This window comes from Paenibacillus physcomitrellae, assembly GCF_002240225.1.
GTDB lineage: Bacteria > Bacillota > Bacilli > Paenibacillales > Paenibacillaceae > Fontibacillus > Fontibacillus physcomitrellae.
Genome location: NZ_CP022584.1, coordinates 1 through 115,343, shown reverse-complemented (window position 1 = coordinate 115,343; position 115,343 = coordinate 1). Strand labels below are relative to the sequence as shown.

The 115,343-nt window shown below is 49.8% G+C and carries 110 protein-coding genes, 5 tRNA genes, 2 rRNA genes and 1 riboswitch (1 of these 118 running past the window's edge); of the genes, 17 read left to right on the top strand and 100 right to left on the bottom strand.

The window, feature by feature from the left end:
* From flhF to CBE73_RS00385, 41 genes are all read right to left on the bottom strand, one after another.
* Positions 1-292, bottom strand: partial view of a flagellar biosynthesis GTPase FlhF gene (gene flhF, locus CBE73_RS00585; protein WP_094092535.1) — the beginning only. Its footprint begins 1,226 nt before the window's first position; only the first 292 of its 1,518 coding nucleotides appear in the window; the start codon lies at positions 290-292; its stop codon lies off the left edge, out of view.
* Positions 289-2,322 carry a flagellar biosynthesis protein FlhA gene (gene flhA, locus CBE73_RS00580; protein ID WP_094092534.1) on the bottom strand — a complete coding sequence of 678 codons (2,034 nt, stop codon included), beginning with the start codon at positions 2,320-2,322 and terminating at the stop codon, positions 289-291. Before flhA ends, flhF begins: the two co-directional genes overlap by 4 nt.
* Positions 2,323-2,343: 21 nt before the next feature.
* The gene (gene flhB, locus CBE73_RS00575; protein ID WP_094092533.1) at positions 2,344-3,438 is read right to left on the bottom strand and encodes a flagellar biosynthesis protein FlhB; all 1,095 of its coding nucleotides are present in this window, start codon (positions 3,436-3,438) and stop codon (positions 2,344-2,346) included.
* A 17-nt stretch (positions 3,439-3,455) separates the two neighbouring features.
* On the bottom strand, positions 3,456-4,238 hold the full coding sequence (fliR, locus tag CBE73_RS00570) for a flagellar biosynthetic protein FliR (protein ID WP_094092532.1): 783 nt from the start codon (positions 4,236-4,238) through the stop codon (positions 3,456-3,458).
* Between the two features lie 12 nt (positions 4,239-4,250).
* The gene (gene fliQ / locus CBE73_RS00565; RefSeq protein ID WP_094092531.1) at positions 4,251-4,520 is read right to left on the bottom strand and encodes a flagellar biosynthesis protein FliQ; all 270 of its coding nucleotides are present in this window, start codon (positions 4,518-4,520) and stop codon (positions 4,251-4,253) included.
* Between the two features lie 47 nt (positions 4,521-4,567).
* Positions 4,568-5,287, bottom strand: a complete 720-nt coding sequence (gene fliP / locus CBE73_RS00560; RefSeq protein ID WP_425320412.1) for a flagellar type III secretion system pore protein FliP — start codon at positions 5,285-5,287, stop codon at positions 4,568-4,570.
* 32 nt (positions 5,288-5,319) lie between these two features.
* Positions 5,320-5,859 (bottom strand): flagellar biosynthetic protein FliO, encoded by a 540-nt coding sequence (locus tag CBE73_RS00555; protein ID WP_094092529.1) that lies wholly within the window; start codon positions 5,857-5,859, stop codon positions 5,320-5,322.
* 12 nt (positions 5,860-5,871) lie between these two features.
* Positions 5,872-6,237: a response regulator gene (locus CBE73_RS00550; RefSeq protein ID WP_068694617.1), complete on the bottom strand. Its 366-nt coding sequence runs from the start codon at positions 6,235-6,237 to the stop codon at positions 5,872-5,874.
* Between the two features lie 27 nt (positions 6,238-6,264).
* The gene (fliY, locus tag CBE73_RS00545; RefSeq protein ID WP_094092528.1) at positions 6,265-7,500 is read right to left on the bottom strand and encodes a flagellar motor switch phosphatase FliY; all 1,236 of its coding nucleotides are present in this window, start codon (positions 7,498-7,500) and stop codon (positions 6,265-6,267) included.
* On the bottom strand, positions 7,490-8,488 hold the full coding sequence (fliM, locus tag CBE73_RS00540) for a flagellar motor switch protein FliM (protein ID WP_094092527.1): 999 nt from the start codon (positions 8,486-8,488) through the stop codon (positions 7,490-7,492). The genes fliY and fliM overlap by 11 nt, the downstream gene beginning before the upstream one ends.
* 42 nt (positions 8,489-8,530) lie before the next feature.
* Positions 8,531-9,001 carry a flagellar basal body-associated FliL family protein gene (locus tag CBE73_RS00535; protein ID WP_094092526.1) on the bottom strand — a complete coding sequence of 157 codons (471 nt, stop codon included), beginning with the start codon at positions 8,999-9,001 and terminating at the stop codon, positions 8,531-8,533.
* Positions 8,998-9,222, bottom strand: coding sequence for a flagellar FlbD family protein (locus CBE73_RS00530; RefSeq protein ID WP_094092525.1), 225 nt, complete (start codon positions 9,220-9,222; stop codon positions 8,998-9,000). The genes CBE73_RS00535 and CBE73_RS00530 overlap by 4 nt, the downstream gene beginning before the upstream one ends.
* A gap of 55 nt (positions 9,223-9,277) precedes the next feature.
* Positions 9,278-10,099: a flagellar basal body rod protein FlgG gene (gene flgG / locus CBE73_RS00525; RefSeq protein ID WP_094092524.1), complete on the bottom strand. Its 822-nt coding sequence runs from the start codon at positions 10,097-10,099 to the stop codon at positions 9,278-9,280.
* A gap of 95 nt (positions 10,100-10,194) precedes the next feature.
* Positions 10,195-10,587 (bottom strand): TIGR02530 family flagellar biosynthesis protein, encoded by a 393-nt coding sequence (locus CBE73_RS00520; protein ID WP_094092523.1) that lies wholly within the window; start codon positions 10,585-10,587, stop codon positions 10,195-10,197.
* Positions 10,584-11,132, bottom strand: a complete 549-nt coding sequence (locus tag CBE73_RS00515; protein WP_094092522.1) for a flagellar hook capping FlgD N-terminal domain-containing protein — start codon at positions 11,130-11,132, stop codon at positions 10,584-10,586. Before CBE73_RS00515 ends, CBE73_RS00520 begins: the two co-directional genes overlap by 4 nt.
* A gap of 41 nt (positions 11,133-11,173) precedes the next feature.
* Entirely contained in the window at positions 11,174-12,721 is a 1,548-nt protein-coding gene (locus CBE73_RS00510; protein WP_094092521.1) for a flagellar hook-length control protein FliK, read from the bottom strand.
* A 34-nt stretch (positions 12,722-12,755) separates the two neighbouring features.
* Complete coding sequence (locus CBE73_RS00505) at positions 12,756-13,694, bottom strand: MotE family protein (protein ID WP_094092520.1); 939 nt, start codon at positions 13,692-13,694, stop codon at positions 12,756-12,758.
* A 37-nt stretch (positions 13,695-13,731) separates the two neighbouring features.
* Positions 13,732-14,175, bottom strand: coding sequence for a flagellar export protein FliJ (gene fliJ / locus CBE73_RS00500; RefSeq protein WP_094092519.1), 444 nt, complete (start codon positions 14,173-14,175; stop codon positions 13,732-13,734).
* Between the two features lie 7 nt (positions 14,176-14,182).
* The gene (fliI, locus tag CBE73_RS00495) at positions 14,183-15,496 is read right to left on the bottom strand and encodes a flagellar protein export ATPase FliI (RefSeq protein WP_373286372.1); all 1,314 of its coding nucleotides are present in this window, start codon (positions 15,494-15,496) and stop codon (positions 14,183-14,185) included.
* Positions 15,489-16,346 carry a FliH/SctL family protein gene (locus CBE73_RS00490; RefSeq protein ID WP_094092518.1) on the bottom strand — a complete coding sequence of 286 codons (858 nt, stop codon included), beginning with the start codon at positions 16,344-16,346 and terminating at the stop codon, positions 15,489-15,491. Before CBE73_RS00490 ends, fliI begins: the two co-directional genes overlap by 8 nt.
* Entirely contained in the window at positions 16,339-17,346 is a 1,008-nt protein-coding gene (gene fliG, locus CBE73_RS00485) for a flagellar motor switch protein FliG (RefSeq protein ID WP_373286373.1), read from the bottom strand. The genes CBE73_RS00490 and fliG overlap by 8 nt, the downstream gene beginning before the upstream one ends.
* 21 nt (positions 17,347-17,367) lie before the next feature.
* Positions 17,368-18,960, bottom strand: a complete 1,593-nt coding sequence (fliF, locus tag CBE73_RS00480) for a flagellar basal-body MS-ring/collar protein FliF (protein WP_094092516.1) — start codon at positions 18,958-18,960, stop codon at positions 17,368-17,370.
* 39 nt (positions 18,961-18,999) lie between these two features.
* Positions 19,000-19,308, bottom strand: a complete 309-nt coding sequence (gene fliE / locus CBE73_RS00475; RefSeq protein WP_094092515.1) for a flagellar hook-basal body complex protein FliE — start codon at positions 19,306-19,308, stop codon at positions 19,000-19,002.
* Between the two features lie 30 nt (positions 19,309-19,338).
* Positions 19,339-19,791 (bottom strand): flagellar basal body rod protein FlgC, encoded by a 453-nt coding sequence (gene flgC / locus CBE73_RS00470; protein WP_094092514.1) that lies wholly within the window; start codon positions 19,789-19,791, stop codon positions 19,339-19,341.
* Between the two features lie 2 nt (positions 19,792-19,793).
* Entirely contained in the window at positions 19,794-20,204 is a 411-nt protein-coding gene (gene flgB, locus CBE73_RS00465) for a flagellar basal body rod protein FlgB (protein ID WP_094092513.1), read from the bottom strand.
* A 424-nt stretch (positions 20,205-20,628) separates the two neighbouring features.
* On the bottom strand, positions 20,629-22,044 hold the full coding sequence (hslU, locus tag CBE73_RS00460; protein WP_094092512.1) for an ATP-dependent protease ATPase subunit HslU: 1,416 nt from the start codon (positions 22,042-22,044) through the stop codon (positions 20,629-20,631).
* Between the two features lie 113 nt (positions 22,045-22,157).
* Entirely contained in the window at positions 22,158-22,700 is a 543-nt protein-coding gene (gene hslV, locus CBE73_RS00455; RefSeq protein ID WP_094092511.1) for an ATP-dependent protease subunit HslV, read from the bottom strand.
* A 21-nt stretch (positions 22,701-22,721) separates the two neighbouring features.
* A complete protein-coding gene (trmFO, locus tag CBE73_RS00450) occupies positions 22,722-24,044 on the bottom strand; it encodes an FADH(2)-oxidizing methylenetetrahydrofolate--tRNA-(uracil(54)-C(5))-methyltransferase TrmFO (protein ID WP_094092510.1) in 1,323 nt (440 codons plus the stop codon).
* A 21-nt stretch (positions 24,045-24,065) separates the two neighbouring features.
* Complete coding sequence (gene topA / locus CBE73_RS00445) at positions 24,066-26,171, bottom strand: type I DNA topoisomerase (protein ID WP_094092509.1); 2,106 nt, start codon at positions 26,169-26,171, stop codon at positions 24,066-24,068.
* A gap of 77 nt (positions 26,172-26,248) precedes the next feature.
* Positions 26,249-27,319 (bottom strand): DNA-processing protein DprA, encoded by a 1,071-nt coding sequence (dprA, locus tag CBE73_RS00440; protein WP_094092508.1) that lies wholly within the window; start codon positions 27,317-27,319, stop codon positions 26,249-26,251.
* A 159-nt stretch (positions 27,320-27,478) separates the two neighbouring features.
* Entirely contained in the window at positions 27,479-28,408 is a 930-nt protein-coding gene (gene sucD, locus CBE73_RS00435; RefSeq protein WP_094092507.1) for a succinate--CoA ligase subunit alpha, read from the bottom strand.
* Between the two features lie 76 nt (positions 28,409-28,484).
* Positions 28,485-29,645 carry an ADP-forming succinate--CoA ligase subunit beta gene (gene sucC / locus CBE73_RS00430; RefSeq protein ID WP_094092506.1) on the bottom strand — a complete coding sequence of 387 codons (1,161 nt, stop codon included), beginning with the start codon at positions 29,643-29,645 and terminating at the stop codon, positions 28,485-28,487.
* 218 nt (positions 29,646-29,863) lie between these two features.
* Complete coding sequence (locus tag CBE73_RS00425) at positions 29,864-31,582, bottom strand: YifB family Mg chelatase-like AAA ATPase (RefSeq protein ID WP_094092505.1); 1,719 nt, start codon at positions 31,580-31,582, stop codon at positions 29,864-29,866.
* A gap of 135 nt (positions 31,583-31,717) precedes the next feature.
* Positions 31,718-32,125: a YraN family protein gene (locus CBE73_RS00420; protein ID WP_094092504.1), complete on the bottom strand. Its 408-nt coding sequence runs from the start codon at positions 32,123-32,125 to the stop codon at positions 31,718-31,720.
* The gene (locus tag CBE73_RS00415; RefSeq protein WP_094092503.1) at positions 32,115-32,429 is read right to left on the bottom strand and encodes an EscU/YscU/HrcU family type III secretion system export apparatus switch protein; all 315 of its coding nucleotides are present in this window, start codon (positions 32,427-32,429) and stop codon (positions 32,115-32,117) included. The genes CBE73_RS00420 and CBE73_RS00415 overlap by 11 nt, the downstream gene beginning before the upstream one ends.
* Entirely contained in the window at positions 32,426-34,615 is a 2,190-nt protein-coding gene (locus CBE73_RS00410) for a hypothetical protein (RefSeq protein WP_094092502.1), read from the bottom strand. The genes CBE73_RS00415 and CBE73_RS00410 overlap by 4 nt, the downstream gene beginning before the upstream one ends.
* Before the next feature lie 68 nt (positions 34,616-34,683).
* Entirely contained in the window at positions 34,684-35,325 is a 642-nt protein-coding gene (locus CBE73_RS00405) for a ribonuclease HII (RefSeq protein ID WP_094092501.1), read from the bottom strand.
* A 314-nt stretch (positions 35,326-35,639) separates the two neighbouring features.
* Entirely contained in the window at positions 35,640-36,512 is an 873-nt protein-coding gene (ylqF, locus tag CBE73_RS00400; protein WP_094092500.1) for a ribosome biogenesis GTPase YlqF, read from the bottom strand.
* A 34-nt stretch (positions 36,513-36,546) separates the two neighbouring features.
* Positions 36,547-37,170, bottom strand: coding sequence for a signal peptidase I (gene lepB / locus CBE73_RS00395; RefSeq protein WP_094092499.1), 624 nt, complete (start codon positions 37,168-37,170; stop codon positions 36,547-36,549).
* A 123-nt stretch (positions 37,171-37,293) separates the two neighbouring features.
* Entirely contained in the window at positions 37,294-37,638 is a 345-nt protein-coding gene (gene rplS, locus CBE73_RS00390) for a 50S ribosomal protein L19 (RefSeq protein WP_068619397.1), read from the bottom strand.
* A gap of 225 nt (positions 37,639-37,863) precedes the next feature.
* Entirely contained in the window at positions 37,864-38,199 is a 336-nt protein-coding gene (locus CBE73_RS00385; RefSeq protein WP_425320415.1) for a copper amine oxidase N-terminal domain-containing protein, read from the bottom strand.
* A gap of 136 nt (positions 38,200-38,335) precedes the next feature.
* Here CBE73_RS00385 and CBE73_RS00380 point away from each other — a divergent pair, with 136 nt between their 5' ends.
* Positions 38,336-38,830, top strand: a complete 495-nt coding sequence (locus CBE73_RS00380) for a hypothetical protein (protein ID WP_094092497.1) — start codon at positions 38,336-38,338, stop codon at positions 38,828-38,830.
* A 96-nt stretch (positions 38,831-38,926) separates the two neighbouring features.
* Here the strand turns inward: CBE73_RS00380 and mscL are convergent, their stop codons facing one another.
* A complete protein-coding gene (gene mscL, locus CBE73_RS00375) occupies positions 38,927-39,313 on the bottom strand; it encodes a large conductance mechanosensitive channel protein MscL (RefSeq protein WP_094092496.1) in 387 nt (128 codons plus the stop codon).
* 188 nt (positions 39,314-39,501) lie between these two features.
* Between mscL and CBE73_RS00370 the strand changes: the two genes are divergently transcribed.
* Entirely contained in the window at positions 39,502-39,717 is a 216-nt protein-coding gene (locus CBE73_RS00370) for a hypothetical protein (RefSeq protein WP_094092495.1), read from the top strand.
* Positions 39,718-39,923: 206 nt separating this feature from the next.
* Here CBE73_RS00370 and CBE73_RS21800 read toward each other — a convergent pair whose 3' ends face one another.
* The 21 genes from CBE73_RS21800 to CBE73_RS00270 form a co-directional block, all read right to left on the bottom strand.
* The gene (locus CBE73_RS21800) at positions 39,924-40,064 is read right to left on the bottom strand and encodes a hypothetical protein (RefSeq protein ID WP_157739338.1); all 141 of its coding nucleotides are present in this window, start codon (positions 40,062-40,064) and stop codon (positions 39,924-39,926) included.
* 171 nt (positions 40,065-40,235) lie between these two features.
* Entirely contained in the window at positions 40,236-40,604 is a 369-nt protein-coding gene (locus CBE73_RS00365) for a YkvA family protein (protein WP_094092494.1), read from the bottom strand.
* A gap of 121 nt (positions 40,605-40,725) precedes the next feature.
* Positions 40,726-41,526 carry a tRNA (guanosine(37)-N1)-methyltransferase TrmD gene (gene trmD, locus CBE73_RS00360; protein WP_094092493.1) on the bottom strand — a complete coding sequence of 267 codons (801 nt, stop codon included), beginning with the start codon at positions 41,524-41,526 and terminating at the stop codon, positions 40,726-40,728.
* Positions 41,527-41,529: 3 nt separating this feature from the next.
* Entirely contained in the window at positions 41,530-42,048 is a 519-nt protein-coding gene (rimM, locus tag CBE73_RS00355; protein ID WP_094092492.1) for a ribosome maturation factor RimM, read from the bottom strand.
* 228 nt (positions 42,049-42,276) lie between these two features.
* Complete coding sequence (locus tag CBE73_RS00350) at positions 42,277-42,507, bottom strand: KH domain-containing protein (RefSeq protein WP_094092491.1); 231 nt, start codon at positions 42,505-42,507, stop codon at positions 42,277-42,279.
* Positions 42,508-42,529: 22 nt separating this feature from the next.
* Positions 42,530-42,802 carry a 30S ribosomal protein S16 gene (rpsP, locus tag CBE73_RS00345; protein ID WP_068694566.1) on the bottom strand — a complete coding sequence of 91 codons (273 nt, stop codon included), beginning with the start codon at positions 42,800-42,802 and terminating at the stop codon, positions 42,530-42,532.
* A 74-nt stretch (positions 42,803-42,876) separates the two neighbouring features.
* Positions 42,877-44,262 (bottom strand): signal recognition particle protein, encoded by a 1,386-nt coding sequence (ffh, locus tag CBE73_RS00340; RefSeq protein ID WP_094092490.1) that lies wholly within the window; start codon positions 44,260-44,262, stop codon positions 42,877-42,879.
* 106 nt (positions 44,263-44,368) lie between these two features.
* Positions 44,369-44,722, bottom strand: a complete 354-nt coding sequence (gene ylxM / locus CBE73_RS00335) for a YlxM family DNA-binding protein (protein ID WP_094092489.1) — start codon at positions 44,720-44,722, stop codon at positions 44,369-44,371.
* A 188-nt stretch (positions 44,723-44,910) separates the two neighbouring features.
* On the bottom strand, positions 44,911-45,558 hold the full coding sequence (gene trhA, locus CBE73_RS00330; protein ID WP_094092488.1) for a PAQR family membrane homeostasis protein TrhA: 648 nt from the start codon (positions 45,556-45,558) through the stop codon (positions 44,911-44,913).
* A gap of 112 nt (positions 45,559-45,670) precedes the next feature.
* Complete coding sequence (gene ftsY, locus CBE73_RS00325) at positions 45,671-46,690, bottom strand: signal recognition particle-docking protein FtsY (protein WP_094092487.1); 1,020 nt, start codon at positions 46,688-46,690, stop codon at positions 45,671-45,673.
* A gap of 122 nt (positions 46,691-46,812) precedes the next feature.
* Complete coding sequence (gene smc, locus CBE73_RS00320; RefSeq protein ID WP_094092486.1) at positions 46,813-50,382, bottom strand: chromosome segregation protein SMC; 3,570 nt, start codon at positions 50,380-50,382, stop codon at positions 46,813-46,815.
* Positions 50,383-50,562: 180 nt separating this feature from the next.
* Positions 50,563-51,264 (bottom strand): ribonuclease III, encoded by a 702-nt coding sequence (gene rnc, locus CBE73_RS00315; RefSeq protein WP_094092485.1) that lies wholly within the window; start codon positions 51,262-51,264, stop codon positions 50,563-50,565.
* 14 nt (positions 51,265-51,278) lie between these two features.
* A complete protein-coding gene (fabF, locus tag CBE73_RS00310; protein WP_094092484.1) occupies positions 51,279-52,517 on the bottom strand; it encodes a beta-ketoacyl-ACP synthase II in 1,239 nt (412 codons plus the stop codon).
* Positions 52,518-52,657: 140 nt separating this feature from the next.
* Positions 52,658-52,891: an acyl carrier protein gene (gene acpP, locus CBE73_RS00305; protein ID WP_068694558.1), complete on the bottom strand. Its 234-nt coding sequence runs from the start codon at positions 52,889-52,891 to the stop codon at positions 52,658-52,660.
* 81 nt (positions 52,892-52,972) lie between these two features.
* Positions 52,973-53,722 carry a 3-oxoacyl-[acyl-carrier-protein] reductase gene (gene fabG / locus CBE73_RS00300; protein ID WP_094092483.1) on the bottom strand — a complete coding sequence of 250 codons (750 nt, stop codon included), beginning with the start codon at positions 53,720-53,722 and terminating at the stop codon, positions 52,973-52,975.
* A 204-nt stretch (positions 53,723-53,926) separates the two neighbouring features.
* Positions 53,927-54,865, bottom strand: a complete 939-nt coding sequence (fabD, locus tag CBE73_RS00295) for an ACP S-malonyltransferase (protein ID WP_094092482.1) — start codon at positions 54,863-54,865, stop codon at positions 53,927-53,929.
* 250 nt (positions 54,866-55,115) lie between these two features.
* Entirely contained in the window at positions 55,116-56,102 is a 987-nt protein-coding gene (locus CBE73_RS00290) for a beta-ketoacyl-ACP synthase III (RefSeq protein WP_094092481.1), read from the bottom strand.
* Entirely contained in the window at positions 56,102-57,097 is a 996-nt protein-coding gene (gene plsX / locus CBE73_RS00285) for a phosphate acyltransferase PlsX (protein ID WP_094092480.1), read from the bottom strand. Before plsX ends, CBE73_RS00290 begins: the two co-directional genes overlap by 1 nt.
* Positions 57,081-57,677: a transcription factor FapR gene (fapR, locus tag CBE73_RS00280; protein WP_094092479.1), complete on the bottom strand. Its 597-nt coding sequence runs from the start codon at positions 57,675-57,677 to the stop codon at positions 57,081-57,083. Before fapR ends, plsX begins: the two co-directional genes overlap by 17 nt.
* Before the next feature lie 400 nt (positions 57,678-58,077).
* Entirely contained in the window at positions 58,078-58,251 is a 174-nt protein-coding gene (gene rpmF / locus CBE73_RS00275; protein WP_094092478.1) for a 50S ribosomal protein L32, read from the bottom strand.
* Between the two features lie 51 nt (positions 58,252-58,302).
* Positions 58,303-58,812 (bottom strand): YceD family protein, encoded by a 510-nt coding sequence (locus CBE73_RS00270; RefSeq protein WP_094092477.1) that lies wholly within the window; start codon positions 58,810-58,812, stop codon positions 58,303-58,305.
* Between the two features lie 219 nt (positions 58,813-59,031).
* On the opposite strand from CBE73_RS00270, the gene CBE73_RS00265 reads away from it, so the two are divergent.
* On the top strand, positions 59,032-60,303 hold the full coding sequence (locus tag CBE73_RS00265) for a nucleotidyltransferase (protein WP_094092476.1): 1,272 nt from the start codon (positions 59,032-59,034) through the stop codon (positions 60,301-60,303).
* A 95-nt stretch (positions 60,304-60,398) separates the two neighbouring features.
* Here CBE73_RS00265 and CBE73_RS00260 read toward each other — a convergent pair whose 3' ends face one another.
* Entirely contained in the window at positions 60,399-61,424 is a 1,026-nt protein-coding gene (locus CBE73_RS00260; RefSeq protein WP_094092475.1) for a SepM family pheromone-processing serine protease, read from the bottom strand.
* A gap of 176 nt (positions 61,425-61,600) precedes the next feature.
* On the opposite strand from CBE73_RS00260, the gene CBE73_RS00255 reads away from it, so the two are divergent.
* Positions 61,601-62,848 (top strand): nucleoside recognition domain-containing protein, encoded by a 1,248-nt coding sequence (locus tag CBE73_RS00255; protein ID WP_229752671.1) that lies wholly within the window; start codon positions 61,601-61,603, stop codon positions 62,846-62,848.
* 56 nt (positions 62,849-62,904) lie between these two features.
* On the opposite strand, the gene coaD is transcribed toward CBE73_RS00255, so the two are convergent.
* Positions 62,905-63,447 carry a pantetheine-phosphate adenylyltransferase gene (coaD, locus tag CBE73_RS00250; RefSeq protein ID WP_094092474.1) on the bottom strand — a complete coding sequence of 181 codons (543 nt, stop codon included), beginning with the start codon at positions 63,445-63,447 and terminating at the stop codon, positions 62,905-62,907.
* Positions 63,444-64,082 (bottom strand): 16S rRNA (guanine(966)-N(2))-methyltransferase RsmD, encoded by a 639-nt coding sequence (rsmD, locus tag CBE73_RS00245; protein WP_094092473.1) that lies wholly within the window; start codon positions 64,080-64,082, stop codon positions 63,444-63,446. Before rsmD ends, coaD begins: the two co-directional genes overlap by 4 nt.
* Before the next feature lie 439 nt (positions 64,083-64,521).
* On the opposite strand from rsmD, the gene CBE73_RS00235 reads away from it, so the two are divergent.
* Complete coding sequence (locus CBE73_RS00235; RefSeq protein WP_094092472.1) at positions 64,522-65,139, top strand: class I SAM-dependent DNA methyltransferase; 618 nt, start codon at positions 64,522-64,524, stop codon at positions 65,137-65,139.
* Positions 65,140-65,155: 16 nt separating this feature from the next.
* Here CBE73_RS00235 and CBE73_RS00230 read toward each other — a convergent pair whose 3' ends face one another.
* The 5 genes from CBE73_RS00230 to CBE73_RS00210 form a co-directional block, all read right to left on the bottom strand.
* Positions 65,156-66,262, bottom strand: a complete 1,107-nt coding sequence (locus tag CBE73_RS00230; RefSeq protein ID WP_174704629.1) for a stalk domain-containing protein — start codon at positions 66,260-66,262, stop codon at positions 65,156-65,158.
* A gap of 123 nt (positions 66,263-66,385) precedes the next feature.
* Positions 66,386-67,105, bottom strand: coding sequence for a methyltransferase domain-containing protein (locus CBE73_RS00225; protein ID WP_174704628.1), 720 nt, complete (start codon positions 67,103-67,105; stop codon positions 66,386-66,388).
* Positions 67,098-68,315, bottom strand: coding sequence for a type III polyketide synthase (locus tag CBE73_RS00220; RefSeq protein WP_094092469.1), 1,218 nt, complete (start codon positions 68,313-68,315; stop codon positions 67,098-67,100). The genes CBE73_RS00225 and CBE73_RS00220 overlap by 8 nt, the downstream gene beginning before the upstream one ends.
* A 127-nt stretch (positions 68,316-68,442) precedes the next feature.
* Complete coding sequence (gpmA, locus tag CBE73_RS00215) at positions 68,443-69,192, bottom strand: 2,3-diphosphoglycerate-dependent phosphoglycerate mutase (protein ID WP_094092468.1); 750 nt, start codon at positions 69,190-69,192, stop codon at positions 68,443-68,445.
* A gap of 100 nt (positions 69,193-69,292) precedes the next feature.
* Positions 69,293-70,192 carry a LysR family transcriptional regulator gene (locus CBE73_RS00210; RefSeq protein ID WP_094092467.1) on the bottom strand — a complete coding sequence of 300 codons (900 nt, stop codon included), beginning with the start codon at positions 70,190-70,192 and terminating at the stop codon, positions 69,293-69,295.
* Positions 70,193-70,327: 135 nt separating this feature from the next.
* Between CBE73_RS00210 and CBE73_RS00205 the strand changes: the two genes are divergently transcribed.
* Together CBE73_RS00205 and CBE73_RS00200 are read left to right on the top strand one after the other, a co-directional pair.
* A complete protein-coding gene (locus CBE73_RS00205; RefSeq protein ID WP_174704627.1) occupies positions 70,328-72,346 on the top strand; it encodes a YhgE/Pip domain-containing protein in 2,019 nt (672 codons plus the stop codon).
* A gap of 154 nt (positions 72,347-72,500) precedes the next feature.
* Positions 72,501-73,175: a tetratricopeptide repeat protein gene (locus CBE73_RS00200; protein ID WP_094092465.1), complete on the top strand. Its 675-nt coding sequence runs from the start codon at positions 72,501-72,503 to the stop codon at positions 73,173-73,175.
* Between the two features lie 174 nt (positions 73,176-73,349).
* On the opposite strand, the gene CBE73_RS00195 is transcribed toward CBE73_RS00200, so the two are convergent.
* Positions 73,350-73,799, bottom strand: coding sequence for a GNAT family N-acetyltransferase (locus CBE73_RS00195; RefSeq protein ID WP_229752672.1), 450 nt, complete (start codon positions 73,797-73,799; stop codon positions 73,350-73,352).
* A 103-nt stretch (positions 73,800-73,902) separates the two neighbouring features.
* Positions 73,903-74,574 (bottom strand): ribose-5-phosphate isomerase RpiA, encoded by a 672-nt coding sequence (gene rpiA, locus CBE73_RS00190; protein WP_094092464.1) that lies wholly within the window; start codon positions 74,572-74,574, stop codon positions 73,903-73,905.
* A 93-nt stretch (positions 74,575-74,667) separates the two neighbouring features.
* Here rpiA and CBE73_RS00185 point away from each other — a divergent pair, with 93 nt between their 5' ends.
* On the top strand, positions 74,668-74,868 hold the full coding sequence (locus tag CBE73_RS00185; RefSeq protein ID WP_094092463.1) for a hypothetical protein: 201 nt from the start codon (positions 74,668-74,670) through the stop codon (positions 74,866-74,868).
* Between the two features lie 203 nt (positions 74,869-75,071).
* On the opposite strand, the gene bcbE is transcribed toward CBE73_RS00185, so the two are convergent.
* The 3 genes from bcbE to CBE73_RS00170 form a co-directional block, all read right to left on the bottom strand.
* Positions 75,072-76,319: a bacillibactin exporter BcbE gene (gene bcbE / locus CBE73_RS00180; protein ID WP_280522998.1), complete on the bottom strand. Its 1,248-nt coding sequence runs from the start codon at positions 76,317-76,319 to the stop codon at positions 75,072-75,074.
* Positions 76,320-76,403: 84 nt separating this feature from the next.
* On the bottom strand, positions 76,404-78,785 hold the full coding sequence (helD, locus tag CBE73_RS00175) for an RNA polymerase recycling motor HelD (RefSeq protein WP_229752673.1): 2,382 nt from the start codon (positions 78,783-78,785) through the stop codon (positions 76,404-76,406).
* Positions 78,786-79,012: 227 nt separating this feature from the next.
* On the bottom strand, positions 79,013-80,035 hold the full coding sequence (locus CBE73_RS00170) for an FUSC family protein (RefSeq protein ID WP_094092462.1): 1,023 nt from the start codon (positions 80,033-80,035) through the stop codon (positions 79,013-79,015).
* Between the two features lie 162 nt (positions 80,036-80,197).
* On the opposite strand from CBE73_RS00170, the gene CBE73_RS00165 reads away from it, so the two are divergent.
* Positions 80,198-80,767, top strand: a complete 570-nt coding sequence (locus CBE73_RS00165) for a hypothetical protein (protein ID WP_094092461.1) — start codon at positions 80,198-80,200, stop codon at positions 80,765-80,767.
* Positions 80,768-80,901: 134 nt separating this feature from the next.
* Here the strand turns inward: CBE73_RS00165 and gntK are convergent, their stop codons facing one another.
* Both gntK and CBE73_RS00155 read right to left on the bottom strand, forming a co-directional pair.
* Positions 80,902-82,467: a gluconokinase gene (gntK, locus tag CBE73_RS00160; RefSeq protein ID WP_094092460.1), complete on the bottom strand. Its 1,566-nt coding sequence runs from the start codon at positions 82,465-82,467 to the stop codon at positions 80,902-80,904.
* A 266-nt stretch (positions 82,468-82,733) separates the two neighbouring features.
* On the bottom strand, positions 82,734-83,822 hold the full coding sequence (locus CBE73_RS00155) for an AI-2E family transporter (RefSeq protein WP_094092459.1): 1,089 nt from the start codon (positions 83,820-83,822) through the stop codon (positions 82,734-82,736).
* A gap of 498 nt (positions 83,823-84,320) precedes the next feature.
* On the opposite strand from CBE73_RS00155, the gene CBE73_RS00150 reads away from it, so the two are divergent.
* Positions 84,321-85,400, top strand: a complete 1,080-nt coding sequence (locus CBE73_RS00150; protein WP_094092458.1) for a bifunctional 3-deoxy-7-phosphoheptulonate synthase/chorismate mutase — start codon at positions 84,321-84,323, stop codon at positions 85,398-85,400.
* Between the two features lie 57 nt (positions 85,401-85,457).
* Here the strand turns inward: CBE73_RS00150 and CBE73_RS00145 are convergent, their stop codons facing one another.
* The 5 genes from CBE73_RS00145 to xylA all read right to left on the bottom strand — a co-directional run bounded on the left by CBE73_RS00145 (position 85,458) and on the right by xylA (position 91,653).
* A complete protein-coding gene (locus CBE73_RS00145) occupies positions 85,458-86,333 on the bottom strand; it encodes an aminoglycoside 6-adenylyltransferase (RefSeq protein WP_094092457.1) in 876 nt (291 codons plus the stop codon).
* Between the two features lie 35 nt (positions 86,334-86,368).
* Complete coding sequence (locus CBE73_RS00140; protein ID WP_094092456.1) at positions 86,369-87,448, bottom strand: lactonase family protein; 1,080 nt, start codon at positions 87,446-87,448, stop codon at positions 86,369-86,371.
* Between the two features lie 57 nt (positions 87,449-87,505).
* A complete protein-coding gene (locus tag CBE73_RS00135; protein WP_174704626.1) occupies positions 87,506-88,576 on the bottom strand; it encodes a Gfo/Idh/MocA family protein in 1,071 nt (356 codons plus the stop codon).
* Between the two features lie 218 nt (positions 88,577-88,794).
* Complete coding sequence (gene xylB, locus CBE73_RS00130; protein ID WP_094092454.1) at positions 88,795-90,291, bottom strand: xylulokinase; 1,497 nt, start codon at positions 90,289-90,291, stop codon at positions 88,795-88,797.
* A 45-nt stretch (positions 90,292-90,336) separates the two neighbouring features.
* Positions 90,337-91,653 carry a xylose isomerase gene (gene xylA / locus CBE73_RS00125; RefSeq protein WP_094092453.1) on the bottom strand — a complete coding sequence of 439 codons (1,317 nt, stop codon included), beginning with the start codon at positions 91,651-91,653 and terminating at the stop codon, positions 90,337-90,339.
* Positions 91,654-91,935: 282 nt separating this feature from the next.
* On the opposite strand from xylA, the gene CBE73_RS00120 reads away from it, so the two are divergent.
* Positions 91,936-93,123: an ROK family protein gene (locus CBE73_RS00120; protein WP_094092452.1), complete on the top strand. Its 1,188-nt coding sequence runs from the start codon at positions 91,936-91,938 to the stop codon at positions 93,121-93,123.
* Positions 93,124-93,235: 112 nt separating this feature from the next.
* The gene (locus CBE73_RS00115) at positions 93,236-93,562 is read left to right on the top strand and encodes a hypothetical protein (RefSeq protein WP_094092451.1); all 327 of its coding nucleotides are present in this window, start codon (positions 93,236-93,238) and stop codon (positions 93,560-93,562) included.
* 234 nt (positions 93,563-93,796) lie between these two features.
* On the opposite strand, the gene CBE73_RS00110 is transcribed toward CBE73_RS00115, so the two are convergent.
* Positions 93,797-94,798 (bottom strand): aldose 1-epimerase, encoded by a 1,002-nt coding sequence (locus CBE73_RS00110; protein ID WP_094092450.1) that lies wholly within the window; start codon positions 94,796-94,798, stop codon positions 93,797-93,799.
* A gap of 111 nt (positions 94,799-94,909) precedes the next feature.
* Here CBE73_RS00110 and CBE73_RS00105 point away from each other — a divergent pair, with 111 nt between their 5' ends.
* Entirely contained in the window at positions 94,910-95,818 is a 909-nt protein-coding gene (locus CBE73_RS00105; RefSeq protein WP_157739335.1) for a C40 family peptidase, read from the top strand.
* 33 nt (positions 95,819-95,851) lie between these two features.
* Here CBE73_RS00105 and CBE73_RS00100 read toward each other — a convergent pair whose 3' ends face one another.
* A complete protein-coding gene (locus tag CBE73_RS00100; protein ID WP_094092448.1) occupies positions 95,852-96,481 on the bottom strand; it encodes an SGNH/GDSL hydrolase family protein in 630 nt (209 codons plus the stop codon).
* Positions 96,482-96,665: 184 nt separating this feature from the next.
* Between CBE73_RS00100 and CBE73_RS00095 the strand changes: the two genes are divergently transcribed.
* The gene (locus tag CBE73_RS00095; RefSeq protein WP_094092447.1) at positions 96,666-97,580 is read left to right on the top strand and encodes an extracellular solute-binding protein; all 915 of its coding nucleotides are present in this window, start codon (positions 96,666-96,668) and stop codon (positions 97,578-97,580) included.
* A gap of 132 nt (positions 97,581-97,712) precedes the next feature.
* Here the strand turns inward: CBE73_RS00095 and CBE73_RS00090 are convergent, their stop codons facing one another.
* Entirely contained in the window at positions 97,713-99,233 is a 1,521-nt protein-coding gene (locus CBE73_RS00090) for a DHA2 family efflux MFS transporter permease subunit (protein WP_094092446.1), read from the bottom strand.
* Positions 99,234-99,239: 6 nt separating this feature from the next.
* Complete coding sequence (locus CBE73_RS00085) at positions 99,240-99,683, bottom strand: MarR family winged helix-turn-helix transcriptional regulator (RefSeq protein WP_174704625.1); 444 nt, start codon at positions 99,681-99,683, stop codon at positions 99,240-99,242.
* 233 nt (positions 99,684-99,916) lie between these two features.
* Between CBE73_RS00085 and CBE73_RS00080 the strand changes: the two genes are divergently transcribed.
* The 3 genes from CBE73_RS00080 (at position 99,917) to CBE73_RS00070 (ending at position 102,972) form a co-directional block, all read left to right on the top strand.
* The gene (locus CBE73_RS00080) at positions 99,917-101,167 is read left to right on the top strand and encodes a methyl-accepting chemotaxis protein (protein WP_094092444.1); all 1,251 of its coding nucleotides are present in this window, start codon (positions 99,917-99,919) and stop codon (positions 101,165-101,167) included.
* Between the two features lie 170 nt (positions 101,168-101,337).
* On the top strand, positions 101,338-101,649 hold the full coding sequence (locus tag CBE73_RS00075; protein ID WP_094092443.1) for an ArsR/SmtB family transcription factor: 312 nt from the start codon (positions 101,338-101,340) through the stop codon (positions 101,647-101,649).
* Positions 101,650-101,749: 100 nt separating this feature from the next.
* Positions 101,750-101,900, top strand: a riboswitch (FMN riboswitch).
* Between the two features lie 115 nt (positions 101,901-102,015).
* A complete protein-coding gene (locus tag CBE73_RS00070) occupies positions 102,016-102,972 on the top strand; it encodes a DMT family transporter (RefSeq protein ID WP_094092442.1) in 957 nt (318 codons plus the stop codon).
* Positions 102,973-103,034: 62 nt separating this feature from the next.
* Here CBE73_RS00070 and CBE73_RS00065 read toward each other — a convergent pair whose 3' ends face one another.
* From CBE73_RS00065 to CBE73_RS00005, 13 genes are all read right to left on the bottom strand, one after another.
* A complete protein-coding gene (locus CBE73_RS00065) occupies positions 103,035-103,967 on the bottom strand; it encodes a carbohydrate ABC transporter permease (RefSeq protein WP_094092441.1) in 933 nt (310 codons plus the stop codon).
* 18 nt (positions 103,968-103,985) lie between these two features.
* Complete coding sequence (locus CBE73_RS00060) at positions 103,986-104,975, bottom strand: ABC transporter permease (RefSeq protein WP_094092440.1); 990 nt, start codon at positions 104,973-104,975, stop codon at positions 103,986-103,988.
* 173 nt (positions 104,976-105,148) lie between these two features.
* A complete protein-coding gene (locus CBE73_RS00055; protein ID WP_094092439.1) occupies positions 105,149-106,870 on the bottom strand; it encodes an ABC transporter substrate-binding protein in 1,722 nt (573 codons plus the stop codon).
* A gap of 178 nt (positions 106,871-107,048) precedes the next feature.
* Positions 107,049-108,827 carry a cache domain-containing sensor histidine kinase gene (locus CBE73_RS00050; protein ID WP_094092438.1) on the bottom strand — a complete coding sequence of 593 codons (1,779 nt, stop codon included), beginning with the start codon at positions 108,825-108,827 and terminating at the stop codon, positions 107,049-107,051.
* A 17-nt stretch (positions 108,828-108,844) separates the two neighbouring features.
* Positions 108,845-110,431: a response regulator transcription factor gene (locus tag CBE73_RS00045; RefSeq protein ID WP_174704624.1), complete on the bottom strand. Its 1,587-nt coding sequence runs from the start codon at positions 110,429-110,431 to the stop codon at positions 108,845-108,847.
* A gap of 95 nt (positions 110,432-110,526) precedes the next feature.
* Positions 110,527-111,702, bottom strand: coding sequence for a family 8 glycosyl hydrolase (locus CBE73_RS00040; RefSeq protein WP_174704623.1), 1,176 nt, complete (start codon positions 111,700-111,702; stop codon positions 110,527-110,529).
* A gap of 414 nt (positions 111,703-112,116) precedes the next feature.
* A tRNA-Gly gene (locus CBE73_RS00035) sits at positions 112,117-112,190 on the bottom strand.
* Positions 112,191-112,197: 7 nt separating this feature from the next.
* A tRNA-Pro gene (locus CBE73_RS00030) sits at positions 112,198-112,274 on the bottom strand.
* A gap of 11 nt (positions 112,275-112,285) precedes the next feature.
* Positions 112,286-112,369: transfer RNA gene (locus tag CBE73_RS00025), tRNA-Leu, on the bottom strand.
* 32 nt (positions 112,370-112,401) lie between these two features.
* Positions 112,402-112,478: transfer RNA gene (locus CBE73_RS00020), tRNA-Asp, on the bottom strand.
* An 11-nt stretch (positions 112,479-112,489) separates the two neighbouring features.
* A tRNA-Glu gene (locus CBE73_RS00015) sits at positions 112,490-112,564 on the bottom strand.
* Positions 112,565-112,595: 31 nt separating this feature from the next.
* A 5S ribosomal RNA gene (gene rrf / locus CBE73_RS00010) occupies positions 112,596-112,712 on the bottom strand.
* Positions 112,713-112,997: 285 nt separating this feature from the next.
* Positions 112,998-115,343 (bottom strand): 23S ribosomal RNA (locus CBE73_RS00005).

The following is a 115,343-nucleotide window of genomic DNA, read 5'->3' as shown; positions in this document are numbered from 1 at the left end:
GTCCGGCACCGTTAGAATAGGCGCCAGGTGGAGTTGGAGCGGAATCCGTGCGGCTTGCCGTCCGTACGGCATCACGTTTGGGTTCCGAAGAATTGTTTCGGAGCGCGGGTTCCGTCCTTTCGGATTCATCAACCCCCGCGATGACCTCCAGCTTTACCTTGCCAAACATGCCTAGAAAACCGCCGACCTTGATCTTTTTGGTACTGAGGATAACGGCGTCACCGCCCAAATCCTTGCGGATTCTGAGCATGGCATCTGGCATGGTCTCTACGATATAACGTTTTACTCTCACAGATTGACCACTCCCACACTTTGAATCTCTACATTAGGCTCCAGTTCGCTGTAAGAGAGAACCGGAACGTCCTGCAAAGTTCGTTCCATGACTTGCCTCAGGTACATTCGGATCGTCGGCGAAGTTAAGACAATCGGCTGCTGGCCGGACTGGATCAACCGGTTAATCTGCTCGTTCAACTTCTGATAGACCGTTTGGGTTGACACCGGATCAAGCGCTACGTAGCTGCCCTGTTCGGTCTGCTGGACACTTTCGGCTATTTTCTTCTCCAGAGAAGGACCGACGGTAATTACCTGCATCGTTTCACCCTGATTCGTAAACTGCTGGGTAATCTGACGGGACAATGCCTGCCGGACATATTCCGTAAGCACCTCGGGGTCTTTGGTGTACTGACCGTAATCAGCAAGCGTTTCGAAAATCGACACCATGTCCCGGATGGAAATTTTCTCCCGCAGCAGCTTTCCCAGCACTTTCTGCACATCGCCGATGGACAGTACAGACGGAATAAGTTCGTCCACCAATACCGGGTAGTTCTCTCTGAGATTATCCACAAGAGCTTTCGTTTCTTGACGGCCAAGCAGCTCATGAGCGTGCTTCTTGATCGTTTCCGTCAAATGAGTCGCCACAACGGATGGAGGGTCCACAACCGTGTACCCGGCCATTTCGGCCCGCTCTTTCGTCGGCTCATCAATCCATAAAGCCGGAAGACCAAATGCCGGTTCTAAAGTATCAATCCCGGTAATCGAATCATCGTCAAATCCAGGACTCATCGCCAGGTAGTGATTAAGTAATAATTCCCCGCGACCGACGGTATTCCCTTTAATTTTTATGACATATTCGTTCGGTTTGAGTTGAATATTGTCGCGAATTCGGATCACCGGCACAACGAGCCCCAGCTCAAGCGCACACTGTCTGCGGATCATAATGATCCGGTCCAGCAGGTCTCCCCCTTGAGAAGTATCCGCAAGCGGAATCAATCCATAGCCAAACTCAAATTCAATGGGATCCACCTGCAGCAGGTTGATAACACTTTCCGGGCTGCGGACCTCCTCGATCTGCTGCTCTTCTTCGTGCTGTTCCTGCTCAATAACCTGCTTGCTGAAATTGTTTTGCATCCGCCTTGCGGCAAAAGCAAGCAGCCCAGCCAATGGAAGAGTCGCGATTGGCCCAATCGGTGTAAAGAGGCCCAGCAGCGCTATCATAGCGGCAACGATATAAATCAGCTTTGGAAAAGCAAACAGCTGGCCTGTAATATCGTCAGCCAAATTCCCGTCGGAAGACGCCCTGGTCACGATCAAACCCGCGGAAGTTGAAATCAGCAGCGCTGGGATCTGGCTGACCAGACCATCACCGATCGTCAGCAGCGAGTAGGTCGAAAGCGCATCGGAAAAGGCCATCCCATGCATCACCATACCAATGATGAAACCGCCGATCAGGTTGATGAACAAAATAATAATCGAAGCGATGGCATCGCCTTTTACGAATTTACTTGCACCATCCATCGCCCCGTAGAAATCCGCTTCGCGTTCGATTTTGGAGCGGCGCTCTTTCGCCTGGTGCTCGTTGATAAGTCCCGCGTTCAAATCGGCGTCGATACTCATCTGCTTACCCGGCATAGCGTCCAAAGTAAATCTGGCAGCGACTTCTGCCACACGCTCCGAACCTTTCGTGATCACAATAAACTGAACGACAACCAGAATCAGAAAGACAATGAAACCGATAACGGGCTGTCCGCTGGAAATCCAGCTGCCGAATGTCCGGACAACGTGCCCGGCATCCCCTTCTCCCAAAATCAGTTTGGTTGTCGATATATTCAGGGCAAGCCGGAACATCGTTGTAATCAGCAGCAAGGAAGGGAAGATCGAGAACTGCAGCGCTTCCTTTGTGTTCATAGCAACAAGCAAAATCATCATCGCGATTGATATATTGATGACTAGAAGAATATCAAGCAGTGTCTTCGGGATCGGAAGAATCATCATCAGGACGATGCCAATGATTCCTACCAGAATCGAAATATCTTTAATTTTCATTCGTATCGCCTCCGATCCCTTCTATCTCACTTTGCCTTTTAATTTATATACATAGGCCAGAACCTCGGCCACCGCCTGGAACAAATCAGCCGGAATGGAATCTCCAATCTCCGTTCTTTGAAACAGCGCGCGGGCGAGCGGCTTGTTTTCCATCGTTATAACGCCATGCTCCTTGGCTATTTCCTTGATTCGAAGGGCCACGAAATCTTGGCCTTTGGCGATCACCTGCGGAGCTTCCATTTCGTTTCCGTCATATTTTAGCGCTACAGCAAAATGCGTAGGGTTTGTGATAATGACATCCGCTTTCGGAATTTCCTGCATCATACGCTGCAGGGCCATGCGACGCTGACGTTCACGAATTTTGCCTTTAATAAGCGGGTCGCCTTCCATCTTCTTGTATTCGTCTTTAATGTCCTGTTTGCTCATCCGCAAGCTCTTAGCATGTGAATACCGCTGATACATATAATCGCCGAAAGCCAGTACCAGCAAAGCTGCGCCGATCTTGATGCCAAGGTCCATCGTCACTTTTGCCGTATAATTAAAGGCAGCTTCTATACTCACATATCCCAGCTTTGAGATTTCATCTTTTGAATCGGCCAGGGTGATATAAACCACAACAAAGATAACTATCAATTTAAAAACCGATTTAAGAAGTTCGATGACGCTTCTCATTGAAAAAATATTTTTGAGCCCTTTAATCGGGTCAATTTTACTGAACTTCGGCTTAAGGGATTCTCCTGTAAGCAGAAAACCAACCTGAATATAATTAGCCAATATACCGACCACCAACACTACACCAAAGATTGGTGCCAGCATAAGGGCAACTTGAACCGCCAAACTGCCAAACATCGTCATCACGCTTTGCGAAGTGACATCGAAAGTAAGCCGGTTAACAAAAAAATCTTTGAACAGATCGACCAAATGCTGTTTGTAATAACCGCCGAACATCAGCAGAGCAAAAAAGGAAGAGAGTAAAACAAACGCCGCAGAAACATCATTACTTTTGGCAACCTGGCCTTTTTTCCTTGCATCCTGCTTTTTCTTTGGCGTTGCATTTTCGGTTTTCTCTCCCGCAAACAGCTGAAGATCAAGCACATAACGGAGTGCCAAGGCCATTCCTTCCTTTCCTCTTCTTAAGGCCTGCTTCCCATTGTCCCCATCAGGTTCTCCAGCGTTTTGAACAAGGTCTCAAACAACTGCTGAAACGAATACACCAGACTGGACATAAACACTAGGAGAAGGACAAGACCGACAAGAATTTTCAGCGGAACGCCGATTACGAAGATGTTAAACTGAGGTGCCGTTTTGGCCAGAAAGCCAAGGGCCACATCCGTCAGGAACAAAGCAACGATGATCGGAGCAGCGAGCTGAAACGCAAGCATAAACGATTGACTGAACGCATGGATCAGGAACTCGTTGATGTTCCCATTAGCCGTTCGTGCAAAGACGTCGTTAGAAAGAGGGATCCAATCGTAGCTCCTCAGCATGGCTTGAATCAAATAATGATGACCGTTCATCCCCAGAAAGAACAAAGTGGCAATCGCATATTTGAAATTGCCCGTAACGGGTGCCGATGCTCCTGTCATCGGGTCCAGCACATTTGCAATACCAAAACCGATTTGAATATCTAGGAAAGCGCCGGCCATAGTGATAACTGTAAATATTAAAGTAGCCACATACCCCATCAGCAGCCCGATCAGGATTTCCCTTAAAATAAACAGAATAAAAGTTAAATCCGTCGGAACCGTTTGTTTCGTTCCATAGACCAAAAAAATTAACACGGCCAAAATACCGGAAAAACCCACTTTGAACGTGTTCGGCACTGTTCTTGCGGAAAAGACAGGTGCGACAACAAAAAAAGCGGTGATTCGACAAAAAATAAGCATGAAAACAGGTAAGGCCTGCATAATATCCATAGGTCGCTTTTCCTATCCGATATAGCGGGACAAATTATTTAAAATTCCATAAGTAAAGTCCACCATCGTTGATAGAATCCAGGGGCCGAACAGAAGCATCGCGACAAGAACAGCCACAATTTTAGGAACAAAAGCGAGCGTCTGCTCCTGAATTTGCGTTGTTGCCTGAAAAATACTGATGATCAGTCCGACAACCAGAGCAATAATGAGCATTGGCGCGCTGGCTTTGAGGACCGTATAAATGGCCTGACCCGCCAGTCCAATGACAAATTGCGAATTCATCTTTGTTACCCCCAGTTCGATTCTTTCCTTGACATGCTGTCGATTCGCTATGAAGTGCCGAAGCTCTCGAGCAGTGACTTCACGACCAGATACCATCCATCGACCAAAACAAAAAGCAATATTTTGAACGGAAGCGAGATCATAACCGGCGGAAGCATCATCATCCCCATCGCCATCAAGGTGCTGGACACGACAATATCGATAATTAGAAAAGGAATATAAATCATAAATCCCATTTGAAACGCCGTCTTCAGTTCACTGATCGCGTAAGCCGGAACCAGCACCGTAATCGGAATGTCCTCAACCGCTTTGGGCTGCTCCATCTTGGTATAACTCAGAAACAGCTGCAGATCTTTGTTGCGTGTATGCTTGTACATAAACTGCTTCATAGGAACAGCAGCTTTCTCCAGAGCATCCGTCTGACTGATCTCCCCTTTTAAATAGGGCTGGAGCGCGACTTGGTTCACTTCCGAAAGCGTTGGACTCATAATGAACAAGGTCATAAACAGCGCCAAACCAACCAATACCTGATTGGGCGGCGCCTGCTGCGTGCCAAGCGAACTTCTTACAAAACCAAGCACCACTACAATCCGGGTAAAGCTGGTCATCAAGACCAAAATGGCCGGTGCTACGCTGAGCACCGTGACAAGCAGCAGAATGGAAAGCGAGCTGGTGCCCGGCTTTCCGTCTGAATTGCCGACTTGTATCTGAATGTCCGGTATCGGATCGGCTGCGGATGCCGTTACTGAAACAACACTGAATAGCATAAAAAGCAAAGCTATGATTGCAAACTTCTTTTTCATGAGTCCCTCAACCGATCTGTAGATTGATCCTCCTGCAGGATATCCTTCACCTGCTGTTTACGATTCGGCAGCTTTCTCAGCTTTGACTCAAACACCTCGTGAAAAGCAGCTTCGTCTATCTCTTCCTCCACAGGAGGCTCTTCTTTCCGAAAGCGGGCAGCGAAAGAAGAAACGGCAGAAGTCCAATTGGCGAAATCAGGACTTGCTTCTTCAAAACTCTGAACGAGCAGAGCAGCTTCTGCTGGATCCAGAATTTTATCGAGCACCGTTACGTCTTCCCCTACACCCACGACATAAATACGACCACCGATTTCCAGCACCTGAACCGATTTATTCGGACCAAGTCCTACCGCACCCAGCGTTCGGATGGAACGACTTTTGGACATGGCTACATTTCTGTTTCCTAGAAAACGGATCAGTAACACGATGAGGACAATAATAACGGCCAAAACTGCAATGACCGTAAATACATTGCCTATTGGGTTGGAATAACCGGGCATCCCGTCAGTTGACGATGCTGCTAATCCTATAAACATAACCGTTGAATCCTAAGCGCCCAATGTTTTATTGATCGCTTCAATAACCCGGTCAGATTGGAAAGGTTTGACGATAAAGTCTTTTGCTCCTGCTTGAATCGCATCGATAACCATAGCCTGCTGTCCCATCGCGGAACACATGATGACTTTTGCAGAAGCGTCGATTTTCTTAATTTCTTTCAGTGCTGCAATGCCGTCCATTTCAGGCATCGTGATGTCCATCGTAATCAAATCGGGACGCAGTTCTTTATATTTCTCAATCGCCTGAGATCCGTCCTGTGCTTCGCCTACTACCTCAAAGCCGTTTTTAGTCAAAATGTCGCGGATCATCATTCTCATAAATGCTGCATCGTCTACAATCAAAATTCGGTTTGCCATGGAAAATAGTCCCTCCTGAGATCTTCTCTATTGTAATTTTTGTATACGGTCCCATTGGCTGACGATATCGGTAACACGAACGCCGAAGTTTTCGTCAATTACGACTACCTCACCTTTTGCGATCAATTTGTTATTTACCAGAATGTCGACAGGTTCGCCGGCCAGCTTGTCTAGCTCGATAATAGAGCCCTGTGACAGTTCCAGGATATCTTTGATTTGCTTTTGGGTTCTACCTAATTCTACGGTGACTTTAAGGGGTATGTCCATCAATAAGTTTAAATTATTTTCTTCAATATGATCGAAAGACGGCGCCTGCAAATTGGAAAACTGCACCGGCTGGACATTGATGTTGCGCCCCGGTACGGCACCGTAATGCTGAGGCGGAGCATATCCGTAATTTGGCGGCATTGCATTTGGATCATAATACCCCTGTTGAGACGGCATTTGCGGCGCCTGAGGCTGAGCCTGAGCAGGTGCCGATTGCTGTGGAGCTTCATATTGCGGCTCTGGAGCAGATGCCGGAGCAGGGCGCTCAGGAGCTTCAACGGCTGCAGCCACCTCGTTTACGGATGCCGCCGGCTCCGGTTCTGAGCCTCCAATCAGATTGCTCACCATCTCTTTGGCGAACTGCACCGGAAGAAGCTGCATGATCGTCGAATCAATCAAATCCCCGATAGTCAGACGGAAAGAGATTTTGATTAGAATTTCATCGGGCGGAAGGTTCGAAACGCCTTCTCCGTTCTCCACGTTCAGAATATCAATGGCTGGCGGAGAGATGTTTACAAATCGGTTGAAAATCGTAGACATCGACGTTGCAGACGAACCCATCATTTGATTCATTGCTTCTTGCACAGCACTAACATGAATTTCATTCAATTCTTCATCCGCCGGATTGCCCTCTCCCCCCAGCATCAAATCGGCGATGATTTGCGCATCGCGTTTCTTGATGACGAGCGAGTTAATCCCCTGAAACCCATCTACATAAGTGACATGAACCGCTACATGCGGTTTTGGGAACACTTCATCAAACTCGGAGCGTTTAATAATGGAAACCTTTGGAGTAGTGATATCCACTTTTCTGTTAAGCAAAGCCGATAGAGCTGTTGCTGCGCTGCCAAAAGTGATGTTCCCGATTTCCCCCAGCGCGTCCTGCTCAAGCGGAGTCAAATAATCGTCTACCGTAGGTTCCGGAGATGGTTCCTGACTGGCTTGTTTCAAAAGCGCATCAATCTCTTCTTGGGACAAATAATCTTTACTCGTCAAGTTCTTCAACTCCTTCACTGAGAATCTCATCAATTTGAACAGCAACCCGATCTTTGAGCGTGCCAGGACTGCCTCTGTATTTCAGCCGATCCCCTACACGAATAGAAAGACCTTCATTAATGGGCTTATCCAGAGAAATAACATCGCCGACGGTCAACCCTAGGAATTCCCGAATCGTAAGCTTCGACTCTCCTAGCTCGGCTACGATCGGCAAATTCGCTTTGCTGACTCTGGCTTGAAGAGCCTCTACTTCTTCAGGTGCTCTGGATTTCTTCTGAGAAACAAACCAGTGATGGACCGAGAGCTTTGGCATTACGGGTTCAATAACGACATGAGGAATACAAAGGTTGATCATGCCGGAAGTGTCCCCGATTTTGGTGCTAAGTGAAATAAGCGCGATCGTCTCGTTGGGGGAAACGATCTGCATAAACTGCGGGTTCGTCTCCAATCCTTCCATTCTGGGACTGATGTCAACGACGGTCTTCCACGCTTCCTGCAGGCTCTCAAACGCCCGACTGAAGATCCGTTCCATAATAATGGTTTCAATCTCCGTCAAGGAATTGATTTTTGAAGGAGCTGTACCCGTACCGCCAAGGAGTCTGTCCACCATCGCGTAAGCCACATTGGGGTGAACCTCAAGCACCATCCGGCCTTCCAGCGGCTCTGCTTCAAAGATATTCAGAATCGTCATCTTAGGAATCGAACGGATGAACTCATCGTAAGGCAGCTGCTCTACCTGAACGACATTAATCTGAACAAAGGTCCGAAGCTGGGCCGAGAAATAGGTGGTTAAATAACGCGCAAAATTCTCATGAATTCTAGTCAAGCTACGAATATGGTCTTTGGAAAATCTTACGGCACGCTTAAAATCATAGGAACGTATCTTTCTTTGGGTTTCCTCTTTCTTAAGCTCTTCGGCATCCATTTCCCCTGAAGAGAGCGCCGCCAGCAAGGCGTCAATTTCATTCTGCGATAACACGTCTACCAAAATATCTCACCCCCTTCAAAACTTGCAGCTTAAAACATGATGCTAAATGGCGGACATAACGAAATCTGTGATTTCAATCTGGGACAAGCTTCCTTCCGGCAGCACTTGATCGATTTGGTTCAGCAGCTCCGTGCAAAGTTGGTCTTTTCCTTTAGCTCCCGTTAACTCCTCCGGCTTTTTCTCTGCCAGCGTTTTGACAATAATCGGCTTCACTTTGAACTCTGCGATCTTATCAAAAGCTTCTTTGGCTTTCTCATTGTTTAGCTGAAACGCAAAATTAATGCTGAGAATGTAGCTGGGATCGGACAAGTTGGTTTTAATGCCTTCGATGACGGAAGTCACTTTTACAATCTCGTCAGCGGATAATTTGTGAGCTTGTTTCGTCTCCGTCTTATTCGCAGAAGTTTCTCCATCAGCCGGGGTAGTTCCGGGCCTGACAATCAGGAATGCCGCCAGCACGATCAGCGTTATCGATAGCAGCATCGTGATCAGCCAAGGAAACATTTTCTTCATGATAATTCCTCCGTTTGTTGCACTTTAATAGCAGCCGCATGCATGCCAATTTCCTTATAATACTCTTGGATCTTCTGCAGTACCTCCGCCGCTTTCTCCAAAACGATCAAACGTTTGCCGGTCACTAAGGTTATGTAAGTGTCCGGGGTTTCTTCTACGGATTCAATCATAATGGCGTTTACCCAAAATGATGTTCCGTTGATTCTGGTAACTGAAATCATGGCGCCTCCCGAAATTGCGGGGAAGGGGTATCCCCTCCCCGACTATTTAGTTAAACTACCGTTTCAGGTTAACGACTTCCTGCAGCACTTCATCAGAAGTGGTGATAATACGGGAGTTAGCCTGGAATCCGCGTTGAGCCACGATCATTTCCGTAAACTCGCCAGTCAGATCGACGTTGGACATTTCCAATTGCCCGGAAACAATAGCTCCTGTGCCCACTTCCGCATTATTCGCCGTTGTCGGCTCAAGTTCACCATCAGGGTTAGCGTTGAGTGTCATACGGTACAAGTTGCCGCCGATTTTTTCAAGACCTTCCGGATTCACTACCTTTCCAACTCCAATTTGAACGCCGTTTTCCGTAGTGCCGTCAGCCAGTTTCTGAACAAGTGTGCCGTCTTGGGAAATAGTGAACGCTGTAACATTCTCTGTGTCGATCGTGATTGGATCCCCAGCTGAATCACAAACAAACAATCCGTCGGACGTAACTAGGTTGCCTGTCGCATCCATATGGAAATCCCCTGCTCGTGTTAAATAGGGCACCTCTTGATCGGGCGTCATCTTTACCAGGAAAAATCCGTCGCCATCCAGACGAAGATCCAACGGATTATTAGTCGTCTGTGCACTGCCGGCCGTGTGCAGCGTATCGATAGAGCCAATAGAGACACCTAAACCGATCTGTTTTGCATTGACGCCTGCAGACTCACCGTCCACTGGGGCTGTAACACCCGAAACGGTTTGGCTCATAATATCTTTAAACATAACGCGGCCGGATTTAAAGCCGACTGTATTGACGTTGGCGATGTTGTTGCCGATAACGTCCAGTTTGGTTTGAAATCCCCGCATACCTGAAACGCCCGAATACATGGATCTTAACATGGTTTGTTTCCTCCCTAGAAAAGGTTGTTTAAGTTTGCATCAGTCGATCAGCAAACTATAGTTTAGCTCTCCGTAACCGGGCCAGCTAAAAAAAATTATTGGATAATAACGGCGCTGTCAATTTGCGTAAATACGTTGTTTTTCATACTGTTTCCATCCATAGCAGTCACAACCGTACGATTTCCTACATTGACAATGAAGGCCATATCCTTCATTAAGATCAGCGAATCTTTGGAACCTTTGGCAGCAGCGTCATCGATGGCTTGTCCGATTTTGCCCAGCTGCTCCGGACGCAGTTGAATTCCGCGCTGTTCCAGCCTTTTGGCTGCATGGTTGCTGAACCGAACCATCTCATTATTCAGTATGTTCTGAAAGGATGCAGGACCCTCTTGCGCTGCAGTTGAGTTGGACTTGACAGGCGATTGCGATAACGTTACAGGCTGCAATCGTCCGGGATATAATCGGCCTACTGTAAACGAATCACTCATAAGCCGCTCCCCGATGGATTCTGGCTGCTTGGGGCATCCGTCTGACCACCATCTTCACTGGAATTGTTAGATTCTTCAGGATTATCAATTTGCAGCAGCTCGGTTACAGGCACTTCATTGCTGCCAATTTTGGCGTATTGGACGCCTGAGCGCATCACAATGCCGTCAATAATACCTTTTAAGGTGACCCCGTCATCACTGGTTGTATTTCCGTCAATGACGTATGAATCGGAAGAATCGGAAGTGTTCTGCATCCAAGTCGCCTGTTTGCCAATCAAACTGGATACGCTGCCGAGCGACAAACTCATGGTATTCAGCTGGCTTGAAATATTGACAAGCTGTTCCACCGAAGTAAACTGCGCCATTTGAGCTATAAACTCTTTATCTTCCATAGGCTGCATAGGGTCTTGATTCTGCAGCTGCGTAATCAGAATTTTCAGAAACTGGTCTTTGCCAAGTGACTGTGTATCTTTTGCAGCCGCTCCTTGTACATTCGAAGCTGAATAATTCGGCCAGCTCACATTTGTAGGAATAATGTCTGCCATTGTTATTTCCTCCTTCCCCTGGTGCTATCAACCAATACAAACTAGGCTTTTGCTACAAAAGAGCTGCCGTAGTTCTCCTGCTTGGACTGCACTTCCTTCACCCACTCGTTCCATTCTTCGATGGAATCTAGGCTCGTTAACCCGTCATCTTCCTCGACCGTTCTGCGGCGGTTGTTCTCGCGCTGCTGCGAACCACTTCCCGACTGCTTGCCATCCTGGTACATATGCGAGGAGAGAGAAGCGTTTTGCGTAACTTCAAGTTTCTCTACTTGCAAGCCCTGCGATTGAAGCGCCGTTCGAAGCTGGGACATCTGCTGTTCGAGCGAATCTTTGGCAAAAGCATGCTCGGTAACAAACTGGGCTACTAGCTGACCATTATGAAGCGTAATACGGATATCTACCTGCCCCAAGTGCTCCGGAGTTAAAGAAATTTTAGCTTCGGACATCCCCTGAAGTTTGACAATATCAAGTTTACTCACTACAAACCGGGTCATTTCCTGAGCAAATTGATCCACCGGTACCGGTGCTGGCGCTTTCGGCATAACTGCTGTACCGTCTCTAAGCTGCAGCTGTCCGGCCGTCACTACATTGGACCCCGTCGTATAAGGGGTTTGGTCCGAAGACTGATTCTGGTTAGAAGCGCTGTCCTCGTTCGCTGTCTGTACGGACACTGTGGGCTGCTGCTGCGCAGAGCGATCTGCCATTGCCGTTCTGTCGCCTTGAACCGTTGTTTGATCGGCTGGCGTAAGCCCTTTGTCCACTTGGACGGCCAGCTGCGGGTTCTGTGGTTGAACGTTAGCGTTCTGCAGTTGTCCCAGCGTCTTCTGTAAGGAGGACACCAGCTGGTCGAACGAACCTGTCAGCTGAGAAGAAATCCCTGCCGGGCCAACGCTACCGACAAGCTCCTTCAGCGATTGGATCGTATCCAGCAATGCAAACTTCATCGTATCCGGCTGCTTGGCCAGCATAGGAAGTTCAGGAAGCGCCGAGCTCTGACCGGATGCAGAAACCGAAGCCATAAGATCAACATTGCCTTGCGACGCTGCTGCTCCCGTCTGCAAACCGCCCATTCCTTGGAGAAGCTGCAGCGCCTGCTGAATCCATAACTGAAGTTGTGTCATCAGCTGGGGATCAGCCGTTAACACGTCCTGCAGATCTTTTGTGTTTTGAAGCAGATCGGCAAGAGCCTCAAGCGCTTTGGACAACTCAGCGGTGTTTGTGCTTTGACCGGCTGCATCTGCAGTACTCGGGGCGGCTGTTTTGGCACCGCCCAACAACGCCAGAATAGATGCCGCCAACTGAAGCTCTGCATTTTCGCTTGCGTTGCTGGCGGCTTTCGGTGAAGCGTCGTTAGCGCCAGCAGGTGTACCTGACAGGAACTGAATAAGCGTACCGCTAAATGTAGCTCCCGGAGCTCCCTGAGCCGCTTTGCCGCCCGCTGCCGTTCCGGAACCTCCAGCTGTTGCTGTGGAAGCCGAAGTAGCTCCCGGACCTGCGGAACTGACGGAAGATGCTGTAGTACTCGCTCCTGGCGAACCACCGGAACCTGCTGCTGCCGAAGTGGCTGGTGTGCTTTGAATCGAACTCATATTTTTATCACCTCCTTTCAAGTGATGTGAAAAGCTATTTGCTGCTGACCAGCTTATTCAGGATCTTCGCTGTAGCCACATCATCTTCATCTGACATGGCCGCCAAGATCCGGGAACGCGTCGCATCGTCCACAGCATGGAGGATCGAAAGGGTTTTCTCAGGACTGATCGTATTGGTCTGGAGCAGCAGCTTCGCCGCTTTGGTTGGATCCATAGTCGCAAAGGTTTGACTTAACTGCGTTGTGTCCAATCCCGATGCTGCAGAGGACCCGGTGCTCTGACTGCCTGCGCTTTCGTCTTTTTTCAATCTGGACTGAAGGGCGGCGATCGCCAAATCCTCCGAGGGCTCCGCATCCTTCAAACGGATAGAGATTTCAGCGGCTTCCTTCGGGTCCATCTTCTCCAGAATGGCTGATTTGCTTTCATTGCTCATCGCATTGAACAACAGCACATTTTCTTCGGTCGTCAAATTGCTCATAATACTCGCCGCTTTGCTGGCGTTCATTTCCCCATACAGCTGGGCAAGCTGTTTGACTTGCTTTTGATAATTTTCGGCGGCCTCATTTGCCGTCTGCTGCGCCTGCTCGTTATTTTTCTGTGTGGCTTCATCCAGTTTAGCCTGCAGATCATTGACCTTTTCCGATTGCTGAGCCGTTTGCTCGTTGGCTTTCTGAATTTGTTTTTGCTGCTCGGCCAGCTGATTCTTGAGCTCCTTAATTGTTGCTTCGGAGCTCTTCTCCTGCTCGGCCGTGTCTTTCTGACCTTCAGCCCCCGTCTTCACGGGGTCTGGAACCCACTGATTAACGAACGGAACTTTATTCAGTGCGGTTAAAGCCTTGTTCTGCACATCTTTATTCAAAAGCGTGAGCAGCACGCCCAACAGCACGATCGTAAACAAAATAGGTGTTACAAAAAACAAAAACCGTCCAAATCCCCCGCCTGTTTCTTTCTCTTCTAATTCAGCTTGCGCCAAGATAAAATCCTCCTCTCCAAAAAGCTCGGAACCAACCTTACCGGGCTCTCATGGCGAACCGGACGGTCGCCATCTCATCCAGTTCATTTTGTTCCCTGAGAAGCATTTGCTGGCGGAACGCATCAAGCGCCTTATCTTTTGCCTTTAGCCAAACCTTCTCATCCAGCATCCTGCTGCTTAAGTGGGCCTTGTTCTTCTCAACATTTTGCTCCGCATTATCGACATCTTTGGATTTCAGGGCGATACAGCGTTCAAGATGATCAGAATATTGCTGCAAGGCTTGAAGCTTCAGACAGGAGGATGATTTTTGCGCTTCCTCCTGAATCGCTGCCGCCAGCTTCCGTTTGTCCTCCACCAGCTGCTCGAGACTGCTCATTTCGTTTTGCAGAACGCCTATTGCCGCAGAAAGCATCCATTCAGCCTGTGTTTTCTCGTTAGTCTTCAGGTCAACCACTTTCTGAAAGGCGTAATTAAATTTCACGATTCAATCATCCTCCTGCGAATTCGGCAATTAAACGTTCTGTTGCTTCGTCAAGCGTTACCTTCTCGTTAACCTTTTGTTTCGTATACTCCCAAACCCGCTCAATGGAGTCGATGGCCTGGTCAATCTGTGGATTTGAGCCTTTCTGGTAGGCACCGATATTAATCAAATCCTCGGATTCCTTGTACACTGACATGATCCGTTTCAAGTTGTTGGCTGCATCCATCTGTTCTTCCGAAGTAATATCCTTCATAACCCTGCTGATACTGGCCAAAATATCGATAGCCGGAAAATGGCCCTTATTGGCAATATTCCGGTTCAAGACGATGTGACCGTCCAATATCCCCCGAACAGCATCGGCGATCGGTTCATTCATGTCGTCGCCATCCACCAGCACGGTATAGAAGGCTGTGATGGAACCGGTTTTCCCTGTTCCTGCACGCTCCAGCAGCTTGGGCAAAGCGGCAAACACGGAAGGCGTATAGCCCCGCATCGCCGGCGGTTCTCCGACAGCCAGCCCCACTTCCCGAAGCGCCATCGCATAACGGGTGACCGAATCCATCATCAGCATGACATTCATTCCGCGATCCCGAAAAAACTCGGCAATCGTCGTTGCGATCAGCGCGCCTTTCATCCGGATCAAAGCGGGCTGGTCGGAGGTTGCTACGATAACCACCGATCTGGCCAAACCTTCCGGCCCCAAGTCCCGTTCAATAAAATCGAGCACTTCTCTCCCGCGTTCCCCGATCAGTGCAATCACGTTGACGTCAGCCGAGGTGTTGCGGGCAATCATGCCCATCAAGGTGCTTTTCCCAACCCCTGAGCCTGCAAAAATCCCCACCCGCTGGCCTTTGCCGATCGTCAGCAATCCGTCAATAGCCCGGACGCCGATGCTGATCGGGTCCTTGACCCGCGGTTTCGCCAGCGGATTCACCGGCTTGTTCAGCGTTGAGAAATGCCCCATACGGGATGGAAGCAGCGAACCGTCCAGCGGCTGGCCGAGCCCGTCCAGCACTTTGCCGAGCAGCTCCGATCCGACCTGGACCGTAAGCGGCTTGCCGGTGCCGACGACATCGCAGCCCGGACCAATCGAATGCAGTTCGCCGAGCGGCATCAGCAGCACTTTGTTGTCACGAAAACCAACAACTTCCGCTTTCAGCGGCACGGACGATTTCGTAGGATAAATTTCGCATACGTCGCCGATGCTTGCATCCGGACCTTCTGATTCCACCATCAATCCGATAACCTGAGTGACTTTACCGTTGACCCGGACAGGATCGATTTCTCTCAAATGCTCCAGGTAAGTATCCAGATTAAACATGGTCATCATCCATTCTTTGATCTTCAGCATGCTGGGAGATTCGCAGCAATTCCTTCTTAATTTCCGTGAGCTGCGTATCAATTCTAGCATCGACACTTCCGAATGAAGATCGGATGACACAGCCATGATCCTTCACACTGGAATCCGGAATGATCAGCAGCTCTGCCTGTGAGTCAATAACGAGCGACAGCTCTTCTTTTGCCGCGTGAACAAAGGAATAATGAGAAGGTGAAACGCAAAGCGTCAGTGTTCCCTGTTCTTTTTTGCGGGCCAGGTTGCGCTCTATAAGATCCAGTGCAAACCCAGGTTCAACCGTCAGCTGCCTGTCAACAATTTTTCTGGCGATTTCACAGCTCAGAGCGACAACAAACGGCTCCGCTTCCTGGATGATTTGTTCTTTGTTCCTCTGCGCTTCCGCAAGAACACTCTGAGCTTCGCTCATCATCCGGTCAATTTGCTGCTTCAGCTCCAGCTCTACCTGCTGCCGGCCTTCCTCATAACCTTGGTGAAAACCTTCCGCTTTGGAAGCTTCGATCAGCTGCTCATCCTGCTGCCTTCGTTCCTGCCACCAGGCTTCAATCTGCTGTTTGGCTTCTTCCATGATCCGTTCGGCTTCCTCCGAAGCTTCACGAACCTGTCTTTCCGCAAACTCTTTGGCATCCTGCAAAATTTCCATGCGGGTCTGCTCCGCTTCTTCCATCCGTTTCCTGTAAACCGATTCATGCTCCGACTTGTCATGTTCTGCATCTAATTCCTGATCGGACACGGAAGATTCATACCGTTTGGAGAGGTCCAATTGCTTCAAGTTATCCAGTGGGACATATTGGGTAGCTTTAATCAATTTAGACAATGATGTCATCTCCTCCGCCGCGAGCTATGATAATTTCACCGGCTTCCTCAAGTCTTCTAATTGTAGCTACGATACGGGTCTGAGCTTCTTCAACATCACGCAGCCGCACAGGTCCCATGTATTCCATTTCTTCCTTGAACGTTTCCGACATCCGTTTGGACATATTGCGGAAAACCGCTTCCCGCACTTCCTCACTGGCCACTTTGAGTGCAAGCTGCAAATCGGCATTATCGATGTCACGGATGATCCGCTGAATGGAACGGTTATCCACATTGACGATATCTTCGAAGACAAACATCCGCTTCTTGATTTCCTCGGCAAGCTCGGGATCCTGAATCTCCAGAGAGTCCAGAATCGTTCTTTCTGTACCACGGTCTACGCCATTCAAAATCTGAACAATCGATTCGATGCCGCCAGCAGTCGTATAGTCCTGAGTTACCGTCGAAGACAGCTTCTGTTCAAGCACACGTTCAACCTGGGCAATGACCTCTGGAGACGTGCTATCCATCACTGCAATTCTTCTTGCAACTTCTGCCTGCTTCTCTTGAGGAAGAGAAGAGAGAATTGACGCTGCCTGCTCAAACTGCAGATAAGATAAGACAAGTGCGATCGTTTGTGCATTTTCGTTCTGAATGAAATTCAGAATCTGGTTCGGATCCGCTTTTCTGGCAAAATCAAACGGTCTGACCTGCAGAGTCGCCGTCAGGCGATTGATAATGTCCATCGCTTTCTGCTGACCGAGGGCCTTCTCCAAAATATCTTTGGCGTAATTGATGCCGCCCTGTGAAATATATTCCTGAGCCAGACAGATCTGGTGGAACTCAGCCATGACCATATCTTTCTCTGCTGAATCTACCTTCCGCACATTTGCGATTTCCAGTGTCAGCTGTTCAATTTCCTCATCTCTCAGATGTTTAAATATTTGGGCCGACACTTCCGGCCCCAATGTAATCAGCAGGATTGCTGCTTTCTGCTTCCCCGTCAATCCCTGAGTGCTCAACTTAGACAATAAAAATCACCTCTATTCCTCAGCAAGCCAAGTACGGAGCAGATTGACGAATTCGTCCGGTTTCTTCTTGGCCAGATTCTCCAATTGCTTTCTGACTTGATTTTCGTTTGTAACGCTCTCCAGGCTGATCGATGGATACTCCGTCGCCACCGGAAGCGGCATATCCTCAACCTCGGCTTCTTCACGCGCCCGTCTGCGGTTTCTGAAGATCAGCACACCCGCTACACCGACTGCAAGGAGCGCCACGGCTCCAAGCCCCCACATCCACAAGCTGGAAAGCCCTGTTTTGGCGTCTGGCGTACTGTTTCCTTCAAAGGCCTGTCCATAAACCGATACTTTCTGGCTAAGTTGTTCGTCCGTATAAGTGGTTCCTGAATCCGCCAAATAAGAAGCGACTATATTTTTCAAAATTTTATCTATAGCATCTTGTGTGGTTTGATCCAAAGAATTTTGTCCGTTAGGTGGTTCAACCAGCACGTTAATGGTTAAATCTTTAACAACATAGGGACTTGCTATGATGTCCTTGGTAATATGGTTAACCTCGTAGTTAATGGTTGATGAATTTTCTTCCGAATTGGTAGTGTTGCCTGAGGCTGATGATGGATACCCCGGCACATCGCTGTCCCCAGTTCCCGCTACTCCGCCATCTGTGCTTCCCGAACCAGAGTAAGTGTTCTGAACCGTTTGGGCACTGATTGCAATCCCCTTCATATTCTCTTCATCTACAGGAGTAACCAGCTGTTCCTTCGAGCTTACCTGGTCAAAGTTCAGTTTGGAGGCAACCAAAACCTCGATTTTATCGGGACCCGTAAGTTTGCTTAAAAATTGTTTAACGCTTTGTCTTACGTCACTTTCGAATTTTTTCTGCAAATTCAGGTTTTCCTGCACAGCTCCCGTAAGGGTTCCTCCGCCTGCTCCTCCTTGTCCCGAAGGAAGCAATTCGGTGTCTCCTCCGGAGATCGTAATATTTTCTACAGGAAGATTTGGCACCGCGGTCTTAACTAAATTGAAGTATCCGTCGATATTATCTTGTGTAGGGCGAAACCCTGGCTTGAAATCGAGAACCACCGATGCCGAAGCCTTCTCTTGTTCGTCCGCACTTGCAAACACGTTTTGAGCCGGGAGGTTGATCAGGACCTTCGCATTTTGAACGCCGCCCGTTCTTTTTAGCAGCTGTTCAACCTCACCGTTCAAGGCGCTTTTGTATTTGACGTTAAACTCCTCGTCGGTCATCCCGATTACACTGGAGCTCCCGCCAAATGTTTTATCAAAACCAATGGATCCGCTCTGGATAATCCCCTGCGAACCAATATCTACTTTGACCCTTGCCGCATCCGTGCTGGGTACTGAAATGCTTTTCCCATCGCTGCTGAGTTTATAAGGCGTCCCGTTTGTATCCAAATAGGACATAATTCCTGCCGCATCCGTGGAATCTAGCCCCGTAAAAGCTACCTCATACTCCGTTTTTGAGAATTGCACAGTCAAAAGAATAATAGCCAGCAGGATAATCCCTGCGGTAGATAGGAATAACGTTTTCTGCTTTTTGCTGAAATTGTTCCAGTATCGGACAATCTTATCCCTATACTGGGCGATTCTCTCATTCACATTGTCACCTCATCCGAAACTTGGCTTAACTGGTCCTGCTTACATTTGAGTTCGCATAATTTCCTGATAGGCTTCAATTACCTTGTTACGAACTTGAGTAGTAAGCTGTAAACTAAGCAAAGCCTGTTCCGATCCGATCATCACCTGATCCACATTAACTTTACCAGCCATAAACTGATTGTTAAGCGCTTGAACGTTTTGTTCCTGGGCCGCTACACCGTCTATGGCATTCTTCAAGTAGGAACCAAAGCTGTTAAGACTTTCTGCCGGAGTCGGAGTGTCTATAACGGCTTGCGGCTTAATCATTTCAAGCTGCTGTACGGCAGGTATGCTAACATTCTGAATCATTTATATAAGCCTCCATCTCTCAGTCATGATTTATTTTCCGATTTGCAGTGCTTTAGTGAGCATGCTCTTCGACGCGTTTAACGCCGTCACATTGGCTTCATAAGAACGGGATGCCGAAATCATATCGACCATTTCTTTGACCGTATCGACATTCGGCATATACACGTACCCTTCACTATCCGCATCCGGATGGTCCGGGTCATACACCGGCTTGAACGGAGATTGATCTTCCTCAATCGCCTTGACCTTTACCCCTTGGCCTGCTGAGGATTGTCCATTCATGGCCTGGTTCAAAACATTGCTGAATGGCGTCTGATCCGAAGATAGAACAACCATCTTCCGGCGATAAGGCACCGCCTTGCCGTCTACCACGGAAGCGCGTGTTGTTTCCGCATTTGCGATATTGGAGGAAATAACGTCCATACGCAAACGCTGGGCGGTTAGAGCTGACGAACTAATGCCAAAGCTGTTGCTAATATTCATAATTAAACGTTTCCTCCTACTGCTGTCTTCATCATTTTAATCTGATAATTAAGCTCCTCTATGTAAGAGTTGTAACGCAATTGGTTCTCCGCTAATAAGGACATCTCACGATCTATATCTACATTGTTCAAATTGTTATTCATCGTTGTAGCGTTATCGGTTGTTACTTTAGCCGACGGCACTTTGGTTGAAGTTCCTATAGCAAAATGTCTCGGATCTGTGCGCAGTCCCGACAATTCCTTCATACCATTACCCATTTCGTTCTGAAGCAATGACTCAAAAGAGACATCCGACCGTTTGAACTTAGGGGTGTCTACATTGGCAATATTATTGGCGATCACGTTTTGTCTCAGATCCGAGGCTTGAATTGCATTTTGCAAGCGGTCAAAGCCGACTCCATTCAGCAGCTGCATCTCTTCATTCTCCTCCTATATCCCTATCTTTTTAGGTCCATATTAACATTTCTACATTTTTCGTCATTTTCCTCTTATCTCGACAAATCCATCTACTTTAATTTATTTCTTACGTCCTATTATGGAAAAATATTGTTCAACTACCTATACTAAGTTTCTTATTCTTTGTAATAGAATACAATAAGAAAAAAGGACTATCTTTCCGAAAATATGGCACAATCCTGTATATTTTATCACTATTTTCATATAAATGCTTATAATTTTTGCCATAAAGCGACAAAGTCAGGTCAAAGGACTGTCGGAATAAACAAGAGACCGACCAATGTCCTATATCCTATAGGCACTGGTCGGTCTCTCGCTATTTCTTGCTATTTTTTTCGGTTTTATTCCGGTTCAACTGCTTCTTCCTTGATAGCCGAATCGGTTACAAAATGTATTGACTCAAATCACGATCCTCCGCAATGTCTCCAAGTTTGCCTTTAACATATTGGGGAGTTATCACAAATTGTTCCAATGTCAGTTCAGGCGCTTCAAAGGACAGGTCCTCAAGCAATTTCTCCAGAATGGTATGGAGCCGGCGGGCGCCAATGTTTTCATTATTGGCATTTACCGTTGCCGCAATCGACGCTATTTCACGAATCGCCTCTGGCGAAAATTCGATGTTGATGTTTTCGGTAGCCAGCAAGTCTGCATATTGTTTCGTCAATGCATTTTGGGGTTCGGTCAAAATAGATACAAAATCATCCAAACTTAAACTGCTGAGTTCAACGCGAATCGGGAATCGGCCCTGCAGCTCCGGAATTAAATCAGAAGGTTTAGCCACATGAAAAGCTCCCGCAGCTATGAACAAAATATAATCCGTCTTGACGGGGCCATATTTGGTCATAACCGTTGATCCTTCGACGATCGGCAGAATATCTCGCTGAACCCCTTCTCTGGATACATCCGGACCTGATCCCTGGCCTTTGCTGGCCACCTTATCAATCTCGTCTATAAAAATGATGCCGGACTGCTCCGCGCGGCTTACCGCTTCCTGAACAAGATCATCATGATCAATCAGCTTGTTGGCTTCTTCCTGGGTCAGCACCTTGCGGGCTTCCTTCACGCTGAGCTTACGCTTTCTGGTCCGTTTCGGCATAAAGCTGCCGAGCATTTCCTGCATATTCATGCCCATTTGGTCGCCGCCCTGACCGGACAACATATCCAGCATAGTTGGGGCGGTATCCTCAACATCAATTTCAACGATGTCTTCTTCGAGGCTGCCTGACAGCAACTTGAATCGAATCTGACGCCGCTTCTCCGCAAGCTGGCTGTCTTTTTCCTCTTCGTCTTTTCCTGACGCCGGCTCCTGGGATTGTCCCGCTCCTCCGCCGCCAAACAGCATTTCAAACGGATTCCGCTGCTGTTTATTCTGCGCTGTAGAAGGGGCAAGCAATTGAACCAGACGTTCGTTGGCCAGCTCTTCTGCCTTATCTTGAACTTGTTCAGTCCGTTCGGCTTTCACCATGCGGATGGAAGTTTCAATAAGATCACGAATCATGGATTCGACATCCCGACCCACGTAACCGACTTCTGTAAACTTGGTGGCTTCCACTTTAACAAAAGGGGCTCCGACCAGTTTGGCCAGACGCCGGGCGATCTCCGTCTTCCCGACCCCTGTCGGCCCAATCATCAAAATATTTTTCGGTACAATTTCATCTCTGACATCATCATGAAGCAGGCTGCGGCGATACCGGTTGCGCAGAGCAACGGCAACGGATTTTTTGGCTTGTTTTTGCCCGACGATATATTTATCCAGCTCGGTTACAATTTCTCTTGGCGTTAGTGATTGATTTCTCATACCTCGTGCCTCCTGAAAAATAAGACCGGCTTCTCTCATAAGGAAGTCTAATCCATCAGAAAAAAGCCGGCCAGGTTTGACAGCCCGTAAAGGCCGCCTTCTCTCCCATTCTATTACAGTTCTTCGACGATAATGTTATGGTTTGTATATACGCAAATATCTGCTGCTACTTTTAAGGCCTCATAGGCCATCTCTTTGGCACCAAGCCCTTGGGCATGACGCTTCAGCGCCCGGGCAGCAGACAAGGCATAATTGCCGCCGGATCCGATAGCCAGCACATCGTCATCCGGTTCGATAATTTCACCACCGCCGGAGATCAGCAGCATTCCGCTTTTATCCATGACGATCAGAAGCGCCTCCAGCTTGCGGAGCACGCGATCCTGACGCCACTCCTTGGCCAGTTCAACAGCAGCCCGCTGCAGGTTCCCGTGGTGTTCTTCCAGTTTGCCTTCAAACTTCTCAAAGAGCGTGATCGCATCCGCGACCGAACCGGCGAAACCGGCCAAAACCTGGCCGCGGTATAAACGGCGGACCTTCTTGGCCGTATGCTTCATAATGACGTTCTCTCCAAACGTCACCTGGCCATCGCCCGCAATAGCGCATTGTCCATTATGACGGACTGCACAGATCGTAGTGGCATGAAAAGATAAATCCATCCGTAAGCACCTTCCTTAGGGTTATTTAAGTCCGGAAGCCGTAATAAAGGTTTGTAAAGAATTTAGCGCGCGGTGAGCGAGCGCTTCATATTTTTCTTTCTTTTGCTTGATCCGAGTATCCAGTTTAGGGAACAATCCGAAGTTGGCATTCATCGGCTGGAAATGTTTGAAATCTGCAGTCGTAATATAACGAGCCATACTGCCTAATGTGGTCTCCTCCGGAAAAATAATACCATCCTGCCCGGAAGCCACACGTGCGGCATTAATGCCGGCAATAAGTCCGGATGCGGCCGATTCCACATAACCTTCTACCCCAGTCATCTGCCCGGCAAAAAACAGCGTCGGACGGCTCTTGAACTGGTAAGTCGGCTGCATCAGTTTAGGCGAATTAATAAAGGTATTGCGGTGCATAACGCCGTAACGAACAAACTCTGCGTTCTCAAGTCCCGGAATCATCGAGAATACCCGCTTCTGCTCGCCCCATTTCAAGTGGGTCTGGAATCCAACCATATTGTACAGCGTGCCAGCAGCATTATCCTGACGCAGCTGCACAACGGCATATGGAAGCGTTCCTGTGTGCGGGTTAATCAACCCGACAGGTTTCATGGGTCCAAACAAAGCCGTTTGCTTCCCGCGCTTCATCATCACTTCAATGGGCATACAGCCCTCGAAATAAACCTCTTTCTCAAATTCCTTAAGCTGAGCTACTTCTGCAGAAATCAGCGCATCATAAAAAGCGTTAAATTCCTCTTCATTCATTGGGCAGTTCAGATAAGCGGCCTCTCCCTTATCATAACGGGAAGCCAAATATACCTTGTTCATGTCAATGGAATCTTTCTCGATAATCGGCGCAGCCGCATCGTAGAAATAGAAATATTCCTCGCCCATCAACGCTTTGATTTTCTCGGACAATGCCGGTGAAGTCAAAGGTCCTGTCGCAATCACGACAACGCCGTCCTGAGGAATCTCCTGAATCTCTTCATTGATTACCGTTACCAGCGGATGTTCGTGCAGCGTCTTGGTAATCTCCCCCGAGAATCCATCCCGGTCTACGGCAAGCGCTCCACCCGCCGGAACCGCATTCCGGTCCGCCGCTCCCAGCACCAGCGAATCGAGCATCCGCATTTCTTCCTTCAAAACGCCAACCGCGTTTGTCAAGCCGTTTGCCCGGAGCGAATTACTGCAAACCAGCTCGGCAAATTGATTCGTATGATGCGCCGGTGTCTTCACTACCGGACGCATCTCATATAAAGTAACGGGGACACCGCGACTCGCAATCTGCCAGGCAGCTTCGCTGCCCGCCAAACCTGCGCCGATCACGGTAACCCTATTTTGTTCTGTCAATTGTTACAACCCCCAATTAAGTTAAAACTCAGCTGCCTCATCGTTATCTTCTTCTACCATTTCCGTATGGTCGCAGGATGTACATTGCAGCTTGATACCCTGCTTGTTGCGTTTCTCAATCATCAGCGAGCCGCACTCCGGACAAGGTTTGGCCGAAGGTTTATCCCAGGACACATAATCACATTCCGGATAGCGGTTACAGCCGTAGAAGACACGGCCTTTTTTGCTGCGTCGTTCCACCACATGCCCTTCCTTGCATTTCGGACAGGTGACTCCGATTTCCTTCACGATCGGTTTTGTATTCCGGCAGTCCGGAAAACCGGAGCAGGCCAGGAATTTACCGAAACGTCCCAGCTTGTAGACCATGTGTTTCCCGCATTTCTCACAAATCTCATCGGAAACCTCGTCTTCGATTTCAATTTCCTTCATTTCCTCTTCCGCAACCTCGAGCCGCTTCTCAAAGGACTCATAGAACTCGCCTAATACACGAACCCAGTCCTCGGAGCCTTCTTCCACATGGTCAAGATCATCTTCCATGTTCGCAGTAAACTCGACGTCCAGAATCTCCGGGAAAAATTGCTCCATCTGCTCAATAACCAGCTCACCAAGCTCGGTAGGCATAAATTTCTTCTCTTCGATCGCTACGTAGCCCCGCTTCTGGATCGTTTCCAGCGTAGGCGCATAGGTACTTGGTCTGCCGATACCCAGTTCCTCAAGCGTTTTAACCAGACGGGCCTCTGTATATCTTGGAGGCGGCTGCGTAAAATGCTGCTTGGGTTCAATCTTCTCCAGAGACAGCTTGTCGCCTTCATGAAGCGGCGGGAGGAACTTGTCGTCATCCGAAGCCGTTCCATCATCGCTTCCTTCCACATAAACCTTCATAAATCCATGGAAGCGGATTTTGGAGCCGACCGCCCGGAAAACAACTTCACCAGCCGTAATATCTACGGACAAGGTATCTAAAATTGCCGAAGACATTTGACTGGCCATAAACCGTTCCCAAATCAACTTATAGAGCTTGAACTGGTCTTTGCTCATAAAAGCTTTGACGGAATCGGGATCCCGCTCAATTGAGGTTGGACGAATCGCTTCGTGCGCATCCTGCGCATTAGCGGCTTTCTTCACATATTGACGCGGCGTTTCCGGAGCAAAAGCCTCTCCATACTTTTCCACGATAAAAGCTTTGGCTTCCCCTTGCGCCGATTCGGCGATCCGGGTGGAATCCGTACGCATGTAGGTAATAAGACCAACCGTACCTTCCTTGCCAAGGTCTACGCCCTCATAAAGCTGCTGGGCAACAGACATCGTTTTAGCTGCACGGAAATTCAGCTTTCGAGCCGCTTCCTGCTGTAGTGAGCTTGTCGTAAAAGGCGGCGCCGGATGTCTTTGGCGTTCCTTCTCTTTAACGGTGCCCACCGTATACTCTGCATTCTCGATTGCCTTAAGCACTTCCTGAACATCCGCTTCGCTGTGAAGCTCCTTTTTCTCTCCGGCCAGCTTGTGGAACTTGGCTTCGAAAGCCGTGCTGCCCGTCTTCAGTCCGGCTGTAATGCTCCAGTATTCTTCTGGAACAAATTCCGAAATCTCATTCTCACGATCCAAAATGATTTTAACGGCTACCGACTGAACACGTCCGGCGGATAACCCTTTTTTGACTTTCTTCCATAAAAGAGGGCTGATCTTGTAACCTACCAGCCGGTCAAGAATACGGCGGGCCTGCTGCGCGTTTACCAGATCCATATTTATCTTGCGCGGCGTCTTGAAGGCATCTTTAACAGCCTGCTTCGTAATTTCATTGAAAACGACCCGGCAGCTTTCGCCTTCCTCCAAGTCAAGTACATGGGCCAAATGCCAAGCGATAGCCTCCCCTTCGCGATCGGGGTCAGCCGCCAGATATACTTTTTTGACTTTTTTTCTGGCGTCCTTTAATTCTTTCAGTACGGAACCTTTTCCGCGGATGGTTATATATTTGGGATTAAAATCATTCTCAACCTCAACCCCGATTTGACTTTTAGGCAAATCTCGAACATGGCCCATCGAAGCTTTCACGATAAACTTACTGCCCAAATATTTGCCGATCGTTTTCGCTTTCGCTGGTGATTCCACGATAACTAATGAATCCGCCATGGGAGTCCCCTCCTCTCTTCCTTACAAAATACTTGCTTACAAAATTTGATTACTTTCGTTTGTTTGGCATTATCCGTTTAAATTAACTTATAAATAGAGCCCGGCAATTGTACTGCCTGCTTTTTTATGATTAAAGATAACAGAACTGAATGCAAAAGTCCAAACTCCCAGCCGCTCAGGGTTAACAGCTCATCAAAACTTCTGTTTCCCTGCTCCAACATATGGTATATGCGCTGTTCATCTTCTGTCAACTTGTTTCCATCCTCAGGCATTTTCTGGGCAGGGGCAAAACCGTACTCTTCCAAAACATCCTCTGCATGCGTTATCAATTTAGCACCCTGTTTGATCAGGTTCAAGGTCCCTCGGCTTTTAGGAGAAGTGACCGGACCAGGTACGGCAAAAACATCCCGGTTTGCTTCCAGCGCCGCATCAGCCGTAATCAACGAACCGCTCCGCTCATCCGCTTCCACAACAACCGTGCCGCGAGTTAAGCCGGCAATAATCCGATTCCGCTGGGGAAAGAGGCCAGGATGAGGCGGTGTACCAATCGGGTATTCGGACACGATCAGACCTTTTTCGGCAATTTCTTTATACAAAAAACGATTCTCAGGCGGATAAGGCTGGTCGACGGCCGTTCCCAAAACGGCGGTTGTGGCTCCGGCTGCCCTCAACGCAGCCTGATGACACACGCCATCAATCCCACGGGCCAGACCGCTGATCACATTAACCCCTTGCTCAGCCAGAGAACCTGCCAGCGACTCTCCCATTTTACGGCCATAAGCAGTAGGGACACGAGTGCCGACCATGGCAATGGAGAAAGAAGACAGCAGTTCTATTCGTCCTATCGTATACAGCACCCACGGCGGCTGAGAAATTTCCTTCAATAATATAGGGTATTCTTCGTCCCAGATTGTAACCGGAATAATCCCTTTAGCTTCCATTAATTTCTTTCGTACCTGCCGATTTTGCTCATCCAGCTCCGGCTTCAAATTACGGGCAGCTGAAGGCGTTACTCCCCGGCGTCCCCATTCGGCCTCATCGAAATGCTCCACTTCCCTTAAATCCCCTTGTTCCATCAATCTCGAGATCGTTTTCCAGCCTATTCCTTTGGTTCCATTCAAGGCAATCAGCAGTTCCCTTTTATCCATCCGTTTCAGCACCTTTCACTGGTTTACTTCCCATATTTTTCGTATATTTAATGCAAATAAGCGGGCATTTCCCCGTACAGACACAAATAAGCAACCCTCCACCCTGATCGGTTGGAAGGTTGCTTACCTTTACCTGTTTAGCTAGCTATTGACAAAATATTAATGAGTAGTGCAGCCCTCAAGCAGCCCTTTGGCTTCCAGCACCTCGATCAGCGTAGAACCCATTTCGGCCGGCGTAGGAGCCACCTTGATCCCGCAGGACTCCAGCTTTTCGATCTTCTCTTTCGCTGTACCTTTGCCGCCGGAAATGATGGCACCGGCATGGCCCATTCTTTTTCCCGGAGGAGCGGTAACACCGCCGATAAAACCAACGACAGGTTTCGTCATATTGTCGCGAACCCACTCTGCCGCTTCCTCTTCCGCTGTTCCGCCGATTTCTCCGATCATGATAACCGCATGGGTATCAGGGTCCTCGTTGAAACGGGCCAGAATATCGATAAATTCAGAACCTTTAACAGGGTCACCGCCGATACCGACTGCCGTAGATTGTCCCAATCCGCGCGTAGACAGCTGGTGAACCGCTTCATAAGTCAAGGTACCGCTTCGGGAAACGACACCAACGTGTCCAGGTTTATGGATATAGCCCGGCATAATGCCGATTTTGCATTCTCCAGGTGTGATAACGCCAGGGCAGTTAGGCCCGATCAGGACGGTATTTTTACCTTCCATAAATCGTTTGACCTTAACCATATCAAGCACCGGAATTCCTTCCGTAATACAGATCACAAGCTCCATTCCGGCATCAACGGCTTCCATAATCGAATCAGCCGCAAAAGCAGGCGGTACGTAAATAACGCTGGCCGTAGCACCTGTTTCCTCTTTGGCCTCGATTACCGAGTTGAAAATAGGCAACGTAACGACTTTGCCGTTCTCAAGTTCGATGTCAAGATTCGTGCCGCCTTTGCCCGGAGTTACGCCTCCGACCATCTGCGTCCCGTATTCCAAAGCGCCTCTTGTATGAAACAAGCCTGTAGCTCCCGTTATCCCCTGGGTGATGACTTTCGTATGTTTGTCAACCAAAATGCTCATATCAAAGGCCTCCTTCAAATTCAACATAGTTAAACCAGGAAACTTTCACAAATCCGGCAGGTATGACTTACAAAACCTACGAGACCAGTTGAACGATTTTGCGTGCGCCGTCAGCCATGGAATCAGCGGACACAATGTCGAGGCCCGAGCCTGCCAAAATATCTTTGCCCAGCGCTACGTTTGTGCCTTCAAGGCGAACTACCAGCGGTCGGCTGAGTCCTACTTGCTTCGCAGCTTCCACAATACCGGACGCAATAACGTCACAGCGCATAATACCGCCAAAGATATTAACGAAAATTCCTTTTACCTGCTGGTCGGACAAAATGATTTTAAAGGCTTCCGTAACCTTCTCTGCGGTTGCACCGCCCCCTACATCCAGGAAGTTGGCCGGTTCGCCGCCGTAATATTTGATAATATCCATCGTAGCCATCGCCAGACCTGCACCGTTAACCATGCAGCCAATGTTACCGTCCAGCGCGATATAACTCAGATCAAACTTGGAGGCTTCGATTTCCTTCTCGTCTTCTTCTTCAAGATCACGCAGTTCCAAAATTTCTTTATGACGGAACAGCGCATTGGAGTCAAAATTCAATTTGGCATCCAGCGCCATTACTTCGCCGTCACCCGTAACTACAAGAGGGTTGATTTCGGCGATCGAGCAATCTTTGTCCACAAAAGCCTGATAAAGGGCCTGCATGAACTTAACGGCTTTGTTCACCAGTTCTTTCGGAATGTTAATGGCATAAGCCAAGCGGCGAGCCTGGAAACCCTGCAGACCGATAGCCGGATCAATGACTTCTTTGAAAATCTTCTCCGGACTTTGCGCGGCTACTTCTTCGATCTCCGTGCCGCCCTCTTCAGAACCCATCATGACAACACGCCCTGTAGAACGGTCAACCACTACGCCGATATAATATTCTTTCTTGATGTCGCAGCCCTGCTCAATCAGCAGTCTCTTCACTTCTTTGCCTTCCGGGCCTGTCTGATGCGTAACAAGCACTTTGCCCAACAGCTCCTGAGCATAACTTCTTACCTCGTCTATCCCTTTGGCTACTTTAACTCCGCCCGCTTTGCCGCGGCCGCCCGCATGGATTTGGGCTTTAACCACCACTACCGGGGTGCCCAATTTCTCGGCCGCCTGGACGGCCTCTTCGACCGAAAAAGCCACATGGCCTTCCGGAACGGCTACACCGTACTGTTTCAATACTTGTTTTCCTTGATATTCATGGATATTCATCTGGTTTGAATCCTCCTATCAACGGACGGTTATGAGGTTAATCAATATAAACCCAATTTATTTTAGCATGTTTTTAAAACGCTTTCCTCAAAAAATTCAAGATTTAAACAAATCTTTTTGATATGAAACCTATTCCGTTTTGAGAACGATTACATTGCTTTAACAAAGCCGTTTTGAATGAATGCGAGATTCGGCATTTTTCTGCAATATTTTCCGTCTTACTCCTCACCCGGAAGGACTATCCGTTTGTCCAGCTGCCGGTATTGAATCGCTTCGGCAATATGTTCGGCAGATACCTGCTCGCGATCCTCCAAATCCGCGATAGTACGTCCCAATTTGATGATCCGGTCGTAAGCCCGCATACTGAGCCCAAGCTGTTCAAAAGCAGATTTCATAAGCAGCTCCGCAGCTCTGTTGAGATTCACAGACTTCCGGAGTCTGGCCCCGGAAAGCTCGCTGTTCCAGCTTAGCCCCATCCCGCGCAGCCTGTGGTTCTGCCGTTCCTGGGCAAACAGCACCTGGTCTTTCATCATTTCAGAGGTAACCGGACGTTCGTCGGCCAGCAGTTCCTTGGGCCGGGGCACCTCCAACTGGAGATCGATCCTGTCCAGCAGCGGCCCCGATATCCGCGAACGGTACTGCTGGATCCGCCAAGGCGTGCAGGTGCAGGCCGGCAGCGGAGGCTCACTCCCGAGAAAGCCGCAGTGGCACGGATTCATCGAAGAAGCGAGCAAAAAATGAGCCGGATACGTAAACGCCGCTCTGGACCGGCTGATTGTTACCGTCCGTTCTTCCAGGGGCTGGCGAAGCACTTCGAGCACATTACGAGAAAATTCAGGCAGTTCATCCAGAAACAAAACCCCTTTATGGGCTAGGCTGACCTCTCCTGGTTTCGGAATTCCGCCGCCTCCTATTAATCCTGCACCTGAAATCGTATGGTGGGGAGCCCGAAAGGCTCTTCTACGCAGCAGCCCCTGCGAAAATTCCTTGAATTTCCCCGCTGCGCTGTATATTTTCGTCACTTCCAAAGCCTCATCTTCGGACAAGTCGGGCAAAATTCCGGGCAGTCTGCGGATCAGCATGGTTTTCCCCGTGCCCGGGGGCCCGATTAAAATCAGATTGTGCATGCCCGCGGCAGCAATAACCAAAGCCCGTTTAACCTGTCTCTGACCGACGACATCGCTATAATTTTCTGCTGCGGCACTCAGCGTCTTCTCCCCGTCCCGAACAACGTGAACCTGATTTTCACGCGTATATTCCAGCTTAGACCACGGGTCCATGATGGCCGAAATTCGTTCCTGCCCGGTTTCCAACTGATTTTGCCTGGAGCGGCTGGATGGAATCGGAAGGTTACGAGAGGCGGATGAATCAGGCAGGTTTGACGGATTTGAGCAATCAGCTGGAGTACTGATCGGGGAACGTTGAACTAAACCTTCATTTAAAAAGGCCAATTCCCGCAAATGTTGAATTCCGTATATCTTCATTCCCTCCAGCAGCAAGGCTTCTGCTACATTGGCAGCCGGCAAAAGCACGGACTCAAAGCCCTTCCTGCGCGCCAAATCCACCATTGGCAGAACACCGGTAACCGGACGAAGCCCTCCATCAAGCGATAATTCGCCGATGATCATCAGCTTCTGCGGATTAGGAAGCTGAATTTGCCCGCTTGCCTGCAGCAAACCAAGGGCGATCGCCAAATCAAAAGCCGAACCTTCCTTCCGAAGGTCAGCAGGGGCCAAATTAATCGTAATCCGCTGCAGCGGGAAGGTGTACCCGCAGTTTTTAACTGCTGAACGGACCCGCTCTACCGCTTCCCTCACTGCCGTATCCGGCAGTCCGATAATAGATACCATAGGCAGTCCGCTGCTTAAGTCAGTCTCCACTTCAATTAAAACGCCGTCGATGCCATACAGGCAGGCGCTGTAGAGTTTGCCGTACATAACAAAAAAACACCCCTTCTGCATTCATGTATTCACTACACATGGCTGCAAGAAAAGGTGCTTCCTTATTCTTCCGCTCAATAAAGTTTGAATTGATTGTATAATCAGGCAGCAATAAAGTCAAGTCGTTATTCCCTAGAAAACACCGATCAAATGCTCCGTGCTGACCGGCCGGCCGGCTTGGTCCAAAATTACCGCGATGACATCAAACCGGACGGGAGACATCGTTTGACCGGTCTGGTGAAGATAAACGGCTGCCGTTTCTCTCACCTGCCGAATTTTTCGCGTATTCACGGATTCCGCAGGACTGCCGAACCTCAATGCTCCCGCACTGCGGCTGCGGACCTCTACGATCACAAGCACTCCATCTTTGCTCGCAATAATATCCAGTTCTCCGCTGCGGCAGCGCCAATTACGTTCCACAATCCGGTAATCCGCCGAAAGCAGCAGCTCTGCGGCCGCCTGCTCACCCGCTGCGCCGGTGATTTTGCGGTTCTTTTTTGGAGCTGGAACGGGAGCAGGCCTGCCGTCCTTATAAGCCATAACCGGAATCTCCTCTGGCCGCCCGGTCCGTACGGTAAATAAAACTCAAAATTTCCGCTACCAGTGTATAAAGCTCAGGGGGAATCTGCTGGTCGAGGTCCAGTTTGGACAGCACCTCCACCAAATTCGCGTCCTCTTGAACCGGAATGCCGAATTCTTCGGCCCGATCAAGAATCTGCTGTGCCATATAACCTTGACCTTTAGCCGCCACCGTGGGAGCATCACTTACGCTGGGATCATATTTAAGAGCCACCGCTTTCTTCCGGTAGATCGGCTCCTCCTGTTGGGATTCAAAATGGCTCATATCCGGTAATCCACTCCTTTATAAACCGGTGGAACATAGGAGGTTGCTCCGGTTTGGGATACGGGGTTCTCCTGTTTATCCTCCTCTGTAAAATAAGAATCAGTTCTCATTGCTACAAGCCGGTAACCGGCTTCCTGAATGGCTGTTCCTATTTCCTCCTGACGACCTTCCAAAAAAGCGCCCGCAGCTTCGCCTTCACTGTGAATTTGCAGAATAACTTTCTTGTCGGCAACCTGAACGTCTACCATCAGCTTTCCGAGTGCGGACATATTCAGATCAAACCACAAACGGCAGTTATCCGGGTCAAGCTCTCCCCGTTTGCCTCTGCGCGACTGGATTTGGATCGTGGCCGTTTCTCCGCCTTCAGGTCCAACAAAAGGCAAAAACATCGTAACCTGGGCAAAAGGAGCCGTCCGGTCCGTATTCAGCAGCAGCTGCTGGCCGGTAAGCTGCTGGACCATCTGTTTCGCCGCCTCCTGAAGCTGCGGCGGTGCATCAGGTGTATCTATGATTTGCAGCAAAAGGCTTTTCAAATTATCTTTAAGGGCCAGCACGGATGAATCTGCAGGTGCTGGCACAGTCTGGGCCGGCGAGCCGCTTGCGTTTGGCGAGCCGGCACCAAGTCCGGGGGCTCCCGCAGGAATGTCGCCGGCCGCATGCAGATGGGCCGGAACTTGACCAGGCCGGGAGCCGGCAGGCTCCGCGGAGGGAAGCATCGTCCCCGCAGCCTGTTCAGTGCCGCGGACAGCTTCGCCTCTGCGGTGGCTGTCGCCTGCTGCGCTGCTCTGCGCAGCGGGCGGATTGGCGGGAGCGGCCTCAGGCCCGCCCGCCGCCGGATCACCTGCCCCAGCGGCGGCAGGTGTAGGGCTGCCCTGCCCGGCCATCGCCGGGGCAGGGGCCGGGGCTCCCGGGGCCGGCACAGCCGCCCCGGGGCTCTGTGCGCCGCCGCCAGCGGCAGGCGGCGCTGACCCAGCAGCAGGCGCGGCTTCGCCGCCTGCTGCCTGCCCGCCGTCCGCGCTGCGCAAGGACGGCGCTCCTCCCGGCGGCGCAGATTCCGCCGCCGCCGCTTTGGGCGCTGCCTGCTGCAGCAGCGCCCGGCCCGCCTGCTGCTCGTGCTCTGCACCGAGCAGCTTGAGCACCCGGGCCACCCACGACTCCGTTTCGTGGGTCTGCCCGGCTTGCGCAGCCCCGCCAGATGCGGGCTGCGCACTTGCCTGCGCCGCTTCGCCCGACGCGGCGCTTCCACCCGCAGCCGTCTCTGTTCCGGCTGCGGCTCCCCGGGCGACGCCCGCCAGATCCGGGCGGACGTCGCCCCGTCCGGCGGCGAGCTCGCTTCGCAGCTCGCCCAGGACGCTCTGCAGCTTCTGCAGCAGAGCGTCCACTCCTGGAGCCGCGGCTTTCGCTGCACCCGCGGCGGCTCCGCCTGCCTGCGCATTATCCGCAGCCGCTCTGCCCTGTCCTACCGAGGCTGCATCGGCATCGGCAGTTCCTTCCGGAGCAGCCGCAGAAGGTCTCACCGAGACTGCAGCTGCATCTGCTGCCTTGGCACCGGCTCCTTGAGGCGGCTGTCCGTCCACTTCCGTCCCTGAGCCTCCGAGCAGCCCGGCAAGCTGTTCCTCCAGTGCAGCAAGCAGCTGATGAACGGGCGGGCCAAAAATAGCCTGACGCAGCCCGCCCACCACTTCTCCGCTTAAGGGAAGGCCTCGCTGTACGGCTACGGCAGCAGCATTTATCCATTCGGGCAATGGAACCTCCTGCGGTTTGGCCGCCAGCGTTTTGATCAAAACATCCGCCTGCTCCCGGTTCACGGGCAAACCGGCCTGCTGCATGAGTCTGACCAGTTCCCGGTTGTCAGCATTATCGCTCAGCCCTGCAAGCTTCAGCAGCTGCTCCACGTTGCCGTCCTGGCCGGCTGCGGCAGATCCGGACGGCAATGGCTTGAAGACCGTTAAACCATCCTGACCGGGCGGCTGGACCTGCATCATCATCGATTGGCCCTGCTGAAGCGGCGTCTCCAAGGCTGCTTTTAACTTCACCCCCTGAACCTCGACAACCGCCTCCGTGCCATCTTCGGCTACACTCAGTACGGTTCCTCTTACAACCTGCCCCGTACGAAGTTCCAGCGTTTTGGCTTCAGCAGGCTGGCTTTTGCCTAAAACTCCTCTGACAATTGGACCGATATTCATCTGTTCTCCCCCTTTCCTAACTTATTACCGGATGCTCACGGATCTTTCCGATCCAATCCCCCGTTCTCTTAGAACAGCTGCTGCTGTTCCGTGAACAAATTCGTCAAGAAACTTCTTCGGTGCATCGGCGTTGGTCCAAGCAGCAGCAGCTGTTCCCTGTGCAGCTTGGTCGCATAACCTTTATGTACAGCAATGCCATATTCGGGATACCTGGCATCCCATTCTCCTTGACACAGCCTGTCTCTTGTCACCTTGGCAATAATAGACGCTGCGGCAATGGACTGGCTGTTTGCATCTCCTTTAATAATAGCCATTTGCGGTATCGGCAGATCTACTCTTTCCGCGTCCACCAACAGGAAATCTGGGCTAATTGCCATACTTTCAACCGCCTGCTTCATCGCCAGCCGCGCGGCCTGTTTAATGTTGATTTTATCAATCATAGCTGCGTCAACGAAACCGATCCCTACCGCAAGAGCCGTTTGCATAATTTCTTCATACAGCTGTTCCCTTTTCTTGGCGCTGAGCTTCTTGGAATCATTAACGCCTTCCAGTATCACGCCTTCCGGCAAAATAACGGCTGCGGCCACGACATCTCCGAACAAACATCCGCGGCCGACCTCATCAATACCGGCAATTTGCCGGTAAGATTTTCCCCAATACTCTTTCTCATAAACAAGCAAATCTTCCATCAGCAGCTCCTCTTGCTTCAATCTGAAGCAGCAGCCGGTGAACCGGCTGCTTTTATCCTTTTTTATATCCCTTCAATGCTTCATCAGCACCTGTTTGATCCTGTCGTCCGTCCAACCCAATCCTAAGGACCGTTCTTCTCTCATGCCCTCGCCTACTAGATTAACACATGGACACAACTCGGCCTAGCCCTGGGCAGGCCTGCTTCAGCAATTACCAATTTACTCTTTTGGATATATATCGGTTCTCCCGCGCCGTTCCAATAGCTTTTGAAAACACAAAAAACCGGCGGCACAGCCGTCGGCTTTTGATTCCAAGATTTGCGGTCCCATACTGACTAGAAAGGAGACTCCATGGTATAACGGCCTGTCTTCCCGGCACGAAGCTCACGTAAAATGATACCGGAAGCTTTAGCAAGATCCACCCGGCCTCCGCTGACAATACAGCCTCTCTTCCGGCCGATCGCTTCCATAATCGCCACGATTTCATCGGGATTCTCAAAATCCTGCGGCTGCGGCTGCGGCTGTTCGAGCTCATAACGCTCTTTAAGCGGCTGCCAATAATAGCGGGCCAAATATTTGATCGCAAAAAAAGCAACATCCTCTACATTGAGGATTTCTTCCTTGATTGCGCCCGTAACCGCCAGGCGGTAACCTACATTTTGGTCTTCAAACTTAGGCCACAAAATCCCCGGTGTATCCAGCAGCTCCATTTCGGTGCCTACCTTAATCCACTGCTGACCTTTTGTAACGCCCGGACGGTCGCCCGTGATCGCTATATTTCTGCCGGCAAGCCGGTTGATCAACGTTGATTTGCCCACATTGGGAATCCCTACGATTAACGCCCGTACAGGCCGCGGTTTGATTCCTTTGGCAATTTGCCGTTCGATTTTTTCCTTAAACAGTTCTTTGGCTTTGTTCGGAATGTCTTTTGTCCCTTGCCCTGTTGAAGCGTTTACTTCCAGAGCTATATGACCTTCAGCCGTAAAATAATTCAGCCATTCCTTCGTCATTTGCGGATCGGCCAAGTCTGATTTGTTCAAGACGATCATTCTCGGCTTACCGCTTAAGATTTCATCAACCATCGGATTGCGGCTTGACAGCGGCAATCGGGCATCGACAAGCTCAATAACTACATCGATTAACCCCAGCTTTTCCTGAATCTGCCGCCGCGCCTTGGTCATATGCCCGGGGAACCACTGGATTGTCATGATTTTTCACCTCTAGTTCCCTTTTACTTTTCCCTTAAAGCCTTATAAAATGTATTTCTTTAAACGGCCAAAAAATAAGATCGGCGCGCCCTACAATATCCTTGAACGGTATGTAACCAATCATACGGCTGTCTTCGCTGTCCGAGCGGTTATCCCCCATTACAAACAAATGGCCTTCCGGAACCGTTCCATCCGTAAACTGGTCATTAGGGAAATGACGCCGCTGATCCTGCGTATCGTCGTTATAAAGCCTGTTCTCCTGGTGAGCCGCTTCGATCGCCTGTTTCAGATAAGGTTCATCCAGCACTTTGCCGTTTACCGTTACTGTATCACCATCCACCTTCACCGTGTCGCCTGGTACAGCAATCACCCGTTTAATAAAGTCTCGGCCTTCGGACGGAACATGGAAGACGATGACATCCCCTTGTTTCGGCTTGCTCATATGATAAATGACTTTATTGACGATAATTCTTTCACCAGTATGAAAGTTGGGCTGCATGGAAGGACCGTCTACAATAAAGGGCGTAAACAGAACCCAGCGAATCAGGAGAACCAATACGACGGCTATGATGATCGCCTTCAGCCATTCAGCCGCTTCATTTTTTCTTCGGTCCGGGCTCTGGTGGGATTGCTTCTGCTCCTGGTATGACTGCTCCATGAAAATCACGCCCCCATTTATCCAATTAAATGCAAAACAACCGAAATCGGCCAATTTCATGCTTATTTTTAGATAAAGCAAGGGGGCTTGATGAACAAGCCCCCTGTTGGTCGTAAATATGAATTAACGACGCACTTCTTTAATTCTCGCTGCTTTACCGCGAAGTTCACGAAGATAGTACAGCTTCGCACGACGCACTTTACCACGGCGAGCCACTTCGATTTTATCGAGTTTTGGGGAATGAAGCGGGAAAGTTCTTTCCACACCTACACCATTGGAAATTTTACGAACTGTAAAAGTTTCGCTGATTCCACCACCGCGACGCTTGATAACAACACCTTCAAACAACTGGATACGCTCACGAGATCCCTCGATAACCTTAACGTGCACTTTCAAAGTGTCACCAGGACGAAAGCTCGGGATATCCTTGCGAAGTTGTTCTTGCGTAATCGCTTGAACGATATTCATCTATGACTCCCTCCTTCCACTCAGGTGTTCTTGCCTCTTCCGGAGACTCCCATGTCTCCCTCATTATCCGCAGAGGACCACCGAATTCACAACAAAAGAATTTTATCATATCCAGGTGCCTAAAAGCAAGATAAAATTGTTTCTAATATAGTGAGTTCTCGATTAAAAGTAATAACTATCCTACCATCTAAAAAAAGAAGTCTCCAACAAATGGGGCCATAAAGATTATTCAGTATCGATAGAGGCGATCTTTTTAACATTATCCCAACTTACTGTTGCCCCAACGGCTTCACTTATAAATCTAAGATTTACATATACGATTCCATCAGGAGAATCAAAGGGGGTTTGAGTTAATATAAATTCTTTGTTATTTACAGTTGCTTTAAAACTATCCAGTGTCATTTTAATGGTTAAGTCAGCTTTTGTTGCTATAATATTTTTAGTCTTAGAATCCCAATTGACATTCATGCCTAATGATTCAAAAATCTGACGGAAGGGAACCATTGTGTTGCCGTTAATTAGGATTGGTTTTGTATTAAAGCTAAGAGGCTTCCCATTTATTATTCAATTTGAATAACGTTTAAAAAAGGTTAATGTTCCATTTATCATTAAAAAATATCCTTTTTTTGTAATCCCATGTAATTTGGAAAGGAACGAGCATTCGACCCTTCCCGCCCTTAATCGAGGTGAATGAGAAATGAAAAAAAGATTGCTTTATACCCTGATATTTCTGTTTCTTTGCTCTCTATTCCTTGCCGTATACAGCTTTCCCAAAACAATTAATCTCAACTACCCAGCCATTCAATACAGAACTGGTGATCCGGCAAGTGTTGAACAAATAAACCTGCATATTAAAGGTACTCTGTACCGCCCCTTATTTAAGAACCCATCCTTTCATGGAAGGATCTCTTTTGACCAATATGATTACCCTTCGTATAAAATGTTTGATATCATCTTCTATCGCGACATTTTATCGGGATGGGGACGGATACTTTATGTTGATGGTTCCAAACCTGCTGGATTTACCTTCGGATCTATTTGGAAAAAAGGAGCCTTTGATCAAGTGAAAATCGACGTTAATGAACCTGTCGGCCCTGAGGCCGGGGAAAGTCGCCACACCAACTTGCAAATAACCGCCCCGGCCAATGACTATGACACAGCTGTAAAAATTTATGAGGGGTTCAGTAAATAAATACTACCTTTCATGCCGGAATAGAAAAAGGATCGTTCTCGAGTGAGAAGATCCTTTTTTTGCTACTCGGGATTAACTTCAGACATAATCAGCCTTCTAGGATTCCTGACGCTGCTGCTTCAGCAGGTCCCGGATTTCCGTCAGCAGCACTTCTTCACGGCTTGGGGCAGGAGGAGCTGCCGGTTTGTCCTCCTCTTTCTTCTTAAGTCTGCCGAGCAGCTTGATGAATATAAAAATAGACGCTGCCGTCAGCAGAAAATCAATAACGGTTTGAATAAAGCTGCCGTATTTAATTTGGGAGTCTCCCACCACCAGAGACAAACCTGAAAAATTAAGCCCCCCGATAATAATGCCGATAATCGGCGTAATCAGATCGTTTACAATCGAAGTGACGATTTTGCCAAAGGCTGCCCCGATTACTACACCAATCGCTAAATCGAGTACATTTCCTTTAAAGGCAAAAGCCCTAAATTCCTTCCACATTTCCACCTGTCTCCTTATCTCTTGTTATAGCTATATTGTAAATGAATTCTTCCATAATGAAAAACTATGAATTCGGTCTACAATTTCTGTTTTCCGAATAAAGATTTAATGTTACAATTAACAACGGTCCAATCTATTTAACTGATTCCAGGTTTTATTTCATTTTTAAGTTAAAAAAGGAGTTATCCATGCCTAATACAATTATTGCTAATATAGAGTTTTTTGCCGCTGCCCTCTCTCAAAAGGTTATCTCCGCATGGCAGGAAGATCCTGCAGGCGTCTACTGTGAAGTAGGCCGGGGAGTTGTCGAGAAATATACCGAAACCTATGTACGAATCCGGAATATCGAAACAGGCCGTAAATCGTATTATGCCCGCGAAACGACGATGTTTCAAACCGTGTAATTTGATTTTATCCTTTTAAAAACATTCAGAACCCCGCTGCTCCTGACCGGATCAACGGGGTTCTTTCTCTACACATGAATTAAAACTTTTTGCTCGGCTGCAAGCCAAGCTTTGACATCATCACATATGAATCACTCTGGATTGAACTTTGTTCCTGAGCTTAAGCTATTCCGCAGGTTTTTCAAACCCGGTAAGGTTATCTTTGATCAGTCATCTTCTTTATCCTGCTCTTTGGCGTAGTAGGCTAACACGTCGTCTACCGTTTGAAAGAAATCGGAAGCGTCGGCCAGTTCGTTCACGGAAATCGGATTTCCTGCGGTCTCAAAATCTTCTGTCTGTGCTGCCATTGCTATTCCATCCTTCCTTACTCCAGTTGCTCTGAATTGCTTGGTTTATTCGCTGACCTTATGTCATTACCCGATTCCAGTCAACATAAACCTCCGTGGAAAGATTTTCTTGCCAAATCGCTTATTGTATATCCTCTTAAAACGAAAAAAACCAACCGATAATCGGCTGGTTTATTCGTTGCTATTGGACCGTTTTCCATGAAAAAAGTTCGCGGCCTTCTCCCTATGCTCATCCGTAATCTGATTCCCGAGCACCTTGATCGCCGTCAGAATCGCTCCGGCATCGTCGGTAAAGCCAAGTCCCGCAATAACGTCGGGGATCGCGTCAATAGGCGAAATAAAGTAAACCAAGGCCGCTAAAGCAACGCCCTTGGCATAAAGCGGAGTTTTAGGATCCATGGCGCAGTAATAAAGAGCGACAGCGTCTTTGGTGAACGGAATTTTCCCAGCCGCCGATTTCAGCTTTTGAAAGAAACGTTTGCGGACCGTTTCCTCCTGCTTGGGGTCATAGGACGATTTATCCAAATCAAACGACTTCATAGCCAATCCCTCCTGTTCATCCTTACCACTGCATCGCAGCCATTAAACCCTTCATCTCGGCTCGTCACAAACGAATGACCAGGCACGGAACCAAGCACGTTAACATCAGCGACCGCTCGTTCTAAGCTTTCGGTTTCTGCCCCTCAGCCGTTTGGATTTCCGCCAGCCACTGCTTGTCCTGCTTGGTCAGCTCCAGCTTGTCCAGCAGGTCGGGGCGGCGCTCCCAGGTGCGTCTCAGGGCTTCTTTGCGCCGCCAGGCTTCAATATTGCTGTGATGGCCGCTGAGCAGAATATCCGGCACCTTCCAGCCCTGGTATTCGACCGGACGGGTATAATGCGGATACTCCAGCAGACCCGTGCTGAACGAATCGGTCACCGCACTGGTCTCATTGCCGAGCACGCCTGGGAGCAAGCGGACAACACTGTCCGTCACCACCATGGCTGGAAGCTCTCCGCCGGTCAGCACATAATCGCCAACGGAGATTTCGTCCGTCACCAGATGCTCGCGAATCCGCTCATCATAGCCTTCGTAATGACCACAGATCATGATCAGATGGTCCTCACGGGCCAGCTCCTCCGCTTTAGCCTGCGTAAACGACTCTCCCTGAGGACAAAGCAAAATAACCCTTGGCGGCCGCTTAGGTCCGCTCAGGCATTGTCCCGGCTCGCCTTGAGAAGAATGGGCCGCCTGCTCATTCAGCAGCGCTTCGACCGCCCGGAAGATCGGTTCCGGCTTCAGCACCATCCCCCCGCCGCCGCCATAGGGCGTATCATCAACAGTGCCGTGTTTGCTTTCGGAATAGTCCCTGAAGTTGATGGCTTTTAAGGATACAAGGCCTTTCTCCTGCGCTTTGCCCAGAATACTTGATCCGAAGACACCTGTAAACATCTCGGGGAAAAGGGTCAGTACATCGACACGCATCGTTTACAGCAACCCTTCCATGAGATGGATTTTCACCAATTTCTCTGGCACATCCACGTCCAGCACTACATCATCGATAACCGGCAGCAGCAGCTGCTTGCCGTTCTTCATTTTGACTACCCAAACATCGTTGGCGCCCGGCCGTAAAATCTCCGTAATCGTCCCCAGCTCTTCGCCTTCTTCCGTGACCACTTGACAGCCGATGATTTCATGGAAATAATATTCGTCAGGCTCAAGCTCAATGGTCTGATCCTTGGTTACCTTGAGATCCCAGCCTTTGAATTTCTCGACTTCATTAATGTTGCCGAATTCCTTAAATTTAAGAATGAACGTCCCTTTATTGGGGCGGGACATTTGCACCGTAACCGGAACTTGCTGTCCGCTTTCTGGATTCACGAACAGCAGACGGTTTCCCTCAGCGAAACGGACATCCGGAAAATCCGTGCTGGACAATATTTTAAGCTCACCGCGAATGCCGTGTGTATTGACAATTTTGCCAACCGATAATAAAGCTTCTGACATAATACCCTCCTAAAAAATAGCTTCTGAAACCCCACAAAATCGCAGCCATCATTCCCATTTGGAGATACACGATTGCCTAGCGCCCTAATATCATGACGCCATACACCGGGCATCCCCCGCAAATATAAAAAGTATAAGGTCCAAAATTTAAAACAACTCGACGTTATACGTTCTTATGTTTGTACGAAAAAGGGCTAGGACATACATCCTAACCCTCTTTCGTATATCTTAAGATATGATGTCCACGGTAACCCGTTTGTCCATCTTTACAGCTGCTGAAGTCACTACCGTGCGAAGCGCCTTGGCGATTCGGCCCTGCTTGCCAATGACTTTCCCAACATCATCAGGATGTACGGTCAGTTCATAAACAACCAGATTCTCTTTCTCCACGACGCTTACACGGACATCCTCCGGATGATCAACTAAAGCCTTCGCAATAACGCCGACTAATTGCTCCACAAAGGACCCTCCAAATCAGCCATTATTTTTGCAATTTGGACTCATGGAACTTCTTCATAACGCCCGCTTTGCTAAGCAAGTTGCGAACAGTATCGGAAGCTTGTGCGCCATCCTGCAACCATTTCAGAGCTTTCTCTTCATCGATATTCACTACTGCCGGTACTGTAGTCGGGTTGTAGTAACCGATTTCTTCGATAAAGCGGCCGTCACGTGGGGAACGGGAATTCGAAACCACCACACGGTAGAAAGGAGCTTTGTGAGCACCCATACGTTTCAAACGAATACGAACTGCCATTTCAACATTCACCTCCTTACAAGAATCAAAACCTTCAGCCATTGCTGACTTTATCTATTCAATTCCCCTGCCGATTAACGGAAAGGGAATTTCATGCCTTTGCCTGCTTTCCCCTGCATACCGCGCAGCATCTTCGCCGCTTTGCCGGATTTAGGTCCGCCCATCATGTCCGAAAGCTGCTTCATCATCCGCCGCATCTCATCGAACTGTTTGATCAGGCGATTAACATCGGCCAAATTCGAGCCGCTGCCCGCCGCAATCCGCTTACGCCGGCTGTGATTGATGAGATCCGGGTTCTGCTTCTCTTCCTTCGTCATCGAGCGGACGATGGCTTCGACGCGTCCCATTTGTTTCTCATCAACCTTCACGTCTTTCATCTGCTTCACTTTGCCCATGCCCGGGATCATGTCCATGATCTGGTCAATCGGTCCAAGCTTCTTGACCTGGTCCATCTGCTCCAGAAAATCATCGAACGTAAATTCGGCGTTGCGCATTTTGCGCTCCATTTCCTTCGCTTTGTCCGCGTCGATGCTGGACTGGGCTTTCTCGATCAGAGACAGCATATCGCCCATCCCCAAGATCCGGGAAGCCATCCGCTCCGGATGGAAAGGCTCCAGCGCGTCAATCTTCTCACCCAGCGAGGCAAATTTGATCGGGCAGCCTGTAACGGCTTTAACCGACAATGCCGCACCGCCGCGAGTATCGCCGTCAAGCTTGGTCAATACGACCCCTGTCAGCGCAAGCTGAGCATGGAAGCTTTCCGCCACGTTCACCGCATCTTGACCGGTCATGGCATCGACAACCAGCAGTACTTCGTCCGGCGTTACCGTTGCATGGATCTGCTTGAGCTCTTCCATCAGCTCTTCATCCACATGCAGGCGGCCGGCCGTATCGATGATCAGATAATCGTTGCCGTTCTCTTTGGCATGCTCTAAAGCTTGTCTGGCAATCTCAACCGGACTGACGCCATCTCCTAAGGCAAACACAGGAACTTTAATCTGCTCCCCAAGCACCTGGAGCTGTTTGATCGCCGCAGGACGGTAAATATCGCCGGCTACCATCAGCGGCCGGTGATTGCCTTTAAGCAGCATCTTGGCCAGCTTCGCGGAGGTTGTCGTCTTACCAGCACCCTGCAGACCCGCCATCATGATGACAGTCGGCGGCTTATTGCTGCGGGCCAGCTTCGCCTGCGTTCCGCCCATCAAATCGGTTAATTCCTTGTTGACGATGTCGATGATGACCATGCCCGGAGTAAAACTGCCCATAACCTCGCTGCCGACAGCTTTCTCTTTGACCTTGGATATGAATTCCTTAACGACTTTAAAGTTAACGTCCGCTTCCAGCAGGGCAAGGCGCACTTCACGCATCGCTTCGTTAACGTCTTCCTCCGAAACCTTGCCTTTGCCTCTCAGCTTGCTGAATACGTTCTGCAGACGTGTTGTTAAGCCTTCAAATGCCATTTCCGGTCACCTCACTTTCCTGAATGCTATCTGTTTCTGCGTTCATGTCTCTTATTGTAACTTAATGCTTGTTTACAGGCCAATTTCTTAAGCCTGCAGCTTCGAACTACAAAGACTGCAGATCTTTGATGATGGTTAATGCCTGTTCTTTATCGGCGGACGAAAGCTCACTGCCCTCAAGCAGCTTCTCCAGCCGGATGAGATCCTCATCCGCTTTCTGCTGTTTAGCCAGCAGCCCCAGCTTCTGCTCGTAAGCTTCCAGCATCTGTTCAGCCCGTTTGATATGTTCATATACCGCCTGGCGGCTAATCTCGAATTCAGCGGCGATTTCTCCTAATGAGAAATCGTCATGGAAATAATATTTAAGGAACGTCTGCTGCTTCTCTGTCAGCAAAAGTTCATAGAAGTCAAATAACAGATTGACTCTGTTTGTCTTCTCCAGCCTATTCTCCTGACTCACTTCGGGCACTCCCTCCGTCAAGGAAAATCACTTTACATAGGCAACCAACGTTTCTTATCATACAAAACAGCAAAGAAGATGTCAAGCGAAAAACCTTAACATCTTCTTTTTATAGGAATTATGAAGTTAGTGAGGGGTGAAATCGGCACAGCCGCCGCACGCCGCACACACACGGATTGGCCTCCGCCTTAATGCCAAGGAAGCAAATACAGCAAAACCGCGAGAAAATGCAGCACACTACCGCCAAGCACAAACAGATGCCAAACCGCATGGTGGTAAGGGAACCCCCGCCATACATAAAACAAAGTCCCGAGCGTGTAGAGTGCGCCCCCCACCATCAAGAGCATCATTCCCGGCGTCGGCACCGCAGCCGTAAGCTCCGGCCATATCAGCACAATCAGCCAGCCCATGCCGAGGTAGAACAACGTGGACATGAACAGGAACCTTTTGACGAAAAAGGCCTTGAACACAACGCCTACAGCGGCGATCCCCCAAACGATGCCGAACAAGGTCCAGCTCAGCGGCCCCCGGGTCGCCACCAGCAGGAACGGCGTGTAGGTGCCGGCAATAAATAAATAGATGGAGGAATGGTCAAAGATTTCAAATAAATCCTTGGCCCGCCCCTCCTTTAATCCGTGAACAAGTGTTGAGCAGGAATACAGCAGAAGCATGCTGACCCCGTAAACCGTGAAGCTGACTACATGCCAGGTCGTTCCTTTCAAACTTGCAAAAACGATCAGCAGAACCAGAGCGACCACACTGAGCAATGCACCAACGCCATGCGTAACCGCGTTGGCCATTTCCTCCCGCCTTGAAAATGTATGCGTATTAGCCATATTTCCCACTTCCTTTCCTTATGCTGCGTGGACGCTTCGCCACGGCATCAAAATGATAAAGGTAATCCCGGTTATTACCGGGATTACCTTACCAAATGAACGACAGTCCACATTAAACGTTAGAATTCGCCGCCTCTTCTTCACTTTCATCTTCTTCCGATTCGTCAATCAATCCTGCGAACAGGCCATGAACAAACTGTTCAGAATCAAACTCCTGCAGATCGTCCATCTTCTCACCCAAACCGACAAATTTGACCGGCAGGCTCAGCTCTTGACGGATCGCAACGACAATACCGCCTTTGGCTGTTCCGTCCAGCTTGGTGAGCACCAGGCCGGTTACGCCGCTTTTTTCACCGAACAGCTTCGCCTGGCTCAGCGCATTCTGCCCGGTTGTAGCGTCCAGCACCATCAGCACCTCATGAGGAGCACCCGGAATTTCGCGCTGAATGACGCGGTAAATTTTGTTCAGCTCTTCCATCAGATTCGTTTTGTTCTGCAGACGTCCAGCCGTATCGCAAAGCAAAATATCCGCGCCGCGCTGCTTCGCCGCCTGCACCGCGTCAAACATGACCGCAGCCGGATCGGAGCCGGCCTGCTGCTTGATCACGTCAACACCTACGCGCTGCCCCCAAACCTCCAGCTGCTCGATCGCGCCTGCACGGAACGTATCGCCCGCCGCCATCAGCACTTTCTTGCCCTGCTGCTTGTAGCGGTGCGCCAGCTTGCCGATCGTGGTCGTTTTGCCGACGCCGTTAACGCCGACAAACAAAATGACGGTAATGCCGTCCGGGTTCAGGTGAATAGAATTATCCTCATCCCCGCGCAGCAGCCCTCGGATCTTCTCCGACAATATCGGCTGAAGCTCCGCAGCGTCTTCAATTTTGCTCTGCTTGACTTCCTTGCGCAGGTCGTCAATCAACTCCATGACCGTGTTCACGCCAACGTCGGCGCCGATCAGGATTTCCTCCAGCTCTTCGAAAAATTCCTCGTCAATCTTCTTGCGCCGGGTAACGAGCTCCGCGACTTTTTCGACGAAACCTTTACGGCTTTTCTCCAAACCTTCTTTAAACTGACGCGTTACAGATTCCGTCTTGGATGAAATGCTTTCTCTCAGTTTCTTGAAGAAACTCATTTATATCCTCCTACATCTCCGTCCAAATCCGCTGCCAAGCGAAAATGGAACGGATCCCTCTAATATTTTATCCAATTGGCCGAAAATAGGTTCCTATCTACATTATGACATTCTATAGACGGTTAAGCAATTTCAGCCTCTTCATCCTCCAGCTTGACGGATACCAGCTTCGATACCCCGCCTTCCTCCATGGTCACGCCATAAAGAACATCCGCTTCCTCCATCGTTCCCTTACGGTGAGTGACCACAATAAACTGGGTCTGTTCGGAGAATTCTCTCAGGTATTCGGCGAAACGAACCACATTCGCTTCGTCCAGAGCGGCCTCAACTTCATCCAGCACACAGAACGGCACAGGTTTGACCTGCAAAATGGCAAACAGCAATGCCATCGCTGTCAAAGCCCGTTCTCCGCCGGACAGGAGCTGCAGATTTTGCAGTTTCTTCCCTGGCGGCTGAGCGACGATGTCGATCCCGGTTTCCAGCAGGTTGTCCGGGTCCATCAGCACCAGATCGGCCCGTCCGCCGCCAAACAGCTTCGCAAATACAATCACAAATTCCTTACGGATGGCATCAAATGTCGACTTGAAGCGTTTGGCCATCTCTTCATCCATCTCTTTAATGACCAGGTATAAAGCGGATTTCGCTTCAACGAGGTCGTTTTTCTGTTCATTCAGGAATTCATACCGCTCGGACACCCGCTCGTATTCCTCGATCGCTCCCAGGTTCACTTCGCCCAAGGCCGAAATGGCCCGCTTAAGCTCCCGAACGGCTGCCTGGGTCTGTTCCGCGTCTTCCGGCACAGCGTAAAGCTGTTTGGCCCGCTCATAAGTCAGCTCGTAATCATCCAGCAGTTTCTTCAAAATGTTATCGAGCTCCACGTCAAGACGGTTCGCCTGAATTTCGGTCTGCAGCAGCTTTTCATCCACGCTCTTCAGCGCGGCCCGCTGCTCCTTCGTTTCGCTTTCGCCTTCCTCAAGCTTGCGGGACAAAGCAGCACGGGAAGCCCGCTTTAGATCCAGCTCTTCACTTGTGCTCTGCTTCTTAATTTTATTAACGTTCAATTGTTCGGTCTGACGCACACTTTCTTCTTCATTATGCTTCAGATCTTGCTCAATCGATTTCAAAATACGGCGGTTCTGCTCCAGTTCCCGCTTGCGGGAAGTGACTTCTTCTTCCAGGCGCGTAAAACGATCCTCAAGCGATAAAGTCTCCTGCTCCAGCTTGCCCTCGCGAATCTTCAAATCCGTTAATTGGGATTGCAGCTCTTCTTTGGCCGACTCGCTTGCCTTGCGGGCAAATTCAGCGGCTTCAATTGACTGCTGAACCTTACGTTCCTCGGCTTCAAGCTGCAGCAGCTTCTCGGCTGCCGTTTTGACGGCCTTGTCCAATTCTTCGGTCTCTTTAACGTAGTCACCCTGCTCACGGCCGTAAAGCTCAAATTGCTCCGTCACATGGCGATATTCGTGTTCCAGCTGCTTAAGATCGCCCGCCGCAGTCTGCTCCTCGCCGCGCTTGCGGTCACCGGCCTCACGGAGCCGTTCGAGCTCGTTTTCTGCCTCCTGAATCTGATCGCGCAAATCAGTCAAGCTTTTCCGGAGCTGGGCAATCATGGCTTCGCCCTGCTTAATATCAGCATCCAGCTGCTCCAATTGGCGGTTTCTACCGAGCAGATTGCTGTTCTTGCGATGCTGGCTGCCGCCGGTCATCGAACCGCCGGCATTGACGACGTCGCCTTCAAGCGTTACTACCCGGAAACGATATTGTACACGAGCCGCCATTTTATTGGCATTCTCCAGATTCTCGGCGATAATGACGCTGCCTAGCAAACTGCCGATAATAGAGGCATATTTGGGCTCGAAACCTACGAGATCAGCGCCTACACCAACGAATCCTTCCATTTGCTCTACACTTCGTTTATCATTTTCTGAAATATGCCGCGGTCTGATGACATCAAGCGGCAGGAATGTCGCACGGCCAAGCTGGCGCTGTTTCAAGAACGTGATCGCCTGACGGGACACCTGCTCATTCTCCATGACAATATGCTGCATGGCTGCTCCCAGCGCCGTCTCTACCGCAAGTTCGATTTTCTCCGGTACATTCATCAGCTCGGCTACCGCACCGTGCACCCCGTGGAGAACCGACTTGCGTGCCGCCTTCAGCACCTCTTTAACTCCATGCTGAAAACCGTCGTAATCGTCCTGCATTTCCTTCATCGTGTCGCGGCGGGACGCCAAGGCTTCACGCTTCTGCTCCCAGCGCCGCAGATTCTCACGGCTTTCCTCCATCAGCTTCTGCAGGGAATGAACCTTCTCACTGCCCGCAATATAACCGCTCCGCAGCTCGGAGATTTCCTTAGCATGACGCTGCAGCACCTTCTCGAGCTCCTGCTTAGCGGCCATCAGCCTGGCCTGCTCCTCCCGCCACTTGGTACCGTCCTGCTCGGCGCGGGACATTCTGCGCTGCACCGCTTCCTTCTGCTGCTCACCGCTGCGAATATCATTTCGCGCCTGAGCCATATCGTTCATAATCCGCAGCAGTTCACCTTTCAAAGCTTCTTCCTGGGCACTGCTGATCCCGCCGGTCACGCCGACAAGCTTGGCCTCTTCGGCTGCAAGCACGGCCCGGACTTCTTCCAGACTGGCTTTGGCCGTCTCATATTTCTGCTTCACATATTCGAATTCTTCCATTCTGCGCTTGAAAATCTCTTCGCTGGCGCCCAGTGTCTCTGACAGCTGCTGACGATTCTGCGTCAGATTCTTGTGGCGCTCTTTAAGAACCTCACGGTAGCCCTCGCTTTTCTCAAAGTTCTCGCTGTATTGCAGCAAGCTGCGCTGCAGTTCTTCCAGCTCTTCTTCGACTTTGCGAAGGGCAGTACGCTCAGTCTCCAGTTTGGCATCATGAGCCGAAACAATCGCCGCCAGACCCGCCTGCTCCTCGCGCAGCGATTCGAGCTTGTTATTCGCTTCGCTCCAGGATTTGTGGATCTGCTCGATTTGATAGATGTACAGGGAGATCTCTTTATCTTTAAGCTGACTGCGCAGTTCTTTATAATGCAGGGCTTTCTCCGACTGCTCCTTAAGCGGTCCGATCTGGTCCTCAAGCTCGGTAACCAGGTCATGAATCCGCAGCAAATTCTGCTCGGTATCATCGAGTTTCCTGCGCGCTTCTCTTTTACGCGATTTGTATTTCACAATACCCGAGGCCTCTTCAAAGATGCCCCGACGATCCTCTGAACGTGTGCTCAAAATCTCTTCGATCCGGCCTTGTCCAATAATCGAATAGGCTTCCTTACCGATGCCCGTATCCATAAACAGCTCCGTAATATCCTTCAGACGGCAGGGCTGTTTGTTGATCAAATATTCGCTGTCTCCGCTGCGGTGAACACGGCGGGTAACGGTTACCTCGCTGAAATCCAGCGGCAGCGCCTGATCGCTATTATCCAGCGTCAGGGATACTTCTCCATAATTGACAGCTTTACGCGCGTCACTGCCGGCAAAAATAATATCCTCCATTTTGCCGCCGCGCAGCGACTTGGCGCTTTGTTCGCCGAGCACCCAGCGGATGCCGTCGGAAATGTTGCTTTTCCCGCTTCCATTGGGTCCCACTACGGCTGTAATGCCGCGGACAAATTCCATTTCCGTTTTATCGGCAAACGATTTAAAACCGGCCAATTCTATCCTCTTCAAAAACATACGTTCCAGATCACCTCTAAAGCCTATTGTACCACAGGATTCCACCACTTTTGGACATTCGCTGCAATAAAATCAGAAGCGGATATCCCGCAGGGACTGGCCGCCTTTTGGACAGTTACTCTCAATGGGGGCCAAGGGAAGCAAAAAAGCGCCCTCTCTTAAAGAGAAGGCGCCTTCCGCTTATTGTTCAATCGAGCTAAGCTCTTTCAGCGCGACTGCAGCAGCCTGCTGCTCCGCTTCCTTCTTGGAGCGTCCGGTTCCCCGGCCCAGACTCCGTCCTTCCATGAAAACCTCAGATACAAATTCCCGTTCATGAGCCGGCCCGCGTTCCTCAACAATCCGGTATTCAAGCGCCCCCAGATTATGATGCTGGGTGAGCTCCTGCAATTCCGTTTTGTAGTCCGTGATTTGCATTTTGCCGCCGCCAAGCTCCAGTTTCGGAAAAACATGCTGATTCAGAAAGGCTTTGACCTTTTCAAGTCCTTGATCAAGATAAAGGGCACCTACAAACGATTCGAACACATCCGCAAGCAGCGCGGGTCTAGTTCGTCCGCCGGTCAGCTCTTCACCTTTGCCAAGCAGCACATATTGCCCGAACTCCAGACTTTCCGCCAGCTTCACCAATGACGGTTCGCAGACAATGGCCGCCCGAAGTTTGGTTAATTCTCCTTCCGGACGATCCGGAAACAGTCGGTACAGGTATTCCGAAACGGTCAGCTCCAGCACAGCATCACCCAGAAATTCGAGCCGTTCATTATCGGCGTGCTGGTTGAACCGATGTTCATTCACATAAGACGCATGGGTGAAAGCCTGTTTCAGCAGCTGCCGGTCGTGGAACTGAATATGAAGTTTATGCTGTAATTGCTTCAGATCTCCATTCAACAGACTAAACTCCCTTACGCTTCAAATTTCTTCAGAATAATGGTGGCGTTATGGCCGCCAAAACCGAAGGAGTTCGACATAACCACTTTCAAATCAGCCTGTCTTGGTGTGTTGGGAACATAATCCAGGTCACATTCCGGATCCTGGTTGTCCAGGTTGATTGTCGGAGGAATTACGCCATGATTCAAGGCCAATCCGCAAATTACCGCCTCGACACCGCCAGCGGCGCCAAGCAAATGCCCCGTCATCGACTTCGTCGAACTTACAGCCACTTTATAGGCATGCTCGCCAAGGGCCGCTTTAACCGCTTTCGTTTCGGAACGGTCGCCTACAGGCGTCGATGTTCCGTGGGCATTGATATAATCGATCTCGCTAGGATCGATGCCGGCATCACGAATCGCCATCTTCATGCAGCGGGCCGCACCGTCCGGATCAGGCTCAGTCATATGATGAGCATCGCCGCTCAAGCCGTAGCCAATCACTTCAGCATAGATCCTCGCTCCCCGCGCTTGGGCATGCTCCAGCGATTCCAATACCAGAACCCCTGACCCTTCGCCCATGACGAAACCGTCGCGATCCACGTCAAACGGACGGCTCGCTTTCTCAGGTTCATCATTACGGGTCGACATGGCGCGCATCGAACAGAAGCCGGCAAGACCCGTTGGACGGATCGTCGCTTCCGCTCCGCCGCAGATCATCACATCTGCGTCTCCGCGCTGGATCAGCCGCATGGAATCGCCGATAGCATGGCTGCCGGTTGCGCACGCTGTAACCTGAGTAGTATTCGGTCCTTTAGCTCCGAACATGATCGACATTTGACCGGATGCCATATTGGCGATCATCATCGGAATAAAGAACGGGCTGACCCGTTTCGGGCCTTTTTCAAGCAAAATATTATGTTGATCTTCCCAGGTGCCCAGACCACCGATGCCAGAACCGATAGAAACGCCGATTCGTTCTGCATCGACATTGCTGCCGATGTCCAGACCGCTGTCTTTCATAGCCATGGAGCCGGCAGCAACCGCAAACTGAACAAAACGGTCCATTTTGCGCGCTTCCTTACGATCCATATAATTTTCCGGGTTAAAATCTTTGGCGGAAGCCGCAATACGGGTAGGATAATCGCTGACATCAAACGCTTCAATCAGGCTGACGCCCGACTTGCCTGCCATCAGATTGTCCCACAGCGTATTCAGGTCTTCTCCGAGAGCCGTTACAACTCCCATGCCTGTTACTACTACTCTATGCTTCAAACACACTCACCTCGTATAGACGTCATGTGCAATATTGTCGTCATTATTAGTTTTATTCTTGTGAACCTGTTGTGAAAAATGCGATAAAAATGAGGAGAAGTCCCGCCTACTAAAAAGGAGGTACGGGACTTTTAGATGACTTAGGTATGAGATTGTATGTAATTTACAACTTCACCTACGGTCGTAATCTTCTCTGCATCTTCATCTGAAATTTCCAGATCGAATTCGTCTTCGAGTTCCATAACCAATTCAACTACGTCGAGAGAATCAGCACCCAAATCGTCTTTGAAAGACGCTTCAAGCGTAACTTCAGCCTCGTCGGCACCCAAACGGTCCACAACGATGCGTTTTACGCGTTCAAATACATCGGACATCCGGTTCACCTCCTCCATGGTATTATACGAGAATTGAAGTTAAAATGCCATAGTCTGTGAAACTCATGTGACAAAGCGAGATTACATATACATTCCGCCGTCTACATGCAGTGTTTGTCCAGTCATATAGCTGGCATCGTCAGAGGCCAGGAACAAAACAACCTTGGCTACTTCTTCAGGTTTGCCGAGACGCGACATCGGGATCTGGCCCAAAATCTTGGTCCGGACCTCTTCCGGAAGTTCATCGGTCATATCCGTTCCGATAAAACCCGGAGATACGCAGTTCACGGTAATGCCTCGGGAAGCCAGCTCCTGAGCCGCCGTTTTGGTAAGGCCGATAACTCCGGCTTTCGCGGCGACGTAGTTCGCTTGTCCCGGATTGCCGGTAGAGCCGACAACCGAAGAAATGTTGATAATTCGACCGGAGCGCTGCTTCATCATCGGACGGGTTACGGCTTTAACACCATTAAACACGCCTTTCAGATTCGTTTCGATCACCTGGTCGAAATCTTCTTCCTTCATTCTCATGATGAGATTGTCACGGGTAATCCCTGCGTTGTTGACCAAAATGTCAATGCTTCCAAACGCTTCGAGCGTACGGCTGACCATTTCTTCAAACTGCTTGCTGTCTCCGACATGGCCTTGAACCGCAAACGCCTTGACTCCCATCGCCTCAATTTCGCTGACTACGCCGGCAGCTGCAGCTTCATTTCCCGCATAATTGATCACCACATTCGCACCTGCTCCGGCAAGCGCCAAAGCAATGCTGCGTCCGATACCGCGGGAAGCGCCGGTGACAAGCGCCGCCTTGCCTTCAAGAGACTTCGTCATGAAATAGGGTCTCCTTTCGTGAACTTAAATATTATCGCCTAATCGCCGCGTTATGTACAGGACATTCGGCGGCCTGCTCCTTCGGCCTTAATCGGCCAAGGTGCTGCTGCAGCCTGGAACGCCCGCCGCAAAGGCAAAACCCCGGCTGGCGGGCTGCTGTTTCAAGCTTACGCAGGCCAATAAATGAATCGGCTCAAGGATACATTAACCTTTGAGCAGCTCAGCCGCCTGATGTACGCTTTCCAGACTGTTAACGTTCACGTTACGAACCGATTTATCAATCTTCTTGATCAAGCCGCTCAAAACGCTGCCAGGGCCGATTTCAACAAACGTATCTACCCCTTGACCGATCAAATAACGAACACTGTCTTCCCACAAAACCGGAGAGTAGACCTGTTCTACCAGCAGCGAAGCAATCTCCTGTCCTTCAGCCAGCGGAGCAGCTGTTACGTTAAATACAACCGGCAGCCGGGCTTCATGCAAATGAATCGCAGAGAGCTTGTCCGCCAGCTTCGCCGAAGCTTCTTTCATCAGCGAGGAATGGAACGGACCGCTTACTTCCAGCGGGATAGCCCGCTTAGCGCCGATTTCCTTTACACGTTCAACAACAGAACCAACGCCTGCAGCGCTGCCGGAAACTACGATCTGTCCCGGGCAGTTCACGTTCGCCAGTTCTACCAGCTCGCCTTTGGAGCTGATGTCAGCGCAGAGTCCGGCAAGCGCCTCACGTTCCGCACCAAGCACCGCCGCCATGGCGCCTTGACCGCTTGGAACCGCCTGTTCCATATATTCGCCTCTTGCCCGAACCAGAGCTACCGCGTCTTCGAAGGAGAACACACCAGCAGCCGTTAGGGCTGTATATTCACCAAGACTGTGTCCGGCTGCATAATCGGCTTTCACACCTGCCGCCAATAAAGCTTGCAGCAGCACATAGCTGGTTGTCAAGAGCGCAGGCTGTGTATTGGCTGTCTTTTTCAAATCCCGCTCAGGTCCTTCAAAGATCAGACTGGACAGCTGAAATCCCAGTACAGCATCAGCTTTCTCAAAGAATTCTCTGGAAGATTGGGAAGCCTCATACATATCTTTGCCCATTCCAACCGTTTGGGAACCCTGTCCCGGAAAAACAAATGCAATTTTCCCCATTTCATTCACTCCTTAAAATGTCCCCACAAAGAGGGGGCCTTGCTCTAAAACATGCTAGAGCCTGCTTAGGCCTTGTAGGTACTTTGCGGGGACCACGGAAACTTATACTTATTTTTGATATCTTAAAATTTAAGATTCGATAAATGCCATTCGATTTCCTGTTTTGCAAAAATTCCGCAAACCGCTCAAAATCAGTGATAGTTCAACTGAATGAGGAAAGGATGATTAAAAATCATCCCTTCAGAAGGGTCTACCAGACGAGCGTTGCCGCTCCCCAAGTCAAACCGCCGCCGAAACCGACCAGAAGCACCTTGTCGCCTTCCTTGATCCGGCCCGATTCAGCTGCCTCTACCAAAGCCAGCGGGATTGAAGCCGCCGAAGTATTGGCGTATTTATCCACGTTAATCACACATTTCTCTTCAGGCAGGTTTAGACGCTGCATAGCGGATTGAATGATCCGGATATTCGCTTGATGAGGAACAAACAAATCAATGTCTTCCTTGCTGAAGCCCGCCTTGCGGAGCACCTCGTCGGTAGCCGTTCCCATCACCCGAACCGCAAATTTGAACACTTCCCGGCCGTTCATATAAATGAAATGTTTGCCGTTCTGAACCGTGTCTGCCGAAGCAGGAAGTCTGGAACCGCCGGCCTCCAGATTCAGCAAAGGTCCGCCGGAGCCTTCTGCGCCCAAATCAAAGGATTTAAATCCGCGTCCCTCAGGAACAGGAGCCAGCACCACCGCGCCCGCTCCATCTCCAAACAGCACGCAGGTGTTGCGATCCGTATAATCCGTGATCCGGGACAAAGTGTCCGCCCCGATCACCAGCGCATTGCCGTACATGCCGCTGCCGATGAAATTGACGGCTGTTGCAAGGCTGTAGACAAAACCGGAGCAGGCCGCAGACAGGTCGAAAGCTGCCGCTTTCTTGGCACCCAGCTTTTCCTGCAGGATACAGGCTGTTGAAGGAAAAGACATATCCGGCGTAATTGTAGCCACGATGATCAAATCAAGCTCTTCAGCAGTCAAACCTGCTTTATCTAAAGCGCGGACAGCGGCTTCATAAGCCAGATCCGACGTCGCTTGTTCAGGAGCAGCGATATGCCGTTCACGAATCCCGGTGCGGGATACAATCCATTCGTCGTTTGTTTCCACCATCTTTTCCAAGTCGGCATTCGTCAATACCTTCTCAGGCACGTACATCCCAGTTCCGATAATCCCTACCGGCCTTAAATTCATCACTGTACCACTCTCCCGGTTATTTCCTTTGTAATACTTTCGATCAGCTGGCTTTGCAAAGCTGTGCGCGCCTGGCGCACTGCGTTCTTGATTGCACTGGCATCAGACGAGCCGTGTCCTTTAATAACCAGTCCGCTTAAACCAAGCAGCGGAGCTCCTCCATGTTCCTTATAATCCATTTTGTCCTTCAATCTGCGAAGCGATGGCATCATCACCGCCGCAGCCAGCTTGCTCTTCAAATTCTTGCTGAATTCCTCTTTGAGCACCGAAAACAAAGCGCCTGCGGTCCCTTCCAGAGCTTTGAGCAAAATATTCCCCGCAAATCCGTCGCAGACCAGCACATCACAGGCTCCGCTCAGCACATCTCTGGATTCGACATTGCCCACAAAATGAATCGGGAGTTCCTTAAGCAGCGGGTAAGCCGCCTTCGTTAACTCGTTTCCTTTCATCTCTTCCGTGCCGACATTCAGCAGTCCCACCCGCGGTGACGGCATGCCGTGAACTTTCTGGCGGTAAATGCTGCCCATCAGCGCGTACTGAACAAGATGTTCGGGTTTGGCATCCATATTTGCCCCTAGATCAAGGGCTAGTACACCTTTGTCGTCCATAGTCGGCAGCATCGGGGCTAGTCCCGGACGTTCAATGCCTTCCATGCGTCCGACCACAAGCAGACCGGTGGTCATAAGAGCCCCGGTATTTCCTGCGGAGATCATCGCTTCAGCAGCACCCTCCCGCACCATACGGCCGGCAACCACCATGGAGGCATCTTTCTTCCGTCGAACAGCCTTGACCGGCTCGTCATCACCTTCGATCACTTCACCGGCATGATGAATAATCAGATTTGAAGGACACTCCTTTATCAGGGGTTCAAGCACCGCTTGATCGCCCACGAGTATAATTTCAACGTCCTTCCATTGATTGGCCGCGGCAAGCGCCCCTTCCACCGTGCTTGCAGGAGCAAAGTCTCCTCCCATTGCATCAATGGCTATCCGCATGCAAGGCCCCCCTTTCATTACGTTCGCTTGTCGCTGAACGGTAAATGATAAAGTTCCCATGGAACACCATTTCTTCACCTACATAAGTAAAAACCTCAACCTTGGCTTTAGCCTTGTTCTCCTGGCCTGAGCGCACATAAGCTTTGGCTATGCATTTCTCACCCAAATGAACCGAACGGACAAACCGGATATCGGCGGAGGAAGTCAGCGCAATTTCATCATTGATAACAGCGACAGCCAGGGAATTGGCCTGGGCAAACACGTGATGCCCCCGGGCAATGCCTGTCCGTGAAAACACATGCTCCTCACGAATCTCAAAGATCGAGATTCCGCTCTTATCCAGCTGCAGGTCGACCACCTCACCGATGACCTCGTCCAGCGACAACGAACGCACCGTATCGTAAGAGCGCTCCGCCATCAGCTTCAATCGCTCCCTCAGTTCCGGAATCCCCAGCTCCAGCCGGTCCAAACGGATCGTCTGGATGCTGACCTTAAGCTGACGGGTCAATTCCTGATCGGTTACAAACGGATTTTCCTCTATAATCAAAGCAAGCTTCTGCTGCCGAGCCTTCTTTGGCAAACGTTCTATAGGTGCCGCCCCCTTCTTAGCAAAAAGGCGTTAAGCGCCTTTGCTCCGGCATGCTGTAAGCCTTATATTTTTTATTTATCTTCACGATCCGTATGCCTGGTTAGAACCAGGTACTAAACCCAGTATAAAACATCCTCCGGTAAAAAGAAAGGGAACACCCGGCCCATTCCGGTTATCCCTTCATGGTCTCTCGCGTTCCTTACCGCTTCCACTATGTATTTCCCCTATACAAATAGGCAATTAGGCAAATATGCGTAAGCAAAAATAAAAATAGCACCTCACCGTCAGGTGAAGTGCTATTCTCATTATCCCGCTTATGGTAAACCCGGTCTTCACCGAATTCAACCTCGGACGGGCTCGATTCTGATTTCACCAAGCTTTAGCGGTTAAACTAAGCTTTGATGACTTCTCTCGATTTGTATGTTCCGCAAACTTTGCATACGTGGTGAGCAAGTTTCAATTCTCCACATTGTTCGCATTTTACCATACCCGGTACAGCCAATTTGAAATGCGTGCGGCGTTTGTCGCGGCGCGTTTTGGACGTTCTCCGTTGAGGTACTGCCATGATTCCCACCTCCTTATTTAAGTCAACCCTATAGGCGTGTTTCAACAATTATCATTTAAAGAAATCTTTGAGTGCCGCAAGGCGCGGATCAACGGCAGTTGTATCGCAGCCGCAGTCGTGCTCGTTGAGATTAGTCCCGCATGCCGGGCAAAGTCCCTTGCAATCGTCCTGGCAGACAACCGCAAACGGAAGATTCAGCATCAAACTTTCCTCCAAGTAAGGGACGAGATCCACACTCTCGTCTTCAACATAGATGGCATTGTCATCCATGTCTTCTTCCTGCTCAGGTTCCTGTCCATGTATAAACCGTTCCTTAAAGTCAATATCAATGGCACGGTCGACCGGCGTCAGACATCTTGAGCAGGCTACATGCAGCTCTGTCTTCAGCGTTCCTGTTACTTCCACCATGTCCTCTCCGGCAGCGTACAGCTGCAGGTCGGAAACCAGCGGCGAAATCGAGGAAACGTCTTTACGCCCCTTGATCAAATCCGATACATCCAAAGACTCGTGAAACTTTGTCGGCCCTTCGGCGGATGCTACTTTGCGAAATTGAAAGTGCATGTTCATCACTCCAAACAAACAAAAATAATTATACCGATCATATCAAAGTTTTGTCAAGGAATTCTCTTGATATGTTCTCAAGCTAGCATGCCGCAAACCTGTCTATTCTAGACGTGTTTTAAACCGCCGTTTAATCATGTTATAGTACAAATACTTCATCAGGGCAAGACAAACTGCAGGCAATAATCCTTTAGCCTTATAAAAAAGGAGATTACAACTGTGAAAACCGTTGGTCTAATCGTTGAATATAATCCGCTGCATAACGGGCATGTCCACCACTTCAGCGAAGCCAAACGGATCACCGGAGCCGAAGCTTCGGTGGCCGTGATGAGCGGCTGCTTCCTGCAGCGGGGAGAACCGGCCGCCGTGGACAAATGGACACGGGCGGAAATGGCGCTCCGCATGGGCGTAGACCTGGTGCTGGAGCTGCCTGTGGCTTATGCGGTTCAGCCCGCCGAGTGGTTCGCGTACGGGGCCGTCAAGCTGCTTGACGCCACCGGCCTCGTCACCGACCTGTGCTTCGGCACCGAGGCGGGCGATTTGGCGCAGCTCCTGCCGCTGGCGGAGCTGCTGCACGGCGAGAGCGGCGAGCTGAAAGCCGCTCTCGCCGAAGAGCTGGCCGGCGGGGCCAGCTACCCCGCCGCTTTCGCGGCTGCGGCCGCACGGCTGGCCGCACGCGAGTTTGGCGCGCCGGGAGCGGCGACGCGGGAAGGCCGCGCACCGCTTCGCCTGGCGCGCGAAATCCTCATGCAGCCCAACAACAGTTTGGGGCTGCATTACCTGATCGCGCTGCGCCGGCTTGGCAGCGCGATCAGACCGTCGTCGATCCCGCGCCAGGGCGCCGGGTATCACGACGAACAGCCCGTCGAAGGCGCGATCGCTAGCGCGACCGCTGTCCGCCGGCTGCTTGCCGGCCCCGGCGGACTAGACGCCGCCCGGCCTTACATCCCCGCCTGGACCGCGGATTTGCTCGCCCGCGAGTTCGCGGCCGGACGCGGTCCTGTCACCTGGGAGCGTTTCCGCGCTCCCTTGTTCCGCCAGCTCCTGCTACAAAGCCCGCAGGAGCTCTCCCGTCACCACGAGGTGACGGAGGGCCTCGAATACAGGCTGCACCGAAGCCTGCAGGGCCTGAGCGCCGTCTCCGTGGAAGCGCTGCTGGACGCGGTCAAGACGCGCCGTTACACGCGTACGAAGCTGCAGCGCATGCTGGTCCATCTATTGCTTGGGCATACCAAAGAGGCCCTGGCTCCGTCAGCACTGAGCCAGGGTCCCGAATATATAAGGGTTCTTGGCTTCAGCCCGGTCGGCAGACAGCTGCTGGCCCAAATGAAACAAACGGCCTCCCTGCCTGTCCTCACTCGAACGCCCGGACAACCATATCCCGGTTTGCAGCTCGACATTCGGGCTTCCTCCCTGTACGAAAGCGTCCTGTCCGAAACAGGAGCCGCCGATTGGTTCAGAGATTATAAACAGCCGCCGCTCAGGAGCTGAGTTTTATAGAAGCTCCTAGGCGGCGGCTTGTTTATTGTACCGACTTCGGCTCCGCTCCAATCAGAAGCGGATAGTCCAGACTATCCTAAACCTCTTTATTCGCCAACCGCTTTCATCTGGTCAAGATAGTTTAACGCATCGTCCAGCGTCTTAACCGGTACAAGCCTCATCGAGGTGCCGATGCTTTTCGCTTTTTTCTCCGCATCGGCATAATTGCCTTCCGGCACAAAGAACACCTCCGCTTTCTCACGATTCGCCGCCACAATTTTGAACTGGACGCCGCCGATCTCCCCGACATTGCCGTTCGCATCAATCGTGCCGGTGCCGGAAATCCGATGTCCCTTGCTCAGGTCACCAGGCGTAAGCTGATTGTAAATCTCAAGCGTAAACATCAAACCGGCCGAAGGACCGCCGATATCCGTTTTAGCGAAATTCACCTTTTTCCCCTCATCCGCACTGACGATGTCAATTCTTTGAGCGATGGAAATACCGAGGCCGGGACGTACTGTCCCATTAGCATCTTTAAGCTCAACCAGTTCAACGTCCTGATCGATTTCTTTCCCGTTCCTCATCAGCTTCACGTCCACATGGTCGCCAGGTTTCTTGGCCGCTAACAGATCCGACAGCTCTTCAGAGGTCTTTATCTTTTTCCCGTCAACGCTGGAAAGGATGTCATTCGCCTGGAAATCCCCTTTGGACGTTACGCCATCTACATGGCCGAGTATGGAAATATATTGAGGTTCATTCGTGTATTTGACTCCGGCTTTCTTATATGCCGCTTCAATGGCGCTGGACTGCGACCCGGTCATATAGGAAACCTGCAGTGCGCTATATTCGGCTTCGTTCCTTTTTGGCTTAGGATCGACCTCGGCATTTTTATCGAGTTTGGCTGCCAAATAATAAACCACATTAGCATACCTCGATGATACGGTCGTCAGCATAAAGGTTCCCTTCTCCTCTTTATCCCCGTCAGCAATCGAAACCATCGGCCCTACCTGTTCAGCCGTCCCCGGCTGATAAATGATGTAAGGCAGCGGCATAAATACAAGCACATATACGAACAAGATAAAAACAACCCCGGCCAGTGCGGGGCGAAGCACCTTCCAGCCTTTTCTCTTCATGCCGCTTCTCACTCCTCCTGTTGTCAGCTTGGTCTGTTCATCGGACAAACCGCATACCTTAATTTAGAACCAGTAATTTAGGACCAGCCGCTAAAAAGACTGTCTTGCGACCCTTTAAACTCTTATACCGTTATATATTTTGGATGACTATCCTTTATTCAAGAGGTGCTGAACCCATGAACAACACCCCCGAAACAACCCCAAACAGTAAAGGCTCCTTGTGGACAACTTTCTGGCTTGGGTTATGTGCCGTCATCCTGGTGGTTTGCGTCATTTATGATCCGGGAAAAGCTTTTGATGCCACCTTGCAGGGACTAACGGTCTGGTGGCATATTGTGTTCCCCGCCCTGCTCCCGTTCCTTGTGCTGTCCGAAATGATGATTGCCTACGGGCTGGTGCACGGACTGGGAACCTTGTTTGATCCCTTGACGCGAAAGCTGTTCCGGTTCCCGGGCGAAAGCGGCTTTCTGCTGCCCCTAGGTCTCATAGCCGGTTTCCCTGTGGCGGCTGAATCAGCCGCCCGGCTGTACGGGCAGCAGAAGCTGACCGCAGGCCAAGCCGCAAGACTTTCAGCTGCCGTTCATTTCTGTAATCCGATGCTGATCGTCGTCGTTATCGGTACAGGATTTATGCACACTCCCGCGCTGGGACTGCTTCTGGCGGCCATCCATATTGTCGCAGGACTTGCTGCCGGTATAACCATCGGATGGCTGCGCCGTCCACAAGATTCGGATTCTCCGGCGCCAGCAAGCAAGGTCAAACCCGCCAAATCCGCAGCCGGCTCCAAAGACTCGTTAATTCGCCAGGTGATCCGCAGTACCGTAATGGCACGGCGGATCGACGGCCGCAGCTTTGGCAGACTGCTCGGGGATACCGTAACCGTTTCGGTGCAGACCCTGCTCAGCGTCGGCGGTTACATGCTGATCTTTGCCTTGGTCATTCAAGTCATCTCCAGAGTGCTGCCCAAAGGCTTCCCCGATTATATCGTCCCTGCGCTGCTGGAAGTGCATCTCGGCAGCTTCCGGCTGGCCGAATCGGGTTTCTCTTCTCCAGCCCTCCAAGCCGCTCTATTAGGCGCAGGTCTCGGCTGGGGAGGACTATGCAGCTACTTCCAGGTAAGAGCTGTACTCAAACCGGCAGGGATTCACAGCAAAGGTTTCTTGCTCACCAGACTGCTGCACGGCGCATATGCCTACCTGTTTACCCTGCTGATCTGGAATCCTGTTACCGCGCTGTTTCCGCATACAGTTCCAGCCTACCGGGATAACCTTGCAGACTTCACTGCCCAAACTGGCACCTTTCTTCCGCAGGGGCAGCAATTTTGGGGGATCATCAGCTGGCAGACGGTCTTGTTCGCTCTGATACTTGGAGGATTGACCGTGTTCGCCTTCCTCTGGAGACGGAAAATGCGGCATCAGGTTTAATCAGTTCAATTTAATTAAGCTTAATCCAATTGGAGTCGGAGACTTGTCGGCAGCAATCAAGCCTTTGTATCAGACGCTCTCTCAGCCATTTTGACCTTTAATGCCGCTTCTACCTCTGGAGGAACCAAAGTGGATACGTCCCCCTGGAACATCGCAATTTCTTTCACAACACTGGAGCTCAGGTAGGAATATTTCGGGTTGGTCATCATAAAAATCGTCTCTACCTCGCTGTTCAGCTTCTGGTTCGTAGAGGCCATCTGCAGTTCGTATTCGAAGTCTGTTACGGAGCGGATGCCTCTGACGATGACGTCAGCTTGTTTGTTGCGCATGTAGTTCACCAGCAGATCGCGGAAGCTGTCTACCTCGACATTGGGAAGGTGGCGGGTGCACTCCCTTAGCAGGTCCTTACGCTCTTCAACCGTAAATAGCGGCTTTTTGCTCAAATTATTCAGCACCGCCACGATCAAAACGTCAAACTGGCGCGCTGCCCGCTGGATAATATCGATATGCCCCATCGTTACCGGATCAAAGCTGCCGGGATAAACGGCTACTCTAAGGGGTCTGGCTGTACCGGATAGATTTACTGCTTCGCTGTTCATAAAATCTCCTCTCCACTACTCGTCTCTTCCTGACCAGAAGTTCCGTTTGTTGTTTGGACTTCTGCTTCAGCCTCTGCTTGGCCGGGCTCCCGCCGGTAGATCGAGACCGCTGTCTCGCCGTAAACGGCTTTCCTCGTCAAATGAAACCCGCCTATCACTTCCGGATACTCGTAGGAAGATTCATATTCGAGCATGACCACCGCGTCCTCGGATACCAATTCCAGTTCCTCCAGCTTAAGCATGAGCTCGGCGCCGTGTTTCAACCGATAAGGCGGATCGAGAAAAACGAGATCAAAACACATCTCCCTCTTGGCCAGGGCCTTTAAAGCCCGTTCGGCGTCATTTTTATAAACTTCAGCTTGCCCGGTTAAACCAGTCTGCTTCAAGTTCGCTTTAATCGTCTCAAGCGCTTTATAATCCATGTCGATAAACACGCCTTTATCCATGCCGCGGCTGAGCGCCTCAATGCCAAGCCCGCCGGTTCCGGCGAACAAATCCAGCACGTTCCCTCCGTCAAAATAAGGACCAATGATGCTAAAAATAGCCTCCTTCACCTTATCGGTCGTAGGCCTCGTCCCCATGCCGGGAACGGCTTTTAGCGCCCTTCCGCGGGCGCTTCCCGAAATTACACGCACATTTCTTCTCTCCTTGTCTATCCACACATGCCATGCCGTGTCCTCAATTTATGTCGTTATCGTACCACAACAACGGCCGCTTGAAAAATAGCTGGGACATGCCGCAGGCTTTTTTTGGGCGCCAATGTATATTCCGGCATTTGCCGGACATAATGAAGATATCGACATCACCAAATGTCGTAGACAACCGCGGAGAAGACTTACGTTTCCCCATAAGATCTTCATCCGGTTTCTCCTCTCCCATGATGGGTGTCCTGAGAATGGGCACCCGGACAAAAGCCCTTGTATCAAGGTTTTATACGAGGGTTTTTGTCCTTTTTTTGTTTGTTTTTGCCCTTTATTTCTTCCAGTTTAACTATAATCATTTTCTCCCCGTCATTCCGTTCACAACCATGCTATATTTCATAGAGAAGCAAAAGACAAGGCGAGGTGCTGTTCGATGGATCAACAAGGTTTTAATCAATGGGCCCCTGCATACGAGCAAACGATAGACCGAACACAAGGATATCCTTTTGAAGGTTATGAAGAAGTGCTGAGATATTGCAGAAATCAACGCCCTGCGGGCAGTGTATTATCGATCTTGGATATCGGCATCGGCACCGGGCGGTTAAGTCAGGAATTATATGAGCAGGGCCATGAAATTACAGGCTTGGATTTTTCCGAGGAAATGCTCCGTATTGCGGCAGACCGTATGCCCGAAGGGCGACTCTATAAAGCTGATTTTGCGGAAGGGATTCCCGGGGCGATTATGGAGCTTAAATTCTCCTGCATCCTGTCCACTTACGCTTTCCATCATGTCGACGACGATCGGAAAATTCAGCTGCTCAGACTATTCGCTGGACGTCTTCGGAAGGACGGGGTGATCGCGATCGGCGATATCGGATTCCAGACCTCCCAGGACCGCGAGCACTGCAGATTGGAAGCCGGCGATAACTGGGATGAAGAAGAATGGTATATTGCCGCTGATGAATTTCTGCCGAAATTGGACAAGGCCGGATTTAAAGCCGGCTACCGGCAGGTTTCAGGATGTGCCGGCGTGCTGACCCTCTCGCTGTAAAGGGACCCGAATCCGGTCACGACTCAAATGCCTGATAAGGAATCACAAATTCCGGCATCCCTAAGGCATACGGTGTGTGCTCATATTCCATAAAGTAGATGACGATACCGCTAGGATTCAGAAAATAAGCACGGTCTTCTTCGATGCTTTCGAAAGGCGTCTGCAGCAACAAATCCTGGTTCTGAATCTGTTGTTTGATTTCGCTATTGATGATGGAAACGTAATTCTCCTTATGATGTGCCGCTTCTTTTAATGAAAGCACTTCTCCTGTACTTAGATCAAAGGTATACGGCTTACGATCTGTGCTGCCGTGAGCCCCACCTAAATCCAGATAATAATCCACGTAAAGACTAAGCAGCCCTCGTTCGTTATAAGTTACTGTAAACCGGCCTTCAAGGCTGGGTGGACGTATATTTGCATTCGGATACTGGGCCATAATTTCTTGATTGCTCTTCACCACGCTGTCCATCAGCTTGGAGGAAGCGGCTATTTGCTCTTCCACCTGCTGATTAAGGTAAACATTGATTTGCTGTTGTACTCCCGAGTCCATGTAGCCTTCGATAACCGGATAAGAAACGCTCCACGATTTCCCGCTGCCTTCCCCCGTAATTTCTCTGGACTGAATCCGGAGGTTATTTTCTTCAACCGGCTGGATTTCGATTATGCTGGAAGAAGAATCATAGTTTACTGCAAAACCCGTTTGCTCCAGCACAAACCGCAGCGGCAAATAGGTCACCTGGTTTTGGATTAGATTTTCCGGTCCATACACCGGCTGGCCGTTAACCAGAATAGCACCGGTGCTCAAATGAATTTCCAGTACTTTCCCTTCTCCACTGACTTTGACCGTTTTGCTTTTGTTATCGAATTCAACAGCCAGACCAAGGCTTGTACTTAAATCGCGCAATGCGATATAAGTAGAATCGTGGAGAAAAATTGTGCCGATGTTTATTGGGGTTCCTTTAATATTCATGGCCTGTTTAACTACTTTGTACGCCGGTGCCGATACAGATGCGGCTGCTGCGGCATCCTTGAAAGGCAGAATAACTGCAGAACACGCCATGATCGAAGCGGCAAGAAAGAAAGCGGCTTTTCTGGGGGCCGAACGGTTCTCGGTCAATTTCAAAACTCCCTTTCGAATGGAATAGATAGATAAAATCCTTCTGCATACTTTAACAGGATGCATCTCTTTCCATATTAAAGGAACTTTACAAAAAAAAACACAGGACCCCAACTGCCGAGGCCCTGTTCATTGCGGCTTATGCTGTTTATTAATGACTGCCACATACCGGAATAAAGGCCGCCAAGAGAACTGCAGATGCTCAAGTCCCGGCGTTCTCTGCAGTTTCCTCCAGTCTCCTGCCCGAAAACCCTTGGCTACGGACAGGGGGGCGTCGGTTTTTACGAAACGGTTGGCCGAAATGAGCCTGACCATCAGCCAAACCGCCGTCCACGGCATCCAGTGCCGATGCAAATCATTGATCACTACGCCAATCCGCGAAGCTTTGAGCATATGGCCGACTACATTCGGAAGTTCGTCCCCGGGAAAATGGTGAACAAACTGGGTGCCGGTGACGATGTCTGCCGAAGACGGCCGCAGGTCGAACAAATCACTGCGCTGGACGCAGACCCGGGGTTCCCCCAGATAAAACAGCCGCGCCTCCGCGCAGGCCTCCTCCGTAATGTCCGACAGCGTGATCGAAACCTCCAGTTCTTCCTCATCTGCCCAGCGCAAAAGCGCCTTGTTCACATCCCCGGAGCCTGCACCAATATCCAAAACGGTAAGGCGGCGGGGAGCACCAGCCTCCCGCCATAGTTTTTTTACGCCATACAGCGTAGGACCTGCAGCCCCGAATATCCGGTTCAGCTGCCGGATCTGTCCCAAGGCTTCGCGTAGCTCCGGACCTCCGTCCGAGAAGTCGTCCATGACTTCAAGCTCTACGGCCCGCCGCCTAAAGCTTTTAGACATGGGCTCCATCTACCTTTAACAGGGTCTCCGTATCCGAATGGTCCGTACCGGGAAAGGCCTTGCCCTCCGGGGAACTTGTTTTCTCCGGGTGTAGTGAATGTTGCGGAACATACTGAATCTGGATCATCTCACAGGTAAGACCTGGTCCAAACGCCAACGCGACGCCGGAAGCGGCCTTTGCGCCGGTCTCCACCAGCCTGTCCCGCATATGGGCGAGTACAAATAGAATGGTGGCAGATGACATGTTGCCAAAGTTTCTAAGAATAGCCCGGCTTGAAGCGGTCTGTTCCCCGCTCAGTCCATACAACTGTTCGATCGTATCAACAATCCCCTTCCCGCCCGGATGGATCGCCCATAATTCAGCGTCCCGACTGCCGCCCAGCAGAACCTCCATTTGCTCCGGAACAAAGCGGCTCAGCAGCTTCGGAATATCGGGCGACAAATACAAATCAAATCCATGATCACCAACCTCCCAGATCATTTCATCAGCCGAATCGGCGAGCAGCACGGAATGATCCAGTCCCAGTTGATATATCGCATTTTCTCCCGTTTTGGGCATCCCTATCACGCAAGCTGAAGATCCGTCTCCAAAAAAGGACGCTCCAAACAGCGCTTCCCTCCGGCTTGAAGGCTGAATATGCAGCGTGCACAATTCAACGCTAACAACCAGAATCTTAGCTTGCGCTTCGCGGGCGGCAATTTGACTCCCCAAGCAAACGCCCTTCAGTCCTGCCGCACAGCCAAGGAAGTTAAACGGAATCCGGTTTACGGTGCGTGGTAATCCAAGCTCACGGATTAAGTGGGTATCCAGTCCCGGGAGATACTGTCCGGTGCAGCTGACGGTAATAAGGTGCGTAATGGCGGAAGCATCCACCCGGGCATCCTGAAGTGCCTGACGAGCCGATTTCAGCGCAAGCGGAACCGATTCTTTTTTATAAGTGTCCATGCGTTCAGCCGTTCCAGGCACAGTTAAATCGGAGGAGTTTGGAAAATACCGGCACTCGTCCGCTGGGTTGAGCAGCTCTGGTTCAACTGTATAACGGGTCTCAACCCCGCATTGTTTAAAAATTCGTTTGGCCCAGCGCCTCGAATCCGGATACCCGGCTAAAGCTTGTCCCAACCGTTCCGACGTATCGGCCTGATCCAGCTTATGCTCCGGGACAGCTGTCCCCAAGCCTTGAATTGCGATGTTCCTATGAATAAACTTCATTTCCCTTGCTCATCTCCTCATTCCATTCTTGGAGATCAACCTGCATGTCCCCTTCCTCCATTTGTATTCGATTTTTCGGCCAATATGCTCCCGAGTATAAGAATTGAAGCCACACCAGATATAGCACTTACTCCATGATTTTTCCGGGATCGGCCACTTTCTCGATTTTCTGTTCGGTACGTTCTTCACTGCCCAGATAATATTTATCTACTGGCTTCAAGTCGTCGTCCAGCTTGTAAACAAGCGGCGTTCCGGTTGGAATGTTCAAATCCAGAATCTCCTGATTGCCGATGTTCTCCAGATATTTGATCAGGGCGCGCAGACTGTTGCCGTGTGCGGCAATGATGACTTTTTTGCCGGCCTTGATCTGCGGAGCGATCTCCCGGTTCCAGTAGTCTTCCACCCGGACCACCGTTTCCTTCAGGCTTTCCGTAAGCGGGATATATTTATCCTCCACGTCCTTGTAGCGGATATCGTTCCGCGGGTAACGCTCGTCGTCTTTCGTCAGCGATGGCGGGAGCACGTCATAACTTCGACGCCATAACATCACCTGCTCGTCGCCGTATTTTTTTGCCGTATCCAGTTTGCTCAGTCCCTGCAGTGCCCCGTAGTGACGTTCGTTAAGCTTCCAGGTCTTATGGACCGGGATCCACAGCAGATCCATCTCTTCCAGCGCAAAAAACAACGTTTTGATGGCCCGTTTCAAATAAGACGTGTGGGCCACATCAAAGGTCAGCCCTTCCCGCTGCATCAATTTGCCCGCTTCATGCGCTTCATGAATTCCTTTCTCCGAAAGATCCACATCCGTCCAGCCTGTAAACAAGTTCCCCTGGTTATACACGCTTTCACCATGTCTTAACAAAACCAAAGTATACATGGGTTACTGTGCAACTCCTTTCCTATCACGCCTGAGCATGCTCACATTCCTTTTCTTATTACCCGATTCAACCAGGTCTTATTCCCGCGTCCGCTGCCAGCTAGAGCTTCTGCAAATCAATAAACAGCTGCTTGAAATACTCCCGGCAGTACACATGAAACCGCTGGGCGGCCATCGACTTGTACGTTCTATCCGAATAGACCAGCCCAATCGTTCGCCGGCATTCAGGTGATGAAATGCGCAGCCTGGAGGTAGAATGTAATACGATATCGGCCACTGACATGGCAGGTACAAACGCAACTCCCAACCCTTTGTTAACCAGACTGCCGATAACCGCCGGTTCATCCCCTTCAAAAGCGGTATTCGGCATAAACCCTGCTTTGCGGCAAAATTCATCGGTAAGCCTTCGGAATCCGTAACCGCTGTTTAAGCTGATAAATCGGTCTTCCCTGACCTCTGAAAGAGAGATGCTGCTCCTGAAGGACAAAGGATGATCCTGCGGGACTAGAAGGAAAATTTCCTCCGTCATCAGCGGCTCCCAAATCAGATGATCCCCTTCAATAGGCAAAGAAGTAATGCAAAAGTCTATTTCTCCGCTTTCCAGCTGTTGTTTGATCCTTACAGCCGGTTCCATCACCTGCCTAAGGTGAACCTTAGGATATTCGGAGAGAAAAGAACCCAGCAGCTCCGGCAAGATTTTGGAGATCGTGACCGCCAGGGTTATGCTGCCTTCCTGCAAACCGGCCAGCTGCTGAACCTCCTGTCTTCCCTCATTCAGTTCCATGAAGACACGGTCTACTCTTTGCAGGAACGCCTTTCCCATGCTGTTAAGTTTGATTGTCCGGCCTTCCCGGTCAAACAGCCGAACACCTAACTCCTCCTCCAGCCGCGAAATGGATTTGCTTAAGGACGGCTGGGCAATAGACAGCGTTTCAGCCGCTTTTGTCATATGCTCCAGCCTGGCCACGGTCTGAAAATACTGCAGCTGCAAGAAATCCAAGACTCACCCCTCACCTTCACAACCACTCATAGCTATAGAACTATCATTTTATAATTATTTATATATTATACACAATAAGCTCTTTCCATTAAAATGATCAGGTTCTTTCAAATTTTAACAAAGGAGGCCCTTAGGGTGCATGGTTTTCGTTTAATTTTCCAAGATTGGAAACATCTTATCCACCATAAACACGGACGTATTGCCATGATTTTTCTGATTTTGGTTCCTCTCATTTATGTTGGACTGTTTCTGTCCGGCTATTGGAATCCTTACGGCAGGCTCGATCATCTGCCAGTTGCCGTAGTCAACCTGGATAAAGGCGCCGTTTTAAACGGCAAACCGGTGGAGGTCGGACATAATTTTGTCGACGAGCTGGCTCAAACCAACGAACTGGACTTTGATTTTGTTACAGCTGAGGCTGCCTCTGAAGGGATGAAAAAAGGCGACTATTACATGATCGTTACGATCCCTGAAGATTTCTCGAGTCATGCCGCAACGCTCATGGATGAACATCCCGAACAGGCGGAACTGATCTACCAAACAAATGCCGGACGCAATTTCGTTGCTTCGCAGATCGGAACCAGCGCCATCAAAGAAATGAAGGCCAAATTGCAGGCCGAATTGACCAAAGCTTACACAGACGGCGTCTTTTCAAGTATGCAAAAGCTGGCGGACGGCCTGAATACCGCTGGAAGCGGCGCTGAGCAGCTCCATAAAGGCACGGAAACTGCTAAAAAGGGATTCTCCGAGCTGGCTTCGGGAATCTCGAATGCCGCAGTAGGTGCCTCGGATCTCCAGAAGGGAAGCGGCAAACTAAGCACAAGCTCCAGCGAGCTCGCGAAAGGCACAAACCAGCTGAATCAAGGAGCCGAGCAACTGGCAGCCGGACTGCAGCAGTTAACGCTTGGGCAGAGCAAGCTGGAGGCTGCCTCCGGCAAGCTTTCGGACAAACTGGGAAAATGGCAGGCCTCCAGCCGGAAGAACGCCGAAGACTGGCAGGCTGCTGAAGGTGCCTCCAAGCAGCTGACGGCTGCTCTGGAAAGTTATATCAAAGAGCACCCGAGCGCGGCCGAAGACCCGGATCTACAAGCCCTCCTTAAACAGGCAGAAACAACAGCGGAGCTGTATGAAGGACTAAGCCAGTCCGAAACGGCTCTCGCGGCAAACGCTGACGAGATCGCCCAAGGTCAGCAGCAGCTCAACAAGCAAACCTCGCTATTCGCGGCTAAGCTGAAGGAAAACAGTCAAGGCGCCAAATCCTTGAGCAGCAGCGCCGAGCAACTGGACAGCGGCATGGCCAACTGGACGAAAGGAATGGCCTCCCTGAACCAAGGCATCACCGCTTTGGCCGACGGAAGCCGGCGGCTCACAACCGGAACTGGTCAACTGTACCAGGGGCTGGATCAGCTGAATAATGGATCAGGCGAATTGGCATCCAAACTGGCCTTGGCCAAAAGTCAAACAACTGGGCTTCATGCCAGCCCAGAACTCGAGAATATGTTCGTCGAGCCGGTTAAGCTAACCGAATCAAAAGGGGTGGAGGTTCCGAATTATGGCGCCGGTATTGCTCCTTATTTCATATCTCTTGGATTGTTTGTTGGGGGAATCATGGGCGCTAATATCTTGCCGCTTGGCAGACGCCAAGGAAGTAAGCTCGCCAGTGGACATCAGTTTATAAACAAACTGGGCTTATTTTTAACGGTCGGTATCGTACAAACCATTATTCTGGATGCACTCATTCTGTTTGCTTTCCAGATACAGGTTCAGCATTTCTCCCTATTTGTCTGCTTCTCTCTAGTCACTTCATTTACGTTCCTAAGTATCATTTATATGCTGCTTAGTATCTTTGGATTTGTGGGCAAATTTCTGGCTGTCACCTTGCTCGTCACCCAGCTTGCTACCTGCGGCGGCACCTTCCCGGGACAGCTTATGGCTCCAGCCATGGCAGCCATTGGCCGGCTGCTGCCGATGACTTATTCGGTTCAAGGCTTTCAGCAGGCCATATCCGTCGGAGATTACAGACAGTGGACAGCAGCCCTTTGGATTATGCTTGCCTATTTGATTGGTTCGGCCTTAATCGGCCTTCTGTTTAATAGGCTCGAACAGCGTAAGAATCAAATAATAGAAAACAATTCCGCTCAAACGGCAGCATAACCTTTTGTAAGTACAAACAAGCAGATTGAGTTCTCGGCTCTGAATTGAGTTCTCAGTTGAGTTCTGAGCAATGACCCGATAATTCCGCAAGCAAGAGACCTTAATTTTCAAATTATGGTATAATAGCTCCAAATGTGTCTGCTGGAGGTCGGTCATGGCCAAATTCTTTATTTTTTTTATTTTATGGCGATTATTAGGCAATCCCTTTCTCGCTATCCTAGTGCTCCTTATTATTATGTATTTGCTTGATAGACGTTTTGTCGGCATCTTCCCAAGTGTGACCAAGCCGTTCAAACGGCGGCGCCATATTGCCAAGCTGCGTCAGCAAATTGCTGCCAGTCCATTTGACGTCTCTTCCAAACGCGAACTCGCCCGGCTGCTCATCGAGCAGAAACGTTACGGAGAAGCGATGCGTCTTCTCGACGAAAGCCTGCCTTATTCCGAAGAATCTGCGGAATTCTGGGCGGATTACGGTCTGGCAGCGCTTGGACTGGGACAGCTGGAGGAAGGGGAGCAGCGGATTTTAAAAGCCTTTGCATTCAATGAGCGTGTACAGTATGGGCAGCCCTATTTGAAGCTCGCGGCAGCCTTCCGGAGTGATGCTCCCGCCAAAGCGCTGCATTATGCCGAGCAGTTCCGCCGCATCCAGTCCTCTTCCATTGAGGCTTATTATCTGCTTGGACGGCTTTATCAGACGCTGGGCCAGAAGGAAGACGCCAAAACCGCTTATCAAGAGGCTTTGCTTATTTACAAACAGCTTCCGAAATATAAGAAACGTCAGGAGCGCGGTTTTGCTTTGCGCAGCTACTTCAAGAAAATGTCGCTTTAAAGGTATCCCGGCATCCGTTATGTCAGAAGCAATTTACCTGCACAAATTCATTTATAATTGTGCTTATAACAAAAAGCCGGCGGTTTTGAACCGCACCCCAATGATTAGAAACACTCTAACAGTTGGTGGTGCGGTTCATTTCCCGCCGGCTTTTTCTATTGTGCCCATGCTGGATCAGAACTCGTCTTCCCGTTCCACAGCATGGTATACACACAGAAAACGTTCAGCCCCCGAAGGACTGACTCCTTCGCTAGTAACAATAAACCCGATATTACGGTAGAAATCAGCCGCTTCCTCATCCACTACCGCCTTAATGGTGTCTGGTGACTGCTCCATTAAAGCTTCTAATATTAAACCACGGCCAAAGCCCTGGTTGCGATATTCGGGAAATACGCTGATGTGCTGAATGGTCAGCGTGCCTGTGTCCGAATCCATATGAAACCCGATCAAGCCAATCGTTTCCCCTTCCTCCTGATACAGGCGAAGCAGACAACCGTTATCCTCGGATCGATACAGGGCCTTGGCAGCTGCCAAAGCTTCTTCGTCCTCATGCACAGCTAATTCCAGAAGCTCCGTGACCTCGGAATGATCAAGACCTGGACCTCGTTTCGCATCAATCAGCACAAGAATCCCCCCTGTTTCGTTTTTTGAACCCTTCTTGCCAACCACTCCATTATTTTACCATGTCAGATGAAATCCTCAAAAAGGCTTGATCCGCCTGACCTGGTTAACGGGTCCGGACCGTTACCGTACCGTCTTCATTTCCGAGCACTACTGTCTCGGCTATACCAACGAACAATCCATGATCAACGATTCCTGTCATGGACTTCAATTGAACGGCCAGCTTCTCCGGATCTTCAATTCTACCAAAAGAAGCATCAACAATATAGTTGCCGTTATCGGTCACATAGATACTTCCGTCCCGATATCTGAATTCCATCGGTACGTCATATTGTTTTCGCAAATTTTCAAAGGTCCATTCACAGGCAAAGGGAACTACCTCGATCGGCAGCTTAAAGTTTCCCAGCACTTCTACATCTTTGCTGGCGTCAGCGACTACAATCAGCTTGTCGCTCTTTAAAGCAACCATCTTCTCTCGCAGCAGTGCGCCGCCGCCGCCCTTGATCAAGGCCATTTGCGGGTTTACCTCATCCGCTCCGTCGATTGTTAAATCAATATGCGGAATATCCGCCGCTTCGAACAAAGGAATGTTTAACTCTTTGGCCAGTTTCTCGGAAGCCTTGGACGTGGCAATCGCCTTGATTTCAAGACCTTCCTTTACACGTTCTCCGATCCGCTGGATGGCCCAGTAGGCAGTAGAACCCGTTCCGAGCCCGACCGTCATCCCCGGTTGTACCCACTCGACCGCACGATAACCTGCTGCTTGTTTTCCATTCATGTCTTATACCCTCCACGATACTTGCAGGACCAATGTTGTTTTCGCCCGCCAATTGTTATAATAATTCATGATAACGAAACGATGAGGTGACTAATGAGAACCGAACTTCAGATTAAATCCAAAATCAATGAACTCACCATGCAAAAGAAACGTATTGAAGACCGGCTTGCACAGCTGCAGCCGGATCAAGAGTCCCAGCGCCCTTCCTTAAACGCACAGCTTGAACGTCTGGATGATATGCTGCTAATGCTGGAATGGGTATTAAACGCCCCCTCCGGGAGCTACCATATGTAGGGCAGCTGCCTGCCAAAATTGAAAGCGGAAGCCGTAAATAAACTTGCCTGTATTATCATACCAAAAGCAGACGGGCCGCAAAACCATTTTTTTGATTCCTTGTTTGATTCCGTGCCTGATTCCATAGGAAATTAGGGAACGAAGTCCTTTTGGACAAAGAAAAACAGCTGTCTGATCTCTCATAACAGCTGTTCAAAGAAAACTTAACCTGAAGGAGCGGGGCGGGGGATTTGTCCTCCGCCTTTCTTCTTCTCCGGTTTGGGTCTTACTGCAAACAAAATAAGGACAAAAGCCACCAGAGAAATGCCTGCAATCACAAAAAACATCACCCTGTGACTCGTATTTACGAGCAGCGATACGGCCGGCGGACCAAACGATACCCCAATAAACCGCATGCTGTTATACAAAGAAGTCACCGTTCCTCTTATTTCCTGTTCTATTCCTTCCGTGATCAGAGAATCCGTACATGGCAGCACCACACCAATCCCTGAACCGCAAATAATAAGGCAGCCAATAACGAAATAAATGTTATTAAACAGCCCGATCCCGAATAACGAAACCGTGGACAAAATCATGCCCGAAACTCCGGCCCATTTCATGATCGTTTTGTTCTTTCCGATTTTCTTCCCGGTGATATAAGACGCCAAACATAAGACAGCCAGCGGGATAGCCAGGACAAGACCTTTTACCACTCCATGCAGATGATGTTTCACTTCCAGCTGCTCAGACAAATAAGACAACACGCCGAATAGCAGAAACATACAAATGCCGCCAATCGCGAATATCGCGTACAACCACCGGCCTTCTTTTTTCAAAATGGCTCTTACAGCATGGAGCACCTCTCGAAGACTCTTCGGCTCATCTTCCTTGGATTTCTTCGGCTTCTTCACCATAAATAGCACTAACAGCAGTGAAATCAGGCATAACAGTGGAATGGAGACAAAGGGCAGATACCATAAAACCATTCCCAGCGCCGCTCCGAGTATGGGGCTTAGAACCTTGCCAAAGGTATTCGAGGTTTCGATAATGCCAAGCCCTTTGCTGACCTCTTTGTCATCCTTAAATAAATCGCCGACAAAAGGAATGACGATCGGAAAAGCCCCGGCAGCACCTGCCCCTTGAATGAGGCGTCCTGCCAAAATGATCCAATAAACCACCTTGCCGCTTCCAAACCAAACTGCGGCTCCACACACGGCTCCTCCAACTCCGGCCAAGATCAAACTGGGGACAATAACTGCTTTGCGTCCCAGACGATCCGAGAGATAACCGGCTATTGGAATGAGCAAAATGGCAACAATCCCGTAAACCGTTATCAGCATGCTGGCCTGGAACGAGCTGATCCTGAGTTCTTTAGAGATCTGCGGAAGAATTGGGATTAGCATAGAGTTGCCCAGCGTCATAATAAATGGAATGGAAGCCAACGCAATTAATGCTCCTTTATTGTTGCCCACTGACTAGACCACCTTTCAAATGTGTGAAGAACACATCTGTGTTAGTGTGGTTCATTCCGTTCATTATTATCCGCTATTATCCGCCTACCCGTTTACACGGCTCGTTTCGAGTTCCACAGTCCGGTAATCCTCAGGTTTAACCGCCTTGATGAAAGGAGACGGCTCGCCCAGGCTATAAACATGGAGCAGATGCATGGCTCTTGTACAAGCTGTATAAAAAAGCTTGCGTTCCGATTCCCGGCGATACCGCTCCTCGGAAGCATCATAAATCAGCACGGCATCAAACTCCACGCCTTTAGCAAGATAAGCAGGAATGACATGAATGCCTTTCTCAAAAGACAGCGTTGTTTTCTTGATCAGCTTCAGTTCATGATCCTTCTTCAGCGTTTCATACGTGAGCCGGCTTTCCTCAGCCGTTTTGCAGATAATGGCGATTGTTTCATACCCTTCAGCCTTCAGCTGGTCAAGATCGGCCGAGAGGGCTGCATTTAAAGCTGCCTGTTCTCCGGCAATTCTTATCTCAGGCAGCTCCCCGTCCCGGTTAAACGGAACAATCCGCTCCCCGCCTTCGACCATCTGCCGGGTGAAATCAACGATTTGGCGAGTCGAACGATAGCTTTGGGTGAGTGTGATCTGCTCGGTTTCCTCTTGTCCATACAGCTGAGATAAAGTGGAAGTCTGCTGCAGGATGGAACCATGGGCATAAATCGCCTGATTAAGATCACCGAGCGCTGTCATGCGTGCTCTAGGGAATAATCTTTTCAGGAAAAACAGCTGAAACGGCGAATAATCCTGCGCTTCATCTATAAATACATGACGAATATTGCCATTGGAACGGAAGCCCAGCAGCTGCTCTCGTAAATAGAGATAAGGCGTTGCGTCTTCGTAGGCCAGCTCGCCTTTCTCCAAGTTGTCCAGCGTGAACCGGCAGATTTCGTCCCAGGAAGCCGGCAGATCGCCGCCGCTCGCCTGCAGCATGATGGATTTGTTTGCAAACAGCTGGGCATACAGCCCTTTAATATCCACAAACCGCAGCGCTTTTACCCATTTTCGCAGCGGTTTCAGACGATCACTGACCACCATTCGGGCCAAAATCAGCTTTTCGTCCTCATAATCGGTGAACGTACGGTTTTTCTTGCGGTTTTGCCGGCGCATACGCTGATAAGCGATCTGATAATCCTCACTGTCCAGCAGCTGCATCTGTTCTTCTACCCAAGGCTCGTTCACTTCGCGTTTGCTGAAATCGGCCAATTCCTTAAGCAGCCATTCACGCAGCAGATCGCAGCGGTTCGCCAGAGTAATGCTCGAATCATAGGCATAGAACCTTTTGCTGATCTCCTCCCTGCCCACAATTTCTTTCCCTTGAAACCGGAGCGGTCTGAACAGCATGCCTTCGGCTAGAAGCATGTTCCGATAACCGTTCATGGCTTGAATGTACAGAGACGAAGATTTATAACGAATCGCTTCGATTCTGGCGTCATATCCCGGTTGCCCGCTTTCCCCGGAAAGAACATATTCCATTTGTACAAACGGATCCTCCAGCTGGAATTCCCGGCCGATTCTATGCTCCAGATACTCCTGGAAAGTGGTCTGCTGCATGTTCTCCTCGCCAAGCTCCGGAAGCACGGTAGATACATAACTGTTAAACATCGGATTGGGCGAGAACAAAATCACCTGATCTGCCTGCAGATGCTCCCGGTACTTGTACAGCAGATAGGCCACCCGCTGCAGCGCAGCCGAGGTTTTGCCGCTGCCGGCCGCCCCCTGAACAATAAGCATCCGGCTTCGTTCATTGCGGATGATGCGGTTCTGTTCTCTCTGAATCGTAGCCACGATGCTTTTCATTTGGGCGTCAGAGCTTCTGCCCAGCACTTCCTGCAGCAGTTCATCTCCGATCGTAACGCCTGTATCAAACATTAATTTAATTTGAGAGTCACGAATAACGAACTGGCGTTTGAGCAGCATTTCCCCTGCAATTTCCCCTACGGGCGTTTTATAAGATGCCGGGCCCGGTGTACTGTCATAATACAGATTCGAAATCGGCGCCCGCCAGTCATAAACAAGAAAGGTCTGATCATCTTGATCCAGCAGTGATGCAATGCCTAGATAGATCTGTTCCGCCGGTTCACCGGTTTCAGCAAAGTCGATTCGGCCAAAATAAGGAGATTGGCGCAGCCGCTTCATCTTGGACAAAGCCGCAAAGGAATGCTTATGGCTTCTCTCCCGTTCGGACAGCACTTCTGACTGCTGCCGGAGGCTGGTCGAGGTCTCGCCTACATCATCGGCTTCACTGAAGTTGATCGTTACGTCGTCCCAGAAATCACGCCGCATCTCCACCACGTCGGTCCGGACACTGCCGACTTCGCGCTCCAAGCCTTTAATGCGTTTATCGATCACTTCTACCACATGATTAACCCGGTTTTGTTCATCCTTCCAAGATTGCTCGGTCATATCCAAACCATTCATCCCCTCTTCTCCAGGCTGCCTGTTGACAAACCACAATTTCTGTGATAAGATTCTTACAGAAGTATTTTAAAAATATATACTAATTCTTCGGTCCATTCTTTATTTTATCAGTTTACGGCAGTCTAATCAATTCCATTCGAAATAAACCTGAATTTTAAAGTCCCGCCAACCGGCGGGACTTTTTTAATGGAATTCTTGTTGATTTCTAATTTCAATATGGAATCAAATTAGGCTTCAGCATGCTCGGGAGAATGTCCCGCCAGCCGGTTCAGTCGTTCCAGCTGATGTCCGTAATCATAGATAGCCGCAGTTACGATAGTCAGCCGCAAGTAGCCTTCTTCCTCTTCTTTGTATCGCCTTAACAGCTCTTTCAGGAACATATCGTTCTCTTGCTGGATATAATCCGAATCCACCGATCCCGGCTTTAACTTGTGATCAAATTTAAGCATGATGTGCTCGTGGAATTTAATCAGCTTCTCTATTTGTTCATCAAACCGCAGATCCAGTTCAGAAGGACGGCCGGCCTGGAAATAATGCTCCTGGGTCGCCTCTATAACTTCATATCCCTTCCGAAGCGTATTTACCATTTGTTTGTAAACGACCAGCTGGCGGCTTGCACCAAACTTCGGCTTCTTCAGCTTCTTCTGATCTTCCTCCATCAGCTTGTATTTATCGTTAATGGAGGAAATATCGTTTTCCAGGGCTCGCTGTTCGTCCCTAAAAATATTTTCCTTCATCTCATCCGAGACAGCTGTGCGCATAAGCAGAGAGAGACGGTCGAAGGTTCTGCGAACCTCGGCTACAAATTGAACCCTTGGCTTCGGCGGAAACACAAACACATTAATCAAGAAGGCCGAGACAATGCCAATCAAACTGAGAACAAAACGCGTCACGGCAAAATCCCATTGTCCGGAAGCCTCCATTACCGCTACCACCGTTACCAGTGTCAGTCCAATCGTATCCCCCATCTTGAATTTAAGACAAATCATAATGACTAGAATACATACAATACCAATCGCAAACGGTTCCGACGAGAAAACCATACCGGCCAGCATGGCAAGAATCGCCCCGAGCGTATTGGTCTGCAGCTGGTCGATCAGGTATCTCCACGAACGATAGATCGAGGGCTGCATGGCAAAAATAGCGGCAACCGCCGCAATGACCGGCGAACCCATTTGCAGCCAAACCGATGCATATAATGCCAGCGTTACCGCTAATCCTGTTTTAAACATTCTGGCGCCAAAGTTCAAGCGTAACCCTCCAGTACACTTCCAAAATCCAACTACATCTTACCCTGCTCCAGGCTAAAAAACAAAATTTATCTAATTTTAAGGTGTTTTTAAGCTAAAAAGTCGTTTTTTGTCAACAATATAGGATGGAGCGACAAAAATATTGACAGAGGTGGAACAAACATGATGAAACTGAAAACAACCGCCATAGCCGCCGGAGCACTCAGCCTTGCACTCGTTGCCAGTCTGCTGCCGGCTCCTCAAACGGCATTTGGACAGGCTTCTGCCTCCCTCCAGGCGAAAGCAGAGCCATCGGCGAATCTCGGTGACAGCAGCTCTTCTCCAACCGCCGGGCAGGATCAAGAGCATAAGCGGCATCACCGCAAACCTTATTTTGCCGGGTTTGCAGTAAGAACAACAGCCGACCTGATCGGGGTCGAGAAAGCCGAGCTGGTCAACCAATTAAAAGCCGGACGTACACTGATGCAAATTGTGAAAGAGAAGAAGGGCTGGTCGGAAAGCGAATATGTCAGCAAGCTGACGGAAGCCTCTTCGAAAAGAATTGATTCAGCCGTCCAAAACGGCAAAATCGATGCTGAGCGTGCTACAAAACTGAAAGCCGCACTGCCTGCCAAGTTAAAGGAAATCGTCAACCGCGACTGGAGCAAAGAGCTCAAGAAGCACGATTCCAAAACCGGAGCTCAGAGTGGAATCTTTCGTCAGCATGAAGTCAAGATGCAGGAATCGAATTAAACCCACAACGCTCCGTAAGGATCAGCCAAGCAGAGATTTGGGCAGCAGCCCATTTCTCTGTAAGGTTTATTACAAGCCGCTTGAAATAAGCGGCTTGTTTTATTTTTTTCTATAGCCATAATATCAACATTTGTTCAGGAATTCGGCTCTTGTTTGGATTCAAAATAACCGGTTCGCTGAAAGTCGGCCATGATCTGAAATTCCGATTTCAGCTTGCTGTATAACCGTTCATACATATCAAAGAGCTGCAGATAAATTTCGCTGTTCTGAAGATTCGGTTTATGGGTTTCTGATATACGCACCCAATCCTTAACCTCCTCCAGAGCCCGCAGATCCTTAATGCCGTATAAAGCAATCGCTGCTGCACCAAGCGCCGAAGCTTCCTCCACTTCCGGGACCAGCAGTTCCTTGCCCATCACATCGGACAGGATCTGGCGCCAAACGGCAGAGCGGGCGAAACCTCCGGAAGCTATGATTTTAGTAGCGGGGCCCGCCAGATCACGCAGGGCAACACCAATCGAGAAGATGCTGAAAATAACGCCTTCCAGCACAGCCCGGATAAAATGCTCCCGCTGATGCCGCAGGCTAATCCCGAAAAATAATCCTCTGGCATCCGGATTCCAAATCGGCGCTCTCTCACCGGTCAAAAATGGCATAAACAAAAGTCCTTCCGCTCCTGCCGGCACTTTCTCCGCATATTGAATCATCAGATCGTACGGATCGATATTCAGCCGTTTGGCTACCTCAACTTCAGGCGAACCGAACTGGTCGCGAAGCCATCTTAGCATGATCCCGCCGTTATTCGTCGGACCTCCTACTACCCAATGCTTGTCAGTCAAAGCATAACAAAAAGTCCTCTGCTGCGGATCTGTCAGCGGCTTATCCGTCATCATTCGGACTGCTCCGCTCGTCCCGATGGTGACCGCTACTTCACCTTCTCCCATTGCCCCTACCCCGAGATTGGCCAAGACGCCGTCACTGGCCCCTATGATTACCGGCGTTTGCGGGTCAAGTCCCATATGACCAGCCAGCGTCTGGTTCATCCCCTGAAGCGTATGGGTGGTCGGAACCGGCTGCGGCAACCGTGAACGCTCCAATCCAAGCAGCTCCAGCGCTCCTTCATCCCAATCAAGTTTGGTTAATTCAAACATTCCCGTAGCCGAAGCGAGCGAATAATCCATTACATATGTACCAAATAACCGGAACAACAGATATTCCTTGATCCCAACGAACATGGTGGCTTTCTTGAAAGTGTCCGTATCCTCTTCTTTCATCCACAGCAGCTTGCATAAAGGCGACATCGGATGAATCGGTGTACCCGTACGCAAATAGATCTCGTGTCCGCCGTTGTTCTTCAACCGTTCGGCCTGGCCGGTGCTCCGGTTATCTGTCCAAATCAACGCACGAGTAAGCGGCTGCCCTTCCGCGTCCAGGGCAATGAGCGAATGCATGGCTGCGCTGAACCCGATCGCTTTTATATTCTTTATTTCGGCTTTGCTCTTAAGCAGCACATGACGAACCGCATCCACAAGCGCCTGCATAATCTCCTCCGGGTCCTGTTCTGCCCAGTCTGGCTGCGGCTGATACAGCGGGTATTCCGAGCTATGTTTGGCAATCTGTGTTCCATTTGGCCCGAACAATACCGCTTTAAGGCTTGTTGTGCCAATATCCAGACCGAGTACCGTTTCATCCTGCTTCATCGTTCTCATCTCCTTTGTCAAACATAGATTCGTCCGTTTTCCTGCTCCTTATCCTTACATAACCTTACCCGTTCCCTTGAATTTTGCATCCCGTTTTCATTTTACAGGATGGACAAAGACGGTTCCAATTCCATAGGCGTACATAATAAAAGGCCACCCGTTAATCGACGGGCAGCCTTTCCATGTCCAGCTAAACGTTGCATTTGTCCTTAGCTTAAAGGTTTCCTTCAGCTTTCGGATTTCGGGTTTCGGATCTCGGATCTCAATCAGCTTTCAGGCTCATCCGTGCTTTTGGTTTCCTCAGGCTTTAGCTGCGCTGCTGCCGGCGGCGGAGAGGCAGAGATAGGTACCTCCAGAATATCCAGCAGGAACATAAAGACCGGCACGCCGACAATCAGGCCCCATACGCCGTAGAAATGCTCAGACACGATCAGGATCATGAACGTATAAAAGATCGGCAAATGCGTTTTGTTCGACATGAATTTGGGATTCAGCACGTAAGACTCAATGGCATGAAGAACGACAATCATGATCAAGACATAAATGATTTTTACGGCTCCGCCGATTTTGAAAGCAATAGCGCAAAGAGGGATCAGGGAAATGATAACCCCCATGACAGGCACAAAACCGAGCAGCAGGATCATGATGCCTAAAGCAAGCAAATTGGGGAATCCCAGTATCCATAAGAACAAGGTTGACAATGAGGCATTTACGAGTGCAATCAGAAACTGTACTTCAATCACTTTACCGAAGGAATGCACAAATTTGCGGCCGAAATATTCCAATTCCTCGAAGATATAAGCAGCTTTGCTTAACCGGAAATTTGCTGTAAAATGCGTTACTTTTTCTTTCTCAAGCATAAAGAACAAACTTAGAATAAGAGCAATGAACAAGTGAAGGCTGAGCTTGCCGATATCGGATAACGTATGCACCAGAAAGTTAAACCCGCCGGAAATATAACTGGCCAAATCAATATCCTCTAAGGATTCCATCAAATAATTGACAACTACATTATCTGGAAGATCAATAGGGGGTTTGTTGTAAAAGGAAATCACCTGATTGACCAAATCACTCAATTCGTTAATGAACAAAGGCAAATATTTATAAATACCACTGGCCAATAAGGCCACTAATACCAAATAAATGACGATGACAGCCAATTTCCTGCTCAGCCGTAAATGAGGGCCTCCAAACTTCATAACAAAACCGTGGAGTCTGTTGATCAAATAGGTGAAAATAAAGGTCAGCAGAACGATGTTGAGCATACTTCTGAATATGTACAGAGCGAGCAGTACAAAGATCAGAGCGATGACCCGCCTAACGCCAGGTATGTAGAAAAATTGTTTAAAAGTCATGCTTGGGTTTGCTCCTTCAAATCAAAATAGGTCTTAGCCTATTTTACGCATAAAACGTTAAATGGTCTCAACTTTTTTTCTGACAGTTTTTATAATACATGAAATTGGGCCCGCAGAAACTTGACATCAATTCAGCAACGTCCTATAATCCGAGTTAAATTGGTAATTGCTTTGACGGAGACTAGTAACGCAGAAAACTGCTTCCTGAACAGGGAATGAGGAGCCAAAGATTGAGAGCCCTCTGAGGATGCGATGCGCGAATTCACTCCAGAGCAGACTTTTTGAACGGAGGCCCTAAAAGGCACTTCCCAAGTAGAATCGTCCGGGATCACGCCGTTATCGTGGTTTGAGCGGGAAACTTCACAAGTTGTCCAACAAGGGTGGTACCACGGCTAAAGCCGTCCCTTGATGGGCGGCTTTTTTATTTCCTACTAGAGTAATTGATTAAGAGTAAAAGGATTTGCTGTTACTTTATTCATGCAAAGGGGAGAGATTAGGATGAACGAAACACTGGAACTGCTCCGCACACGGCTAGACGAAATCAATATGGAGCTTCTGCAGCTGCTGAATACCCGCGCCGAGGTAGCTCGCAGCATCGGAGAAATCAAGGAAAAGCAAGGTGTGCCTAAATTTGATCCGGTCCGTGAACGCGAAATGCTGGAGGCGCTTGTTAAACATAACCCAGGCCCTTTCAAAGACGCCGAAATCAAACAGCTCTTCAAGGAAATCTTTAAGGCTTCGCTTAACCTGCAGGAAGAAGAACACAAACGCCTGCTGCTCGTCAGCCGGAAGAACCAGCCGGAGAATACCGTCATTGAGCTGAACGGCACCTCCATCGGCGGTTCTACACAAGTTATGGTTGCCGGCCCCTGCTCTGTCGAGTCTTATGAACAGCTTCGTATCGTGGCCGCGGCTCTTAAAGAGGCAGGCATTAAAGTTATGCGCGGCGGCGCCTTCAAACCGAGAACCTCACCTTACGACTTCCAGGGGCTCGGCATCGAAGGCCTGAAAATGCTCAAAGCAGTGGCCAAGGAATTTGGATTGTCCACCATTAGTGAAATCGTACACCCGGCTCATATCGAAATTGCGGCCGACTACATCGACGTCATTCAAATCGGCGCCCGCAACATGCAGAACTTTGAACTGCTTAAAGAAGCCGGTCAAGCCAAAATCCCCGTCCTGCTGAAACGCGGGATTGCCGCTACACTAGAAGAGTTCGTTCATGCTGCCGAATATATTGCAGTTAGCGGCAACTCCAACCTGATGCTGATTGAACGCGGAATTCGCACCTATGAAAAATGGACCCGCAATACGCTCGATATTTCCGCGGTTCCGATTCTTAAACAAGAAACCCATCTTCCGGTATTGGTTGATGTCACCCATTCCACCGGACGTAAGGATATTATGCTGCCATGCGCCAAAGCCGCGCTTGCAGCCGGCGCAGACGGCGTAATGATCGAGGTCCATCCCGATCCGCAGACGGCGCTGTCCGATGCTGCCCAGCAGCTGGATATTCCTCAGTTCATAGAATTTATGAACGGCGTGCGTGAATCTGGTCTGCTGCATGAACAGAAATAAAGAGTGACTCCCAGGAATGACAAAAGAGAGTGCCCGCAGGCACTCTCTTTTCTTATTTTACATGCCAAAACTGTCAGCATCCCGGGGAAGTACAGCCACATGCTGTAAATATGCGTACACCTTCCGGTCGTCTTCCTCTAGGTAATCGTACTGCATGTGCCCGGCCACTTGTTTGGCAGTGCTTCGAAACAGCTCTGCCATCGTAAACAGCGCCTTCCAAACGTCTTCATAGCCGGAGCCTGCGTACGTGTCCAGCAGCCGTTCCCAATCCGATTCGGGGATGTAGGCTTGTAAATACTTGCTGCTTTTGCCCGTGTTAACGGTGAAATCCGTCCGGATGCCCGCCAGCCAATTCAGCATCTTCAGCAGCATCGGCCGAACGTTCATATTCAAATGATCCTGGGCATATAAAATCTCCCGTCTCCACAGTCCTTTAGCCACGTATGTAGAAACCCACCAAAATTCATTGCAGCAGTTGGCGAACAGCTCGGCTGTTGGAGGCTCGACCCGGTAATCCTCATCCGTTGGCACTATGCACTCTGGAATTAAATGATCCTTGTCCATTAAGATGACGGTGAGCTTGTCCTCAAGCAAATAAGCTTCAGTTTGTTCCAAAGGAATCAGGCGCAGATCCAAACGATTCCCATCCGCAAGCAGCATCAAATAAACAAACCTTCCATTCGCCTCAGGAGGAATTAACGTCATCAGCTCCGGACACTGCAGCATAATCCGTTCACCAAACCGGTCAATCCAGCTTGGATCCTGGATAAAGGACTGCACTTCCGTAACGAGGTATACGATATCATAGTCCTGAAAAATATCCCTCGGCGCAGCGGGATTGCTCCGCGATCCGTTTAACGCTACCGCTCTGATCCGCTCGTCCTCTCTGGCAGCGCCCAGGATCAGCTCCATCATGGTTTGTTCGTCTCTCAACCTAATCCCTCCGCCGATTCAGGTTTGGATTGGTCTTACAAATAAAAAGGCTGTACGCAAACCGGTTTGGATACTGAAGCGGTCACTCCGGTTGCCGTGATGAGACCTGTCTCCTGGTTCACGCGGAAGACAACCAGATTGTTCCCGTCCCGGTTGGCTGCAATCAAATAATCTCCGTTTGGCGTCAAGGCAAAGTGACGGGGATGTCCGCCCTCCGTAGAAACGTAGTCTACAACGCTCAATTCACCCGTCGCCTGGTCAACGGCCATAATGACAATGCTGTCATGTCCGCGGTTGGAGCCGTAAACAAAACGTCCATCCTTGGAAACGGCGATTTCTGCAGTTCCGTTTGATCCCTCGAAACCAGCCGGAAGCGTCGACAGCGATTGAATTTCGCTCAAAGCTCCGGTTTCAGCCTCATAACGGTAGGATACAACCGTAGAGTTCAGTTCATGAATGACAAAGACATAAGGCTGTGAAGGGTGGAACGCCAGATGCCGCGGGCCAGCGCCTTGCGCTGTACGGGTATCTCCATGGAAAGTCAGCTTGCCGGATTCTGCGTTGAATTTATAGGCACGGATCAGATCCAGGCCAAGATCGTTTACGAACAAAAACTTGTTATCCGGACTAAAGAAGGCCGAATGGACATGAGAAACCGTATCAGCCGGCTGTCCTTCCAAAGGTTCGTGATGTTTCTCGTCCGTCAGTTCCCCGATACTTCCGTCTTTGTTCAGTTTAACGGCTCCGACTTTGCCCCCGTGATAGCTTGAAACAAATGCATAATCAAACTCTTCCACCCGCTGGATATGACACAGGGTGTTGTCCAGGTTGATCTGGCGGTTCAGCTCGGCAAGCTTGCCGGTAGCAGGATCGATGGAGAAAGCAACGGCTTCGCCGGCTTTTTTCCCTTCCGCATTTACCGTCTCCGCTATGCTGTACAGCTTGTGTGCGGCAGGATTCACGTTCAGGAAGGTTGGATTTTTCAAGCCGGAAACAGCCTCAACCTGAGCCAGCTCGCCGGTGCTTTCATTAAACTCGTACACATATACGCCCGGTCCATCGGCCTCCGCATAAGAGCCAATGAACAAGTATAGTTTTGGGTTGGAATTTGTCACAAGATGTCCTCCTCGAAATGATAGGTATATGACTTTATTTACATCTATCTTATCATATCACTTCATTTTCTTTGAGACCAAACCCAAACTCGTTTTTGTTCTTAGGGCTTGTGGTTTCCTGGTTTCTCTCCCGGTCTCCAGCTTGATGCGCCGCTTCTGCAGGGCCGACTGTCGGCAGGCATCCAACAAGCGCAGATTCTTAAGGGCATCCGATGCTGTAAAATCAGGTTGTCTTCCCTCCAGAACCACCTGCCCGAAATGATCGATTTCCAGAACATAAGCGTTTAAGGGCCGCTCCCTAGCTTCAGTCGTTTCCCTGCCTTTATATAAGAAATAACCTGATTGTTCTTTGCCCGAAAAAGCATGAGGAAGCTCAATTCTCCCCTCGCTTCCTACGATTTCAAGGCAGCGTCTCTCTTCCGCCCATAAACCGCAGTCGAATAACAGGGAAACGCCGCCCGGAAACTCTACGAGTCCGGAAGCAGACATATCGACGCCTCCATGCGCCTCCGAATAACTGGCATGTACGGTAACCGCCTCCGGTTCCTCTCCTGTCAGCCATCTGGCAGCGCTGAGCGGGTATTCTGCCAGATCATAGAGCGCTCCTCCACCCCACTCCTCGCGGAAACGGATATTGCCCTGCGAATCCGCGCTGTTGCAGGTAAAGCACGCCCGAATAAGCCGCAGTTCACCAATAGCCCCCTTCCGGATGCGCTGCTTAACTTCCTTGAACTGCGGATGATAGCGGTACATCAGCGCTTCCGCATAATGTTTGCCCGTTGACTCCGCGGCCGACAGCACCTTCTCAAACTGAATCGCGGATAAAGCGCCGGGTTTTTCGCATAAGACATGTTTGCCGGCCTTCAAGGCAGCAATACTCCATTTTGCATGCAAATGGTTCGGGAGCGGAATATAGACGGCGTCTATCTCCGGATCTTCAAGCAGATCTTCATAATTTCCGTAGGCCCTAACAGCTCCGCCAATCCCCTCTGCTGTTTGCCCGCTTTTCCTAATATCCCGGCTGGCGATCGCACTCACAACCCCGGTTTCCGATTCACGAATAGCCGGGATTACGGAATCGCGGGCTACGCTGGCCGTGCTCATAATCCCCCATCTCAGCTTTCTCATAGACAGCCTCCTTGATTTTTGTATTTTCTTCTATATCAATTCAGTCATGATTATTTCTTCTTTATTAAGCCTTAAACGGGCCGCGGCTGTTTGAATCCCGTGAGTGGGCACGCACAAAAAAACAACCCGTTCGCGTATGAATGTCTTCATTCCGTGAACGAGTTGTTTGGATAAGTGGTTGGATTACAAATTTTGAATCATTCCGACTGCCTGAAAGCTTATGAGCGGAACGGCTCCAGCTTGCGGTTCAACGCTTGGGTGCTGTCGTAAACTTCCTTATATAAAGGATATAAGTCGTTATACAGCTTAACCTGATCCTCTGAAGGCTTGTAGCTTGCCGCTTTGGCAATAAACTGTCCTGCACATTCCTTCAGGGAGCTGAACCAGCTCAAACCAGCCGCGGCCAGCATAGCTGCTCCCATCGCAGGTCCCTGCTCACTTTCGAGCCGGACAACCTCAGCGTTGAAAATATCAGCCTGCATTTGCAGCCACAGCTCGCTGCGGGCGCCGCCGCCGATCGACACGATCGTATCAACCTGCTTGCCGGCTCCGCGCAAAATTTCGATCGATTCGCGCAGGGAGAACGTAATCCCCTCCACAACCGCTCTGGCAAAATGCTCCTTCTTATGGCGCAGGTCCATGCCGATAAAGCTGCCGCGAATAGCCGAGTCCGCGTGCGGTGTGCGTTCGCCGGACAAATACGGCGTAAACAGCAGACCGTCTGCCCCTGCAGGAACAGTAGCCGCACCCGCCAGCAGCTCGTCGAACGAGCTGCCCGGCGCAAAGGTGTCACGGAACCAGCTAAGACTGCTTCCTGCCGCCAAGGTTACCCCCATAGCATAAAAAGCATCCGGCTCCGCATGGTTAAAGAAATGGACTTTGCCTTCATAATCCGCTGACGCGTTCTCCTCATAAGAGAGGATCACGCCGGAGGTGCCGATGCTGCACAGTGTTTCGCCCGGCCCCAAAATACCCGCGCCGGTGGCGCCGCAGGCATTGTCAGCTCCGCCGCCAAACACCTTGACGTCTGCGGTCAGCCCGCTTTGCACTGCCATTTCAGGCAGCAACGTGCCTACGCACTCCGTCGAAGCTACAAGCTTTGGACAGAAGCTTTCGTCCAAACCAAAAGCCTCAAGCACTTCCGGACTCCAGCGTCGTCCGGCCACGTCCAGCATCAGCGTGCCGGCCGCGTCTGAATAATCCATACCAAGCTCGCCGGTCAGACGATAGCGCAGATAATCCTTCGGCAGCAGGAAGACGGATGCTTTAGCGAACAGCTCCGGTTCATTCTGCTGTACCCACAAAATTTTAGGCAAAGTAAAGCCTTCGAGAGCCGGATTCCGGGTTACGGACAGCAGCTGCTCTCCAAGCTTTTCTTCAATTTCGCGGCACTGCTTGGTCGTACGTGTGTCGTTCCACAGGATCGCATTGCGCAGCACCCGATGGTTGTCGTCCAGCAGCACTAACCCGTGCATTTGTCCTGAGAAGCTGATGCCTTTAACGGAAGCCGCTTCGATGCCGCTTTCATGGGCGAGCTTGCGAAGCGCCAAAAGGCTTTTCTCTACCCATTCTTCAGGATCCTGCTCGCTATAGCCGGATTTAGGCGTAATAAGCGGATAAGATTCCGAAGCTTCTCCGCATACCTTACCTTCCCGGTTGACCAGAAGCGCCTTAACAGAGCTGGTCCCCAAATCAATACCAATTACATACTCCATAATTGTTCTCCTTTACAAGCCCACAAGGACCAAGTCCCGGACGGCTTACAGATCTCCAAGGATGTATTGGTTGATGGTAGCGCGGATCAATTCCAGGCGGCCGGACTTGTTGTTCTCAGGATTGTTTTGCAGAGCAAACTCTTCCAGCGATTTCAATGTAGCTTTACCGGAAATGATGGATTCGCCCAATTCGCTCTTGAAGCTGGAGTAGCGGTCAGCAACAATGTTCTCGAAGTAGTTATCTTCAATCATTTTGGCAGCAACTTTCAAACCTTTGGCATAAGCGTCCATACCGGCAACATGAGCATAGAACAGGTCAACCGGTTCGAAGGAACCGCGGCGTACTTTAGCGTCGAAGTTTACGCCGCCTTTACCCAAGCCGCCGTTCTTCAGCACTTCATACATAGTCAAAGTAGTGGTGTACAGATCGTACGGGAATTCGTCCGTATCCCAGCCGAGCAGCACGTCGCCCTGGTTGGCGTCGAGGGAACCCAGCACGCCGTTGTCGCGGGCAACACGGATTTCATGCTCAAATGTATGTCCGGCAAGCGTAGCATGGTTAGCTTCAAGATTCAGTTTGAAATGATCCTTCAAGCCGTAGCGATGCAGGAAGGCAAGCGTAGTAGCCGCATCGAAATCATATTGGTGTTTAGTTGGCTCTTTTGGTTTAGGCTCGATCAGGAATTGAGCGTCAAAGCCGATTTCTTTGGCATAATCGATAGCCATATGGTAAAGACGGGCAAGATTATCAAGCTCAAACGCCATATCGGTGTTCAGCAGAGTTTCATAACCTTCACGGCCGCCCCAGAATACATAGTTTTGTGCGCCGAGCTCTTTACCGACTTCCAGACCTTTCTTCACTTGAGCGGCAGCGCGGGCATAAACAACAGCGTTGCTGGACGTACCGGCGCCATGCGTGTAACGCGGGTTGCTGAACATGTTAGCCGTATTCCACAGCAGTTTGGTTTTGCTGGTCTTCATATAATCCTTCATCATCGCAACGATGACATCCAGGTTTTTGTTCGTTTCCTGAAGAGTATCAGCTTCCGGAGCAATATCTACGTCATGGAAGCAGAAGAACGGAACGCCCAGCTTCTCATAGAATTCAAAGGAAGCTTCTACGCGGAATTTAGCCTGATCCAGACCGCTGTAGCTTTCCCAAGGACGCTGTGCAGTACCGCGGCCGAACATGTCCGTGCCGTCAGCTACAAATGTATGCCAGTAAGCGGTTGCGAAACGCAGATGCTCTTCCATCGTTTTTCCAGCTACAACTTCTTTAGGATTATAATGTTTGAATGCAAGTGGATTTTTGGAGGAAGCACCTTCGTAAGCGATTACATTAATATCAGAAAAATGACTCATTGTAAAACCTCCCGAATATGTGTTGTACTGATTTCATTTACTATCATAATACAGGTTCGTTAGTTTGTCTATCGAATAAACAAAGTATTTGAAAAAAAACGTTCCCGGCCTTAAACTTACTCTATGTACTAAATACAGGGGCGGCCTGACTGGCGCCCTTATCTTTATATAGAGGAGAACGGTTCGGTTTTTGAAACATTCATTCACCTCTAGACCATTTAATGCTTGCATTCTCGTCCAGTACTTCAATTCAACATTACTTATGCTACTCAGGGAGATCTTATGAAGCAAACCGGAGATTTGTTTTTAGTCAAGAAAATTAATAAGTCGATTGTCCTGGATATGATACGCACCCGCTCCCCTATTTCGAGAGCCAAAGTATCGGAATTGACCGGTCTCAACAAAACAACCGTTTCCAGCCTTGTCAATGAGCTGATCGATGAGCATCTCGTACATGAAATGGGTCCGGGTAAATCCAGCGGCGGCCGTAAACCGCTAATGCTGCTATTCAACGAGCAGGCCGGATACGCCATAGGCGTCGATGTGCGGATCGACTCCGTTTCAGCCATTCTGACTGATCTCAAAGGAACGATCAAAGACCGCAGCTTCTATCTGCTGGAATCCAATTCAGCCGAGCATATTTGCAGTGTTATTGTTCGTGGTGTCCGGGATCTATCCGTACGGGCTCCAGAAACCCCCTACGGTATCGTTGGCGTAGGCGTCGGAGTCCCGGGCATCGTGGACGAGCATGGCTCGGTTCTGTTTGCGCCTAACCTGAACTGGTCGAATATTCCACTGCAGCAAATGTTGACCGATGAACTGCAGCTTCCCGTAGTCATCGATAATGAAGCTAACGCCGGAGCAGTCAGCGAACATAAATTCGGAGGCGCCCAGGATACCGACGATCTGCTTTACGTCAGTGTCAGCCATGGGATCGGCACCGGCATTCTACTCGGCGGACATCTGTACCGGGGTTCGTCCGGATTTGCCGGAGAAGCCGGTCATTTCTCGATCAAGCTGGACGGCGAGGACTGCTCCTGCGGCAATAAAGGCTGCTGGGAGCTGTATGCCTCCGAGAATGCCCTGCTTCTTGAAGCGGGGAAGCTTGAAAGCGTGCTGAAGAATACAGAAGGTAGCCCTCCAGCCTTAGAAGATGTTATTGAGCTTGCCGCAAGCGGCGATCCGGACGTTCTGGAAGTTATGCAGAATGTCGGCCGTCACCTGGGAATCGGCATCTCGAATTTAATCAACCTGTTTAATCCCCAGCGGGTCATTATCGGCAACCGGATCGCTTTAGCCGAGCCCTGGATCGCGAAGGCCTTGTATGAGACGGTAAAGGAAAGATCGCTTTCTTTTCACTTTGCAAGGGTAAGCCTTGAAATCTCCCGACTGCAGCTTGATTCCGGCGTGCTGGGAGCAGCTTCGTTTGCGCAGCAGGCTTTCTTCGCCAAAACACAGATTTCTTTATAAAAATATTTAGCATTTTTCACAAAAAAATTTTCCAAACACCTTATTTCCGCCTATAGAATATGTTATAATTGTAAGCGCTAACAACACATCTTGTGAAGGGGGTTTTCTTAAGATGAATGTAGCCTATCCGGAAAGGGATGTTTACGAAAATTTCAAACCGGTTGAAGACGCCTATTTCTTTAAACTGGGCAGCAAAGGTCTCGTCAGCTTCTACGGCAGAAACTATACCATAAAGAGAAAATTGTCTGCTGAAGAGCAAACCAGCCTGCTGAAGCACCCTTGCTTTGTCCGCGTTGCTCATCAATGTTATGCCAACAAAGAGAAGATTTCGGCTTTGGAGAATCAGATGCTGCTCTTTCAAGACAAAGAGTCCTATCCCAAAACATTAAATGTAGCTCCATGGCTGCAGCGTCATGTCAAGAAGCAGCTGTCTCATTGATTCCTTGATGCTGCTTCTCCTCACCGCAGAGGCCCTTCTACTTGGGCCGCCTCCCCGGCAGGTCAACGGTTAACACCTTCCTGTTATAGTCACTTTATGTTACCCGTCATTTTTATTACCCGCCACTTTATAAGCGCACAAATAGACGTCCTCCGCGTGGAGAACGTCTTTTGTTTGTATCCAGACTATTAGCGGGCTTGTTATTATTTCCCCGGTCTTCTTATTCCCCTGTCTTTACATAACCTCTTTCACATAGAAGCGGGCAGTTTCTTCCCAGATTTCCCCGGGTTCAAGGCTGAACAGCCCGATCTCCTCGGCCGGAAGATCCACGTTAGGTGCATTAACCAGATTCATCTGTGGTTCCGGACAGAAAAAGCCCGGTGTGCCCCCATTATTCCAGATCATCCACTGTTTATACGAGGTTCCAACATCATAAATGAGTGTAAGCTTCAGTCTGCTGTCGGTGAGCTCCATCCGATTACGCCCCTGCTGCGGAGCGGCGGTGTAGTGATTATCCATCGATTCGGCAAACGGATATACGCCCTCGCCTTTCAGCGCCAGGTCAAAAGCCGATAATGCCTGATGACGTCCTGTTGGGAGCATCCGTTCTGACAACTCCCAGCGCTCTCCAATCGTCAGCTTAATCGCATAATCGCTGCTCTGACTTTCTTTGGAGAAAGGCGCGTTCACGGCGGTGTGGAACGCCAATAGACGCGGCATAGCCTGTTCTCCCTCATTTTTAATGAATACATGCTGGCTCAGTCCGTCCACTCCGAGCGAATACCGAAGTTTAACGGTAAATACAAATGGAAAATGGCTATATACACTGCTCTTCTCGTCCACCCGAATTTTCACCGTTACATAACTTTCGTGTTCGGTTGTCCCAAATTCCTCTATCTCCCAGGGAACCGTATGTAAAAATCCATGCAAATGATTGCCTGTAGCTTCCTCATTAACTGGGAACTGAAGCGTCTGTCCGTTCCATGGGAACTTGCCATCTTCATAGCGGTTAGGCGGAAACAGGACGGGAATGCCGTAAACGCCCGGAGAAGCTTTAAATTCCTCGATCTTCCCTTCCTCCGGTTCTCTCAGAAAGCTAAATCCCTTTTCTTTATCTTTGAAAGCGATCAGATTGCCGCCCGTATCTGGAAGCATCACTGCTTCATAGGAACCGGCCTTCAGCCAAATCGCCTTCTCACCCTGATAAGTTCCTTCATATGCCTGATATTGATTCATTATTTATTGCTCCTTCCAAGTCAAGTTGTTTGTCCACTGCTTACATAAATCCGGCCCAACCGTCACAAACTTCTGAGGTATCTTAATTAACCAGAAATGGAGTGCACCATCATGACATTACCCTTTTCCTTCAAAAAGATATCCACCGCAGCACTCGCTGCGCTGTTTGCCATTTCAGCCACTTCCTGCAGCCATTCAAATCCAGGAAACAAAACGTCCTCCGATAAAGGCAGCAGTCCCAGAACCCTTTCTTTCGATAATAAGCAGGGGTATCACGACAGCAGCACGACGCTTAAGCAAATCCCGCTGTCCCTCGCCGCCAAGCAGCTTGGATTAAATGTAGTTCAGCGCGGCGACGAATATCTGGTCGGGTTCACCGATGTCCTCTACCGGGCAAAGGCCGGCCAGGCAGAGGCCATGTCGATGAATCACCCCGTTATTTTAAGCCATGCTCCGGAAGCCAGAAACGGCGATTTATATTTTACGCGAAACGCTATGAGTGATTTGCTCGGCACCCAGATCGGATGGAACGGTCCTAAACAGCAAATTATCTTCGCCCCGTTTCCGGGCCGGCTTGCGGATGACCGCGTCATTCCCGGAAGAACACCGCGCTTCCATATCCAGAGCAATGTGGACGTCAATCAACTGATCTCTTTCGCCAAAACGTTTATGGGAACTAAATACGTTTTTGGTTCTGACGATTATGAGGACACCGGCACCTTCGACTGCTCGTCCTTTACGCAGCATGTATTTGCCAAGTTCAACATCCAGATTCCAAGGGTGGCCAAGGATCAGGCCAATACCGGCACTCCGGTTAAGAAATCGGAGCTTCAGCCGGGTGACCTCGTTTTCTTCACGGTTCCCGGACGTTTCCAGAACGATAAAATTGCCGGGCATGTCGGCATCTATATCGGTAACGGCAGCTTCATCCACACGTATGGGGATCCAGGCGTACAAATCAGCGACCTCGATTCGGGATATTGGGATGGCATGTACCTTGGGGCTAGAAGAGTCATTTGACTTTTCAGCCCTTTTTTCACCCGATCATAAGGATTATTTGGCTCCTACTGTTCTCAGCCATGCATCGGCGATTAAACCATGCCCGGCCACGGAAGGATGGACACCGTCTTCCGCCCAGTAAGCCGCTCCTGTTTGGGCGCTTGCCGCATTAAACAGCCCGTCAAGCGGTACATACAGAGCTCCGAATTCCTTCGCCAGCGTACGTGCAGCCTGAATTTTTGGATTAAGATCCTCATACCAGCCCTGCTGCTCTTCAATTACAGGAACAACAAACGGCTCCATGATAATGAGCTTCTTCACACCCTGTTCCAGCGTCTTTTCGATCAGACGGCGATATCCCTCCTTATAACTTTCCAAGGAAGTCGGATCATTCTGATCGTAACGCCGCCAAGTATCATTGATTCCAATCAGGATGGACACATAATCCGGCTTAAGCTGAAGGCAGTCCTTTTCCCAACGTCCTTCCAAATCTATGACACGGTTGCCGCTGATGCCTTTGTTGACAAATGTAACCTGTTTCTCCGGATAGAGCCGTCCAAATTCTGCCGCAGCAATAAAGGCATATCCTGAACCAAGGCTGGCCGGATCGCCATAGTTTCTGCCGCAATCTGTTACACTGTCTCCAATAAATAGAACTTTAGTGCGGTTCTCCAGTATGCTCATGTCCAACCCTCTCCCAAAGTTATTTGTAAACGCATTCTCAATTGTTTATGATAATACTAGGAGACTAAATGGTAAATAGCTAAAAGCGATTATTTGAAGCCGCAGGAATGGGTTTTCATTTAAAAATAACAGCTATTATAATAATCCTACCGCCATTTTTTATTAGACAGAGGAGAGCAGAAACATGGATGAGTTGAGAAAGGCCTACGAAACCCTCGGGCTCGAAGAAGGAGCTACCAGGGAAGAAGTGAACAAGAAATATGATCTGTATGTGCGAAGGGCCCGTTCCCGCAGTCGAACCCAGGAAGGAGGCGAACCGGAGGAAGACTTCGAGGCGATTAACCGGGCTTACCGCTCCATCATCACCTTCGAAGATAACAAGGTCATTGAACAGAAACGGCAGGAGCGATTCCGCAAGTGGGGAAGATGGGCCGGGACCGCTGAGAAAACGGATGATTTCCTCCGGCTGCACCGAACTAAAATCTGGTTGTCACTTCTTGCGGTCATCGTTATCATCTTCGGTATAACGACTTACGTCAATCATAGGCAAGAACAGGAAAGACTGGCGAGTCTTCCTCCGATCGATCTCTCGATCATGTTTATCGGTAATTTCATGTTGCCGGACGACAGTAAAGCCAACGAAGCTTTAGAGCAATCCATACTCGCTCCCTTCCCGGACTGGAAAAGAGTATCCGCCCATGTGAGTTATCTTCCTTTGGATAATCCGGATACCGGACAAATGGGAATGGCCTTGCAGCAGAAAGCACAAATCGAAGTTATGACCGAGAAACCGGATCTCTATATCATGGACAAATCGACGTTCGCCTGGCTCGCTCAAGGCGGAGCCCTGCAAGATCTTGATGACTACGCGAACGAAGAATTAAAGCCGCTGCTCACCGGCGAAGCCGCTTTGGAGCAGAAGACCGAAGAAGATACCTCCTCGCATATTTACGGCATTGACCTGTCGGGAAGTCCTCTCTCCGCCAACCTGGCGCTGGGCAAAACCGACATGATCGCGGGTATCCGCGGCGGCACCGAACTGTCAGACAAAACGCTGGAATTTATTAAACGTTATCTGGAAGCAGAGACAGGCAACTAATTCTTATAATTCCTACAATCCTTTGAATCCTGCATTTATTCTATGAACAAGCAAAAACAAACAGCCGGCCAGGAGAAATCCTGTGCCGGCTGTTTGTTTTGTTAAATCCATTTAATCTTTCTGTTATTCCGTTTAGCCTTTGGAAGGCGCTGCTACCGTTTTTGTTTCAAGCGGCGTCGATTCCTTGTTAACATTAACTCTCTTAATGAAGAATGCAAGCACCAGAGCAGCGACCGTAATCCAGGTAGCTACAATAAATGCCTGGTCGATACCGTAGATCGTTGCATCTTGAGTCAGCTTGTTAATAGCATCAGCATTAGCTGCATCCTGAGGGTTCAAGCCGCTGGCTTTGATCAACTCAGTTCCGCGATCTGTGGCTCTGCTATTCATAATCGTTACCAGGAAGGCTGTACCCAGCGCACCCGCAATGGTTCGCAGCGTGTTGGACATAGCCGCACCGTGCGCATTCATCTTGGCTGGCAACTGATTCAGACCCGCCGTTTGTACTGGCATCATGATCATGGACATACCGAACATACGGGCGGTATAAACAAAGATCAGATGTCCATAAGTCGTGTTAGCCGTCAAATCACTGAATTCATAAGTTGTAATCGCGGTAATGATCAGACCGATAACAACCAGCCATCTCGCACCAATTTTATCGAAAATAATACCGGTGATCGGGGACATAATCCCCATCAAAATCGAGCCTGGCAGGAGCAGCAAACCGGATTCCAGCGGTGAGAAACCGCGGATCGTCTGCAGGTAAATCGGCAGGAGAATCATGCCTGCATACATCGCCATCGTTACGATAACGTTAATCACTGTAGTCAAGGAATACATGTTGTATTTGAAGACACGCACTTCCAGCAGCGGCTTCTCAGCCACAAACTGGCGCCATACAAACAGGATCAAAGATACAGCACCTACGACGATGCTTACAATAACTTCAGCGGAATCCCAGCCATTGCTGCCGGCTTCACTAAAGCCGTACAAAATGCCGCCAAAGCCCAACGTAGAAAGAATAACGGACAAATATTCCAGTTTAGCTTTGGAGTTTGGCAAAACATTTTTCATGAATAACAGACCCAAAATGATCGAGATCACTCCGAGTGGAAGGATAATCCAGAAAAGGACGTGCCAGGAATGATGTTCAATAATCCAACCGGACAAAGTAGGTCCAATAGCAGGCGCAAAGATCATCGCTACGCCCATCATTCCCATCGCTTGACCGCGTTTCTCAATCGGGAAAATCGTCAAGAAAATCACGTTCATCAGCGGCAGCAGAATACCGGCGCCAAGAGCCTGAACAACACGGCCGATCATGACCATCGAGAAGTCACTGCCTAAGGCACATATCAGTGTACCTATTGAGAATAATATGGTTGCCGTTAAGAACAGTTGTCTTGTTGTAAATCTCTGTACCAAATAAGCACTCAAAGGAACGAGAACACCGTTTACCAGCATAAAGCCGGTAGTAAGCCATTGGATGGTAGTTGCACCCACTCCAAGATCGCCCATCATTTGAGGTAAAGCTACGTTCATCAAGGTTTGGTTCAATAATGCCACAAAAGCTGCAATCAGAATCGCAGCAACAATGGGCCCCTTCTTCAGTACCGGAACCGAAGCTCCACTAGGTTGTGTTGCGTTCATTGTGTTCTATTCTCCTTCTTTCTCTGTTTCAAATAAATTTATAATAGAACGAAACGTTCTTATTAATTGGGTAATCTCTTCCTGTGGAATCTCGCTGATCCTGCCCATTGCCTTCTGATACAAAAGGTTGGTTTGTCTCTCAATCTCCCTTCCTTTATCCGTCAAATGCAAAGTGACCGTCCTGCGGTCCAGCTCGGAACGCTTACGTTCCACATAACCAGCTTTCTCCATACGGTCAATGACGCCGCTTAGCGTGCTGTTCCCCAAATGGACCCGCTCGGCTAAATCGGACATGCTCATTTCGGGCTGCTCTCGAAGTGCGGCCAACACGTAAAACTGGATGCCCGTGATGCCCATCTTCTCGGCTTGTTTAGATACGACCTGGTGAAAGGTTCTCTTTAATTCACGAAATCCTTGAACCAGCTCGTGAAGTTGGCTACCTTGTTCCAAACACATATTCCTTTCCTTCCCGAATATTTAGCTTCTTTAACATTTCGCACACGAAATATTAAAACTCTTTTTAATTCAAAAGTCAATGCATTTTTCAGAAAAACAAGCTCTGTTTCAGTCTCTTTACCATCTCTTTCATTCTTTATCAGCGTTTAAATAGCATAGACCAAAGGAACACGCGAGTGTATAATATAGGAAAATATATCTATCTTTATAAGGGGGTTCTTCGTTCTATGTCCTGGTTCCAGAAGCTATCCATGTCACAGAAAATTGTAACCGGTTTCTTTGCTGTCGCTGTTCTTTTCTCTGTTCCTTTTCTACTTGCGCTGATTTTTACGGGGCACTGGCTGCTTGGCATTATCCTGGTTGTCGTGCTGTCCGCACTAACCTATCCATTATCACGGTTATTTGAGAAAACGCTTTCCTCGACGTTTGACAATATCGCCAATGTTACAGCACGTATTGCTAAAGGCGATTTTACTGCAACTGTCCCGGAATCTGGCACAATGGGTGATGTCAGCAGAACCTTTAACAGCATGACGGACAAGCTCAAGAAGCTGCTCGGCGATGTTACAGCCATTTCACGTCAGGTCATGGATACCAGCAATGGATTGTCCGATAAACATCAGGAACTGAAGACGGTAATGAACCAGGTCGCGAAGTCCTCCAGTGAACTGGCAGTTGGTGCCAGCCAAATCTCCGAAGATGTCGGCGATATGATGGAATCCATTCAGTCTATCGAAGCTAAAGTTGGCAACTATACCACCTCTACCCGGGAGATGAACCAGCGTTCCTCTCATACCCTCCAGCTTGTTGAAGCCGGGCGCCAGTCCGTCGAAAAGCAGGCGGAAGGCATGAAACGAAATGTGGAGGCTACGAGTCATGTTGCGCAGTCGATCGAAAAATTATCGAAAAATGCCAAAGGCATTACTTTGATTACCAAAACCATTTCCGAGCTTGCCGAACAAACCAACCTGCTGTCGCTTAACGCTTCCATTGAAGCCGCCCGGGCCGGCGAACACGGCCGAGGATTTGCTGTTGTCGCCCAAGAGGTTCGAAAGCTGGCCGAAGAATCCACTACGTCGACCCAGAAAGTATTTGAGCTGGTGAAGAGCATCGAGCAAGATGTCAAACAGGCAACCGTTAATATACATACCAATGAAGAAATCGTGCGGATGCAAAATGAAATGATCCACGAAGCCGAACAAATTTTTGCCCAGATTGTCGACAGTGTTGCTTATATTTCTCAACAAATCGCCGTCTTTAGTGAGGAAAGCGAATCGATGCTGGAAGCATCCCATAAAATCTCCTCGTCCATTCAGAATATTTCTGCCATAACCGAGGAATCCGCCGCAGGTACCGAGCAGGTGTCCGCAGCCATGAATGAACAAATATCTTCTATTGAAAATGTAGCCCGTGAAACGGAAGCGATGACCCAAGCCGTGTTCCAGCTGCAGAAAACCATTCAGGTCTTCAAGATTTAAATACCGCGCCTGCATCGTCTCGAATCAGGCAGAAAAGAAACCCGGCGCATGCCGGGTTTCTTTTCTTACTTCTCATTAATTTCTCTGCTTATTAATCGGCTTACAATACTGCCTCAAAGTTCCGTGCCTACCCGAATTGACATATCGATAAAGACCGATATAATGGATTTATGGACTATACATTAATCTTTAAAGCTCTCTCTAATGAGACACGGCTGCAGATGCTGCAGTGGCTGAAGCATCCTGAGCAGCATTTTCCCGCCCAATCCGCCCATTTACAAGCCTTGGATTTCAAAGGTGGCATTTGCGTAGGATCTATTCAGGATAAAGCTGGTCTTTCGCAGTCGACAACTTCACAATACTTGTCTATGCTGCAGCGCGCAGGTTTGCTTGAAGCCAAACGTTGTGGTCAATGGACCTACTACCGCCGAAACGAAACGGCTGTTCAGCAGCTTTCAGACTGGATTGGCCGGGAACTTTAAGAAATAGCTTGCATTTAAACCTGTCAATGATATAGTTGACATATTCCGTTTTTTATTTCGTGTATATTTAAATCAATTTATTATACAACAAAAATTTATTAAGGATCTTCGGGGTAAGGTGAAATTCCTAACCGGCGGTGATGCTCTCTTGCAGAGCTCAGCCCGCGACTCGCTGCTGCCAAACTGGCGGCAGCGACTGACTTGGTGCAATTCCAAGGCCGACGGTAAAGTCCGGATGGAAGAAGATCATCTATAATCATGTTTGGCATGGTTTGTTTTCCGTGCTCATACATGCTTATTTGATCACCCCCGTTTGCCTGTCGGCGACCGGGGGTTTTCCTTTTTTAAGATCCGCAGGAGGCTATTATGTCTAGTATTGATCAAGCATTACCAATCCGCAGTGGACGCGGTGTCAGAACGGGCTTTTGGCTGGTCGTTCTGGGAGCCGCCCTCTGGGGCGTCGATCCGATTTTCCGGATTCTGCTGTCAAAGTATCTGACTTCCTCACAGATCGTTCTGCTGGAGCATCTCATTCTGTTCCTGTTCGCAGCTCCGGTTCTATGGGCGCACCGCTCTGAAATGAAAGGCCTGAAAGTACGTCATATCGGGGCTCTGCTGTTTATCTCTTGGGGTGGCTCTGCGCTGGCTACGATTTTGTTCACGCAGGCTTTGGCGACAGCCGTTAACTTTAACTCGGTTCTGCTCCTTCAGAAACTGCAGCCGCTGTTTGCCATTATTCTTGCCAGAGTTCTCTTGAAAGAGACACTTCCAAAGAGATTTGGACCTCTGTTTCTGCTGGCTTTGTTCGGGACTTATTTGCTTACCTTTGGACTTCATGTTCCTTTCAGCCATGTCAGTGAATTTGTTGAAGTCGGAAGCCTGCTGTCCTTGGGCGCCGCTGCTTTATGGGGAGGCTCAACCGTAATGGGCCGATTAATGGTAGGGAAAATGGAATATGAAACCGTCACTTCCCTCCGGTTTATCCTGGCTTTGCCGCTGCTGTTTATCATCACCTTAAACCAAGGTGACGCCTGGAACATTCCTTCTGACAAAGGAGCAGTAGCCGGTATTGTCATTAATATTGTTCTGCAGGCGGTACTGCCTGGTCTGCTCAGCTTGCTGCTGTATTATAAAGGACTGCAGAACACCAAAGCTTCTATCGCTACTTTGGCGGAGCTCAGCTTTCCGATGGTCAGCGTCATCATTAACTGGATCGTTTACAATCAGCGGATTACGCTCGTCCAGTTAACGGGCTTCCTACTGATTTGGCTGGTCTTGTTCGCCATCTCCCGTCAGCAAAGCTTGAAAGAACAACAAGCTTAAAAGTATAAATAGCCGGCCGCCGATGAAACTTCGGCAGCCGGCTATTTTTGTGTTTACTGCGATTACCCTTTCACCCCGCCAAGCGTCATGCCTTTGACAAAATACTTCTGCAGGAACGGGTAAACGATGATCATCGGCACGCTGGCCACGATCGTCATCGTTGCCCGGATCGAGGTCGGCGTCACAAAGTTGGCATTGCTATTGCTGCTGTTGGCAAAAGCGGAAGACGAGGTCATCGAGGAGTTGGAATTCGAGTTCGCCAGCATCCGCATCAGCTCATACTGCAAAGTGCTCAGGTTCGGCACCTGAGAGTTGTACAGGAACACATCAAACCAGGAATTCCATTGGTAAACCCCTGTGAACAAAGCCACGGTTGCCAACGCGGGCAGCGACAGCGGCAGCACGATCTGCATAAAGGTACGGAAATCCCCCGCCCCATCTATTCGGGCCGATTCGATAATCCCTTCCGGCAGCCCTTCGATAAACGACCGGATGACGATCATATTAAATACGCCAATAATACCAGGTACGATATAGACCCAGAAGCTGCCGATCAGATGTAAATCCCGGACCAGCAAATAGTTGGGGATCAGCCCGCCGTTGAGATACATCGTTAGTACGAACATAATCGTCACGAACTTGCGCAGGACAAATTCCGGACGGCTGATCGTATAAGCGACCATAGCCGAAGCAAATACAGTGATTACCGTACCGAGCACGGTGCGCAGAATCGAAATCAATGTAGCATGAAAAATCGTGGCTTCTTTAAATACGTATTGATAGCTTTCCAGGCTGAACTGGCGCGGCCACAAGAAGATGCCGCCGCGAATGGAATCACTCGCATCATTCAGTGATACGGCGAGCGTGTTGATGAACGGGTACAGCGTAATAACTGCCAACCCGACCAAAAATAAGACATTCAATGTATCAAAAATAAGGTCGCTTGGTGAGCGAAACCGTTTATACACTTTTTTAACAGACGTTGTCTGAGCCATCGGCGTACTCCTCCCTTCCTAGAACAATCTTTCCTCGCCCATTCGTTTGGCCATTGCATTGGCAGAGAACAGAAGAATAAAGCTGACCACCGTCTTGAACATGCCGGCTGCCGTGGCGAGCGAGAAGTTGCCCATTGAGATCCCGTATTTCAGTACAAAGATCTCCAGGTTCTCGGAGTATTCCGCATTCATGCCGTTGCCCATCAAATACTGTGGTTCAAATCCCGTTTCCAGAATGTTGCCCAGGTTCATGATCAGCAAAATGATAATGACCGGCTTCAGACCGGGAAGCGTAACCCGCAGAATTCGCTGGAATCGGTTCGCTCCGTCAATCTCTGCAGCTTCGTACTGCGATGGATCAATCATTGTCATGGCAGCCAGGTATACGATCGTATTCCAGCCGACATCCTTCCAAACCTCGGAAATTCCGAGAATTCCCCAGAAATAAGGGCCAATTCCAAGCCACATTATAGGCTCATGGATAATATGCAGCCCCACCAGCACTTTGTTGATAATTCCGTCGCCGTCTATAGACAACGCGGTCGAAATCAGGTTCGCCGCCACGACCCAGGAAATAAAATGCGGCAGGTAACTGATCGTCTGGACAAACCGTTTGAAGAAAATAATACGCAGCTCATTAAGCAGTATGGCAAGCGTTATAGCGGTAACGAATCCAAGAACCAGCTTGATGACAGCCATAGCCACCGTATTGCGCATGACCCGAATGAAGGCATCGTCGGAGAACAGAAATTTGAACTGCGACAAGCCTACCCATTCCTGCTGAAACATGCTGAGATTGGGCCGGTAATGCTGGAAAGCGATGGTCCAGCCCCATAATGGAAGATATTTGAACACAAAAATCCAGATGACAAAAGGCACGGACATGAAAATCAGCGCCTTCTGCTTGAGGAGCAGCTTAAAGAATCGTTTGGCTCCCTTAGGTTTAGGGTTGTTAGGTTTCGGCACTGCCGGAGTACCGGCCGCTGGAGCGGCAGTTTGATTATCCATGGCTTCTCTCCTCCTCGATCGCATGCTAATCTGCAGCCTCATCCTCATCAAACCGGCTGGCCTGGGGGCCTGTTCAAGAAGCCTCCTAGCAGTTCGAAAGGCAGGGCCCGGCCGAAGCCAAGCCCTTTCTTTCGTTTGCTGCCGCCGCATGAGAAGTGAAACGAGCTAAAGGATTAATTTGCACCGCCCGTTACTTTGGCGATTTTGGCCGCGATCAGTTCATCCATGGTGCTCTCAAAACCTTTTACGTCCAATTTGCCGAATTCCTTAAGATATTCATCCCAGATCGCATCAAACTGATCCGGTTTGGCAAGCACAAGTTTCGGGAAATATTTGAGTTTAACGTCTTTGGACTTCTGCTGAAATATTTCCGCAGGAGAACCCTGTTCGATAGAAATACTCCAGGCAGGGTACCAAGGTCGATCGTCTGGAGCTGCAAACAGCTCAGAGAACGTTCTAACGCCGTATTTTTCAAGAATATTCCGATCGCCTTCCGTAAAAGAAGCCTGAGCAACTTCTGGCTGGCTATTAACCGCGTAAGCATTGCCGTCACTAAGTGTAGAAGCTGTACCATACATCGGCCAGCTGTAGTTAAAGTAAGTAAAACCTACCTTCTGATTAGTCGCATTATCCTTGCGCGCTTCGATTTGCTCTGGAGTCAGATAGAATCGGCCTTGATCGTTCACTTCGTAGGTTTCACCTTTGAAGCCCCACTGAATCATAATTTGATTCTCTTCCTTCAGCATGTTATCGAAAAACTTGATAATTCGAACCGGATCTTTGGCGCTCGTCGTGATACCTACACCACGATTATCAACAAAGGAGTTAGGATCGAGATACTGATCTTTTGTATTTTGATCGAATACGATCGGCAGAGGCATGTAATCCAGGTCGTCATTGCCGGTTTTGCGGATGTTTTGAATCGCCTGGTCCACTTCCCATTCGTAATCGAAGAAGCCGAGCACTTTGCCGGATGAAACTTTGGCCAGATACTGGTCATAGTTATTGACGAAAGAAGACTTGTCGTAAAGACCTTCGTTGTTGATTTCGTTCAGTTTCTTGAGCCAATTCTTGGTGGAATCGTCGTCCGCATAGACATTCGATTTATGTGTCGCCATATCCACGGTCACGTCCCCGTCGTTCGGGTAGCCGGCAAGATGCATAGGTGCATTAAAAATCCCCATCGTCCGCCAGTCGTAAGTAAGCGAGGTAAAGCCTGTGAGGCCTTCACTTTTATGTGCGTCATTGTATTTCTTGATTAAATCAAAATATTCATCCAGTGTTTTGATTTTAGGATAACCGAACTCTTTCAGGACACGGCGCTGAATAAAAAATGCTCCCTGACCAATTGTCGGTGCAGGCAGGTAATCGCCTACGACTGCGGAAAACGGAAGGAAATAAATGTTGCCGTCCGCCTGCTTCATCTGGTTGAAATAAGGGCCATATACCCTTTTAATGTTGGGACCGTATTGCTCGATCAGGTCGTTTAACGGGATAAAAGCCTTGGCTTCCAAAATCTTGTCAATCGCCGTATCCGGAGCGAGTACGTCCGGATAATCGCCGCTCGCAATCATCGTGCCAATTTTGGTGTTCACATCCCCTACCGGGAACTGCAGCTTAAAGTTGACACCTGTTTGCTCCTCCAGCTTCTTGCCAATTTCAGTCTTGTTGGAGTCAATGTCAGGTACCTGGGAGTTGGCATTAAAATAAGTAAAGGTTACCGGCGTCTTATCCTCCTGAGCCGTGTTGCTTGCCGAGTTAGAGGCACTGGCATTTCCGGAAGGCTCTGCCGAGGAGGCGTTGTTCTTCCCGCTGTTTCCTCCTCCGCCGCAGGCAGTCAAGGAAGCCGTCATTAGAAGGGTTAAACCTAACATTGCAAGCTTCTTTCTGACCATGAATGTCTTTATCCCCTTTCGCTCATTCTTTTTTGTAAGCACTTTCATTGTAAAGAACAGGGGATATTCTGATAACCCGACAAACTTTATACTGTACTTTGAAAACCTTAGATGTTTGCTCGGTTGTTTAGTCAGTCTCTTGCTCAATCCTTTATTTCCCCAATCGTCGTACACGGCTTCAATCGACCGCCTCCTTCAGCACCTCTTCCTGTACGTCCGGCAGTTCAATCCGTACGTTTGTGCCTTCGTCAGTCGAGCTATTGAGCATGAAATACAATTGCTCCCGATAATTGAGCTTCAGCCGATAATAAGCGTTGCGGATGCCGATATGCTCACCTATCGCTTCCTCATTGGCCAGCGAATGCCTGATTTCGGCCAGCTGGTCCTGTCCAATCCCTGCACCGTTGTCCTTGACTTCGGCAATCAGTTTGGCGTCCTCCAGCCAGATGCGCAGCGTAATCCGTCCGCCTTCCTTCAGCGGCTCTATACCATGGATGCTGGCATTTTCGACAAACGGTAAAATGGTCATTTTCGGAATCAGGCACCCGTAGGCCGCTTCGTCAATGTCCACCTCGTATTCGAGCTTGTCTCCAAACCGGTATTTCTGGATCTCAAGGAAGCAGTGGATCAATTCCAGCTCCTCACGCACAAATACAAGATCCCGGCCCCAAGTCAAGGATTTGCGGAATATTTTCGCCATATTGTGAATGATTTTAGCTGTTTCCGCCTCTTTCTTGAGTAAACTCCGCATCCGTATCGTCTCCAGCGCATTAAACAGGAAATGTGGATTGATCTGGCTCTGCAGCGCATGAAGCTGGGCCTGCTTGCGTTTGAGCTCCAAATCCTTGCGCTGAATGTCTGCAATGTACACGTCATCAATCAGCTTGCGGATCTGTAGGGTCATCCGGTTGAATTCATCGGTCAGCTGTCCAATTTCATCCGGATACTGCTCGTGCTTGATGGTTTCGAAATGATGGTTTTTGACCTTCTTCATATGCTTCAGAATCCGAATAATCCGTCTGTTAAAGGAACGGGTGAACCAGATGATAAACAAGGTCGGCACAAGCAAATTCGGAATGGCCAGATAAAGGACAAAGTTCCGGGAACGATAGACATCCTTCAGCAGCTCATTTTCAGGAAAATGTCCCTCAATGTGCCACCCCCGCAAATAATTAACGTTGTTGAAATCTTCTTTAAAGATAATCGTATGGGAAGGAATAGAGAGCTGCTTCAGCGACACTCCCCGGGCCTGCCAATCCAGCTCTGGAGCGGTTGCATAGTCGATAATACCGGCGTCGTTGACCAGATAAAGCTTGCCTTGAAGCGTCGAATTTCGGAACAGGCCGCTGACGGTATCCAGGCTGATGTCGATTTTTAATACTTTAGTTCGGAGATTTTGGTACTTGTAATAATTCAGCTTACGGACAACCGTATAAGTCGTTTCAGGTCCTTTGTAAGTATAGTTAATGCTCCGGACAACAACGGGCGAGGAAGCAGTGGTCTGCATGACGGCCCTGTACCATGGTTCCTGGCGGACACCGGATGTGATCGGAAGTATACCTCCGCCCCCGATGACTGAACTATTGTTGGTGTAAATCGAAATATTCTGAATGGCTTTGTAGATAGGAGAGTAACGATACAAGGTCGGACTGATGGTGGCGTAATAGGAATCGATGTAATCGGATGGCGTTTCGTATTTTTTTTCAATGGCATCATTCAGCAGGTTATCCGTATAAAGGATCGAAGAGATCCCTACGGCCACGTCAATCTGGGCCAAAAATTCGTTCCGGATCTGCTCCATCGCCTTCGACATGTCATTGATCTTCTGCTGTTTGACGTTGTGTGTCGTCACCTGATAGAACACGATATTAGTCACTACGATCGGGATAAACACAGCTATCGTGTAAAGGATCAGCATTTTGCCTCTCAGGCGGACATGGTTAAAATTAAATTTCATAATCAGGCCCCGTACGTTTATTTGGAGGAGATTTGGTTCCGGTAAGCGGTGGGCGTCCGGCCCTCTACTTTTTCAAATTTACAGACAAAATAATCGGCATTGTCAAAACCAACGTGACGCGCAACCTCGTATACTCGCAGCTCGGTCTGACGAAGTAGCCGCTTGGCATTGTCCACGCGGATTTGCAGCAGAAAGTCATTGAAATAAACCCCAAACGTTTTCTTGAATAGCTGCCCTAAATAAACGGGGTTCATGAAAAAACGGGCGGCGATGCTTTTCAGGCTGATATCCTCGTTGTAGTGCCGCTCGATATAGCTTTTAATCTTCATGATATCTCCCTTTACATAATTCCTTCGCAGCCGAACCGCCATTTCAGCACTTTCCTCAATAAAATGACGGAAACGTTCCTGAAGCCCCTGCAAAGTCACCGGGTAATTTCGCCACTGCAGCACAGCTTCCAGGGAATGAAGCTCCCGCTCGTCGCCCTGCATGGCTGAGATGGAGCCGATGACGCCAAATACGAGCCTGGCGATGACGTTGTGGACGGCTTCAGGCGCAAAGGCACGATGCTGGATCTCTGCAAAAATAGAGTCGACCGCTTCAAGCATCGCTTCCCGATTGCCCTCCTCCATCTGCTCAAGCAGATTGGCGTAGATTCCCGCTTCAAATTCTATATAACGCAGGGGCTGTTTCGTCATCTGCCCGTAAGTTAAAGTACGGAGATCAGGGGCAGCGTATTTGTACTGCATCGTTTCAATAGCCGTTAAATAGCAGTGATTGATTGCAGCCAGAGGCTGGACTCCATCTCCGGCATAAAGATAGATGGGCTGTTCAAAACGGACGTTCAGCCGAGCCCCTATACGGGCCGCCATCTCCTCAAGAGCCGGAGGCCGCAGTCCAACTGGAAGAGCGGCTGGATCCAGACATACCGGGAAGCTGTATACGCCAACCCGATGCTCATGCAGATGAAAAGGCTGGATCCCCGGGTTCCATGCAGCGACCTCCTCAATAATGGCATGACGGAATGCTCTCAGCTGTTTGGCTTCAGCATCCCGCTTCAGCGGATTGACCAGATCGTTCATCTCCGCAATCAGATAGCCGTAATGCCGATCCGTCGGCAGGGCGACCATTCGGGCGATCTCCTCGACCTCCTCCGGAGCAGCTTCTCCCCGAAGCAGTTTGGTAAGCGCTTTCTGTTCTTGGCCGGCGGATCGCTTCTGCTTTTCTTTCCCGATCTCCGCGGACAGACGTGACAGTGAATCCGACAGCTCCTGCTCGTCGATCGGTTTGAGTATAAAATCCTTCACACCAAATTTGATGGCCTTCTGAGCATATTGAAAATCACCGTAACCGCTGATGATCATAAACTTGGTTTCGGCATCGCCCGCGTCCCTTACAGTCTGAATCAACCCCAGTCCGTCAAGCACCGGCATACGAATGTCCGTAATGACCAGCTCCGGTTTGATTTGTTCGATCAGCCCGAGTGCTTCTTCTCCGTTGTCGGCCTCTTCAACGACTTCATAACCACAGCTGTTCCAGTCAATCAGATTTCGCAGCCCCTGTCTGGCAAAAATTTCGTCCTCCACCAAAATCACCTTATACATCCATGCCCCTCCTTCCATCGAATGATCTTCACAGGTCGTCAAGCCGTCATGCGCTCTAAAAATTGCCAAGTCCCTTGGCGGCACCCGCTCGGCCTTTATTTCGAAGCTCCTGAATCTACATCTAACTCTGCATCTGAAGGTTTAATGATCCGATAACGTCCGCTTAAAGCCAAAATGGCAAACATATAAAGACAGTTGTCATAATATCTGCGGCTGCCGGTACGCACGGGTGTGTTCCACAGCAATTTTGCAGCGTCTGCAGCATGCGGGCCGGCTGCTGCCAGAGAAGCTATCGCATTGGTGGCCAGCAGGCCTACCGGGTGCAGCGATTTTTCCTCCAAAGGCTCCCCGTCTAGGGTGTATCTCCGGTAGTCCTCCGGCTCAATGTCCGCAAAAAAAGCCTGAATGCGGTCCGCTTCCTCCACCTGCCATTCATCCGCACGGAACCACTCGTAATCGAGGCCAATATTGGCCGCCACCCGGTAAGCATCGCTGAAAAATTTTCCGTACCCCTTCGTATCATTTGGAGTTCCGTCATAATAAGCATACTCGGGCGCCAGGCCGGTAACCGGGTGGCAGGCTGTATGAAGATAAGCCCGGCTCGCCGCGGCGGCTTCCTTCCAGAACGGACGGTCCTCAGGATAGGCCCACAAAGCAAACAGCTCATAGAAATGCGGTAGATGATAAGAAGGATCAGAAAAATCACAGTTCGGAATAAATTTGATCAGCTTATTATCCGGATTCCACATCGGCTGTCCGATTCCGTCCTCCCCTTTGTGCAGGCAAGTCCGGAGCAGGTCGCGTGCCTGCTTGCCGTAATCAAACGGCGCCGAGCCGTCCCCCCATCGGTGTGAGGCAAACAGCAGAGCTAACGCAAAATACTCTTCGCCATCCGGCGCAGGGCCATTGGAACGCCGCGAGCCGTCAAGGTTGCAGGACCAGGCGAAATAGCCAGCATTTTCTCCTTCCGTCATGAACATATAAGTATACGTCCACTTCCAAATCCGGTCGAACACCTCTTTACGATCCAGTTGGACCGCCATCATCATGCCGTAAGACATTCCTTCCGTGCGGACATCGAGATTCCCCGTATCCACCAGATACCCCATGTCATCGCCTGCTTCATAGTAAATCCGGGTTTCCTCAGGGCCTTCAAACAGCTTCGTCCAGGTGTCCTCCACCCGGGCTGCAATTTCCTCTTCTGAGAAACCGATCTCCTTAAAAACATTACGATAATAGCCGGAATCAAATGCGCCTGACGTCTTTTTCATCTTCATTTACCCTCCCAATGATTGAGTTGTACATCCTGGAGTTACCTTGAGTTACCTTGAGTTACCTTGTGTTGCCTTGTGTTGCCTTCGGTGTGCCTTTGGTTACGTTGAGTCGTTGAATCGCTTAAATTGAGCTGTACAGTCTTGGGTTGATCTGAGCCGCCATCCCTCTCACATGGGTGTAACCGTTTTCAAAAAGAAATATTTTACAGACGATTCTTGAGTCATTATAACATAAAACTTAGTTTGTTGACTGACCAAACTATGTAGAATTTTGCGGATATAAGTCAATCCGTCTCCAGGAAGAAAAGTTTTCCCCATTTTTGTCCCATTAAGAAACATTGTTTTATTATTAATCCGTTTTTGGGCAGCAAAAAACCCTTGCAGTACAAGGGCTTCAGTTAATTTCTAATTTGGAGCGGGTGATGGGAATCGAACCCACGCTACCAGCTTGGAAGGCTGGAGTTCTACCATTGAACTACACCCGCATTATAATGGTCGGGATGACACGATTCGAACATGCGACCCCCTGGTCCCAAACCAGGTGCTCTACCAAGCTGAGCTACATCCCGAAAATTAAGTATGCGGTCGAGAGGACTCGAACCTCCACGGGGGTTAGCCCACACGGACCTGAACCGTGCGCGTCTGCCAATTCCGCCACGACCGCATATTCAATTATTACTGCCATTTTTAAATAAATGGCGGAACCGACGGGATTCGAACCCGCGATCTCCTGCGTGACAGGCAGGCATGTTAGGCCTCTACACCACGGTTCCAAGAGAAGTAATGGTGACCCGTAGGGGATTCGAACCCCTGTTACCTCCGTGAAAGGGAGGTGTCTTAACCCCTTGACCAACGGGCCTCGCTATTATATGTACACCCTTAAAGGGTTTGCTTGGCGGCGTCCTACTCTCCCAGGACCCTGCGGTCCAAGTACCATCGGCGCTGGAGGGCTTAACGGTCGTGTTCGGGATGGGTACGTGTGGAACCCCTCCGCCATCGCCACCAAACATGATTTTTGCGCTGCTTTACTTCCGCGTCTTTCGCTTCAGTAAAATATCAGACCTTAGAAAGGACTTGCAGCTTAAAATCGGTTCAGATGTTTGATCACCTGAAAACTGGATACGAAACAATCAAGTGTGAATTAGCCCTTACTCGGTTTCCCGGGATCCCCGAAAAGTACCTAGGTAGTACTCTCCGAAGCCTCCGCTTCACTTTTTGGGGTATCTTTCGGGTCCCCGCCAAAGTATTCGGAGTTCGCTTCGTCAGCTTCTCTTCACTTTGGTGGGTCCATTTTGGATAAGCCCTCGACCGATTAGTACTGGTCAGCTCCATGCATTGCTGCACTTCCACCCCCAGCCTATCTACCTCGTCGTCTTCAAGGGGTCTTACTAAATTGGGAAATCTCATCTTGAGGGGGGCTTCACGCTTAGATGCTTTCAGCGCTTATCCCTTCCGCACTTAGCTACCCAGCTATGCTCCTGGCGGAACAACTGGTGCACCAGCGGTGCGTCCATCCCGGTCCTCTCGTACTAAGGACAGCTCCTCTCAAATTTCCTACGCCCACGACAGATAGGGACCGAACTGTCTCACGACGTTCTGAACCCAGCTCGCGTACCGCTTTAATGGGCGAACAGCCCAACCCTTGGGACCTACTTCAGCCCCAGGATGCGATGAGCCGACATCGAGGTGCCAAACCTCCCCGTCGATGTGGACTCTTGGGGGAGATAAGCCTGTTATCCCCAGGGTAGCTTTTATCCGTTGAGCGATGGCCCTTCCATGCGGTACCACCGGATCACTAAGCCCGACTTTCGTCCCTGCTCGACTTGTCAGTCTCGCAGTCAAGCTCCCTTTTGCCTTTGCACTCTTCGAATGATTTCCAACCATTCTGAGGGAACCTTGGGGCGCCTCCGTTACTCTTTAGGAGGCGACCGCCCCAGTCAAACTGCCCACCTGACACTGTCCCCATGCCCGATCAGGGCACCAGGTTAGAACTCCGATACGATCAGGGTGGTATCCCAACGGCGCCTCCAAGGAAGCTTGCGCTCCCTCTTCCTAGGCTCCCACCTATCCTGTACAAATCGTATCAAAGTCCAATATCAAGCTGCAGTAAAGCTCCATGGGGTCTTTCCGTCTTGTCGCGGGTAACCTGCATCTTCACAGGTATTAAAATTTCACCGGATCTCTCGTTGAGACAGCGCCCAAGTCGTTACGCCATTCGTGCGGGTCAGAATTTACCTGACAAGGAATTTCGCTACCTTAGGACCGTTATAGTTACGGCCGCCGTTTACTGGGGCTTCAGTTCATAGCTTCGGGTTACCCCTAACCACTCCCCTTAACCTTCCAGCACCGGGCAGGCGTCAGCCCGTATACTTCGCCTTACGGCTTCGCACAGACCTGTGTTTTTGCTAAACAGTCGCTTGGGCCTTTTCACTGCGGCCCCCTCGGGCTATTCACCCTACCGAGGCACCCCTTCTCCCGAAGTTACGGGGTCATTTTGCCGAGTTCCTTAACGAGAGTTCTTCCGCGCGCCTTAGAATTCTCTTCTCGCCTACCTGTGTCGGTTTACGGTACGGGCACCTTCACCTGGCTAGAGGCTTTTCTTGGCAGTGTGAGATCATGACCTTCGCTACTGCAATTTTCGCTCCCCATCACAGCCCAAGGTTATGTAGCACGGATTTGCCTATGCTACCCTCTCACTGCTTGGACGGACATCCATCAGTCCGCGTCACTACCCTGCTGCGTCACCCCATCGCTCATAGCGGTTTACGGTGGTACAGGAATTTCCACCTGTTGTCCTTCGACTACGCCTGTCGGCCTCGCCTTAGGTCCCGACTTACCCTGAGCGGACGAACCTTCCTCAGGAACCCTTAGGCTTTCGGCGGATCAGATTCTCACTGATCTTTTCGTTACTCATACCGGCATTCTCACTTGTATGCTGTCCAGCGCTCCTTACGGTACACCTTCTACCCACATACAACGCTCCCCTACCCCTGATGCATTGCATCAAGCCATAGCTTCGGTGGTGTGTTTAGCCCCGTTACATTTTCGGCGCAGAGTCACTCGACCAGTGAGCTATTACGCACTCTTTAAATGGTGGCTGCTTCTAAGCCAACATCCTGGTTGTCTGTGCAACTCCACATCCTTTCCCACTTAACACACACTTGGGGACCTTAGCTGATGGTCTGGGCTGTTTCCCTTTTGACAATGGATCTTAGCACTCACTGTCTGACTCCCGGTTAATCAGTCTATGGCATTCGGAGTTTGACTGAGCTTGGTAACCCTTGCGGGCCCCGCACCCAATCAGTGCTCTACCTCCACGACTGTACCACCGAGGCTAGCCCTAAAGCTATTTCGGGGAGAACCAGCTATCTCCGAGTTCGATTGGAATTTCTCCGCTACCCCCACCTCATCCCCGAACTTTTCAACGTTCGTGGGTTCGGGCCTCCAGTGCGTGTTACCGCACCTTCACCCTGGACAGGGGTAGATCACACGGTTTCGGGTCTACGCCCACGTACTTCGTCGCCCTATTCAGACTCGCTTTCGCTGCGGCTACGGCTTCTCACCTTAACCTTGCACGGGAACGTAACTCGCCGGTTCATTCTACAAAAGGCACGCCATCACCCGTGATGAAACGAAGT

Coding starts and splice junctions, on each gene's coding strand:
- flgG (WP_094092524.1), bottom strand. CDS start 10,099: ATGTTAAGATCCATGTATTCGGGCGTTTCAGGTATGCGGGGATTTCAA.
- fliP (WP_425320412.1), bottom strand. CDS start 5,287: ATGCTATTCAGTGTTGTTTCAGTAACGGCATCCGCAGCCGATCCGATA.
- CBE73_RS00420 (WP_094092504.1), bottom strand. CDS start 32,125: ATGGCTTATAAGGACGGCAGGCCTGCTCCCGTTCCAGCTCCAAAAAAG.
- sucD (WP_094092507.1), bottom strand. CDS start 28,408: ATGAGCATTTTGGTTGACAAACATACGAAAGTCATCACCCAGGGGATA.
- CBE73_RS00255 (WP_229752671.1), top strand. CDS start 61,601: ATGAACAACACCCCCGAAACAACCCCAAACAGTAAAGGCTCCTTGTGG.
- CBE73_RS00555 (WP_094092529.1), bottom strand. CDS start 5,859: ATGTTTATAGGATTAGCAGCATCGTCAACTGACGGGATGCCCGGTTAT.
- CBE73_RS00165 (WP_094092461.1), top strand. CDS start 80,198: ATGATGAAACTGAAAACAACCGCCATAGCCGCCGGAGCACTCAGCCTT.
- acpP (WP_068694558.1), bottom strand. CDS start 52,891: ATGTCCGATGTATTTGAACGCGTAAAACGCATCGTTGTGGACCGTTTG.
- flgC (WP_094092514.1), bottom strand. CDS start 19,791: ATGAATATTAGCAACAGCTTTGGCATTAGTTCGTCAGCTCTAACCGCC.
- fabD (WP_094092482.1), bottom strand. CDS start 54,865: ATGGGGAAAATTGCATTTGTTTTTCCGGGACAGGGTTCCCAAACGGTT.
- CBE73_RS00365 (WP_094092494.1), bottom strand. CDS start 40,604: ATGAAGTCGTTTGATTTGGATAAATCGTCCTATGACCCCAAGCAGGAG.
- CBE73_RS00185 (WP_094092463.1), top strand. CDS start 74,668: ATGAGAACCGAACTTCAGATTAAATCCAAAATCAATGAACTCACCATG.
- xylA (WP_094092453.1), bottom strand. CDS start 91,653: ATGAGTCATTTTTCTGATATTAATGTAATCGCTTACGAAGGTGCTTCC.
- trmD (WP_094092493.1), bottom strand. CDS start 41,526: ATGCGTGTCGATGTACTGACCCTTTTCCCCGAGATGTTTACAGGTGTC.
- CBE73_RS00065 (WP_094092441.1), bottom strand. CDS start 103,967: ATGGCTCAGACAACGTCTGTTAAAAAAGTGTATAAACGGTTTCGCTCA.
- CBE73_RS00270 (WP_094092477.1), bottom strand. CDS start 58,812: ATGCACTTTCAATTTCGCAAAGTAGCATCCGCCGAAGGGCCGACAAAG.
- CBE73_RS00415 (WP_094092503.1), bottom strand. CDS start 32,429: ATGAGCCATTTTGAATCCCAACAGGAGGAGCCGATCTACCGGAAGAAA.
- CBE73_RS00220 (WP_094092469.1), bottom strand. CDS start 68,315: ATGAAGTTTATTCATAGGAACATCGCAATTCAAGGCTTGGGGACAGCT.
- plsX (WP_094092480.1), bottom strand. CDS start 57,097: ATGCGGATAGCCATTGATGCAATGGGAGGAGACTTTGCTCCTGCAAGC.
- trhA (WP_094092488.1), bottom strand. CDS start 45,558: ATGGCTAATACGCATACATTTTCAAGGCGGGAGGAAATGGCCAACGCG.
- rimM (WP_094092492.1), bottom strand. CDS start 42,048: ATGTCAGAAGCTTTATTATCGGTTGGCAAAATTGTCAATACACACGGC.
- flhA (WP_094092534.1), bottom strand. CDS start 2,322: ATGAAAATTAAAGATATTTCGATTCTGGTAGGAATCATTGGCATCGTC.
- CBE73_RS00200 (WP_094092465.1), top strand. CDS start 72,501: ATGGCCAAATTCTTTATTTTTTTTATTTTATGGCGATTATTAGGCAAT.
- CBE73_RS00080 (WP_094092444.1), top strand. CDS start 99,917: ATGTCCTGGTTCCAGAAGCTATCCATGTCACAGAAAATTGTAACCGGT.
- CBE73_RS00150 (WP_094092458.1), top strand. CDS start 84,321: ATGAACGAAACACTGGAACTGCTCCGCACACGGCTAGACGAAATCAAT.
- CBE73_RS00090 (WP_094092446.1), bottom strand. CDS start 99,233: ATGAACGCAACACAACCTAGTGGAGCTTCGGTTCCGGTACTGAAGAAG.
- coaD (WP_094092474.1), bottom strand. CDS start 63,447: ATGAACAGCGAAGCAGTAAATCTATCCGGTACAGCCAGACCCCTTAGA.
- CBE73_RS00050 (WP_094092438.1), bottom strand. CDS start 108,827: ATGAAATTTAATTTTAACCATGTCCGCCTGAGAGGCAAAATGCTGATC.
- CBE73_RS00055 (WP_094092439.1), bottom strand. CDS start 106,870: ATGGTCAGAAAGAAGCTTGCAATGTTAGGTTTAACCCTTCTAATGACG.
- hslV (WP_094092511.1), bottom strand. CDS start 22,700: ATGGATTTATCTTTTCATGCCACTACGATCTGTGCAGTCCGTCATAAT.
- CBE73_RS00550 (WP_068694617.1), bottom strand. CDS start 6,237: ATGGCAAACCGAATTTTGATTGTAGACGATGCAGCATTTATGAGAATG.
- CBE73_RS00510 (WP_094092521.1), bottom strand. CDS start 12,721: ATGAGTTCGATTCAAAGCACACCAGCCACTTCGGCAGCAGCAGGTTCC.
- ffh (WP_094092490.1), bottom strand. CDS start 44,262: ATGGCATTTGAAGGCTTAACAACACGTCTGCAGAACGTATTCAGCAAG.
- hslU (WP_094092512.1), bottom strand. CDS start 22,044: ATGAGAAATCAATCACTAACGCCAAGAGAAATTGTAACCGAGCTGGAT.
- dprA (WP_094092508.1), bottom strand. CDS start 27,319: ATGGATAAAAGGGAACTGCTGATTGCCTTGAATGGAACCAAAGGAATA.
- rpiA (WP_094092464.1), bottom strand. CDS start 74,574: ATGAATGGAAAACAAGCAGCAGGTTATCGTGCGGTCGAGTGGGTACAA.
- rplS (WP_068619397.1), bottom strand. CDS start 37,638: ATGAATATCGTTCAAGCGATTACGCAAGAACAACTTCGCAAGGATATC.
- CBE73_RS00075 (WP_094092443.1), top strand. CDS start 101,338: ATGGACTATACATTAATCTTTAAAGCTCTCTCTAATGAGACACGGCTG.
- helD (WP_229752673.1), bottom strand. CDS start 78,785: ATGAATGGTTTGGATATGACCGAGCAATCTTGGAAGGATGAACAAAAC.
- CBE73_RS21800 (WP_157739338.1), bottom strand. CDS start 40,064: ATGGCAGCACAGACAGAAGATTTTGAGACCGCAGGAAATCCGATTTCC.
- CBE73_RS00410 (WP_094092502.1), bottom strand. CDS start 34,615: ATGAATATCGGTCCAATTGTCAGAGGAGTTTTAGGCAAAAGCCAGCCT.
- lepB (WP_094092499.1), bottom strand. CDS start 37,170: ATGGAGCAGTCATACCAGGAGCAGAAGCAATCCCACCAGAGCCCGGAC.
- CBE73_RS00100 (WP_094092448.1), bottom strand. CDS start 96,481: ATGAGCATACTGGAGAACCGCACTAAAGTTCTATTTATTGGAGACAGT.
- CBE73_RS00530 (WP_094092525.1), bottom strand. CDS start 9,222: ATGATTTCAGTTACCAGAATCAACGGAACATCATTTTGGGTAAACGCC.
- xylB (WP_094092454.1), bottom strand. CDS start 90,291: ATGGAGTATGTAATTGGTATTGATTTGGGGACCAGCTCTGTTAAGGCG.
- CBE73_RS00535 (WP_094092526.1), bottom strand. CDS start 9,001: ATGAAGAAAATGTTTCCTTGGCTGATCACGATGCTGCTATCGATAACG.
- rpsP (WP_068694566.1), bottom strand. CDS start 42,802: ATGGCAGTTCGTATTCGTTTGAAACGTATGGGTGCTCACAAAGCTCCT.
- CBE73_RS00425 (WP_094092505.1), bottom strand. CDS start 31,582: ATGTACGGCAAACTCTACAGCGCCTGCCTGTATGGCATCGACGGCGTT.
- CBE73_RS00095 (WP_094092447.1), top strand. CDS start 96,666: ATGGATGAGTTGAGAAAGGCCTACGAAACCCTCGGGCTCGAAGAAGGA.
- ftsY (WP_094092487.1), bottom strand. CDS start 46,690: ATGAGTTTCTTCAAGAAACTGAGAGAAAGCATTTCATCCAAGACGGAA.
- CBE73_RS00380 (WP_094092497.1), top strand. CDS start 38,336: ATGAAAAAAAGATTGCTTTATACCCTGATATTTCTGTTTCTTTGCTCT.
- fliR (WP_094092532.1), bottom strand. CDS start 4,238: ATGGATATTATGCAGGCCTTACCTGTTTTCATGCTTATTTTTTGTCGA.
- CBE73_RS00235 (WP_094092472.1), top strand. CDS start 64,522: ATGGATCAACAAGGTTTTAATCAATGGGCCCCTGCATACGAGCAAACG.
- fliQ (WP_094092531.1), bottom strand. CDS start 4,520: ATGAATTCGCAATTTGTCATTGGACTGGCGGGTCAGGCCATTTATACG.
- CBE73_RS00120 (WP_094092452.1), top strand. CDS start 91,936: ATGAAGCAAACCGGAGATTTGTTTTTAGTCAAGAAAATTAATAAGTCG.
- CBE73_RS00115 (WP_094092451.1), top strand. CDS start 93,236: ATGAATGTAGCCTATCCGGAAAGGGATGTTTACGAAAATTTCAAACCG.
- rpmF (WP_094092478.1), bottom strand. CDS start 58,251: ATGGCAGTACCTCAACGGAGAACGTCCAAAACGCGCCGCGACAAACGC.
- CBE73_RS00135 (WP_174704626.1), bottom strand. CDS start 88,576: ATGAGAAAGCTGAGATGGGGGATTATGAGCACGGCCAGCGTAGCCCGC.
- flgB (WP_094092513.1), bottom strand. CDS start 20,204: ATGCAGCTGCTGAATGGAGTCGGCTTTGACCGCTTGCAAAATGCAATT.
- mscL (WP_094092496.1), bottom strand. CDS start 39,313: ATGTGGAAGGAATTTAGGGCTTTTGCCTTTAAAGGAAATGTACTCGAT.
- ylqF (WP_094092500.1), bottom strand. CDS start 36,512: ATGACAATCCAGTGGTTCCCCGGGCATATGACCAAGGCGCGGCGGCAG.
- CBE73_RS00040 (WP_174704623.1), bottom strand. CDS start 111,702: ATGAAAAAGACGTCAGGCGCATTTGATTCCGGCTATTATCGTAATGTT.
- sucC (WP_094092506.1), bottom strand. CDS start 29,645: ATGAATATCCATGAATATCAAGGAAAACAAGTATTGAAACAGTACGGT.
- CBE73_RS00060 (WP_094092440.1), bottom strand. CDS start 104,975: ATGGATAATCAAACTGCCGCTCCAGCGGCCGGTACTCCGGCAGTGCCG.
- gpmA (WP_094092468.1), bottom strand. CDS start 69,192: ATGTATACTTTGGTTTTGTTAAGACATGGTGAAAGCGTGTATAACCAG.
- CBE73_RS00225 (WP_174704628.1), bottom strand. CDS start 67,105: ATGTCTAAAAGCTTTAGGCGGCGGGCCGTAGAGCTTGAAGTCATGGAC.
- topA (WP_094092509.1), bottom strand. CDS start 26,171: ATGGCGGATTCATTAGTTATCGTGGAATCACCAGCGAAAGCGAAAACG.
- CBE73_RS00105 (WP_157739335.1), top strand. CDS start 94,910: ATGACATTACCCTTTTCCTTCAAAAAGATATCCACCGCAGCACTCGCT.
- CBE73_RS00155 (WP_094092459.1), bottom strand. CDS start 83,822: ATGACTTTTAAACAATTTTTCTACATACCTGGCGTTAGGCGGGTCATC.
- fliE (WP_094092515.1), bottom strand. CDS start 19,308: ATGATTCAGAATGTTAGCATACCTGCCGTACAGCAGCTTGAAATGATT.
- CBE73_RS00290 (WP_094092481.1), bottom strand. CDS start 56,102: ATGAATTTAAGGCCGGTAGGGATTATCGGAACTGGGATGTACGTGCCT.
- CBE73_RS00045 (WP_174704624.1), bottom strand. CDS start 110,431: ATGTATAAGGTGATTTTGGTGGAGGACGAAATTTTTGCCAGACAGGGG.
- CBE73_RS00520 (WP_094092523.1), bottom strand. CDS start 10,587: ATGAGTGATTCGTTTACAGTAGGCCGATTATATCCCGGACGATTGCAG.
- gntK (WP_094092460.1), bottom strand. CDS start 82,467: ATGAAGCAGGATGAAACGGTACTCGGTCTGGATATTGGCACAACAAGC.
- CBE73_RS00515 (WP_094092522.1), bottom strand. CDS start 11,132: ATGGCAGACATTATTCCTACAAATGTGAGCTGGCCGAATTATTCAGCT.
- CBE73_RS00370 (WP_094092495.1), top strand. CDS start 39,502: ATGCCTAATACAATTATTGCTAATATAGAGTTTTTTGCCGCTGCCCTC.
- CBE73_RS00110 (WP_094092450.1), bottom strand. CDS start 94,798: ATGAATCAATATCAGGCATATGAAGGAACTTATCAGGGTGAGAAGGCG.
- flhB (WP_094092533.1), bottom strand. CDS start 3,438: ATGGCCTTGGCACTCCGTTATGTGCTTGATCTTCAGCTGTTTGCGGGA.
- smc (WP_094092486.1), bottom strand. CDS start 50,382: ATGTTTTTGAAGAGGATAGAATTGGCCGGTTTTAAATCGTTTGCCGAT.
- CBE73_RS00260 (WP_094092475.1), bottom strand. CDS start 61,424: ATGAAGAGAAAAGGCTGGAAGGTGCTTCGCCCCGCACTGGCCGGGGTT.
- CBE73_RS00070 (WP_094092442.1), top strand. CDS start 102,016: ATGTCTAGTATTGATCAAGCATTACCAATCCGCAGTGGACGCGGTGTC.
- fliI (WP_373286372.1), bottom strand. CDS start 15,496: ATGTTTAATCTGGATACTTACCTGGAGCATTTGAGAGAAATCGATCCT.
- fabG (WP_094092483.1), bottom strand. CDS start 53,722: ATGACGAAGTCTCTTGAAGGCAAGGCGGCGCTTGTCACCGGCGCTTCC.